General features: G+C 52.7%; 109 protein-coding genes and 2 tRNA genes (1 of these 111 only partly in view). 57 read left to right on the forward strand and 54 right to left on the reverse strand.

The window, feature by feature from the left end:
- The 4 genes from AMM48_RS04055 to AMM48_RS04070 form a co-directional block, all read left to right on the forward strand.
- Window positions 1-471, forward strand: the 3' portion of a protein-coding gene (locus AMM48_RS04055; protein WP_101304173.1) for a ClpXP protease specificity-enhancing factor SspB. Its footprint begins 69 nt before the window's first position; only the last 471 of its 540 coding nucleotides appear in the window; its start codon lies beyond the left edge, outside the window; the stop codon is at window positions 469-471.
- 201 nt (window positions 472-672) lie between these two features.
- Complete coding sequence (locus AMM48_RS04060) at window positions 673-2289, forward strand: fumarate hydratase (protein ID WP_101304175.1); 1617 nt, start codon at window positions 673-675, stop codon at window positions 2287-2289.
- Window positions 2290-2447: 158 nt separating this feature from the next.
- Window positions 2448-3368 (forward strand): DMT family transporter, encoded by a 921-nt coding sequence (locus AMM48_RS04065; RefSeq protein WP_102783027.1) that lies wholly within the window; start codon window positions 2448-2450, stop codon window positions 3366-3368.
- 243 nt (window positions 3369-3611) lie between these two features.
- On the forward strand, window positions 3612-5042 hold the full coding sequence (locus tag AMM48_RS04070; RefSeq protein WP_102783028.1) for a methyl-accepting chemotaxis protein: 1431 nt from the start codon (window positions 3612-3614) through the stop codon (window positions 5040-5042).
- A gap of 31 nt (window positions 5043-5073) precedes the next feature.
- Here AMM48_RS04070 and AMM48_RS04075 read toward each other — a convergent pair whose 3' ends face one another.
- Window positions 5074-6219 carry an AbrB family transcriptional regulator gene (locus AMM48_RS04075; protein WP_244271109.1) on the reverse strand — a complete coding sequence of 382 codons (1146 nt, stop codon included), beginning with the start codon at window positions 6217-6219 and terminating at the stop codon, window positions 5074-5076.
- Between the two features lie 285 nt (window positions 6220-6504).
- Between AMM48_RS04075 and AMM48_RS04080 the strand changes: the two genes are divergently transcribed.
- Complete coding sequence (locus tag AMM48_RS04080; RefSeq protein WP_158246421.1) at window positions 6505-7464, forward strand: glycosyltransferase family 2 protein; 960 nt, start codon at window positions 6505-6507, stop codon at window positions 7462-7464.
- On the forward strand, window positions 7454-8089 hold the full coding sequence (locus AMM48_RS04085; RefSeq protein WP_102783031.1) for an alpha/beta family hydrolase: 636 nt from the start codon (window positions 7454-7456) through the stop codon (window positions 8087-8089). The genes AMM48_RS04080 and AMM48_RS04085 overlap by 11 nt, the downstream gene beginning before the upstream one ends.
- Before the next feature lie 91 nt (window positions 8090-8180).
- Here the strand turns inward: AMM48_RS04085 and AMM48_RS04090 are convergent, their stop codons facing one another.
- Window positions 8181-8618: a VOC family protein gene (locus tag AMM48_RS04090; protein WP_102783032.1), complete on the reverse strand. Its 438-nt coding sequence runs from the start codon at window positions 8616-8618 to the stop codon at window positions 8181-8183.
- A 123-nt stretch (window positions 8619-8741) separates the two neighbouring features.
- Between AMM48_RS04090 and AMM48_RS04095 the strand changes: the two genes are divergently transcribed.
- The 4 genes from AMM48_RS04095 (at window position 8742) to AMM48_RS04110 (ending at window position 12842) form a co-directional block, all read left to right on the forward strand.
- Window positions 8742-9446, forward strand: coding sequence for a YafY family protein (locus AMM48_RS04095; RefSeq protein ID WP_022733285.1), 705 nt, complete (start codon window positions 8742-8744; stop codon window positions 9444-9446).
- Window positions 9430-9813, forward strand: coding sequence for a TfoX/Sxy family protein (locus AMM48_RS04100; RefSeq protein WP_022733284.1), 384 nt, complete (start codon window positions 9430-9432; stop codon window positions 9811-9813). Before AMM48_RS04095 ends, AMM48_RS04100 begins: the two co-directional genes overlap by 17 nt.
- Before the next feature lie 251 nt (window positions 9814-10064).
- Window positions 10065-11975 (forward strand): EAL domain-containing protein, encoded by a 1911-nt coding sequence (locus tag AMM48_RS04105; protein WP_244271110.1) that lies wholly within the window; start codon window positions 10065-10067, stop codon window positions 11973-11975.
- Window positions 11976-12197: 222 nt separating this feature from the next.
- Window positions 12198-12842, forward strand: coding sequence for a hypothetical protein (locus AMM48_RS04110; protein ID WP_244271111.1), 645 nt, complete (start codon window positions 12198-12200; stop codon window positions 12840-12842).
- Between the two features lie 54 nt (window positions 12843-12896).
- Here AMM48_RS04110 and AMM48_RS04115 read toward each other — a convergent pair whose 3' ends face one another.
- Both AMM48_RS04115 and AMM48_RS04120 read right to left on the reverse strand, forming a co-directional pair.
- On the reverse strand, window positions 12897-14975 hold the full coding sequence (locus tag AMM48_RS04115) for a SpoIIE family protein phosphatase (RefSeq protein ID WP_102783034.1): 2079 nt from the start codon (window positions 14973-14975) through the stop codon (window positions 12897-12899).
- Window positions 14976-14978: 3 nt separating this feature from the next.
- Window positions 14979-15284 carry an STAS domain-containing protein gene (locus AMM48_RS04120; RefSeq protein ID WP_102783035.1) on the reverse strand — a complete coding sequence of 102 codons (306 nt, stop codon included), beginning with the start codon at window positions 15282-15284 and terminating at the stop codon, window positions 14979-14981.
- 169 nt (window positions 15285-15453) lie between these two features.
- On the opposite strand from AMM48_RS04120, the gene AMM48_RS04125 reads away from it, so the two are divergent.
- Window positions 15454-17061, forward strand: coding sequence for a sigma-54 dependent transcriptional regulator (locus AMM48_RS04125; protein ID WP_022733279.1), 1608 nt, complete (start codon window positions 15454-15456; stop codon window positions 17059-17061).
- Window positions 17062-17072: 11 nt separating this feature from the next.
- Here the strand turns inward: AMM48_RS04125 and cobD are convergent, their stop codons facing one another.
- The gene (cobD, locus tag AMM48_RS04130) at window positions 17073-18170 is read right to left on the reverse strand and encodes a threonine-phosphate decarboxylase CobD (protein WP_102783036.1); all 1098 of its coding nucleotides are present in this window, start codon (window positions 18168-18170) and stop codon (window positions 17073-17075) included.
- Between the two features lie 166 nt (window positions 18171-18336).
- Here cobD and AMM48_RS04135 point away from each other — a divergent pair, with 166 nt between their 5' ends.
- Entirely contained in the window at window positions 18337-19236 is a 900-nt protein-coding gene (locus AMM48_RS04135; protein WP_102783037.1) for a phytanoyl-CoA dioxygenase family protein, read from the forward strand.
- A gap of 127 nt (window positions 19237-19363) precedes the next feature.
- Window positions 19364-21802 carry an ATP-binding protein gene (locus tag AMM48_RS04140; RefSeq protein ID WP_158246422.1) on the forward strand — a complete coding sequence of 813 codons (2439 nt, stop codon included), beginning with the start codon at window positions 19364-19366 and terminating at the stop codon, window positions 21800-21802.
- A 101-nt stretch (window positions 21803-21903) separates the two neighbouring features.
- On the opposite strand, the gene AMM48_RS04145 is transcribed toward AMM48_RS04140, so the two are convergent.
- Complete coding sequence (locus AMM48_RS04145; RefSeq protein ID WP_102783039.1) at window positions 21904-23055, reverse strand: Xaa-Pro peptidase family protein; 1152 nt, start codon at window positions 23053-23055, stop codon at window positions 21904-21906.
- Between the two features lie 289 nt (window positions 23056-23344).
- On the opposite strand from AMM48_RS04145, the gene AMM48_RS04150 reads away from it, so the two are divergent.
- The 4 genes from AMM48_RS04150 (at window position 23345) to AMM48_RS04165 (ending at window position 27237) form a co-directional block, all read left to right on the forward strand.
- Window positions 23345-23545: a hypothetical protein gene (locus AMM48_RS04150; protein WP_102783040.1), complete on the forward strand. Its 201-nt coding sequence runs from the start codon at window positions 23345-23347 to the stop codon at window positions 23543-23545.
- A gap of 127 nt (window positions 23546-23672) precedes the next feature.
- The gene (locus tag AMM48_RS04155) at window positions 23673-24398 is read left to right on the forward strand and encodes a glycerophosphodiester phosphodiesterase family protein (RefSeq protein WP_158246423.1); all 726 of its coding nucleotides are present in this window, start codon (window positions 23673-23675) and stop codon (window positions 24396-24398) included.
- A 202-nt stretch (window positions 24399-24600) separates the two neighbouring features.
- Complete coding sequence (locus AMM48_RS04160) at window positions 24601-25740, forward strand: ABC transporter substrate-binding protein (protein WP_244271112.1); 1140 nt, start codon at window positions 24601-24603, stop codon at window positions 25738-25740.
- A 45-nt stretch (window positions 25741-25785) separates the two neighbouring features.
- Window positions 25786-27237, forward strand: a complete 1452-nt coding sequence (locus AMM48_RS04165; protein ID WP_102783043.1) for a diguanylate cyclase — start codon at window positions 25786-25788, stop codon at window positions 27235-27237.
- An 80-nt stretch (window positions 27238-27317) separates the two neighbouring features.
- On the opposite strand, the gene rodA is transcribed toward AMM48_RS04165, so the two are convergent.
- The 8 genes from rodA to AMM48_RS04200 all read right to left on the reverse strand — a co-directional run bounded on the left by rodA (window position 27318) and on the right by AMM48_RS04200 (window position 36049).
- On the reverse strand, window positions 27318-28481 hold the full coding sequence (rodA, locus tag AMM48_RS04170; RefSeq protein WP_102783044.1) for a rod shape-determining protein RodA: 1164 nt from the start codon (window positions 28479-28481) through the stop codon (window positions 27318-27320).
- Window positions 28482-28485: 4 nt separating this feature from the next.
- Complete coding sequence (locus AMM48_RS22470; RefSeq protein ID WP_279627470.1) at window positions 28486-28686, reverse strand: hypothetical protein; 201 nt, start codon at window positions 28684-28686, stop codon at window positions 28486-28488.
- Window positions 28596-30401: a penicillin-binding protein 2 gene (gene mrdA, locus AMM48_RS04175; RefSeq protein WP_244271113.1), complete on the reverse strand. Its 1806-nt coding sequence runs from the start codon at window positions 30399-30401 to the stop codon at window positions 28596-28598. The genes AMM48_RS22470 and mrdA overlap by 91 nt, the downstream gene beginning before the upstream one ends.
- A gap of 165 nt (window positions 30402-30566) precedes the next feature.
- Window positions 30567-31082, reverse strand: coding sequence for a rod shape-determining protein MreD (gene mreD, locus AMM48_RS04180; protein ID WP_022733268.1), 516 nt, complete (start codon window positions 31080-31082; stop codon window positions 30567-30569).
- Window positions 31079-32080 carry a rod shape-determining protein MreC gene (mreC, locus tag AMM48_RS04185; protein WP_102783045.1) on the reverse strand — a complete coding sequence of 334 codons (1002 nt, stop codon included), beginning with the start codon at window positions 32078-32080 and terminating at the stop codon, window positions 31079-31081. Before mreC ends, mreD begins: the two co-directional genes overlap by 4 nt.
- 129 nt (window positions 32081-32209) lie before the next feature.
- A complete protein-coding gene (locus tag AMM48_RS04190) occupies window positions 32210-33250 on the reverse strand; it encodes a rod shape-determining protein (protein WP_022733266.1) in 1041 nt (346 codons plus the stop codon).
- Between the two features lie 182 nt (window positions 33251-33432).
- Window positions 33433-34281, reverse strand: a complete 849-nt coding sequence (locus AMM48_RS04195; protein ID WP_146030371.1) for an alpha/beta hydrolase — start codon at window positions 34279-34281, stop codon at window positions 33433-33435.
- 217 nt (window positions 34282-34498) lie between these two features.
- Entirely contained in the window at window positions 34499-36049 is a 1551-nt protein-coding gene (locus AMM48_RS04200) for a 2-isopropylmalate synthase (RefSeq protein ID WP_101304217.1), read from the reverse strand.
- A 601-nt stretch (window positions 36050-36650) separates the two neighbouring features.
- Here AMM48_RS04200 and AMM48_RS04205 point away from each other — a divergent pair.
- Window positions 36651-37274: a LysE family translocator gene (locus AMM48_RS04205; RefSeq protein WP_102783047.1), complete on the forward strand. Its 624-nt coding sequence runs from the start codon at window positions 36651-36653 to the stop codon at window positions 37272-37274.
- Window positions 37275-37405: 131 nt separating this feature from the next.
- Window positions 37406-37723 carry a hypothetical protein gene (locus AMM48_RS04210; RefSeq protein ID WP_102783048.1) on the forward strand — a complete coding sequence of 106 codons (318 nt, stop codon included), beginning with the start codon at window positions 37406-37408 and terminating at the stop codon, window positions 37721-37723.
- Between the two features lie 107 nt (window positions 37724-37830).
- Here the strand turns inward: AMM48_RS04210 and AMM48_RS04215 are convergent, their stop codons facing one another.
- Together AMM48_RS04215 and AMM48_RS04220 are read right to left on the reverse strand one after the other, a co-directional pair.
- Window positions 37831-38865: a hypothetical protein gene (locus AMM48_RS04215; protein ID WP_102783049.1), complete on the reverse strand. Its 1035-nt coding sequence runs from the start codon at window positions 38863-38865 to the stop codon at window positions 37831-37833.
- Between the two features lie 197 nt (window positions 38866-39062).
- Window positions 39063-40094, reverse strand: a complete 1032-nt coding sequence (locus tag AMM48_RS04220) for a GGDEF domain-containing protein (RefSeq protein ID WP_022733259.1) — start codon at window positions 40092-40094, stop codon at window positions 39063-39065.
- Between the two features lie 387 nt (window positions 40095-40481).
- Here AMM48_RS04220 and AMM48_RS04230 point away from each other — a divergent pair, with 387 nt between their 5' ends.
- The 4 genes from AMM48_RS04230 to AMM48_RS04245 all read left to right on the forward strand — a co-directional run bounded on the left by AMM48_RS04230 (window position 40482) and on the right by AMM48_RS04245 (window position 43410).
- Window positions 40482-41135, forward strand: coding sequence for a hypothetical protein (locus AMM48_RS04230; RefSeq protein WP_102783051.1), 654 nt, complete (start codon window positions 40482-40484; stop codon window positions 41133-41135).
- A gap of 357 nt (window positions 41136-41492) precedes the next feature.
- On the forward strand, window positions 41493-42203 hold the full coding sequence (locus AMM48_RS04235; protein WP_102783052.1) for a hypothetical protein: 711 nt from the start codon (window positions 41493-41495) through the stop codon (window positions 42201-42203).
- A gap of 201 nt (window positions 42204-42404) precedes the next feature.
- Entirely contained in the window at window positions 42405-42611 is a 207-nt protein-coding gene (locus AMM48_RS04240; protein WP_022733220.1) for a cold-shock protein, read from the forward strand.
- Window positions 42612-42738: 127 nt separating this feature from the next.
- Window positions 42739-43410 carry a 5-formyltetrahydrofolate cyclo-ligase gene (locus AMM48_RS04245; RefSeq protein ID WP_102783053.1) on the forward strand — a complete coding sequence of 224 codons (672 nt, stop codon included), beginning with the start codon at window positions 42739-42741 and terminating at the stop codon, window positions 43408-43410.
- 102 nt (window positions 43411-43512) lie between these two features.
- Here the strand turns inward: AMM48_RS04245 and thpD are convergent, their stop codons facing one another.
- The 5 genes from thpD to AMM48_RS04270 all read right to left on the reverse strand — a co-directional run bounded on the left by thpD (window position 43513) and on the right by AMM48_RS04270 (window position 45950).
- Entirely contained in the window at window positions 43513-44424 is a 912-nt protein-coding gene (thpD, locus tag AMM48_RS04250) for an ectoine hydroxylase (RefSeq protein ID WP_102783054.1), read from the reverse strand.
- Between the two features lie 275 nt (window positions 44425-44699).
- Window positions 44700-45092, reverse strand: coding sequence for a GFA family protein (locus AMM48_RS04255; RefSeq protein ID WP_102783055.1), 393 nt, complete (start codon window positions 45090-45092; stop codon window positions 44700-44702).
- 198 nt (window positions 45093-45290) lie between these two features.
- A tRNA-Gln gene (locus AMM48_RS04260) sits at window positions 45291-45364 on the reverse strand.
- Window positions 45365-45518: 154 nt separating this feature from the next.
- Complete coding sequence (locus tag AMM48_RS04265; protein WP_102783121.1) at window positions 45519-45758, reverse strand: GIY-YIG nuclease family protein; 240 nt, start codon at window positions 45756-45758, stop codon at window positions 45519-45521.
- Window positions 45759-45876: 118 nt separating this feature from the next.
- Window positions 45877-45950 (reverse strand) — tRNA-Gln (locus AMM48_RS04270).
- A gap of 247 nt (window positions 45951-46197) precedes the next feature.
- Here AMM48_RS04270 and AMM48_RS04275 point away from each other — a divergent pair.
- The 5 genes from AMM48_RS04275 to AMM48_RS04295 all read left to right on the forward strand — a co-directional run bounded on the left by AMM48_RS04275 (window position 46198) and on the right by AMM48_RS04295 (window position 52180).
- Window positions 46198-47388, forward strand: coding sequence for a Ppx/GppA phosphatase family protein (locus AMM48_RS04275; RefSeq protein ID WP_244271114.1), 1191 nt, complete (start codon window positions 46198-46200; stop codon window positions 47386-47388).
- A 72-nt stretch (window positions 47389-47460) separates the two neighbouring features.
- A complete protein-coding gene (locus AMM48_RS04280; RefSeq protein ID WP_022733213.1) occupies window positions 47461-48267 on the forward strand; it encodes an RlmE family RNA methyltransferase in 807 nt (268 codons plus the stop codon).
- Window positions 48268-48463: 196 nt separating this feature from the next.
- Window positions 48464-48988: a PAS domain-containing protein gene (locus tag AMM48_RS04285; RefSeq protein ID WP_101304234.1), complete on the forward strand. Its 525-nt coding sequence runs from the start codon at window positions 48464-48466 to the stop codon at window positions 48986-48988.
- Window positions 48989-49173: 185 nt separating this feature from the next.
- Window positions 49174-50640: an IMP dehydrogenase gene (gene guaB, locus AMM48_RS04290; RefSeq protein ID WP_102783056.1), complete on the forward strand. Its 1467-nt coding sequence runs from the start codon at window positions 49174-49176 to the stop codon at window positions 50638-50640.
- 202 nt (window positions 50641-50842) lie between these two features.
- On the forward strand, window positions 50843-52180 hold the full coding sequence (locus AMM48_RS04295; RefSeq protein ID WP_102783057.1) for an RsmB/NOP family class I SAM-dependent RNA methyltransferase: 1338 nt from the start codon (window positions 50843-50845) through the stop codon (window positions 52178-52180).
- Window positions 52181-52410: 230 nt separating this feature from the next.
- Here AMM48_RS04295 and AMM48_RS04300 read toward each other — a convergent pair whose 3' ends face one another.
- Entirely contained in the window at window positions 52411-52767 is a 357-nt protein-coding gene (locus tag AMM48_RS04300) for a hypothetical protein (protein ID WP_102783058.1), read from the reverse strand.
- Between the two features lie 290 nt (window positions 52768-53057).
- Here AMM48_RS04300 and guaA point away from each other — a divergent pair, with 290 nt between their 5' ends.
- Complete coding sequence (gene guaA, locus AMM48_RS04305) at window positions 53058-54611, forward strand: glutamine-hydrolyzing GMP synthase (RefSeq protein ID WP_102783059.1); 1554 nt, start codon at window positions 53058-53060, stop codon at window positions 54609-54611.
- 102 nt (window positions 54612-54713) lie between these two features.
- Here guaA and AMM48_RS04310 read toward each other — a convergent pair whose 3' ends face one another.
- Window positions 54714-55439 carry an NAD(P)H-dependent oxidoreductase gene (locus tag AMM48_RS04310; RefSeq protein ID WP_102783060.1) on the reverse strand — a complete coding sequence of 242 codons (726 nt, stop codon included), beginning with the start codon at window positions 55437-55439 and terminating at the stop codon, window positions 54714-54716.
- 123 nt (window positions 55440-55562) lie between these two features.
- Here AMM48_RS04310 and AMM48_RS04315 point away from each other — a divergent pair, with 123 nt between their 5' ends.
- Together AMM48_RS04315 and AMM48_RS04320 are read left to right on the forward strand one after the other, a co-directional pair.
- Entirely contained in the window at window positions 55563-56447 is an 885-nt protein-coding gene (locus AMM48_RS04315; RefSeq protein WP_102783122.1) for a LysR family transcriptional regulator, read from the forward strand.
- Window positions 56448-56831: 384 nt separating this feature from the next.
- Complete coding sequence (locus AMM48_RS04320) at window positions 56832-57710, forward strand: class I SAM-dependent methyltransferase (protein WP_102783061.1); 879 nt, start codon at window positions 56832-56834, stop codon at window positions 57708-57710.
- A 143-nt stretch (window positions 57711-57853) separates the two neighbouring features.
- On the opposite strand, the gene AMM48_RS22135 is transcribed toward AMM48_RS04320, so the two are convergent.
- From AMM48_RS22135 to AMM48_RS04345, 6 genes are all read right to left on the reverse strand, one after another.
- Window positions 57854-58006 (reverse strand): hypothetical protein, encoded by a 153-nt coding sequence (locus tag AMM48_RS22135; protein ID WP_158246424.1) that lies wholly within the window; start codon window positions 58004-58006, stop codon window positions 57854-57856.
- 7 nt (window positions 58007-58013) lie between these two features.
- A complete protein-coding gene (locus AMM48_RS04325; protein WP_102783062.1) occupies window positions 58014-58766 on the reverse strand; it encodes an SDR family oxidoreductase in 753 nt (250 codons plus the stop codon).
- A 172-nt stretch (window positions 58767-58938) separates the two neighbouring features.
- Complete coding sequence (locus tag AMM48_RS04330) at window positions 58939-59355, reverse strand: MAPEG family protein (protein WP_102783063.1); 417 nt, start codon at window positions 59353-59355, stop codon at window positions 58939-58941.
- 143 nt (window positions 59356-59498) lie between these two features.
- On the reverse strand, window positions 59499-59774 hold the full coding sequence (locus AMM48_RS04335; protein ID WP_102783064.1) for a hypothetical protein: 276 nt from the start codon (window positions 59772-59774) through the stop codon (window positions 59499-59501).
- A gap of 134 nt (window positions 59775-59908) precedes the next feature.
- Complete coding sequence (locus AMM48_RS04340) at window positions 59909-60115, reverse strand: helix-turn-helix transcriptional regulator (RefSeq protein WP_022733202.1); 207 nt, start codon at window positions 60113-60115, stop codon at window positions 59909-59911.
- Window positions 60115-60660 (reverse strand): DUF2975 domain-containing protein, encoded by a 546-nt coding sequence (locus AMM48_RS04345; protein WP_102783065.1) that lies wholly within the window; start codon window positions 60658-60660, stop codon window positions 60115-60117. Before AMM48_RS04345 ends, AMM48_RS04340 begins: the two co-directional genes overlap by 1 nt.
- Window positions 60661-60907: 247 nt before the next feature.
- On the opposite strand from AMM48_RS04345, the gene AMM48_RS04350 reads away from it, so the two are divergent.
- Complete coding sequence (locus AMM48_RS04350; protein ID WP_102783066.1) at window positions 60908-61366, forward strand: metalloregulator ArsR/SmtB family transcription factor; 459 nt, start codon at window positions 60908-60910, stop codon at window positions 61364-61366.
- A 187-nt stretch (window positions 61367-61553) separates the two neighbouring features.
- The gene (locus AMM48_RS04355) at window positions 61554-63959 is read left to right on the forward strand and encodes a heavy metal translocating P-type ATPase (protein WP_102783067.1); all 2406 of its coding nucleotides are present in this window, start codon (window positions 61554-61556) and stop codon (window positions 63957-63959) included.
- A gap of 383 nt (window positions 63960-64342) precedes the next feature.
- Here the strand turns inward: AMM48_RS04355 and AMM48_RS04360 are convergent, their stop codons facing one another.
- From AMM48_RS04360 to AMM48_RS04375, 4 genes are all read right to left on the reverse strand, one after another.
- Window positions 64343-65479: a DUF1513 domain-containing protein gene (locus AMM48_RS04360; RefSeq protein ID WP_102783068.1), complete on the reverse strand. Its 1137-nt coding sequence runs from the start codon at window positions 65477-65479 to the stop codon at window positions 64343-64345.
- Between the two features lie 58 nt (window positions 65480-65537).
- On the reverse strand, window positions 65538-66671 hold the full coding sequence (locus tag AMM48_RS04365; RefSeq protein WP_102783069.1) for an imelysin family protein: 1134 nt from the start codon (window positions 66669-66671) through the stop codon (window positions 65538-65540).
- A 66-nt stretch (window positions 66672-66737) separates the two neighbouring features.
- Window positions 66738-68201: a di-heme oxidoredictase family protein gene (locus tag AMM48_RS04370; protein WP_102783070.1), complete on the reverse strand. Its 1464-nt coding sequence runs from the start codon at window positions 68199-68201 to the stop codon at window positions 66738-66740.
- Between the two features lie 100 nt (window positions 68202-68301).
- Entirely contained in the window at window positions 68302-69570 is a 1269-nt protein-coding gene (locus AMM48_RS04375) for an imelysin family protein (RefSeq protein ID WP_102783071.1), read from the reverse strand.
- A 297-nt stretch (window positions 69571-69867) separates the two neighbouring features.
- Here AMM48_RS04375 and AMM48_RS04380 point away from each other — a divergent pair, with 297 nt between their 5' ends.
- The 7 genes from AMM48_RS04380 to AMM48_RS04410 all read left to right on the forward strand — a co-directional run bounded on the left by AMM48_RS04380 (window position 69868) and on the right by AMM48_RS04410 (window position 77682).
- Window positions 69868-70596, forward strand: a complete 729-nt coding sequence (locus AMM48_RS04380) for a cytochrome b/b6 domain-containing protein (RefSeq protein WP_102783072.1) — start codon at window positions 69868-69870, stop codon at window positions 70594-70596.
- 220 nt (window positions 70597-70816) lie between these two features.
- Window positions 70817-72337: an alpha-N-arabinofuranosidase gene (locus AMM48_RS04385; RefSeq protein ID WP_102783073.1), complete on the forward strand. Its 1521-nt coding sequence runs from the start codon at window positions 70817-70819 to the stop codon at window positions 72335-72337.
- Window positions 72338-72412: 75 nt separating this feature from the next.
- A complete protein-coding gene (gene ugpC / locus AMM48_RS04390) occupies window positions 72413-73510 on the forward strand; it encodes a sn-glycerol-3-phosphate ABC transporter ATP-binding protein UgpC (protein WP_101304269.1) in 1098 nt (365 codons plus the stop codon).
- A gap of 104 nt (window positions 73511-73614) precedes the next feature.
- Window positions 73615-74886, forward strand: a complete 1272-nt coding sequence (locus AMM48_RS04395; protein ID WP_102783074.1) for an ABC transporter substrate-binding protein — start codon at window positions 73615-73617, stop codon at window positions 74884-74886.
- Between the two features lie 89 nt (window positions 74887-74975).
- Window positions 74976-75872: a sugar ABC transporter permease gene (locus tag AMM48_RS04400; RefSeq protein WP_244271115.1), complete on the forward strand. Its 897-nt coding sequence runs from the start codon at window positions 74976-74978 to the stop codon at window positions 75870-75872.
- Window positions 75872-76696 (forward strand): carbohydrate ABC transporter permease, encoded by an 825-nt coding sequence (locus tag AMM48_RS04405; RefSeq protein WP_102783076.1) that lies wholly within the window; start codon window positions 75872-75874, stop codon window positions 76694-76696. The genes AMM48_RS04400 and AMM48_RS04405 overlap by 1 nt, the downstream gene beginning before the upstream one ends.
- Before the next feature lie 62 nt (window positions 76697-76758).
- Window positions 76759-77682: an ArsR family transcriptional regulator gene (locus AMM48_RS04410; protein ID WP_102783077.1), complete on the forward strand. Its 924-nt coding sequence runs from the start codon at window positions 76759-76761 to the stop codon at window positions 77680-77682.
- A 145-nt stretch (window positions 77683-77827) separates the two neighbouring features.
- On the opposite strand, the gene AMM48_RS04415 is transcribed toward AMM48_RS04410, so the two are convergent.
- A complete protein-coding gene (locus AMM48_RS04415) occupies window positions 77828-78292 on the reverse strand; it encodes a cytochrome c (RefSeq protein ID WP_022733187.1) in 465 nt (154 codons plus the stop codon).
- A 197-nt stretch (window positions 78293-78489) separates the two neighbouring features.
- On the opposite strand from AMM48_RS04415, the gene AMM48_RS04420 reads away from it, so the two are divergent.
- The 5 genes from AMM48_RS04420 to AMM48_RS04435 all read left to right on the forward strand — a co-directional run bounded on the left by AMM48_RS04420 (window position 78490) and on the right by AMM48_RS04435 (window position 82289).
- The gene (locus AMM48_RS04420; RefSeq protein WP_102783078.1) at window positions 78490-80019 is read left to right on the forward strand and encodes an NAD-dependent succinate-semialdehyde dehydrogenase; all 1530 of its coding nucleotides are present in this window, start codon (window positions 78490-78492) and stop codon (window positions 80017-80019) included.
- Between the two features lie 27 nt (window positions 80020-80046).
- A complete protein-coding gene (locus tag AMM48_RS04425; protein ID WP_102783079.1) occupies window positions 80047-80430 on the forward strand; it encodes a hypothetical protein in 384 nt (127 codons plus the stop codon).
- A gap of 113 nt (window positions 80431-80543) precedes the next feature.
- Window positions 80544-80705 carry a hypothetical protein gene (locus AMM48_RS22140; RefSeq protein ID WP_022733184.1) on the forward strand — a complete coding sequence of 54 codons (162 nt, stop codon included), beginning with the start codon at window positions 80544-80546 and terminating at the stop codon, window positions 80703-80705.
- 159 nt (window positions 80706-80864) lie between these two features.
- On the forward strand, window positions 80865-81662 hold the full coding sequence (locus AMM48_RS04430; protein WP_102783080.1) for an alpha/beta fold hydrolase: 798 nt from the start codon (window positions 80865-80867) through the stop codon (window positions 81660-81662).
- Between the two features lie 12 nt (window positions 81663-81674).
- On the forward strand, window positions 81675-82289 hold the full coding sequence (locus tag AMM48_RS04435) for an NUDIX domain-containing protein (RefSeq protein ID WP_102783081.1): 615 nt from the start codon (window positions 81675-81677) through the stop codon (window positions 82287-82289).
- Window positions 82290-82296: 7 nt separating this feature from the next.
- On the opposite strand, the gene AMM48_RS04440 is transcribed toward AMM48_RS04435, so the two are convergent.
- From AMM48_RS04440 to AMM48_RS04450, 3 genes are all read right to left on the reverse strand, one after another.
- A complete protein-coding gene (locus AMM48_RS04440; protein WP_102783082.1) occupies window positions 82297-83019 on the reverse strand; it encodes an SDR family NAD(P)-dependent oxidoreductase in 723 nt (240 codons plus the stop codon).
- A 72-nt stretch (window positions 83020-83091) separates the two neighbouring features.
- On the reverse strand, window positions 83092-84960 hold the full coding sequence (locus AMM48_RS04445; RefSeq protein ID WP_102783083.1) for a monovalent cation:proton antiporter-2 (CPA2) family protein: 1869 nt from the start codon (window positions 84958-84960) through the stop codon (window positions 83092-83094).
- On the reverse strand, window positions 84960-85574 hold the full coding sequence (locus tag AMM48_RS04450; RefSeq protein WP_102783084.1) for an NAD(P)H-dependent oxidoreductase: 615 nt from the start codon (window positions 85572-85574) through the stop codon (window positions 84960-84962). The genes AMM48_RS04445 and AMM48_RS04450 overlap by 1 nt, the downstream gene beginning before the upstream one ends.
- A 176-nt stretch (window positions 85575-85750) precedes the next feature.
- Between AMM48_RS04450 and AMM48_RS04455 the strand changes: the two genes are divergently transcribed.
- Window positions 85751-86137: a hypothetical protein gene (locus AMM48_RS04455; protein WP_102783085.1), complete on the forward strand. Its 387-nt coding sequence runs from the start codon at window positions 85751-85753 to the stop codon at window positions 86135-86137.
- 82 nt (window positions 86138-86219) lie between these two features.
- Here the strand turns inward: AMM48_RS04455 and phaZ are convergent, their stop codons facing one another.
- Together phaZ and AMM48_RS22475 are read right to left on the reverse strand one after the other, a co-directional pair.
- The gene (gene phaZ, locus AMM48_RS04460) at window positions 86220-87509 is read right to left on the reverse strand and encodes a polyhydroxyalkanoate depolymerase (RefSeq protein ID WP_102783086.1); all 1290 of its coding nucleotides are present in this window, start codon (window positions 87507-87509) and stop codon (window positions 86220-86222) included.
- Window positions 87510-88231: 722 nt separating this feature from the next.
- Complete coding sequence (locus tag AMM48_RS22475; protein WP_022733176.1) at window positions 88232-88363, reverse strand: hypothetical protein; 132 nt, start codon at window positions 88361-88363, stop codon at window positions 88232-88234.
- A 963-nt stretch (window positions 88364-89326) separates the two neighbouring features.
- On the opposite strand from AMM48_RS22475, the gene zwf reads away from it, so the two are divergent.
- From zwf to AMM48_RS04485, 5 genes are all read left to right on the forward strand, one after another.
- A complete protein-coding gene (gene zwf / locus AMM48_RS04465) occupies window positions 89327-90814 on the forward strand; it encodes a glucose-6-phosphate dehydrogenase (protein ID WP_102783087.1) in 1488 nt (495 codons plus the stop codon).
- 76 nt (window positions 90815-90890) lie between these two features.
- Window positions 90891-91610: a 6-phosphogluconolactonase gene (gene pgl / locus AMM48_RS04470; RefSeq protein ID WP_102783088.1), complete on the forward strand. Its 720-nt coding sequence runs from the start codon at window positions 90891-90893 to the stop codon at window positions 91608-91610.
- 5 nt (window positions 91611-91615) lie between these two features.
- Entirely contained in the window at window positions 91616-93448 is a 1833-nt protein-coding gene (edd, locus tag AMM48_RS04475) for a phosphogluconate dehydratase (RefSeq protein ID WP_102783089.1), read from the forward strand.
- On the forward strand, window positions 93448-94386 hold the full coding sequence (glk, locus tag AMM48_RS04480; RefSeq protein WP_102783090.1) for a glucokinase: 939 nt from the start codon (window positions 93448-93450) through the stop codon (window positions 94384-94386). The genes edd and glk overlap by 1 nt, the downstream gene beginning before the upstream one ends.
- A 23-nt stretch (window positions 94387-94409) precedes the next feature.
- Complete coding sequence (locus AMM48_RS04485; RefSeq protein WP_102783091.1) at window positions 94410-95051, forward strand: bifunctional 4-hydroxy-2-oxoglutarate aldolase/2-dehydro-3-deoxy-phosphogluconate aldolase; 642 nt, start codon at window positions 94410-94412, stop codon at window positions 95049-95051.
- Between the two features lie 103 nt (window positions 95052-95154).
- Here the strand turns inward: AMM48_RS04485 and AMM48_RS04490 are convergent, their stop codons facing one another.
- A complete protein-coding gene (locus AMM48_RS04490; RefSeq protein WP_102783092.1) occupies window positions 95155-95382 on the reverse strand; it encodes a hypothetical protein in 228 nt (75 codons plus the stop codon).
- Window positions 95383-95530: 148 nt separating this feature from the next.
- Between AMM48_RS04490 and AMM48_RS04495 the strand changes: the two genes are divergently transcribed.
- Window positions 95531-96400 (forward strand): LysR family transcriptional regulator, encoded by an 870-nt coding sequence (locus AMM48_RS04495; RefSeq protein WP_022733169.1) that lies wholly within the window; start codon window positions 95531-95533, stop codon window positions 96398-96400.
- Between the two features lie 183 nt (window positions 96401-96583).
- On the opposite strand, the gene AMM48_RS04500 is transcribed toward AMM48_RS04495, so the two are convergent.
- The gene (locus AMM48_RS04500; protein ID WP_158246425.1) at window positions 96584-96874 is read right to left on the reverse strand and encodes a DUF1127 domain-containing protein; all 291 of its coding nucleotides are present in this window, start codon (window positions 96872-96874) and stop codon (window positions 96584-96586) included.
- A gap of 126 nt (window positions 96875-97000) precedes the next feature.
- On the opposite strand from AMM48_RS04500, the gene AMM48_RS04505 reads away from it, so the two are divergent.
- From AMM48_RS04505 to AMM48_RS04520, 4 genes are all read left to right on the forward strand, one after another.
- The gene (locus AMM48_RS04505; protein WP_102783094.1) at window positions 97001-97870 is read left to right on the forward strand and encodes a LysR family transcriptional regulator; all 870 of its coding nucleotides are present in this window, start codon (window positions 97001-97003) and stop codon (window positions 97868-97870) included.
- A gap of 177 nt (window positions 97871-98047) precedes the next feature.
- Entirely contained in the window at window positions 98048-98590 is a 543-nt protein-coding gene (locus AMM48_RS04510) for a sigma-70 family RNA polymerase sigma factor (RefSeq protein ID WP_102783095.1), read from the forward strand.
- Window positions 98587-99315, forward strand: coding sequence for an anti-sigma factor (locus AMM48_RS04515; RefSeq protein ID WP_102783096.1), 729 nt, complete (start codon window positions 98587-98589; stop codon window positions 99313-99315). Before AMM48_RS04510 ends, AMM48_RS04515 begins: the two co-directional genes overlap by 4 nt.
- Window positions 99316-99456: 141 nt before the next feature.
- Entirely contained in the window at window positions 99457-99891 is a 435-nt protein-coding gene (locus tag AMM48_RS04520; protein ID WP_022733164.1) for a hypothetical protein, read from the forward strand.
- A 78-nt stretch (window positions 99892-99969) separates the two neighbouring features.
- On the opposite strand, the gene AMM48_RS04525 is transcribed toward AMM48_RS04520, so the two are convergent.
- The 3 genes from AMM48_RS04525 to AMM48_RS04535 are packed head-to-tail and all read right to left on the reverse strand — an operon-like array spanning window position 99970 to window position 102719.
- On the reverse strand, window positions 99970-101031 hold the full coding sequence (locus AMM48_RS04525; RefSeq protein WP_102783097.1) for a high frequency lysogenization protein HflD: 1062 nt from the start codon (window positions 101029-101031) through the stop codon (window positions 99970-99972).
- Window positions 100973-101665, reverse strand: coding sequence for a DUF1007 family protein (locus AMM48_RS04530; RefSeq protein ID WP_102783098.1), 693 nt, complete (start codon window positions 101663-101665; stop codon window positions 100973-100975). The genes AMM48_RS04525 and AMM48_RS04530 overlap by 59 nt, the downstream gene beginning before the upstream one ends.
- Window positions 101625-102719 (reverse strand): zinc ABC transporter substrate-binding protein, encoded by a 1095-nt coding sequence (locus AMM48_RS04535; protein ID WP_102783099.1) that lies wholly within the window; start codon window positions 102717-102719, stop codon window positions 101625-101627. Before AMM48_RS04535 ends, AMM48_RS04530 begins: the two co-directional genes overlap by 41 nt.
- A gap of 266 nt (window positions 102720-102985) precedes the next feature.
- On the opposite strand from AMM48_RS04535, the gene AMM48_RS04540 reads away from it, so the two are divergent.
- Window positions 102986-103762, forward strand: a complete 777-nt coding sequence (locus AMM48_RS04540) for a hypothetical protein (protein WP_146030372.1) — start codon at window positions 102986-102988, stop codon at window positions 103760-103762.
- A 93-nt stretch (window positions 103763-103855) separates the two neighbouring features.
- On the opposite strand, the gene AMM48_RS04545 is transcribed toward AMM48_RS04540, so the two are convergent.
- The 10 genes from AMM48_RS04545 to AMM48_RS04590 form a co-directional block, all read right to left on the reverse strand.
- Window positions 103856-104875 carry a hypothetical protein gene (locus AMM48_RS04545; RefSeq protein ID WP_102783101.1) on the reverse strand — a complete coding sequence of 340 codons (1020 nt, stop codon included), beginning with the start codon at window positions 104873-104875 and terminating at the stop codon, window positions 103856-103858.
- An 88-nt stretch (window positions 104876-104963) separates the two neighbouring features.
- Window positions 104964-105086: a hypothetical protein gene (locus AMM48_RS22480; protein WP_279627469.1), complete on the reverse strand. Its 123-nt coding sequence runs from the start codon at window positions 105084-105086 to the stop codon at window positions 104964-104966.
- A gap of 205 nt (window positions 105087-105291) precedes the next feature.
- Window positions 105292-105891, reverse strand: a complete 600-nt coding sequence (locus AMM48_RS04550) for a hypothetical protein (RefSeq protein WP_102783102.1) — start codon at window positions 105889-105891, stop codon at window positions 105292-105294.
- Window positions 105891-106490 carry a hypothetical protein gene (locus AMM48_RS04555; protein ID WP_102783103.1) on the reverse strand — a complete coding sequence of 200 codons (600 nt, stop codon included), beginning with the start codon at window positions 106488-106490 and terminating at the stop codon, window positions 105891-105893. The genes AMM48_RS04550 and AMM48_RS04555 overlap by 1 nt, the downstream gene beginning before the upstream one ends.
- A 74-nt stretch (window positions 106491-106564) precedes the next feature.
- Window positions 106565-108100, reverse strand: coding sequence for an ABC transporter substrate-binding protein (locus AMM48_RS04560; RefSeq protein WP_102783104.1), 1536 nt, complete (start codon window positions 108098-108100; stop codon window positions 106565-106567).
- A 14-nt stretch (window positions 108101-108114) separates the two neighbouring features.
- The gene (locus tag AMM48_RS04565; protein ID WP_102783105.1) at window positions 108115-108966 is read right to left on the reverse strand and encodes an ABC transporter permease; all 852 of its coding nucleotides are present in this window, start codon (window positions 108964-108966) and stop codon (window positions 108115-108117) included.
- A complete protein-coding gene (locus tag AMM48_RS04570; protein WP_102783106.1) occupies window positions 108966-109904 on the reverse strand; it encodes an ABC transporter permease in 939 nt (312 codons plus the stop codon). The genes AMM48_RS04565 and AMM48_RS04570 overlap by 1 nt, the downstream gene beginning before the upstream one ends.
- A gap of 383 nt (window positions 109905-110287) precedes the next feature.
- Window positions 110288-111892 carry a SpoVR family protein gene (locus AMM48_RS04580; RefSeq protein WP_102783108.1) on the reverse strand — a complete coding sequence of 535 codons (1605 nt, stop codon included), beginning with the start codon at window positions 111890-111892 and terminating at the stop codon, window positions 110288-110290.
- On the reverse strand, window positions 111889-113226 hold the full coding sequence (locus AMM48_RS04585) for a YeaH/YhbH family protein (RefSeq protein ID WP_102783109.1): 1338 nt from the start codon (window positions 113224-113226) through the stop codon (window positions 111889-111891). The genes AMM48_RS04580 and AMM48_RS04585 overlap by 4 nt, the downstream gene beginning before the upstream one ends.
- A gap of 168 nt (window positions 113227-113394) precedes the next feature.
- On the reverse strand, window positions 113395-115341 hold the full coding sequence (locus AMM48_RS04590) for a PrkA family serine protein kinase (protein WP_102783110.1): 1947 nt from the start codon (window positions 115339-115341) through the stop codon (window positions 113395-113397).
- Window positions 115342-115343: the final 2 nt, after the last annotated feature.

Below are 115343 nucleotides of genomic sequence, written 5' to 3' on the forward strand. Positions count from 1 at the left end.
ATCCTTGCGCGCGTGGCCGAAGAAGGCCTTTTCGGCGAGCATCATTATTACATCACCTTCCAGACCAATCATCCCGGCGTTGCCCTTCCTGAAGGTCAGCGCAAGGCACATCCTGATAACATCACGGTTGTCTTGCAGCATCGTTTTTGGGATCTGAAGTCTGAAGACGATCATTTTTCGGTCGGCATGAGCTTTGATGGCATGCCAACGACTTTGGTTGTTCCGTTTGATGCGATGCTGGCCTTTGTCGACCCGTCCGCCAACTTCATGCTGACCTTTAGCGTCGAAGAAGAAATGGACGATGCGGATTTCGATTACGACGAAGACGATGATCTTGATGCCGACCTGATCGAAGACGATGGTGGCGCACCAACATTGGTCGCCGAACCGTCCAAATCGCGCAAGAAACCGAAACCCGACGCAAGTGAAACGGGCGAAGTCATCGCATTGGATGCGTTTCGTAAAAAATAAGAATTCTAAAAAAGGGGCAGGTTCATTTCTGCTCCTTTTTTCTTTGGCGCCGTTCGGGACATATTCTCCGGTTTGATTTCCCGCAACCGGGATCCTGTGCTGTTAGGCGAATGTATCGTGGAAATTTTTCACGATTGGCGCTATGAAATGGCCAAATAAAAATAGACCCACCGTGTTTTTGAGAGAGACGAGAACCTTCCCATGAATGATTTTGTCTATAAACCCATGTTCGATCTGGGTAAGGACACCACCCCGTACCGCAAGATCGGGGATGAAGGTGTTTCGACCGTTGATGTTAATGGCGAGACCTATTTGAAAGTCGAACCCGAAGCGATTGAAAAACTCACGCTTCAGGCGTTTTTTGATTGCTCGCACCTTTTGCGTCCGGGCCACCTCGCACAGCTGCGCAAAATCCTTGATGACGACGAAGCGACCCCGAATGACAAATTTGTGGCGATGGATCTTTTGAAAAATGCCTCGATCGCATCGGGTGGTGTTTTGCCGATGTGTCAGGATACCGGAACTGCGATTGTCATGGGCAAGCGTGGTGGCAAGGTCATCACGGACGGTTCCGATGAAGAAGCGCTGTCAAAAGGCATCTGGCAGGCCTATCAGAAACACAATCTGCGTTTCTCGCAGGTGTCCCCGCTAAATATGTTCGAAGAAAAAAATACTGGTTCGAACCTTCCGGCACAGATCGACCTTTATGCGACCACGGGCGATGAATATAAATTCATGTTCATGGCAAAGGGCGGTGGTTCTGCCAACAAGACTTTCTTGTTCCAGCAAACCAAGGCACTTTTGAATCCGGAAGGCCTGCGGAAGTTCTTGGACGAGAAAATCCGCACCTTGGGCACGTCAGCCTGTCCGCCGTATCACCTGTCGATTGTGATTGGCGGAACGTCGGCTGAGGCCTGCCTTAAGACTGTGAAAATGGGGTCGGCACGCTATTACGATAGCCTTCCGACCGAGGGCGGCGACCATGGTCAGGCCTATCGCGATCTCGAATGGGAACAGAAGGTTCTTGAGATGACCCGCGAGATGGGCATTGGTGCACAGTTCGGTGGGAAGTATTTCTGCCATGATGTGCGCGTCATCCGCCTGCCGCGCCATGGTGCAAGCTGCCCGGTCGGGCTTGGGGTTTCGTGCTCTGCCGACCGTCAGATTTTGGGTAAAATCACCAAGGACGGTATCTTTATCGAGGATCTCGAACATGATCCGGCGAAATATCTTCCGCATGTGACGGACGAACATCTTGAAGACGAAGTGGTCAAGGTTGATCTGAACCGTCCGATGGATGAAATCCGTAAACAGCTTTCGGGCTATTCGGTTAAAACCCGTCTGTCGCTCAGCGGTACCGTGATTGTTGCACGCGACATTGCCCATGCCAAAATCAAGGAACGCCTTGATGCCGGTGAGGAAATGCCAGAATACCTCAAAAACCATCCGGTTTATTATGCCGGTCCGGCCAAAACGCCCGAAGGCATGCCATCCGGATCGTTCGGTCCGACCACGGCGGGGCGCATGGATGCCTATGTCGAACAGTTCCAGGCTGCGGGTGGTTCGTTCGTTATGCTGGCAAAGGGCAACCGTTCCAAGCAGGTCAAAGATGCCTGCAACAAATATGGCGGGTTCTACCTTGGCTCCATCGGTGGTCCGGCGGCCCGGTTGGCACAGGACTGCATTAAAAAGGTCGAGGTTCACGAATATCCTGAACTGGGTATGGAAGCCGTGTGGAAAATCGAAGTCGAAGATTTCCCGGCCTTCATCGTGATTGATGATAAAGGCAATGACTTCTTTGCCGAATTTGGCATCTGATTTTTTCAGGATTCTTGCCAAATTCAAAAGGCGGTGCAGGGGAAACCTTGTGCCGCTTTTTTTGTGTGCATAGCTGACCCGTGGTCAAAGGGACTTGCGGATATTGGGGGTGCGTGGTCTGATTTGGTCAAAATCAAACCCCTATCGGGAATAGTGATATGTCTGAAACTTCCGCGCTTTCTGCTTCTGCCACCACAGAAAGCCGTATGGTCGGTGTAACGTCTGCGTTGGCGACGGTGTTTATCTGGGCCGGTTGGCTGATTGCGACACGTTATGCAATGACGTCAAGTTTTACCGCCGTTGACATTGGTCTCTTGCGTTTTGTCGTTCCTTTTGTCCTGCTCTGCCCAATCTGGATCAAAAAGGGTATCTGGCCAAAGGGATTGTCCTTGATCAATGGCCTGATGATGCTGATCGGGTCTGGCGCATTTTATACCCTGATGGTTGCCAGTGCGTTGCAGTTCGTTCCGGCAAGTCATGTCGGGATTTTGTTGCCCGGTGTGATGGCGATTTGGGCGGTTTTAATCGCGATTGTCCTGTTTGGGGAACGGCCCGGCCGTGTCCGACTGGCCGGATATGGTGCGGTGATTGTCGGGGTTATGTTGCTTGTGGCCCTTAAGCCGGGCGGCGATGCCAGTACCGATATGCTGTATGGCTATGGCCTTGTGTCTGCCGGGGCGTTGATGTGGGCATCCTATACCCATGCCATGCGTCAAAGTGGCCTTGGCGCGCTTGAAGCGGCAAGTTTTGTCGGGTTTTGGTCGTTTGTCATTATTGCGGTGATCGCCCTTTTCACCGGTACACATATTCCCGATGCTCCGATGGGCGATGTGATGATGTTGCTTGTTACACAGGGGCTTCTGGCCGGCTGTGTTGCCGTTATTACCTATGGCCTTGCTGTACGTCACATCGGATCGACCGGTGCATCCGCATTTGGGGCCATGACCCCGGCACTCACCGCCCTTGGCGGCGTGTTTCTTCTGGGTGAAGAAAGCAACCTTGCCTTGGTGGCGGCCGTCGCATTGGTGATATTTGGCGTGATGGTGGCATCTGGCGTGTTTCGCCGGGTGTTGCGGTAATCCGTATTGTCCGGACAGCCAAACTGTTGTGCTGTGGTAATACTTGACTGCAATTGAAGATTGAATAAATTTTGCTGCATGCGCGAATTGTCCTTTTCGCGTATGCGGTATTACGCTAATGTAACGGTGGATGACGGCAACGGCGCCGTATCTTTCCCATCTTGATTGGCAGGCAACGAGGCTTGCGCAACCTTCTGGTTCTTTCGTTTGAAAGACCAGCTTGTTTTGCCTCGGAGTTTTGTCATGTTTGCCGGTTTCATCCGTTCCATATCCCCAGAAAATGACCAAGGTCTTTCGCCGCACAAAGATGCGGGACTTGCTGATGTTTTGCGACTTCTACGCAAAGTTGGGGCTGTCGCAGACGAGGCATCCGACCGTGATGGTGCGATCTTGGCAATCCTCACGGCGGTATGTGATTACTGCGCATGGCCGATTGGGCATGCCTATGTACGTGATGGCGAACATTTGTCATCTGCTGGTATCTGGTCGATTGATGGAAACATTTCGACGGCTGATCTTGCTGAATTTCGCACGCAGTCAGAAGAAACGGTATTTGCACTGGGCCAAGGACTTATTGGAACGGTTGCGGTGCGCGGTGAACCTGTTTGTATTGAAGATGTCACGCAAAAGGATGGATTTCTGCGCGCCGCAAGTGCGGCCCGAAACGGATTGCGCGGCTGTTTTGCCTTGCCGGTGAAACTGGGAGGTCAGACCGTTGCCGTAATCGAGTTTTTCAGCCCAGAGATTGCCAAACTTGATGCCGAACTTCTTGAACTTTTGGGGTTCGTGGGTGGGCAGGTTGCCCGGGTGATAGAGCGCGATGATGTGTTGAAATCGCGCGAAAAACTGGCATCGGACTTTGAAAATCAGGTTCAGGGCACAGTTGGGATGCTGGGGGCTGCCGTCAGTCAGATGCGCAGTGCGCTTGATGTTCTTGGCAATAGCAACAAAAGAACCGAATTCTGCGGAACGGCAATTGATCAATCTGCAAGCAGTGCGTTGTCCAATATCGAAAATGTCGCTGATCACATGGAAACCTTGCAGGGTGAATTGGCCGACGTTGGTCGCGACGCCGGGGAAACGGTGAAAACCACCCATGTCATTGGACAGCAAGCACGCGATATGCGTGATGGTTTTGCCGCCCTGCAGGACCGCGCAGCTGATGCAGAAAAAATGCTGTCGAGCATTGCGGCCATTGCAGCCCAGATCAAAATGCTTGGACTGAATGCTTCCATTGAGGCGGCCCGTGTAGGCGAAGCAGGCAAGGGATTTGCCATTGTCGCCAAAGAGGTCAAGGCGCTAGCCGGGCAATCGGCCACTGCAACAGAGGAAATTGCCCACTGGATGAATGGTATGACGGAGGCCATTTCCAAAGCCGGGGGCGATATTGAACATATCGCCATTGCCATGGACGGGTTACAGCAACGCGCCGAAGCAACCGCTGTTCAGACCGATAGACAGGCAGAAATCTGCATGTCGGTTGCACGTGATGCCGATGCTGCCTTGGCAGAAGCACGCAAGGTCGGCGACAGTGTTGTGGAAATTAACCAAGCCATCCATCACGCGACCACGGTTTCGACCGAGCTTGGTGAGGCTGCGATCAATCTCGAAGGGCAGGGAGCCGAACTTAGTGCGCGGGTCGAAGGGTTTGTTGGCAAGATCCTTGTGATGTGACACTTCATCCGCTGTTTGTGCTGGGTGTTGTTTAGGACAGCGGTACATCCGGGCCGGGGGTGAATTTGGCGGTGCGCCGCGCAATCAACCGCGCAAGCGGTGGGCCAAGTGCAAGCACCATAAAGAAACGTGTGGCTTGCAGGACCAGAATAAATGACAGATCAACATTGGTGCTGGCGGCGATAATCGCCACCGAATCAAGTCCGCCGGGACTGGTTGCCAGATACGCCGTGAGCGGATCGACATCCATAAACACCACCAACAGGACTGAAATACTTGCACAAAACGCAATCAGGACAGTGATCGACAGCAGGATTTTGGGCAGGGCATATGCCGCATGTCGGATTACTGCGGGCGTGAATTTCAATCCGACAGCCCAGCCGATGGCGGCATAGGCCAACCCAAGAAACCATTCGGGCAGAACGATATCAACCCATCCGTTGATGTGAAGGATGGTCGTTATAATGATCGGAAACAAAAGCGGGCCGGATGGCAGCCGTGAATAGATGCCAGCCACACACAGGCCAACAACCAGCGCAAGGGTGATGGCAAACTGGCCGTAATCAATGGTTGGGAACCAGTCATAGGTGCCTGCGGCGGCGGCGAGTTCCGGATCGACCCAAAGGTTGGCAATCGATGACGCAACAGCAACCACAATAACCACCCGAACATACTGCATGAAGGCCACAAGCCGGGCATCGGCGCCAAATGCCTCAGCCATGATGACCATTGCGGAAGCCGCACCGGGGGAGGATCCCCAAATGCCGGCGGTTCCCGGAAGGACCTGACGCACACAGAGTATCCAGCCAAGCAGACTGCTTGCGATCATGGTTAAGGCCGTGACCCCAAGGATCAGCGGCCAATCATGGGTAAAGGATGTCAGGATCCCGATGGACATTGATCCGCCAATCATGACGCCCAGCACCGATTGGGCACCAAGATAAATTGGTTTTGGCGTGGCAATAGTTGCGCCATTGGTGCCCATAATGATGCCAATGATCATCGGGCCAAGCAACAAGGCCGCAGGCACATGGAATTCATGTAGAAGAACGGAGAACCCCAGTGAGACCGTTACCATCAACAGCCATTGCAGGCTTTTGGGCAGGCGACCGATACGTTCGTTTGGGGCAGGTTGGGGCGTTTGGGCAAGATCGGGCAGATCAGAATCAGATGACACGGGCAGTCGCCTCATATGGTGGCAAAAGGCAGGTCGTCCGCGTGGTGGCGCGGATGGCATAGGTTACGGCGTTGGTGGGGACCGTCATAAGCTGTACGCGTGCAGTATAACCCGAAAAAAGTCGAATAATCGAGGGGCTAGCAATCATATCGCAGTTGGAATCTTGGCGGACTTGATTGTGCTTGGACAGAGCATGTGAAGTTTCGTATTAGTCATTGATTGGCTTAAAGTCAGCGGTTCTCAATATTGATGTTGCGGATTAGCGTGCGAAGTTCGGGGGAAAAGTTGACCAAGATATCCTATGTCGTAACGGTTTTTAACAAGGCCCCGTTCTTGCCATCTGTGATTGACAGTTTGCGCAATCAAACCGGATCGTTTGACCGTGAATTCATTTTCATCGACGATGGGTCAACGGATAACTCAATCGATGTCATTCGCAAGGCGACGTCCGGTATGGATGATGTTCGCATTGTCACACAGCCAAACCATGGCCCGGCTATTGCGACCAATAATGCAGTTTCAATTGCAACGGGTGACTGGATCAAACTTGTTGATTCTGACGATGTTCTTGCGCCTTATTGTTCAGAACTTCTTTTGAGTAATGCTCTGGCGCATGATCTTGATTTCATCTTCGGGTCTGCTGACTACTATGACATGGCAACCGGGCCTGTATTTCCCAAAACCGATATTGCGTCACTTAAGACCATTTTATTTGATGACCCACTTTGGACGGTGCTTGATCGTGGTTTCGCGCGCGTCAGTCATTGCCTATTTAAAAAAGATCTATTTGATCGGGCGGGAGGTTGTGATCCACGAATTTTCTCGCAGGACCATAGCCTTTTCATTCGCCTGATGGCACATGGCACGTTGGGCCAGATCAAGCATGTTGTCTGTTTGGGTCCCGAGGACGAGCCGGGCCGGATCATGAATAATCAGGCGCAGGTCATTCATGATGCCAGTATTGCGCTTGCCTATTTCCTTGCCGATCATCCGGCAATTACAGCAGACAAGCGCAGATTGATTACGAAAAAGGTGCTGTCGCGCGTTCGTAAATGGGAAAAGAAGGAACTGGGCAAAGGCGTATTTGGACCAGCCAGTCGATACTACATACTCGCGCGCCTTGGCGTGGCGGTCAGCGGTACGACGTTGGTATCTTTGTGTAACGTCATTGGTGATGGTCAGAAATTGCGTGTTTCAGACAAAACGAAATTACCAGTCTTACAGGATATCTCCCATGAGCCATGAAAACATTCAGGTCATTTTTGATGGTGATGAGAATGCCCCGCTGACCATTGTTCTGGCGCATGGGGCAGGAGCCCCTATGGACAGTCCGTTTATGGATCAGATGGCGAGTGAGTTGGCTGGGCTTGGCTGCCGCATTGCGCGGTTTGAGTTTCCCTATATGGCCAAACGCCGTCTGGATGGCAAAAAACGGGGACCGGACCGTGCACCGGTTTTATTGGAATTCTTTGGCGATGTTGTTGATCAGTTGGGCGATCCGGACAAGTTGGTGATTGGCGGGAAATCCATGGGGGGACGCATGGCGAGTATGGTGGCAGATGATCTTGGTATGGCCGGGTTGGTGTGCCTTGGCTATCCGTTTCATCCTCCCGGAAAGCCTGAAAACTTGCGGACCGAACATCTGACCGGTTTAAAAACACCGACCCTGATTTGTCACGGCACGCGGGATCCATTTGGCACGCCCGATGAAATTGCCGCGTATGATTTGGCCGACACTATCGCGTTGCATTGGGTTGCGGATGGTGACCATGGTTTCAAGCCACGCAAAAGCTCTGGCCGAACGCAATCACAAAACATCAAAGATGCTGCCACCGCCATCAACGATTTTTCCCGAGGCCTTGTGACATAACAGCCCGCCGGTTTGGCGGGCTGTTATAGCGGGTATCGTACCCCCAGTTAGTCACATATTGGGTGATGTCTCCCACTGTGGTGCCGCGTAATCAGGCCAGTGCGGCTTCGGTGGCATCAAGAAAATGCTGGGCATATTCCGGGGCAACTACGCCGTTCTGGCTTGCGACATCAATCCTCACACCATTGGGATCAAGCAGCGCGAAATGTTTCTGCCCCCATGGCTCACTGCGGACTTCAAGGGCAAATTCAAATCCAGCGTCGCGCACTTCATCCGCAGCAACACCAGCGTCTTCGACTTCAAGGCAGATGACACTGCCTTCGCCAAGGGTTGCGGCATGAAACAGTTCGGGTTGGGTGTCATGGCCGGGTTTCATCAGGCCCAGTTGAACCGATGGGAAGTCTGCCCAGACCAACTGGCAATACCATTCGCCGTCAAATACGGGCGTAAAGCCGAGTTTTTTATAGAAGGCGCGGCTTTGGGTGAATTTCTCGGTGATGATGATCGGATATGAGTTGGTGACTTTCATCGTCATGCTCCTGACGTTGGTGTAAAATCCTGTCCCGATTTCGCAATGTTGCACATACCTCCTGACAGGAGCCTGTCAGGAGCGTTATGATAATTTTTGGGGCAGGATGACAAAGGAGCGATCATGAGAAGGGCCGACCGACTGTTTCGCCTTGTCCAAATCCTGCGCCGCCGCAAATTGTGCCGCGCACGTGATTTGGCCGAGGAACTGGAAGTTTCCGAACGCACGATTTACCGCGATATTCGCGATTTGGCCGCATCAGGTGTCCCGGTGGAGGGCGAAGCCGGTGTTGGATACATCCTGCGCGATGGCTATGACCTGCCGCCTTTGATGTTTGATGCCGATGAGATCGAAGCATTGGTGGTTGCAGCGCGCATGGTGCAAAGCTGGACCGATCCACAGATGGCGCGCGCAGCGGGCGATGCCCTGACCAAGATCGAGGCGGTCTTGCCAGAAAAATTGCGTGGGTTGATCGGTGGGGTACCAATTGCGGTGGCCGAAATTGCGCAGGAACCGATTGCGATTTCCATGCCCAACCTTCGCCGTGCTATCCGCGACCGCAGCTTCATTGAAATTGACTATACCGATGCCAAGGGCGACGAAACCAAACGCCGCGTCAGGCCACTTGGCATGCTGTTTTTTGGCAGTACGTGGCTGTTGGCGTGCTGGTGTGAATTACGTGTTGCATTCCGCGTGTTTCGCGCTGATCGTATTCGAAATATGGATATCTCGACCGAACGCTTTCGTCCGGTCGCAGGCCAGACATTGCGGGACTATCTGATTTCCGAAGGCATCGAAGGCGAAATCCTCAATGGCATCGGTCGATAACGAATTTGTTCTAACCGTCGCAGAACTTTTGGCACCGCTGGGTCATATCCGACCCAACCGAATGTTTGGCGGCTTTGGTCTTTATTGTGATGGCGTGTTCTTTGCGATCATTGCCGATGATGTTTTGTATCTGAAAGGTGATGCGCAAACGCGTGCGACATATGACGACATCGGGATGGCGCGGTTTGCTGTGCCTTCGGGGCGGGCAATGACATTGTCATATTTTGAAGTGCCCGGCGAATGGATTGAAAATCCCGAGCCGTTGATTGAAATTGCCCATATGGCATTGGGTGCGGCCAACCGGGCCCAAGCGATTAAGGATACCAAAAAGAAAAAGCGCAAACCGGGCAAAGCCAGCCAAAAGTAAGACAAAAGAAACCGCGCTTAGTTTGACCGGTGGCACATTGGTTGGAAATTGTCTGCGTTATTGCCCAGCATATATGTCGGGTTTCTGATTTAGTCTGATGATTGTGTGATCAAGGGATGCAATTAAACAGCTTTTGCGTGTAAGCTTTTCACGACAAAAACAAAAATTGGGTATCCCGAAACGTGGCAACCGGTTCTGTTTGGCACAAAGTTGCCGAAATAATCAGAATTCATACGGACAAACCTGAGCTCATGCGGGCTCAGGTCAAGGCGTTGTCACGGCAGATCCCGGTTCTTTATGGCTTGTTGTTGGCCAACGCGGTTGCCCTTGCCTATACCCATTACGGAACAGCCCCCGATTGGTTGACGATCTATGCGGTTCTTGTCCTTGGTGCGTGTTGTATTGCGCGAGGTTATGCTTGGCAGCGGGCCGGCCTTGACGTCAGTGATATCAATGTCTGCATAGGACATTTACGCCGCATCCGGGTGATGGCGGTGGTGATTTCGGTGCTGTTTACCGCTTGGGCAATTACCATGTTTGGCTATGGTGATCCCTATCAACAGGGGCACGTTGCCTATTTCATCTCGATCACGGTGGTTGGCTGTATATTCTGTCTGGTGAATTTTCCGCCTGCAGCCTTGCTGGTTGTGGTGATAGTACTTGGGACCTTCGTGCTTTATTTCGGTTTTAGCGGGAATGAGGTTTATGTCGCGATTGCCGTAAACATGGCCTTGGTCTCGGCCATGATTATTCAGATCATCACCAGTTATTATGCCGCGTTTTCGGGTTTGGTTACGTCGCGCATTGATCTTGAACGTCAGCATAAAACAACGCTTGAACTCTCTGAGCAGAACGAAGCCCTTGCCTTCCTTGATCCGTTGACTGGCCTGTCAAACCGTCGTGCGTTCTTTGCCTATCTTGAAGACGCGGTTGCAACTGCCGCAGCCAAGGCGGATACGTCGGCGGGGCAGCATGATCGCTTTGCCGTTGCGATGATTGATCTTGATGGGTTTAAGCCCGTCAATGATGTGCATGGTCATCCCATAGGCGATGAGTTGTTAATGCACGCGGGCGAACGCCTGCGCCACATCCTGAGCGGCGATGCCTTGCTGGCAAGGCTGGGCGGGGATGAATTTGGGATTGTCCTTGGCGAATATAGCGACGCGACCGAGCTGATTGCCCTTGGTAAACAGATTTGTCAGGAGCTTAATCGCCCCTATACGCTGAGCAATGTGAGCGTGCAGCTTTCAGCATCTTTGGGGTTTGCGACGTACCCTGCGGTGGCACGCACATCAAACGGATTGTTTGAGCGTGCTGATTTTGCGCTGTATCACGCAAAAAAGAACATGCCGGGCGAAGCGGTGTTGTTTGCCGCCCACCACGAAACTCTGATCCGTCATGATTCACAGATAGAGCAAGCACTGCGTAAGGCCGATTTGTCGCAGGAACTTTCGCTTCATTATCAGCCGGTTTTTGATGTGGAAACCGGGGCTGTCAATTCCATCGAGGCACTTGCCCGGTGGGACAGTGCGCTCATGGGGCGGGTGTCGCCGGGGACATTTTTCCCGGTGGCAGAAAAAACCGGACAGGTTGGCATGCTGACCAAAATTCTGTTTGAAAAATTGCTGCGTGAAATGCGCGAATGGCCCGAACACATATCGGTGTCGTTCAACCTGTCGGCCCGTGATATTATTTTATCCGACACGACCGAATGGCTGATTGAGCAGATCAAAGCCAATGGTATTACCCCGGAACGTCTAACGTTCGAGGTGACTGAAACCGCGTTTCTGCGTGATTTTGCGGCCGCCCGAACCAGCATTCGCTATTTGCGCAACCATGGTGCGCGGGTGGCGATGGATGATTTTGGGATCGGCTATTCCAGTTTGCGATATGTGCATGAGCTGGAATTTGACTGCCTTAAGGTCGATCGCAGTTTTATCGCGCCACTGGCAAGTACCGAACGCAGCCAGCGGATTGTCAAAACGATCATTGATATGTGCACCAACCTTGAAATTGATTGCGTGATCGAAGGTATTGAAACCCAAAGCCAGCGTGACATCGTGATCGAGCTCGGGGGGCGTTTGGTGCAAGGCTATTTCTTTGCCAAACCAGTCAAGCGACCTGTTTTGAAACGTTTGCCCGCAATGCTCAAAAAACAGTAACGGTGCGTCCTTTGCCCATACGTCGATTGGGTACGTTATTGCTGGCGTCCGGGCGCTTGGCCCACTTTTGCCGGATGAAAACGGTACTGCACGATCAGTATTGATGCCTCGGTTAACATTCCCGCAACCAGATGACGATAAGCTGTGTCTTGCGAGATCGCAGTCATGAAGCCTTTTTATGCCAAGCGATCACTGATTTTGGCGCAAACAGGGCATTTTTTGATGTCATCGCAGACACATATTTCGCAAGAATTTAGTTCGGTCATTACCGGCAAGATTGATCTTGCCCCGGAAATTCGTCTGCGCCTGCGTCAGTTGATTGATAGTTTACCCGATGAGCCTGCCCGTCTTCGGGTGTTGGGACATGTTTTGCTTGATCTTGGTCTTTGTGAATTGGGGCTAAATGCATTTGGCCGCGCCTTGATTTTGGATGACCTTGATGCGGCAACACATATGGGCCTGACCCGGACCTATATGCAAATTGGGCGCCGTGAAACTGCGCTTGAACATCTTGAAATCGCCATTAGCCTGCGTCCGGATTCTCGGGAATTACGCGTTCTGGCAGCCGACCTTTTGGGATGTCGCAATAAAATGCGTGCGCTTGACCAGTTGGGGGCCGTTCTTGGCAATGAGCCAGATCACGCCGGTGCGCGCAAAGGATTGGCCAATCTGGTGCGCACGGTCATCGCGGGACGCCTTCAATCGGTTAAGGAACAAGGTGCGGCGGCTGTGGCAGAAGTCAGTGTTGAAACCGAGGCTTCGACACCGACAACATCTACCTCTGCACCGTATTACTGGTACAATGCCGCTGAACCGTTTGGCGATGTTGTGCAGTCGTCTTTGGGGCGTGCGCGATACGTTTCGTGACCCTTGCGCGATCAGGATTATCGCGGGTTTTTCCAAACTTCATGTTTTCGGGTTTTATTGGGGCTCGTCGCAGGCAGTAAAGCCATCTGCGCCATTTGCTGATTGCAGTGAGACGACCGTAAAATCATCGGAAAGCTGCACCGGGGCCCGGTCCATGAACTGGTCGGCAATTTGGGCCGCCAAATCAACATCGCTGCTGCTTTCCATAACGGTTTCATGCACCATTGAAAGCAGCTTTTCTTCACTTAGGAACTGACCATCATCCAACGTTGTTTCGATCAAGGCGTCGCTGTAAAGCAGCAGGAAGCTGTTTTGGTCAAACGGCACTTCACGGGTTTCGTAGCGCGCGTCACGAATAACGCCCAAAGGAACACCAGACCCATCAAGATAGCGTGCCGCACCGGTTGTACTGTCTCCCAGTACCGGGGATGTACAGGCCGCACTGGCGTAGGAAAATGTTGCCTTATTTCGATCAATAATCCCGTAGAGCATCGTGGCATACTGCCCAATTGGCAAAAGCCCCTTGAGATGCCGGTTAAGATTGCTGAGATACGCACCGGGATCAGGATCGCGTATCTGGTCTGACCATATCAGGGAGTGCAGTCGAAACGTATTTAACGCTGCCCCCAGTCCATGCCCCGCAAAATCAACGATATAGACCCCCAACCGCTGCTCATCAATTGGCACAAGACCCCACATGTCCCCGCCAAGCTCCGATGACATCTGGAAGGTCGCACTGATCCGCATGCCGTAATCAAACCCGGTCCCGCGATATTGTTCGGGGGCAGGGTTAAGGTTTTCCTGCATGTCACGCGCAAGGTCGAGTTCAGATTGTGTCCGTTCACGATAGGCGCGAAGCTGTTTGACGAGAAGCCGGTTTTCCAGATGGATTTTGGTCCGCGCGATCAGCTCAGCCTTATTGAGCGGCTTAAGGATAAGATCCGTCGCACCGTCATCGAAAATCCTTGTGCGACCTTCATTTTCTTCGAGTGCAGTCTGGGCAATGATTGGCGTTTCGGCAAATTGGGGATCGGCGCGCAGGGCTTTGCAAACCTCATAACCATCAAGTTTCGGCATGATGATGTCGAGAATTATAAGATCCGGGTTATGGGCTTTGGCCTGGGCCAGGGCATCTTCACCGTCCTTGGCAAACACAAGGTTCGTAAAGCCGTCCGACCGCAGGTAAGACGCGATGATTTCACGTGATAGCATCGTGTCGTCGGCAATCAGGATGGTTGCATTTTGCGGGGTGCGTAGCGCGGCATCGATACTACCCTGTGCGTCAAATTCGCGGATAAATGCTGGATCGGCCGAAAGGACGTCAGATTCGATCTGATCAAAGGTCAGTTTGATGGTTCGGCCACCGCGTGCAAATGTCACCGAATGGCACAGGCTTTTAATCAGAGGAAGACCACGGCCAAAAGTGGACTCCTGACCCGGCATTGTGGTCTCGTCCGTTTCCTTGCGCGGTGTGAAGCCAGCACCCTGATCGTTGATCGATATTACGATGTGGCCGTTCTTGCGTTTTTTCGCCGTCAATACGATGGCGCGGTCACCATATGTCGTCGATGCAAGTCGCTTTTTGGTTTCATCTCCAAGCTCGTTAAAGCGGTCCATCGACAGGCGACCACTGGTTGTAAGCGCAAGGTTCCCATGAATCAGGGAATTGGCAAATGCTTCCTGAACAGCCATTTCAACAGCCGGTGCAGTTGCCTCTTTTATCAGGCCGCGGTGGCGCAACGCGGTAACGAATTTTCGCGCAACCGGGAGGTGATAGGCACTACGCGTTGAAAGACAAACAAGCAGATGATGTTTGGATTTAGGATCGCTTCCAATGATCGGGCACAGATCGCCAAGATCCATTCCGTCAAAGCATTCAATGAAGTTGTCGGAATTTAACCGGATCAGGCTTCCAAGCCATTCGCGACCGGGATCACTTGGCAGCAGGCAGCAGGAAAAATGTGCAGAGTTTGAAAGGTCTTCTGGGCTGTTGCCGATAACATGTTCAAAGGGTATCGGATCGGACCTGTCCCAAATATTTGCCCCCGTCAGCAGGCTTTCAACATCATCAGATGAAAGCGACTGCGGAACGGCGACAGTAAGGGGGGAGTGGTCGTCGATATCCGACTCCATGAATTAGTCTTCCAGTTTGAAAAGCGTGTCAAAGCGGGCCACTTCAAGCATCCGTTTGACCTGTCCCTGTGCCCCGCGAAGAATGACGGTCGCACGCGCTTTTTCGCCTTCGTCACGCGCCAGCAATAGCATGCCCAGACCGGCTGAATCGATGAACTCAATACCGGCGACATCCAGCACGTGCGTCTCGGACTGATGGGCACGCATTTCTTCGATCAATTTGCGAAAATTGGAATGATCCCCAAATGTGAATCTACCCGTCAGTTCGACGGTCGTTGTCTTGTCGGTTTGTTCGGTGTTGTAGTTCAACCCGTGATACTCCTGAACGCCGATAATCTCGTTAAAACTATGCTTTTCTTAATCTTAGTCTGATTTTGTATGGTTTGAACCGACACTGCAACAATGTTTGCAGTTGTGGCAGGGATGTCACAATCGGTATGCTTGACCATAGTGGCTATATCGGGACGCGAACCAAAAAATGCCAGAGCAGGCACGCATAGTAATTGTGGAAGATACCCTGTCGCTTGCGCGGGTGTATCAGGACTACCTGCGTGCAGATGGTCATCTGGTCGAGCATGTGCTCAATGGTGCTGACGCCATTGAACGCCTGCGCCAAGATCCGCCAGATGTTCTGGTTCTTGATCTGGTGCTGCCCGATATGGATGGCCGCGAAGTTTTGCGAAGTGCCTCACATATTTGCCCCGAATGTAAAATCGTGGTGATTACCGCCCATGGATCGGTCAATATTGCGGTTGAAGCCATGCGCGAAGGGGCTTGGGATTTTCTGCTTAAACCCTTTGCCGCGGACAAATTGCGCGAAACGGTCAAAAAGGCGCTGGCGGGGCCATCGGTCCTCCCGCTTAAGAATGTTGAAGAATTCGGGGATCACGATACCGACCAGATGTATTTTGATATCATCGGCGGATCGGAAAATATGCGCGATATCTATCGCATTATTGAAAATGCAGCCCCAAGTCGCGCAACCGTCTTTATCACCGGGGAATCAGGAACCGGTAAGGAACTTGCCGCCGAGGCCATCCACAGTCGGTCCGAACGTTCAAGCGATCCATTCATCCCGTTAAACTGCGGTGCAATCCCCAAAGATTTGATGGAAAGCGAGATTTTTGGTCACGTCAAAGGCGCCTTTACCGGCGCTGTTGCTGATCGTGAAGGGGCGGCACATCGGGCGGCGGATGGTACGCTGTTTCTTGATGAAATCTGCGAGATGGATCTCGATCTTCAGACAAAGTTACTTCGGTTTATTCAAACCGGGACGTTCCAGAAAGTGGGTGGTAGTTCGCTTGAAACAGTTGATGTCCGGTTTGTCTGTGCGACGAACCGGGACCCGCTTGAAGAAGTGCGCACCGGTCGGTTCCGCGAAGATTTATATTACCGCCTGCATGTCATTCCGTTGCATATGCCGCCGTTGCGTGATCGTGACAAAGACATTCTGCAAATCGCGAATTTCTATCTGCAGCGCTACAACCGCGAAGAAGGCCGTGATTTCGAACGGTTCACGCCGGAAGTATCGGCATTGTTTGCCAGCTATTCGTGGCCGGGCAACATTCGTCAGTTGCAAAACATCATCCGTAACATTGTTGTTCTGAATAACGGCACGGAAGTAACCCTTGCGATGGTGCCGCGTCCGGTCAACAGCAGCACCGATGGCGATCAGTTTACCTCGGCAACAATCGAAGCACCGCCGCCCCATCCGGGCGTCTCCAATGATGCGGGAAACTCCGCGCGTTTGTGGGAAGGTGACCCCGAAGCACTGGCGTTTCTGGCAGGTGCACGTCAAATGCGCAAAGTTGTCGAAAATCGCCAGTCGCAAAATGCGGATAATCTTGTCGGAATGTCGGTGGGGGCCAATGCAAACGATCCGATGGCAATTCCGTCAATACCGCAAACCTCAGGTGGGTTGGGATATTCGGAAATTCGGCCCCTTTGGCTTGTTGAAAAACAGGCCATCGAAGAAGCGATAGAGCGGTGTGGAGGATCAATCCCGCGCGCCGCAGACGCACTGGGCGTCAGCCCATCAACGATATACCGTAAAAAGCAGGCATGGGAAGACGGCAGCATTCACTAAAGCCCGTCGATCTATATTACCAATGTCTGAAATGCTACTTCCAGCCGATCCCACTCGGCCTTCGTGCCGGGAAGGCCAAAACGCACCTTCGTTTCATCATGGTCAAACAGCCGAACCAAAATGCCCTTGCGGGCCAAATGGTTGGCAATGTTGTGTGCCTTTTGTCCATCAAACAGCAAAAACAGCGGCGTTGCCCCAACGCATTTTAACGGGCTGTGATCTGTGACAAGGGCTTCAAGTCGGTCGTGATCTATCCTAAGGCGTTCACGTGTTGCCTGCTGCCAATCGTGATCGGCAAAGGCAAGGGTCGCGACTTCCATTGAAGGGCCGGGAATGGCCCATGGTCCTATGCGTTCTTCAAGGTCACGCGCCAGTGCGGGTGAAAGGACCACACAGCCAATTCTGATCCCGGCTAGGCCAAAGAACTTGCCAAAAGATCGCAATACAAGTGTTTTGGGCATTTTATCAATCTGCGGACAAACCGATTGGTCCGGTTCGCAATCGATAAAGGCCTCATCAACAATCAGCCAATTGTTCGATTGATCGGCCAAATTGGACAGATCGGCGATATCGGATGCAGGGATCAGGGCGCCGTCGGGGTTGTTCGGATTAACCAGAATGACAACCGTGCCAGAAATGCCCGTTTCAAACAGCGATCGGGCCATGTCCAATCGCTCCATCGCAGGGATATCATGGTGTGTGCAGGCATGGCCCGCGCGTTGCCAACATCGACCATGCTCGGCATAGGTTGGGCCAAGAATATGCACGGAACTGATGTGGCTGTGATCGCGCAGCCAAAACGGAATGGTCTGAATAAGCGACTGGGTGCCTGCTGTGCAGACAAGGTGATCGGGCGATGGCAGTTGATAGTATTGGCTGGCAGCGTTTTTGAGCGCCGCCAATTCGCTGCCAAGTGGCAGGCGCTGCCAATGATGGGGTGCAATTTGGGGAACAGGATATCCAACCGGATTGATGCCGGTTGACAGATCAAGCCAGTTTTCGACCGCGATGCCGTATTTTTGCGCGGCAAGATCAATCGACCCACCATGATTGATGGGCGTTGTATCTGTCGGGGTTGTTTGGGTTTTATGCATTGTCTTGTCTGTCATCTACTCTGTCATCGGCAGCGATGACCCCAGTTTCGTGATGATGTCATTTTCCGATCAACCTCGGATCGATCTTGGGTCACCATAACCAGAAGGCAGGCAAGACGCACTTGCCTTGGTTGTGTTGACTGCGTATCGTCCGGCCACTCTCAATACCGGACATTGACCGATGATCACACCGAAAAACGCCACACAGCCAGATGAATGGCAAAAGATCAATCCTCAGCTTTCGATCACCGATCCGCAAAACGGATGTGTCGATATCGCGACGGTTGGGGCATTGAGTGATGGTTTCGATGCATCGGAATTGTCTGAGCGATTTTGGGACGAAGGATATTTCCTGATTGAGGACATCCTGCCAACCGATGCGCTGGCGACATTGCGTGAGGGGATCGAAACTCTTGTGCGCCATGATTTGCCGCCCGCCATGATTTATCTTTATGACGAGGCGTGGCAGATATTTATGCGTCTGCGTCCATTGCTTAGTCATTTCCTTGGCGACCGGTTGGCACTTTTACCGCATTTCTGGGCGTGGCACGTTGACCCGCGTGAGGATGGGCGTGGGTGGCCACCACATCGCGATTATCAGGGCGAAAGCGCGCTTGGCGATGACATGGTAATCAGTTTGTCTCTTTGGCTGCCACTTAGCGTTGCAACACCACAGAACGGTTGCATGTATGTATTGCCGCGTTCTTTTGAGAGGTGTTATGCTCGTAATGTTACTAAACCAAAAGACGTGAATTTGCAGGACGTTCGGGCATTGCCAGCCAGTCCCGGCGCGGTGATGGGATGGCGACAGGATTTGTATCATTGGGGAGGGCGCGCATCCAAACATGCGACGGAACCCAGAATAAGTCTTTCGCTGGAATTTCAGAATGCCGCCTTTGACCCACTTGCAGAACAGCTTTTGGAACTGGATCGGCCTCCGGAATTTCTGCAACGTCTGGAATTGATTGCATCACAGTTTGAAAAATACAAACACATGCAATCGATCGCCCCGGAAACCGTTAAATGGGCAAAGGCCGTTCTTGAGCAATGCGCGATTGTCCGGGGTTTTGATCCCCAGTGACGCAATGGGGAAAAAGGGTGCCTAAATGCTTCGGATACTGACCTGTGCCGGTATCACTCTGGCAGTCTTTTTGGCCATCACGCCGATTTTTCTTTTTTACTCATCGCTGTCTGACGCGAGCGTTGGCATGTTCACTTTTTCGATGATTGCCATGGTGGAAACCATTGCCTTGCTGACGCTTGCAATCAGCTGGATGGTTTACGAACTGACCAAACGCAAACAGTATGTTTTTGTCGTTTTGATCATGCTGTTCTTACTGATTGGCGACATTCTGGGCATGCCGCATCTGCTTGGGGATCAATTTGTTCTTGGCCGAGAACAGGCCATTGGAACATTCGTTGGACTTTTGGTTTTGGTCATGCGGTTTGCTGCGGCATTTATGATGGTGATGAGCTGGCATGCCGCGAATAAAAGCGATCAGATTTTTGTTCAGGATCGCGTCGTCGTTGCAACGATTGTTATTTTGGTTGTCGGCGGCTTGGCCATGATGGTTCCCATTTCGCTGCATCCTGACATCAACTTCGGTATGCAGCATGTGTTGTATGATGTCGGGACCCTGATACTGGCGCCGACGGCGATGTTGATGGCGATCGGTGCCGCCGGTTATATGGTGCGTTGTTCTGTGCGCTTTTCGCTGGCTGAGGCGATGCTCTGTACGAGCATGTTAATCGGCACGTTCAATCATCTGGCCTTGTTTGTCTTTGAAGCTGATAGCGTGGAGCTGATTGCCCGGTTCATTATCCCGTCACGGATTATAAGCTATAGCCTTGCCTTGGGTTTTGTTCTGCTGTCCTTGCGCAACCATTATCGCCAGTCATATCTTGCCAGTTCGGCCAAAAGTGAATTTTTGGCAACCATGAGCCACGAAATTCGCACACCGCTCAATGGTGTTCTCGGGCTTGCACAATTGCTCCATGACACGCGCCTTGATAACGATCAGCGCGAACGGGTTGATGGTATTTTGTCATCGGGCAGGGCGTTGATGGCTTTGCTCAATGATATTCTCGATATGAGCAAGATCGAGTCTGGTCGGGTCGAACTCGAGAACCGGTCATTTTACCCGTCCGACGTGACCTCCGATTTAAAAAACTTTGTCGGAACCATCGCGGCGGAAAAGAACCTGTCGGTGACTTGCAAAGACGGGGCGCTTGAGAACCTTGTCTTTTGGGGAGATGAAGTCCGTCTGCGTCAGATTTTGTGGAACCTGTTGTCCAATGCGGTGAAATTTACCCGCAAAGGTTCAGTTCGCCTTGAGATCAATAAAATAGAACCGGATCACAAGCCTGAAGAAGGTGTGCGCAGCCTTCGGGACGGGGAAGTGCTGTATCATTTCGCGGTGATCGACACCGGTATCGGAATAGCGCAGGAACGGCTGACCCAGATTTTCGCGCCTTTCACTCAGGCCGATAATTCGACAATGCGTCAATATGGTGGAACCGGACTTGGGCTTTCGATTGCGTTTAGCCTGACCGAGCTTATGGGCGGAAAAATGACGGTTAGCAGTGTTGAACGGCAAGGTACGCGGTTTGACCTTTGGCTTCCATTCATGACCGAAATCGAAAGCACTGAAAACCATCCACATTACGAAAAAGTTGTCGATGACGGCGGTACTGTCTTGGCCGGTGCGCGGGTTCTTGTCGTCGAAGACAACGAAGTCAATGCCAAGGTCATTGCGGCAATGATCAAGCGGCATGATTTGATCGTTGAAGTCGTACCCAACGGTCGCGAAGCTGTTCAGGCATTTCGTAATAATGACTATGACATCATCCTGATGGATGCACATATGCCGGTTCTTGATGGCGAGGGTGCGACCCGCCATATCCGTGAACTTGAACGGTTCTCAGGTGGTTTGCGCATTCCGATTATTTGTGTGACGGCAGATGCCTTTAACGACCGGCATCGCGATTTTCTGGCAGCGGGGATGGATGATGTCCTGACCAAACCGGTGGAAGAACGTAAGCTTTACAGCACACTTTTGAGATTCCTGCGTAACCGTCCACGTATTTCTCCTCGTTTGGAAAGCGATCAGTTTGATGTGGTTCCCTTGGAACTCGCATTGCAGCCCAAGGCGCCGACTGCACGCGCAACTGATACCAAGACACCGGATGCATCCGATGATGCAGCTTTGGGTGACATGTCATCGCTAAAGGACCATATACCGAACTCGGATGGCAAAACTGCTGATAATGTTGATGATGACCAACGCAGTGCAGACAAAGAGACAATAATGAATTTGATTGATAACAGCCGGTTCGATGAAATGTGTTCAGCGCTTGGAAAAGATCAATTTTCGATGCTGATTAATCTGTTGCCTGCATCCTATCAGGAAGAACGCGTCAAGATCGTTGAGGCGATCAATAGCGGCGATCGCGAAGCTCTGCGCCGGGCCGCACACACCATTAAGGGCATGGCGGGTAACCTTGCCGCACAGAAACTGGCAGACGATGCACGTGAACTTGAAAAATATGACGGTGCATTTGATGATGCAATTCATGCCCGTATTGCCGAGCTTGATAAACTGGCCGAAGACACGATTGCTGAAATGCATGCAGCATTGCGTGTGTGATCAAGACGGCGTTTGACGCGCTGTACCAGAAATACGGATATGAATGCTGTTGCAGGACTTAGGAGGGTGGATCATTGCCACCCTCCTTTTTAGTGTCTTGCCTAGCGGGTGATCAGGTCATGGCCGTGGCGTGAGACGCTTTCATTGCCGGTTTCCGTCACGATGACCGAATGACCGGGGCACATCGCAATCCCGCTGTCGCTGTCCATCAGGATCATGTGCAGGAAGAAAACCATGCCCGGTTCGGCAATGACCGGGTTGCCGTGATAAAACATCGGCCAATCCATCCAGTTCGGGGCAAATGTCGTTCCCATTGAATAACCGCAGGCATTCAGGCGGTGATCCCTCATGCCGCCAGTATCGCAAACACGGGCATAGGCATCAAAAACCTTGCCGATGGGCTCGCCCGGGCGCAATGCCTCGCGGCAGGCGGCCAAGGCATCGGTTGCGACCTTATGCATTTCGATATGACGAGGCAGGGCATCGCCGACCGGAATGGTGCGCATCATTGCCGCGTGATAATGGCGATAGGCCCCAGCCCATTCGAGTGTGATCTGATCGGTGTCGGCAATATGTTTGCGGCCGGTGAAATAGCGGCACAAAAGTGCATCGCGACCCGCACCAATGATAAATTCATTGCCCGGGTAATCCCCGCCACCGGCAAATACCGCACCTTGCATGGCAGCAAGAATGTCGCCTTCGAATGCACCGGCATGGACGGTTGAAAGGGCCGCATCCCATGCGTCATCGGCAAGACTGGCGGCGGTGCGAATATAGCCAAGTTCCGCCGGGCTTTTGACAACGCGCAATTCCGAAACAAGCCGCGATGCATCTTCAAGCTGGCAGAAACCATCAAGTGCGGATTCTAGTTTCTTACCATTGGCTGCGGTTAGGCCGTACGCCTCATACTCAACGCCAAGCTTTTTGCCAGAACAGCCAAACTCGGCAAGCATGTCGCGCAGTTGCACCGCCGGGTTTATGTCCGGTCCATCGACCCAGATACGAATGTCTTCGATGTCGGATGTGTGCTGTGCCTGACGAAGGTCTGGTGCACGGGTGATCAGGGCAACCTTTCCATCTGCGCCAAGATACAGACATTGAAAGAAAACATAGCCGAAGGTGTCATATCCGGTCAGATAGAACATGCTTTCCTGACGAAACATCAGGATCCCATCGAGCCCCGATTTTTCAAGTTTTTCAATGGTACGCGCACGACGGGTTGTGAGTTCGTGACGTTCAAAATGCAATGCCATAGACGGAGCCCCTGATGATGTCTTTGCCAAAAGCTAACAGAGAATTCGCACCTCAAATAGAAAAATAAACGTTTCAACGATAAAATAATGACAAATCGTTTCTGTTGATGGGAAGTAACTTTTTTTGTTGTTTTTCATCTGATGCTTAAGCTGCTTGGCACCAAAAACTAAGATGTGGGCAATAGACATTCCTGCACGGTTGCCTACATGAAAGATAACGGCACGTTTTCTATCGTGGGAAAAAGCTCGTGCCGCCTACGCTCAGGACCATCCCATAAAGGAGGTTAAAGTGGCGAGCTTGAAAAAATTCTCAGGCGAGAGTGACGTGCATACGCCAGCCTATCGACGCAGGAATGCCCCCGCCTATGAGAGCTGGCGACGCGACGATCTGTATCATTTGGCGCAGAAGCGTGGCATCGAAAACCGTGCGGACATGAGCAATGAAGAACTCGCACGCGCATTAAGCAGTGTACAAAACAGTCTGTCCTAAAGCCTGTGAGCATCTGGTTTCAGTCGGGGCTTTTATAACGCTTTGATGAAATTGTTCGGTCGACCTTGTCGGGGTTGTATGGCGTGACTTACCTTTCAGCAGTCTTGGTCTTTGAAAGGTGACAGCTGTGAAACCGGTATTGGTCGTATCGCATCGAGGTGACAGTTTAAGCGCGCCGGAAAATACGCTTGCCAGCGCACAAAAGGCGGTGATGGCCGGGGCCGATTATATCGAATTTGATGTGCGGCAATCTGCCGATGGCGTTTTGTATGTCATACACGATGACACCGTCGACCGGACCACCAATGGCACCGGCCATATTGCCGAAATGACCAGTGAGCAGATTGATGGCCTTGATGCAGGTAGTTGGTTTTCACCGGATTTCGCGGGCGAGAAGGTGCCGCGTCTGGACGACTTTCTCGGTCGCATCAAAGGGCTTTGCAAAATCTATTGCGAGATCAAACAAGCCGATGTTCCCGCGGTGATCAAAATGCTGCGGAATTTCGGGTCGCCAGATGATGCCTTTCTTGGATCATTTTCTGCCGAAATTCGCCAAGAATACCGAACCATTGCACCGGAAATCCGCCGCAACATCCAATTGCATGTCGCAGGATCACTTGAAAAAGCCATCCATCATGAACAGGGCCATATATTCGAGTTTCTTGAAAGCAACATCACGCACGACGATGTTCTAGAGGCTAAAAAACGTGGCCTTGAAACAATGATTTTCATCGATACGCCCAATACCGAGCTGTTTGCTGAACTGGTGCGATGGCAGGTTGACTATGTTAATCTTGATCATGCCGCGCTTTTTCGGGCTGTACAGCAAGAAGTTCTGCTGGAAATGCAATAAATCAGCAATCTGACCTGCTGTATTCCGATGCCATGGAATAATTTCCCAATCTCAAACTGTGAAATGCACAGTATCACGCGTTACAATCGATAGTTAACACGCGGGCGGGTTTGACCTGCTAGTGGGAATTGTCTATTGGATGCCCAATCGGATCGCGTGGTATTGTGCGTGCTGTTGATCTGTTTGTTCTGGGGGGTGAGACGTGCGGTTTTCTCTGCTGTGCCTGATGTGTGGGGTTATGTTGTCATGGGGGATGCCAGCCTTTGCGCAGGTCAATGATACTGCTCAAACGTCTGACCGGGTGCGTGTTGCCTTTATCAATCCGGGCTATGGTGATCGTGGTTTCTGGAAGGATGTCCGCGATACAATGCAGGTTGCCGCAGATCAGTTTGGATTTGATCTGTTCGTCTTTGACAGTAACCGTGACCAAAAAAAGATGATCGATAGTGCTCAGAGCGCTTTCGATATGAACCCACCCGCCGATTACATCATTGCCGTCAACGAACATCAGCAAGGCTCTCGCATTGTTCTGGAAGCCGAGAAACGCAGCATTCCGGTTATCATGCTGCTCAATGGTCTGACCAAGCCGCAGAAAGAAAACATCGCTCAGGTAACCGGGGATATGTCGGGACTGATTTTCACCCTGACGCCTGACAATGAGCGGGCAGGGTTTGAAATTGCACAGTCTTTGATCGATGGGGTGCGCTTATCGCATACTGGTGGCCTGCCACGAACAATTTGCCTGCTGTCGATTGCCGGGGATCGGCACACGCCGGCATCCCTTCAACGGCTTGAAGGCCTTGATCTTGCCCTCAAACAATTTCCTGTTTTGAATGAAAAACGTCGTTTGGTTGCCAATTGGTCTTTTGATGAGGCGTATCGGCAAACTGCGGCCTGGATTGCTGGTGGCCAATGTCTGGACGCTGTCTGGGCGGCAAATGACGATATTGCACTTGGCGCTATTGCCGCGATTGAACAGGCTGGTATGACGGCGGGAAAAGATGTGTTTGTTGGTGGCCTGAATTGGTCGGAAAAAGGCATGCAAAATGTTGCCAATGGGAAAATGACCATGACCCATGGCGGACACTTTCTTGCCGGCGCGTGGGTGATGGTTTTGCTAAATGATTATATCGCAGGCGTTGAAATGCTCCACGATCATCCAGAGATATCGTTTAGGATGGAGGCGATTAATCAAGGAAACCTTGCGCATTTCGAACGCATCTTTGGTACGCGAGATTGGAAAAATATCGATTTTTCCCAGTTCAGCCTTGAACATCAGACCTCGGGACGTGACTATTACTTTGGTGTAGAAGGTTTGGCTCACGCTATTTCTAAAGACTAAATAACCTATCCCAAGATACATGGCAGGAAAGAAAAGGATACTGGAGTGGTGCTTCAACCCGATGACAAGCATGATGATGCGCTGGCCGGATTGAAGCTGGGCAGCACCATTGCGGCGCGTCAGTTGAAGTATTCCTTATTTCTTGCCGCGATCCTTGGCCTTCTGATCACGACGTTTCAGGCCTACAACGACTATGGGTGGCTTTACGGCGTATATACGCAGGCCAATCAGCGCACAATCGCCAGCAACGTGCCTGTTGCAACGGAAGTTCTTAATAAGAGTGATCGTGAACTTGCCGATGTGATGGCGCGCGGAATGCTCAACCAAAGATCGATTGCGCGGATTACGCTTACGGACGCACAGCACGGTATTTTCTTTGAGAAAAAGCGCCCATTGGGACAAATACCGGCATCGCGGTGGGCGGAAAAGCTGTTTGGTGGGCTTCAGACTGTTGTCATTCCCGTGCGCGATCCAGATGTCCAACCGGTAACAGTCAGCGGCGAAATGATCATTGAGCTGAACCCGCAGGTCTATGTTTCAAGCTTTTTGTCGCGTGTCGCGTGGTCATTCCTAAGCAATATGATCCTTGCGATCATGATGGCCATGGCCTTTGCTGCGATGAGCTATTACGTGTTTTCCCGACCGCTTGTGCATCTTGGTGATTATATCATCAAGGCAGACCCAACCGATTACGACCGTCCGATGGAAATGCCCCCGCATCATCGCCACGACGATGAAATTCAATTGTTGGGGTCGGTTACGGTTGGCTTGTTTGGGATGATCCGTGGGCAAGTTGGCCAGCTGCGCCGTGCACGCGACGAATTGCAGGACGCCAACGTCAATCTTGAAGCCAGAGTACAGCAACGCACAGAGGAACTAAAAGATGCGATGCAAAAACTTGAAGTTCTGGCATCGACTGATCCGCTGACGGGGCTTCCAAACCGGCGGGCCTATCTTGTGCGTCTTGAAGAAGCCATCTCTGTCTGGCGCCGTCGTGATACACCGATGTCGGTTATCCTGCTTGATATTGACCGGTTCAAGAACTTCAATGACACCCACGGCCATCAGGCTGGCGATGCTGTACTTGTTGCCTTGGCAACATCAATGAAGGCGACATTGCGCGATATTGATTTGCCTGCCCGTATGGGCGGCGAGGAGTTTGCCGTTCTTTTGCCCGGTGAAGAAATGGACGGTGCTATGAAACTTGCCGAACGCTTGCGCGCGGAGTTTGAGAAATCATACGTCAGTTATGGTGGGAACAAACTTTCATATACCGCGAGTTTTGGTGTGGCGGGGCTTCCATCCAGTGCCAGCGCTGCAACACTTGATGCCAAGGTTGTTCGCAATCTTGACGCGCTTAAATCCCGCGAGAACAGCGATATCTCAGCTCTGATTTATTCGCTGGCGGACCGTGCGCTGTATAATGCCAAGGAAACCGGTCGCAATCGCTGTGTCCTGACCGATTTCGAGATGCTTTTCGAACAGATCAACGCATGACCTGTTTGGATACCTAAGCACCGTTGAAATCATAATTTCTGAAATGCTCGGCGTGGTCACGGGTACCTGATGCATTCGGGTTACTGACGTCCGTCGTCATTACCCTGTCGCGAGATGCGAATATCGCGGTGGATGGACACACTCATCAAAAGGCCAAAGCTGACCAGAATGGTCATCATTACGGTGCCACCATAAGACACCAACGGTAAAGGCACGCCAACAACCGGGATCAGCCCCATGACCATCGCGATGTTGATGAAGACATACAAAAAGAATGTCGATGTCACCCCAATGGCAACCATACGGCCAAATTGATTGCGACAACGAAGCGCAATCACATAGCCATAGGTAATGACCAGGGCATAAAGCATTAGTAAGGCAAGGCCACCAACAAGACCGAATTCTTCGCCAAGCATGGTAAAGATAAAGTCGGTCTGCTTTTCAGGCAGGAAGTTAAGGTGGCTTTGTGACCCAAGCATGAACCCCTTGCCAAACAGGCCGCCTGACCCCAAAGCAATCTTTGATTGGGTAATGTGATACCCTGCACCCAAGGGATCATTTTCCGGGTTCATAAACGTCAGGACACGGTTCTTCTGATAGTCACGGAGGAATTGCCAGCCGATCGGAATGGCGGCAAGCGCACTGCCCAGAATGAGGCCAAATTTCCACATCCGAACCCCGGCAAGCCAGAAGATCACCCCGCCGCCAGCAACCAGCAGCAACGCTGTTCCAAGGTCAGGCTGGCGCAGCACAAGGGCTGCCGGGGCCAGCACCATCAAAAGAGGGGGAAGCAGCAATGTAATGCGCCCGGTTTCCTCAACTGTGAGGCCATGGAAATACCGTGCCAAGGCCAGAACCAACGAGATTTTCATCAGTTCGGATGGCTGCAGCTGGAAAAAGCCAAGGTTGATCCAGCGCTGTGCACCCATGCCGATATCGCCCTTGATTTCGACCCCGACAAGGAGCACAAGGGCGACAAAATAGGACAGATAGGCCAGCTTGAGCCAGATGCGGATATCGGTTATCGCGATGATGATCATCAAGGTCGCACCAATGCCAAAACGCATCATCTGACGTTCTGCCCATGGCTCAAGCGATCCGTTTGCTGCCGAATACAGCATGGCAAACCCGATCCCCGAAAGCGCCGTGATCAAGGCAACCAGTGTCCAGTTCAGGAGTAAGAGACGGCGTCCGATTGGAACGTAGTCTGGGTCTTCACCAATGCGATATTTGCTAAACGGCATGTGATTAACCCTCGCCTTCTTCGGATTGTGGCGGCTTTGGACGAAGCTGAGCGCTGGCTGGCAGATCGGCTGCTGATATCCCCGGTCTGGCAGATTGTAGTTCCTGCGCCTTGATTAAAAGGTCACGGACAATCGGGGCTGCGACTGACGACCCACCGCCGCCATGATCGACCACAACTGCACATGCATAGCGTGGATTTTCAATCGGGGCAAAGGCAACAAACAGAGCGTGATCGCGATATTTCCATGGTAAGTCATCGTTGTCCAGAACACCGGTGGTCTGGCGTTCGCGCATGGTGACCGGCGGACCTGGCTGGTGCCGCTTTTACCCGCCAGTTCCATGCCTTTGATGTCAATGCGCGCCCGATACCCTGTTCCGTGTAGTTCGTTACTGACCCCGTTCATGCCGTCGCGTACGCGGGCAAGACTGGCACGGCTGATCTGGAGGTCGGGGAATTCTTCGTTCTGGCGGCTTGAAATGCCATCCGGTGCCACATGATCACGCGTCAGATGGGGTTTAACGGCTTTACCCGATGCAATACGCGCCGTCATGGTGCAAAGCTGAAGCGGGGTGGTTAAAACATACCCCTGACCAATGGATGCAATCAGAGTTTCTCCGCCTTGCCAGCGTTTGCCGAGCTGGATCTCTTTCCAGTCTTTGGTCGGGATCAGGCCACTGCGTTCATTGGGAAGGTCAATGCCGGTTTCTGTACCTAGGCCAAGCTTATTGGCCATCGCAGCAATCCGATCAATGCCGATTTTCTGGGAAATTTCATAGTAATAGACATCGCAGGAATGCTTGAGCGAGTTATGCATGTTGACCCAACCATGCCCGCCGCGCTTCCAGCAGTGGAAACGCGCATTGCCCAAATCGAGATGCCCGTTACAGAAGAACCTCTGGTCCGCTGAAATGATGCCAGATTCAAGTCCCGCCAAGGCAACGCACATCTTAAATGTCGAACCGGGAGCATAGGTGCCGTTCACAGCCTTGTTTGACAGCGGGGAATAGGGATTGTTGACCAGAGAATTCCAAAGTCTGTGCGAAATGCCAGTGGTAAAAGCGTTGGGGTCATAGGCCGGGTGGGACGCCATGGCGAGCACCTCACCATTATGGATGTCCATAACGACCGCAGATGCGCTTTCCTGTCTTGAAAGCCGTTGATTGGCATAACGTTGCAATTCAAGATCAAGCGTCATGACGACGGTGTTACCGCTTTCGCCTTCTTCGCGTTCAAGTTCGCGGATCACGCGGCCCAGGGCATTGACTTCGACCTGACTTGTTCCTGCTTTCCCCCGCAGTGCCAGATCATAAACCTTTTCAATGCCGCTTTTACCGATGGTAAAGCCCGGCAATTCCAAAAGCGGATCTCCATTCAGTTCCTTTTCGGAAACAGCGGCAACATACCCCAGTGTGTGGGCAAGGTGCGGTCCTTCCGGGTAATCACGTGATCGACCGGCATCGATTATAAGGCCGGGTAGGTCGGGTGCGTTAACACCAACCCGTGCGACTTCATCCCATGTTAGATTGTCTCGAACGGTTACCGGAACAAAGGACCGCCGCTTTGCAACGTCGCGTTCAACCCGTTCGATGATACCCGGGCCAAGATCAATAATCTGATTAAGGATTTCAAGTGTGCGGCGCACGTCAGGTGTTTGTTCGCGCACAATCATGATGTGATAATTTTGACGGTTCACGGCCAGCTGGGCGCCGAACCGGTCGGTAATCAGGCCGCGCGGTGGTGGCAGCAAGCGATGAGAAATACGGTTTTCATCGGCCAGTGTCCGGTACCGGTCACTTTCAAGCACCTGAAGGTAGTACATGCGCGCAGCCAGACCGGTCAGCAATAATCCCTTGCCCGCACCCAGCATCAGGGCGCGTCGGGTGAATAATCTGAATCTGTCTGAATCGCGGTGCCACATGGGCGAAGATTACCTGTCTATGCTCGATAATGTGGGGCAAAACCCCGTCGTTTGAGCCGTTCTATCTGGCTTGTCGCTGCTTGGAAACCATCTTGTTACATCATAACGGATCACTGTTGCCAAAACATCAACTTTGCCAGATTTTTCTGTGCATGATGCTGTTGCTTATATATAGCGCAGCAAGCTGTTCTGGGCACGGGCCAGCCCCCATGCCACAAGCGGGAAAAGTAACGACGTGAGCACATAACTGATCAATGTCGCCTTGATCGGCAAAAGGGCCCCGATCAGGGCTGAGCTTAGTAGCCATTGCACCAGTAAGGCCGGAATCGCCACCAGCGCAAAGCCCCACCACATCACGCTGAACGACTTATTGTGGAAAAAACGACCCTGACTGGCCGAGCCGGTCTGGACAAGCAGCAGCACGAGTGAGCTGACCCCCAAAGGTAATCCCATCAGAAGGTCCTGTAAAAGACCAAGGAAAAAGGCTGTTAAGGCGGTAAGAAGATCAGGGCGGTTCACAGACCAGTAAAATACCGCCATCAACGCCAAAGAAGGTGATGCCGTCGAGAGCAGGGGCAGGCTGACAGGCAGCAGATTGATCAGAAGCAGGACGAAAACACTAAACGCCGGGAGAAGACCGCGTGCAATAACGTCCAGTCTATGCCAGACGCCGGGTTTCACGGACGATCCCCTTCTGGGGCCGGTGGTTTGAACATCGGCTTGTGGGCATCAATCTCGGATTCCTTCGGCACCACACCAACACCGGCGGGGATGTCAGGTGCAAGGTTGGTGGCATCGGTGTTCGATGGCGCCTGACTTTGGCGAATGCGTTGCTCACTTAAGATGCCATGCAGACCGTAATTGGCAACGCGCAGGTATTCAAGCTGATGGCGGCGGAACAGCGGGGCAATACGCACCGCATTTTCCGAAACCGACGATACAACGCCAACCGGAATACCCGGCGGGAATGCACCACCATGGCCGGACGTCAGAATGCGGTCACCCGGTGCGACCGTTGCATCCGCCGTCAGGAATGTCAGAAGCGGGCGGGTGGTGTTGTCGCCTGATACAAATGCGCGATCACGGGAATTTTCAACAATGACCGGGACGCGTGAATTGATGTCAGTAATCAAAAGTACGCGCGATGCCTGATAACCGGCTTCGGCAATACGCCCGACAAGACCTTCGTCGGCAATAACCGCCTGTCCCTTGATCACGCCATCGCGTGATCCTGCCGAAATCATCAGGCTGTGGGCATAAGCGCCCCCCATGTCGGCAATCACGCGTGACGTCACAAGATGCAGGGAGGGGGGGGTTGTGTATCGTGCCAGATCCCGTAGACGGGCGTTTTCATGCGACAAATTACGCGCAGCTTGCTGCCATGCCAGCAATTGCTGGTTCTCGCGGCGCAGGCGTTCGTTTTCCTCGTACAGATGTGCGAGGTTGTAAACTTTGTCGGTAATTTCGTTGATACTGGCTGTTGGACGGGACACGATATTCATCACCGGCGACACAAGGTCGGCCGATGCGGCCCGAATGCGTTCAATCAGGACTGTATCGGCCTTGCCCAAAAGCATTAACCCAAAGGCCGAAAAGATCAATAGAATGAAAGCGAAGCGGTGAAGCGCCGTACGTAACGGCGAAAAGATACGCTGCTGCGGACCGCCATGCTGTGCCAAGAGTAATCCCCGCCATTTCGAGAAAGGTTACGCAATATCCCTGTCAGGATATCCAACCTTAACGAAATCACCGAGTCGCGTCCAGTGTGGATACGACTCGGTGAAAAGTTTTTTATGATCAGATTTTGGTTAGTAAGCTGTGTGCAGAACATTGCGCAGCATCTTTTTCTCTTCGAGTGCGCGACCGGTACCGAGCGCAACACAGGAAAGAGGATCGTCCGCAATCGAAACCGGAAGTCCGGTTGCATGACGCAAGACATAATCAAGATTGCCAAGCATTGCGCCACCACCGGTAAGCACGATGCCCTTGTCAACGATATCAGCAGCCAGTTCCGGCGGCGTCTGCTCAAGCGCGACCTTGACGGCCTCGATAATTGCAGAAACCGGCTCGGCCAGGCTTTCAGCGATCTGACGTTCGGAAATCATCAGTTCTTTTGGCACACCATTCATCAAGTCACGGCCACGGATTTCAACCGTTGCACCATCACCATCATCGGGTGCGCATGCAGAACCGATTTCCTTTTTGATGCGCTCAGCCGTGCTTTCGCCAACCAGCAAGTTATGGGTGCGACGGATATAGGCGATGATTGCCTCATCCATTTTGTCGCCACCAACACGTACTGAGCGGGCATAAACAATGCCACCAAGCGACAGAACGGCGACTTCGGTCGTACCACCACCGATATCAACAACCATCGAGCCGGTCGGTTCGGTAACTGGAAGGCCGGCACCAATAGCCGCAGCCATCGGTTCGTCAATCAGCCAGACCTTGCGCGCGCCAGCACTTTCAGCACTTTCCTGAATTGCACGGCGTTCAACAGCGGTCGAACCAGATGGAACGCAGATGATGACTTCCGGGCTCGCGAAGTTACGACGACCATGCACTTTGCGGATAAAGTGTTTGATCATTTCTTCGGCGATATGGAACTCGGCGATGACACCGTCACGAAGCGGACGGATCGCCTGAATATACCCCGGAGTACGACCGAGCATTTGTTTGGCTTCTTCACCAACCGCAAGAACTTGTTTCTTGCCTTTTTCGTCGGTAATGGCCACCACGGATGGTTCGTTAAGGACAATGCCTCGCCCTTTGACGTAAACCAGTGTGTTAGCGGTGCCCAAATCCACCGCCATGTCGGAGGATAAAACCCCAAGAAGCTTGGAAAACATTCCTGCCCTATGCCCCGGTTAATAGTAAAATCTTGAATACGAATGTACCGGCTTTGATAGCGCAAGGATTAAGCCGATGCACGAATAATCTGCTCAGGGGATTGAGGAATAATTAAGGCGCGTCAAATTCTTGAATTAAAGCAACAAAAACATGATCAGGAATATGGTGTTGGCGGTTTAATTCAATTTTGATCGCTTTTGTCTTCAATCTCGTTATCAGACAGGAAGTTCGTGATAAGGGATACGACTGTTGGACTGCTTTCAACAGGAAGCCATTCCCGAGTCGCTTGTTTTTCAATTGTTTCGCCACTGTTCACCAGTTCGAACTGCACCGGTTTCCGGTTGGGTCCAAGGTCGCGGTCAATGCGCCATTGACACCATGCAGGGGGATTGAATGGATCATTCCTGACCCCGACCAACAAGCTTGGAACAAAATTGTCCATCTCCGACATGCATTGCGGACGAAGCCCGACCAGTGCACGGAACCGTTCGGGGATGCGTTTGGCAAGTCCATGACGGTAAATGGTGAACTGGGCCGCGGCGGCACCATACCCATAGCCAAACACGGCAATGCGTTTCGCGTCTATGTCTGGTTGCTGTGCAAGGTAGGAAAGCGCGCTTAGGGCATCAAACGACCAATAGGTGAGGCCGTGTTTGGGTTTGTCGAGTGAACCTTCTGTGCAATAGGCCTGCGACGGATGGGCCTGATACGGGGAAATCAGCAAAACGCCAAGGCCGGCATCCTGCAGAATGGCAATCCAGTTTTCGGGAAACTGGTCATTGCAATCGGGCAGGGCGACAACCGCAGCATGTTTGCGGCCGTGGGCCAGAACGGAATTCTTTGGCGGGAAATAGCGGGCCGGGATATCGGATTGCATGCTGTCGTCAACGCCGGGGATTGTTTTCCCTTCGGCGATCAAACGTTGGCGCAGACCACTTACCGGATAAGGCTGAGCAGGGACCATGATTGACTGCCCCGGATCTGCTTTCGCGGCGTGTGAAATTACCGCAATCGAATAGAAGGTACTCACGCAAAACAGGCAACCAGCCAGCAGAAATCCCAGGCGACAGTGTCCGGAACTATGCAATCCAAGCATGTCATCACCCCGATCATGGTTTCACAAGATGATATCACAAAGTGCGACCGCACGATATTTACATCAGACATAACGGGTGACGTGCGATAGAGAGCGCGCAAAAAAAGGTGGCGAAACCGCCACCTTTTTCAAAGCTTGTGAAAAGTACCGATCAGGACGCCATGGCATCCGGTGCAGTTCTTTTGCTTTTTTCAATCAGCTTGTTAACGGCGGTGACATAGGCAACACAGGACGCGACAACCGTGTCGGTGTCTGATGCATTGCCAACCACAGTACGGTCTTCACCGTCGAGTTTAACTGTCACAGTACCTTGTGCGTCTGTGCCCTCGGTCACGGCGTGCACCTGATAGAGTTTCAGGCGCCAGTCATGGGGGTAGATTTCCTTGATCGCATTAAACGTCGCATCAATCGGGCCATCACCAGTGGTTTTCGCCGTGCGGCTCTCGCCATCCACAGTCAGTTCGAGTTCCGCCGTCTGCGGTCCGCGGGAGCCACAGGTCACGGTCAGGCCAACGAACTTGATGTGTTCGTTGTCACGCATGCCGTCATCGACCAGAGCGACAATATCGTCGTCGTAAACTTCTTTTTTCTTGTCGGCCAGTTCCTTGAAGCGTGCGAAGGCATCTTCGATGGCATTGTCACCCAGTTCGGTAAAGCCCAGTTCTTTGAGCTTTTCCTTAAAGGCGTGGCGACCGGAATGCTTGCCCATCACCAGACTGGATTTATTCAGGCCGATGCTTTCGGGCTTCATGATTTCATAGGTTTCAGCATTTTTCAGGAAGCCGTCCTGATGGATGCCGCTTTCATGAGCAAATGCGTTCGCGCCAACAATGGCCTTGTTTGGCTGGACAACAAAGCCCGAAACGGCCGAAACCAAACGCGATGCGTTCATGATTTTGGTTGAATCAATACCGGTTTCATACGGGAAGGCATCATTGCGGGTTTTCAACGCCATGATGATTTCTTCGAGTGCGGCGTTCCCTGCACGTTCGCCCAAACCATTGATGGTGCATTCGATCTGACGTGCACCGGCATGAACCGCTGCCAGCGAATTCGATACCGCCATGCCCAGATCATTGTGGCAATGAACCGACAGGATTGCCTTGTCGATGTTTGGCACGCGGTTAAACAGCATGGTCATCAGGTCGGCATATTCGGTCGGGGTGGTATAGCCAACCGTATCGGGGATGTTGATTGTGGTTGCACCGGCGTCAATTGCCGCTTCAACGCAACGGCACAGGAAGTCGTGCTCGGTCCGTGAGCCGTCTTCGGCCGACCATTCAACATCATCGGTGAATTTACGCGCCAGTGTCACACTTTCGATGACTTTTTCCAGAACGCGTTCTGGTTCCATCTGCAGTTTGTATTTCATGTGCAGCGGGCTTGTGGAGATAAAGGTGTGAATACGTTTGTTTTCCGCAGGTTCCAGCGCCTCAGCAGCGCGCTCAATATCACCCTTGGCCGCACGGGACAGCGAACAGATGGTCGGGCCCTTGATTTGCTTGGCGATTTCATTGACGGATCGGAAGTCGCCATTCGATGCGATGGCAAAGCCTGCTTCGATGACGTCAACTTTCAGTTCCGCCAGAGCATGTGCCACACGCAGTTTCTCATCGAGCGTCATCGACGCACCTGGGGACTGTTCCCCATCACGCAGGGTGGTGTCAAAAATGATGACGCGATTGTCGTTTGCACTAGCCATTGTCTTGTTTCCTGATCAAACGGGCCTTGCCCGGTATATACAAATTCTGTCTGGAAGGAGTGCGGGCCATCTGGCGCGACTTTTTCCCCTGAGCTGCGGCACCGTGATCAACATCGTCTGCGTGATCTGGTCCGTCGTCTTTCGCTCAGGGGCGTGTAAGTCGTAGCGCGCCTAGGGCAGCGAGACCAAGTAGACCGAAAAGTAGGTTGAGAGCAGACAGCACAAAGGCGCCCGAAGCGTTGGCTTCGGCGCGATCGGCAAATGCATCAATGTTGCAATTGTCTGCGGTCATCGGTCTTCATCAAATGGTTTTCTAGGCCAGACGGTGCTGGCGACGTCCCCAATTTCGTTTGAGCGTCCACGAAGGTCAAGTAATTTTTGTATCTTTTGTCGGCTTTTTTGAGTGGAATTTAGCGAGCTATGCTAATCGGCAGGCTCATTCTTTGGCTTTGACGGGGAATTTTAATGTTCAGGCATGCCATACTTGGAAAAAGATGCTGGCTGGGTTTCACGTTATCAGGTAGTGGTTTTGCCCTGATTTTGCGAATTGTGAGATTTGCGTATCACAGTTGCGCGCCACCCATCGTCACAGGAATATTCTATGGTCAGTTTGTCCTTGATCGGGGCCTTTATCCCGACGGCCTTTTTTGTCTCGATTACGCCGGGCATGTGCATGACGCTTGCGTTGACACTTGGCATGACCATTGGGCTTCGCCGTACCTTGTGGATGATGATGGGCGAACTGGTCGGTGTTGGGATCGTTGTTGTGGCATCGGCACTTGGTGTGGCAGCCGTAATGTTGCAGTACCCGGCGATATTCGCCGTCTTTAAATATATTGGCGGTGCATATCTTGCGTGGTTGGGCATTCAGTTGTGGCTATCGCGCGGACGCATGGCAATTTCATCCGAAGTCGAGGGTGCCAAGACGGCAACCCCCTATGGCTTGATAACCCAGGGGTTCGTGACGGCGATTGCCAATCCAAAAGGCTGGGCTTTCATGATTTCATTGCTGCCCCCCTTTATCAGTCTGGAACATGCGATGGCGCCACAGCTTTCGGTGCTGGTTGCAATCATCCTGATGACCGAACTGATTTGCATGACGCTGTATGCGACAGGTGGCCGTTCGCTGCGTCGGTTCCTTGAAAAAAGTGGTAATGTCCGGATACTCAACCGGATCGCAGGGACCTTGATGGTGGCTGTTGGTGTTTGGTTGGCATCAAGCTGAGTGGACTGCTGGAACCGGTATGTGGCCTCGTTTGAACAAGCCCTAAGTCGTTATTCTTTCGTGCGTTAATGTTTGTTTTGTTACTTGGCACTACCATATGCAATTAAGGAAAAATTGCAGGGTGAGCAGTCATGCGCGAGATGCGCTGTATCGTTTTTGAAGATGCTGAACTGGTCAAGGCGCTGATGGCGTATCGCCGTCGTTCGGGAAAGCCTCTTCCGTCCGGGCAGATTAGCGGTCTTGAGATCGAAAAGAAGCCCGAAGTCATCGTGCGGATGACAATCACATCGGATGCTGGCGAAAAAGTTGTCGTGCCAACGGCCGGGGCGGAGCTTGCTGCGGCAATGATCGCGCATTGCATTGATACAAGAGTACCTGTGCCAGCATCCTCGAACAAATCCATCACGACGATTGATGGTCATATCGCACTTAAAATTATGCTGAGCTGACGTATTCTGAACGGGTCAGAATAAAGACCTAGAATTAAAAAAAATCGCGGAGTAAACCGCGATTTTTTCGTTTGTGATTTAGCTGTCGTGTTCTGTGCAGGTCTCTATTACCACTGCATCATCTTGCCCTTGAGCGCACCCATGCGTTCGTCTTCGTCTTTGAAGGTTTGTCCGGATGCGATGCCATCTTGCATCTTGGTCATCAAAAGCCACTGTTTGACCTTCATGAAGCGCGGTGCAAGGAACTGGTAAGTGTCTCGCACAAGTCGAACGGCCACCGGGCCACGCTCAACCTCAAGGTTTTCCCACTGAACAATGAGCGGTTCCCAAGCGCGCAGGCGCCGATGCAGGTCATCGCGTTTGGTGCGGATATATTGCCGTTGGGACGAAAAGTTTTTCAGGACGGACATGATTTCGCCGGTATTGGCGTCAATCTCTTCAAACGTCGTTTCGAACTTCTTCTTGGCATCATCAAGCAGGCGAATGGCTTGGGTAACAGTTTCCAGAACGCCTTTTTCATGCGCGTAAATGCGGCGAAGTTCCTGCATCTTGCGGTCAACCATCTTGATGCTTCGATATTTCTCGCGCAAGGTCTCGACATAGGAAAGTTCGTCTGCAACCTGATGAACCAGATTGACGACTTCTTCGCGGTTTTCCTTGCCCAACCCAAGCTTCTCGGCGACTTCGTCAAAAGCCTGATTGATCTTCTTTTTGGTACCGGGGTCTTCCGCGATCTGCATGAGCTGATCAGGATCCGTGATCAGTTCTTCGTTGCCTGACATCCATGTCACGAGCTGCATGGTGATACGGTTATAGGCAATCGCCTGATGTGCTTCGTCGACATCCCACGATGCTTCACCGGTCAGAACCTCAAGCGGAAGGTCATCGCCCGGCCGCAAGATGTTAATGAAATTAAGTGCTGTATCGATCAGACTGATCAGCTCACCATCCTTGGAATTCACATCAATATCGAATTCACGGCAGATAGCACGCAGCGGCAGCGAAACAACCGATCCCTCGGCCATTTGCAGCACAAACAGAGCTTCATCTGAAATATCAGACTTTTGAAAGTGGCATTCTTCGAACGTTTTGAAAATCTTGTGTTCAAGTTCAATTTTACGTTCGGATTTCTTGCGCGTCATATGGTCGCTCCGCCCCGCAAAGCCATTGCATTCTTATGTTGTATGGCACAAGACCGAATATAAGAGGTTCGGTCTGTTCATTTTGGCTTGGCGAGACACAATCGGGTTTGCTCGAAGTCAAATTCGCATCACACCACTTATGGCATAGATAGGCCCAAAGATGGTCTTATTTTCCGGTAGACCCGGTATGTGTTTTTTTATTGAGACATACAGGTATTTCGCCCACCTTGTTTTGCCTCGTATAGCGCATTGTCTGCACGATCAACAAATTCCAGTATATTCTCGCCAAGTCGGTAGGACGTCAAGCCGATTGAAACAGTTAACTTACCGAAACTCTTTCCTGTTTTTTTATTGATAATCTGTTGCATGGAAACATTGTTGCGAAGTTTATCCGCCAGCTTTTTAGCATTTTCCAGCGACGTGTCGGGCAGGATAATGGCAAATTCCTCGCCGCCATAACGCGCAACAGTATCCGCACCCTTGGTCGAATTTACCAGAACCCGCGCCACTGCTTTTAAGACGCCATCGCCAGTGCGGTGACCAAAATTATCGTTGAAGGCCTTAAAGTGATCAATGTCGATCATCAGCAACGACAACTCGACGCCGGTTTCCATGGTCGAGGTAACAGCATCGCGGAGTGACGTGTCAAAGTTCTTGCGGTTGGCGATCCCGGTTAGGGTGTCTGTCAGCGCATCACGACGCACCAGTTCCAGTTCGCTGCGCACGCGACGGACTTCCTGATGGTACTCACCAAGGTTACTGTTGAAATCACCATAACGATTTCGCGCCGTGTGCGTGGCCTTTGACAGGTTTTGTGTCACGCAGTGCACATCTTCAGGCGAAATTCCGTCTTCGGTCAGCCGGTTTGATGCTGTGTCAATTTCATCACAGAATATTTCGGTGTCGCGGATAACGGAATGAACCGCCTCTTCAACGCGTTCTACCGCTGCCTGCAATCCTTCTACGCCCTGATCGATTTTTTGCTGAAGTGCGTTGCTTCCAAGATACTTGTGATAAATCCGAAAGACGGTTTCTTCATCAAGTTCCTGAGTGTTGCGGATCAGCACCTTGATCAATTGGCTGAGTTCGGGAACTTCGTCGGTCAGATAGCTGTAAAATACATGATAGACCTGCGGGGTTGGCTGCAGGTTCAGTTCATTAATCAGCGTCATCACGTTTTGCGCAATGTCACGAGGATTTGCGATCTTGGTTGTCGCTGTTGCTGTCACGGGCTTCTTTTCCGATCAGATAACCAAATTCCCACGTTGTTTTACCTGTGTCCCACCATGGTCACGCTGTGGCAGTGCCGGGTGACTTTGTTTGTTTTATCGCATCGTTTAAGCCGTGCGTATTTTACATATTTGGTCATCATCGTTCGAATACTAGTCAAGAGTCACGAGAAACTATCGCCCAAATCATGACAAATTCAGTCATTGTGAATGTCATGGTTATGACGGCCGGTAAACAGCGGCTTCTTGAAGCATTAAAGTCTCAGCGCCACATGCCTGACAATAGTACTTTTTTCTATCAGGGTGACGACATGATGTTACGGGTGGTGACTGTCGGAAATTGGTGTGTGCTTTTCTTGATAGTTTTGGTCGGGATTATTTGGCTCAGTGAGGCGCGCGCAAGATGACAGCGAGGAAAGTGTGCGGGTTGGTAATGTTGTCACGGTCACCGATCAGTGGCTTTTATCGCTTACATCGGAGCAAAAGAATTTCTACAAAACGTTGCGCGCAATGTCGGGGCGGCAATGGTCCGATGGTCTTCCGTTTGACCGATTGCATGGTTTGTTTGCAAGTCGGCAAGTTGATTGCATCGTTGCCGAGGCTCCAGTCGAGCCTGCTGACACGATTGCATCCGTTCACAAGGTAAGGTTTGAAATGGTGATGTTCGCCCGGACGGGGGAAGCTTTGTTGCGTGATGATAGCGTGACGGTCGGCTATCTTGCGACATTGCCACGCATGAAGCTTCCTTTGGCGCAAGACGTTGAATGGTATGGTCTACGGACAATCAAGCAAGGAATCGACCTGATCGGTGCAGGGCGAATTGATGTGCTGATTGCACATGCCAGCCTGTTTGAAGACGACGCATCTATTGCGCGGCTACCATTCCCGCCTGTGCATGTCATTGAACTGGCGTTGGTATGTCATGATACCCCCACAAATCGCGACTTTATTACGGCATTTGATGCCCGGTTAAGATCGGTACGCGATGACTCTGGAAACACAGGAACTGCTATCTCGACAAACCGGGTCGATGTTTCTTAACGTTCGTTCTTCGTTTCGTCTTCTTATGCTCAATAATTGCATGTAGGGACCTATCCGTAAAACAAACAAGCCTGCCTTCGACATCATGATCAGTGTGTTTTGTTGCCCGCTTCAGCGCGTTCAGCCGGTGTCGGACGATTGTATTGTTGAAGTGCCCTGAAGTCGTCGCCACATAATAGTTTGCGCAAAGTTTTCGTCACGTTTTACTGATCATTGATTTATGACCCGAATGTAGAATGGGTTGATGGGATCCCGGTCATCAAAGTGGGACTAAATACTTGGCAGTTTGACGATAGAAGCTTGGGCCGTGTTGGCCGTTTTCATTCATCGTAATGGAAATTTTTAAGGCAGAAATAAATGCAGTTTGGGCGGCGTGGGATTTATCTCTTTGGGGGGCTGTTTTGCCTGTTCTGCATATCGGTTTCTGCATATGGTCAAGAACCAGTTCGGATTGCCAGTAACATTGAGATTGCAGCGAAATGGGTCGATCTTGCCCCTTTTGAGCAGCGAAAGTTCCTGACCCGACTTGGCACTCAAAGCCGCCCGGTTTCGTTTGAGGTTATCCCCTACAATCGATTTCATCAGCTTATGGAAAACGAACAAATTGACTGCGTGTTGAGCTCACAGCCGGCGGCGTTTGGCAACACCATCGCCGCAGTCAGCAGAGTTCGTTTTGAATTACGGCTGTTTAATCTTGCCGGTGTTGATCTGACATCTATGCCGAATGTCGAAATTGGCATCTTAGCGAATTTGCCACGGCCAAATGTGCCTTTGACGGCCAAGATCATTTGGCATGATCTGAGCAGTCTCGAGCAATCTGTGGATTTGCTCTCGGCGGGGCGTCTTGATGCAATCTTAGGTGATATTGCCCACATTCGAATGTATGACAATATCAGTATTGTCCAAGCCGACCTTCCCCCTGTTATAACCATAAAGTTGGCTCTTATTTGTCGGGATACAGAACCCTTACGTGAATTCGTAGGCGAATTTGATTCATCTATGGGTGTGTCAGGTTTTCGGCATTCACAGTCAGATGAAAACCGTTATACGGTTTTGAATGCCTGGTAGCGAAAAAAGAACTTCATACATGAATCCATTGCACTAAGGCCAAAATTCGGTAATTATTGAAACAGTGCAGTACATCTTGTCGGGGCATGGTTGCCTTCTGGTTGGGGGAAGTTATGCTCTTTCCGGGTGTGGTGCAGGGACTGTTTTCTAGCACTTCCTCAAAAGGGAAATGCGCTTACTAAACTAAGGACGACGACGGATATGGCTACCGGAACGGTTAAGTGGTTTAATGCGACCAAGGGTTATGGCTTCATCACCCCTGACGAAGGCGGCAAAGATGCATTCGTGCATATCACCGCTGTTCAGCGTGCTGGTCTGCAGGGACTTGATGAGGGTCAAAAGGTTGAATTCGAGCTGATTGAAGGTCGTAACGGCCGCATGTCGGCAGAAGAACTCTCCATCGGGTAATTGATTTTGGATTGCAGCTTTTGCTGACAACCGTTAACGCGCCGGGCTTCCGGCGCGTTATGCGTTTAAAGGGTTTTGTTGTAGGGTGTCTGATCAAAGACACAAAACACAGCAAGTACCCATTCTCATGAGCCTTGATCTTCCCAGTGCGCCGGTCGCAAAAGATGCCAATAGTCAGGCCGAATGGCGCCATGCCGTCAGGCGTGCTTTGCTGGGATGGCGCTCCGCCCTTGATGTGGCCACACACCAACATTTATCACATCAGGTTCAGGCGCATTTTTCCGAATTTCTTGAAAACCGTTCCGGGGCTACTGTCGGGTTTTACTGGCCGATCCAGAACGAAATTGATCTGCGTCCCGTGATAGCGCGTCATCTTGAGGCGGGCGGCAAGGCTGCCTTGCCAGTTGTACCGGGCAGGGACCAGTCCATGGTCTTTCACGATTGGACCCCCCAAACAAAAATGGTGCCCGGTTTTGCCCGGATTCCCGAACCGCAAGGAACTGAGGCGGTTGCTGTGCATGTCTTGCTTGCACCCTTGGTGGGCTTTGACGGGGCAGGGTATCGCTTGGGCTATGGTGGTGGATTTTTTGACCGCACGCTTGCGGCCCTGAAGCGCCGTCCATTGGTGGTTGGGATCGGGTTTGAGGCCACCAGACTTGGCAATATCATGCCCCATCAATATGACGTGCCGGTTGATGTTTTAATTACAGACCGCGGTATTCAGACCGTCAGCGATCAGGCACTGCCGGTCGAGGACAAGACCGATCAGTCATCGCCACCGTGTCATCTGAGTACCTGACAGATAGGCAAACGCCCTATCATCGGAAAGGGTGACCGGGCGATAGTACTGAAAAAGTAAGGAAGGTCGACCTCGCCTTGCTTTCTGTTGATCTGAAAGGGGTTATTCGGCTGCCTGTATCTTGTAATGCCCGGTGCGCACCGGGACGGCATCCTTGCGCGTTGCCAGAAAGTTTGGACGCGGATTTTTCCCCGAGAATGGTGCAACCAACTTGTTTGATACCGCATTGTAAACAAAGAACAGGTTTGATCTCGGGAAAGGCGTAATGTTGTTGCTCGACCCGTGTAACGTATTGCATTCAAAGATCAAGACCGATCCATCAGGACCGACAGGTGCCGTGATCCCGAATTCCTCAACCATTTCCGTCAGGTTACCTTGATCGGGGGTGCCGATTTGCTGTGCTTTGAGTGAATTTTTATAGTTCTGATCGGGTGTTTCCCCGACACAGGAAATAAACTTTTGATGCGATCCGGGGATGAGCATCAGCGGGCCATTGTAGGCTGAATTATCAGTCAATGTGATAGACATCGAAAGTGCGCGCATGCGCGGCATGCCATCTTCGGTATGCCAAGTTTCAAAGTCCGAGTGCCAGAAGAATTCCTTACCTTTGAAAGCCGGTTTGAAATTGACGCGTGACTGATGAATATAAACGTCATCATCCAGAAAATGTTCGGCAATCGCGACCAGTCTCTCATCGGATATCAGGCGCGAGAACACGTCACTTTTATCGTGAACGCGGAAAACACTGCGGATTTCGTCACTGCCGGGTTCGGAAATAACTTCATCGTCGGTCGGGGACGAGTTTTGCATATGGTTGGCTTCGCGGCGAAGCTGTGCGACTTCAGCATCGCTGAAAACATTCTTTAGAAACAGAAAGCCGTTCTCTTCATAAAACGTCTCATCCTCGACCGAGATCATCGGGCAATGGCCGTGTTTAGACCAGATTACCGGATCAACACGATCGATGATTGATGGCTGCGAAGAATTGCGGGATCGGTACATATCGGTAAGCATTTCATGCTCCTTTGTTGCCAAACGTGCATTCGGCGTCTGTGATGTGTCACAGATCGTATGAACCCAACGTTGGACAAACCGGCCAGTTCCACAAATTGGAGAATATCTTTCTCAACTGCCGACGGATGATTGCCGGACTGCAGGCTTGAAAGGCAATTGTGCACCCCAAAAAAGACCAATGTCCTGTGCAGAAAAATTGAAATTCTTAGGGCGATGGGAGAAAGGCAACTGACATCGCCACCGTGTCATTTGAGTACCTGACGCTCAGGCAGATTCTACTCTTCTGAACGATCCGTGTTGTCGCGATCACGGTCATAGTGATGATGGACTGGAAAGGGTGGCAGCCAAGCCTCGCGGCGGATGGTCCAGAGTTCATAGGTTGGTTTTAAAAGGTCCGGGTCATCAAGCGATCCAAGGTTGACCTCGATCTCATCGTCGCTGCGTGAAAAAACGGATGATCCGCAGGCGGGGCAGAAATGCCGCTCCTCGTAATCGTGTGTTTCACCTTTGACCGTCACCGCATCCTCTGAAAACACCGCTGATGCATGGAAAAGCGCACCATGATGCTTGCGACAATCCATACAGTGACACAGCCCTACCCGATATGGGGCACCTTCAGCCACAATTCGCACCTTGCCACACAGGCAACCACCGGTGAAACGGTCCATGCGGGGTCTCCTCTTGGATCAAGCGAGCGGGGCCATTTTGATCAATAGAACCGCTACAACGGCTTTCCGCCAACGTAGGTCTATTGCCAATCTGGTCGTTGGCCGTCGATCATTGCTTTAAGACGAGCAGCCGTCAACGGAACAAACGTAACCGCGGCGTGGTGCTGAGAATGAGGATAGTTGGTGGGAGAAGAAATTTGGCTGGGGAACCTGGATTCGAACCAGGACTGACGGAGTCAGAGTCCGTAGGTCTACCGTTAACCTATTCCCCAGCAGACGAACTAAAGTTCGACACGGCCTTGGCCGTTGGTGGCGTGTGAATTAATGGATCAGGTATGGGTTGTCAAGGTAATGAGTGGGCAGGCTGAGCAGGAAATGCCGATTTTGATAAATTATCGCGTTCGATTGCCTGTTTTGGTACTTAAATCAGAAGTGCTTTTTGCAAAAAGCGCGGCCTGAGCCGGATTTGAGGTATTTTTCAAAATCTTCTGCTTTTGCGGGATCGTCAAAGTTTACAGCTGTTCTGACTTTCCACGGCTTGAACTTGTTCGTATGTATGGACGCACCGTTATTGTGCTGCGCCAGACGTCTGTTCAGGTCCGTCGTTAAGCCGACGTAAAAATGTTCAGGATGATTGATGCTTTGTAAAATATAGACGCAGTACACAAAGCCCGCCTTCGTTGCACTTCGCTCAACTATGGCGAGGCATTCCGTTTCGCACGCGTCGCCTCGATAAATCTCGTCGAAGCTAAATTTTGCCGCAGGCAAAATTAGCGAAGACGGATGGCTGGGGAACCTGGATTCGAACCAGGACTGACGGAGTCAGAGTCCGTAGGTCTACCGTTAACCTATTCCCCAACAGAAGTCTTGCACACCGTAACACGCGATGTGCCGTAGTGTGGGGCGGTATTTATAAAACCGGATGGGCTTTGGCAACCCCTTTTTTGTCAGAAGCGGCTCATCCATGTGTTTCTTGCATAGGGCATTTGCCTTGTCAGCGATTGTCGTTACACTCATATAGCTGATTCGCAAACGTGTCATATAATTGACGCGTTGATGCGCGACATAGATAGATCGTTGGTTACAGAAAGCAGGTTTTGGAAAGGTGAAGCAGGTTCATCCTCATAGCAATTCGCAAGGGGCCGTAAGCCCCGATGGCGGCGCTGCGATGGGCGAGCATGCCGTGCTTGAAGTGCGCGAGAAGCCTGTATTGCCAAAACCGGGCACCACGGTTCACACCGGGACACCGGTGGGAACATCGTCGCGTATGATCGATTGTATTACCGCCCCGCTGTATGCCGCGATTGATCTGGGCAGTTCAAACTGCCGGCTTTTGGTTGCGCGTCCGTGCAATGATGGTTTTAAGGTCATTGATGCGTTTTCGCGGGTTGTGCGCCTTGGCGAAGGGGTGCGCGAGAAAGGCTATCTTTGTGAGGCGGCAATGGATCGGGCGATTGATGCATTGCGCGTGTGCGCCAAAAAACTGCGCAAGCACCCCGGCGCAAGTTTGCGCGCCGTTGCCACAGAAGCCTGCCGTTCGGCAAACAATCGCGACGATTTTATTCAACGGGTACGCGATGAAACCGGCATTTCGCTTGATATCATCAATCCGGATGAAGAAAGCCGTTTGGCGCTTCAGGCCTGTTCGGCACTTTTGGATGAACGCCCTTATGCGGTGGTCTTCGATATCGGCGGCGGCAGTACCGAGATTTGCTGGATCAAGGTGGATAACACTGGCAAGACCCAGTGTATTGAAACATTGTCGATGCCGTGCGGAGTATTGTGCCTGACCGAACGTTATGCCTCGGTCGAGGAACGCCGCCAACGGTTTGAGGCAATGCGCACCGAAATTCGCGAGCGGCTCGAAGAATTCGCCAGCCGCAATTGCTGTTCGGATATGCTTGATGACGACAAGGTACAAATGGTCGGCACATCGGGCACGGTGACGACCTTCTGCGGCATTGCACTAGGTCTGGAACGCTATGAACGTCACAAGGTTGACGGATCAGATTTGCGATTTGATGACGCTGAACGCGTGACCGAGTTGCTGCTGCGCATGGAATCAGACAAGCGCAAAGGCCATCCCTGCATTGGTAATCAACGTGCCGAGCTGATGGATGCCGGGGCGGCGATCTTTGCTGCGATTCGTGATATCTGGCCGCTGGCGACACTTAAAGTTGCCGATCGGGGCCTGCGAGAAGGAATTCTCGTCGATTTGATGCGTGCAGACGGCCATGCTATTGACCCGTGCGATGCACGCCGTCATACAGTGTCGCATATTAAAGCCAACTCCTGACCGGGCATCGTCGATTGGTTCGATGAAACCGACAGGACGCTGGTCAACACAGAATTCAGTGCAGGAAATATCATGAGCGACAATAGCAGCGGAAAAGGCGGTTCACGTCGTCGCAAGGGTTCGGCCATTGCCGCAATTGATACCGGCGCACGCCGTGGCCTGCGTACACGTGTCAAAAGTGCCAAGGGGCGCAAGATTTCATCGACACGCTGGCTCGACCGGCAGCTCAATGACCCCTATGTGCAAGAAGCAAAACGTCTTGGCTACCGGTCGCGTGCAGCGTTTAAGCTGATTGAAATCAACAACCAGTTTGATTTGCTCCGTCCCGGAATGCGCATTGTCGATTTGGGCGCTGCACCGGGCGGCTGGACGCAGGTTGTGGTCGATATGGTCGGCTCAAAGCAAGGCAAAGGTCAGGTTGTTGGCCTTGATATCCTTGAATGGGAAGGTCTGTCAGGTGCGACCTGTCTTCAGGCCGATTTCCTCGATCCGGCAGCACCCGACATGATCAAACACGCCCTGCAGGGCCCGGTTGATGCGGTGATTTCCGATATGTCACCGGAAACCACCGGGCACCGCCAGACCGATCACATTCGCATCATTGATTTGGTCGAACATGCGTTGCTGTTTGCCGAGGAAGTTCTTGCACCGGGCGGTATTTTTATCGCCAAGGTGTTTAAGGGCGGTACGGAAAACGACCTTTTGAACCGTGTGAAAAAGAACTTCCGCGTTTCCAAGCACGCCAAACCACCGGCATCGCGCCCGGAAAGCCCGGAAGCCTATTTGATCGCGACTGGTTTCCGTGGGCAGAATAATGCCGAAAACGACATCAATAGCGCAGAAATCCCCGAAGACGACAATTGGTCGCCGGTTGAATAGCACGGACTAATTCGCCGGTTTCCGGCGTGGCGGCCTCGTCACGCACATCGTGATTAATCGCAAATGACGTTGCGCTATATCAAATAGTTTCGTGTCGATTGTGGGTTACACTTCTTCCAAAGTGGGCACGCTTGGTCACAGAAAGTCCAAGCGTTTTGGTTGGTTCTATCTGACCAGAATTCGCGGGGGCTATTGGATGAAGCATGATCAGTTGTTTCTTACGGGTGTCGAACGTTATTTCGATGATACCGAAATCATCGTATCAAAAACCGATACCAAGGGGCGTATCACCTACGCCAACGATGTTTTCCTGCGTGTCGCAGGATATAGCGAAAAGCAGTTGTTGGGCCAACCCCACAGTATTATTCGTCATCCCGATATGCCGCGATGTGTTTTTTCATTGCTGTGGGAAACAGTTGCGGCGGGGCGCGAGATCTTTGCCTATGTGATTAATCGCTGTGCCAACGGGGATCATTACTGGGTTTTGGCCAATGTAACGCCGACCATCGGACGGGATGGCAAGATCATCGGATATCATTCCAATCGCCGGGTGCCACGTCGTGACGCGCTAAAGCAGGTGATCCCGCTGTATGCAGCCCTATGCGAGGAAGAAGAAAAAGAACGCAACCGTAAGGAAGGTATGGCGCGCAGCACGGCAAAGCTGGGGGCGCTTTTGGCGGATGCGGGAATTGATTACGATCAGTTTGTTTTTACCCTGTAAGCCGTTTGTGCCGGGAAAACAAAAAAGGGGGCTTGCCTGACGGCAGCCCCATCGACCAGTTTCTAACGCAACGCACAAAATATTGCAGCAATAAATTCGCAGGGCTGTTATGGGCGCAGAAAACTTGGCATATAGGTCATAACGTGTATAAGTTCCGCGCCAACTCAGATTAACGAGGTGGCCAGATGACCCGCATAGCAGAAGCCCTGACGTTTGACGACGTATTGATCAAACCCGCCGCATCCGAAGTGTTGCCGGCTCAGGTGCAGACAAATACCCGCATTACCAAAAAGATTGACCTGAAAATCCCGCTGCTTTCCTCGGCTATGGATACCGTAACCGAAAGTGCAATGGCGATTGTGATGGCACAGCATGGCGGCATGGGGGTCATTCACAAGAACCTCGATATTGTCCAGCAGGCCGAAGAAGTTCGCCGTGTGAAGAAGTTCGAATCGGGCATGGTGGTGAACCCAATTACCATTCATCCCGATCAGACGCTGGCTGATGCGCTTGATCTTATGGACATCAATCACATTTCCGGTATCCCGGTTGTCGAACGCAGCACAAACAAGCTGGTTGGCATCCTGACCAACCGCGATGTGCGTTTTGCCTCCAATCGCGCGCAGCCGGTTTCCGAACTGATGACCTTTGAAGGTCTGGTCACGGTCACCGAAAACGTAAATACCGAAGAAGCTAAAAAGCTTTTGCACCAACACCGCATTGAAAAGCTGCTAGTGGTTGATGATGCCTATCGCTGTACCGGCCTGATCACGGTCAAGGACATCGAAAAAGCCAAACTGCACCCAAACGCCTGTAAGGACGAAAGTGGTCGTCTTCGCGCAGCAGCGGCAACCGGTGTTGGCGAAGCCGGTTTTGAACGTGCAACGGCCCTTATCGAAGCGGGCGTTGATGTTCTGGTGATTGATACCGCACACGGTCATTCGTCTGGCGTGATCAAGGCTGTCGAACAGATCAAAGCAAAATTTGGCGACATCCAGATCATAGCCGGTAACGTTGCCACCGCCGATGCGGTTAAGGCATTGTCTGAGGCCGGTGCTGATGCGGTGAAGGTTGGTATTGGCCCCGGGTCGATTTGTACGACCCGTATTGTTGCAGGTGTTGGCGTTCCACAGCTTACCGCTGTTTTGGAATGCGGTGAGATGGCGCACAAGCTTGATATCCCGATCATTGCCGATGGCGGCATCAAGTTTTCCGGTGATATCGCCAAGGCCATGGCCGCAGGTGCAAGTACCTGCATGGTGGGCTCACTTCTGGCTGGGACCGACGAGGCACCGGGCGAAGTTATCCTGTATCAGGGCCGTTCGTATAAATCCTATCGCGGGATGGGCTCGGTCGGTGCGATGGCACGTGGTTCAGCGGATCGCTATTTCCAGGAAGACGTTCGCGACAACCTGAAACTGGTGCCTGAAGGCATCGAAGGGCGCGTTCCGTACAAAGGCCCGGCAGGTCAGATCATCCATCAACTGGTGGGCGGTCTTAAGGCATCAATGGGTTATACCGGTTCGGCAACCTTGGCCGATTTCCGCACGCGTGCAGAATTTGTTCGCATCACCAATGCGGGGCTGCGCGAAAGCCATGCCCATGATGTGACCATCACCCGCGAAGCCCCGAACTATCGTCCGGGCAGCTAAGTGCGGGTTGCTTTTTGATTGGCTGGTCTGCCCTGCTTTTGATGTGGTTGGCGAATGATTAAAGCCATGATATGAGCGGCAGACAATTTTAGGTGACGGCAGGCTTTACCTGCCGTCATCAGCTTTTTTTATCGTAAGGTGAACATTCCGGTCCCATATAGGGATCGTTGATCTCACCTCGCAAACAGGTTGGAAAATCGTTTTGAAACCCGGTGCTCGTATCGCGGCCGTCATTGAACTCTACGACGGTTGGACCCATACCAGAGACGACGCAGATCGCGTTGTATCAGGCTATTTCGGATCACGCCGTTATATTGGCGGTGGCGATCGCCGTGAAATCAGCGAACGTTTTTATAACCTGATCCGTCATCAGGCCCGTCTGGGCTGGTGGCTGGCAGAATGCGGTTATGAATTCCAGGACGGCCGGGCGCGCATGATTGCCGATCTGGTGCTTCATGATAATTTGAAGCCCGCCGATCTCGAAGACCGGTTCACCGGCGAACAATTCTGCCCAGATCCGCTTCATCCCAATGAAAAGCACCTGATCAACAAACTGTCGGGCAAGACGCTTGATCATGATGGGCAGCCCGGCGCTGTGAAAACCGAACTGCCAAAATGGCTGTATTCGGAACTGCTCAAGCTCCATCATGAAAACCTGCCCGAAGAAATGGCGGCTTATAATAAGCCCGCCAAGCTTGATCTTCGGGTGAACCGCCTACGCGGGACTGTCGATGATGCCATCAAGTCGCTTGAGGCGGACGGCATCAAGAACATCAAGAAAACCCCCTATGCGCCAAATGGTCTTCGGTTGCCGCTGGGGCTGAATATGCTGGTGACGGCGGCCTATAAGGATGGCCTGATCGAAATTCAGGACGAAGCATCCCAGATTTGCGTCAATATCGTCGATGCGAAGCCGGGAATGACCATCCTTGATATGTGTGCGGGGGGTGGTGGCAAAACCCTTGGTATTGCTGCTGACATGCGCGGTAAGGGCCGTATCCTTGCCTGCGATACCCACGCCGCGCGCCTTGATAACGCACGTAAGCGTGCGCGCCGTGCCGGGGCAGGCGACTGCATCCAGCAACGCATTATTTCTGATGAACGCGACACATGGTTGCGCAGCAAATCCGGGTTCTTTGATCGCGTCTTGCTTGACGTTCCGTGTTCGGGCCTTGGCACGTTGCGCCGCAATCCGGCACTTCGTTGGCGGATTGGTCAGCGCGATGTCCGTGCGATGATGGCCGAACAAAGCAAAATCCTCAAAGCCGGTGCCGCACGTGTGACACGTGGTGGTCGGTTGATCTATGCGACCTGTTCGATCATGCCCGAGGAAAACGAACGTCTGATCGAAACCTTTATGCGCGATCGTAAGGACTTCAAACCGGTTCCGATCAGTGATATCTGGCCCGATGCGCCAAAATCCGTGCCGGTACCGGGCGGTAAAGACAAGCCATGGCTGCGTCTGTCGCCCAACGTGCACGGCACTGACGGTTTCTTTGTCGCGGTGTTTGAACGCACGGCAAAAGGCAAGGCAAAGTAATGATGCTTGTGGTTGCGGCATACTCCCAACGATCCTTGCCCGCTACCGCCCTTACTCTGCCCGCTACCGGCCTTATGACTTTGGCTCTGACACATATAAAAAAGGCCCTGCGCGCATCTGCCGCAGGGCCAGTTTTATTTTACCGTGAACGCAAAGTTGCGTTGAAGATATCTTCTACAGTCTGCTCGGGCCACCAAACCAAACCCGTCTCTGAAAATCAGGCAGAAAGCTTATTCGGTCTTCTGGGCTGGTTCGTTGGTTGCGCCGTCTTTGGTCATGGCATCGTTGTTAAGCAAGTTATTCATGCCCGGAACAGCACTACCGTCTTCTTCGGTCTGTGGGCTGGCCTCAGTCTTGCTGTCTGCCATCGGATCGGACTTGGGCTGTACTTCGCCGATTTCCGCATCCGGTGCCGGGATTTTTGGGATTTTGACCGCACCGGTTGCATTGCTGGTTTCTTCGGCGCCGATAATCGCAAGCGGATTGTCGCCTTTGGACTGGGTCATGGCAATGGCGGTGGCGGCACCGGCCACAAGAATAAGACCCGCGACGGTAAGTGCGACTTTACTACCCTTGGAATTGCTCATGGTTATGTGTCCCTATTTCTAATCAGTGTTGATGTGCTCATACGTGGACGCGTTTTTGACCGCGTTCCGTTAAAGGGGAATGTGCCTGCCCATTGCGCTTTAAAAAGGGACCAATTGTGTATTTTTCAGGGGACGAAGCGCGCAAAAAGGTCGCAATTATCCCCAAACACCCGGTTTATGGGTGAAAGTTTTTTGAATGCATCGGTGGGGGACGGTTTGCGCCGGGTTGCCCATAGCGATGGTTTGGCGTATGTACGGCGCAACCCCATCTTCGACGGAGATACGGCCCGATGACTGATCGCGTGCTGATTATTGATTTCGGATCCCAGGTCACCCAGCTTATTGCACGTCGCGTACGTGAAAGCGGTGTCTATAGCGAGATCCACCCTTTTAATAACATCTCGGATGAATTCCTGGATGAATATGCCCCCAAGGCGGTCATCCTTTCGGGTGGACCGGCGTCTGTCCATTGGGACAAGGCACCATCTGCTCCGGCCAAAGTGTTTGATCTTGGCGTGCCGATCTTAGGCATTTGCTATGGTCAGCAGACTATGGTCAATCAGCTGGGCGGCAAGGTTGCCACATCTGACCACCGTGAATTTGGTCGCGCCTTTGTTGATGTGATCGAAGATTGCGCACTGTTTACCGGCACTTGGGCCGAAGGTGCACGCGAACAGGTCTGGATGAGCCACGGCGACCGCGTTGATGCGCTGCCTGATGGCTTCCGGGTTGTAGGCAAATCCGATGGCGCCCCGTTTGCCGCCATCGCCAATGATGACAAGAAATTCTATGCCGTGCAGTTCCACCCCGAAGTGGTCCATACCCCGCATGGCGCACAGTTGCTCAAAAACTTCACCCATGGCGTTGCCGGGTGTTCGGGCGACTGGACGATGAATGCCTATAAAGACGATGCGATTGAAAAAATCCGCAAACAGGTCGGTGATGGCAAAGTCATCTGTGGCCTGTCGGGTGGTGTTGATAGCTCCGTCACCGCGGTTCTGATCCACGAAGCGATTGGCGATCAACTGACCTGTGTGTTTGTCGATCACGGTTTCATGCGCTCAGGCGAGGCCGATCAGGTCGTCACCCTGTTCCGCGATCATTACAACATTCCACTGGTCCATGTGGATGCCACTGACACCTTTATCGATGCCATCGAAGGTGAAATTGATCCGGAAACCAAACGCAAAACCATCGGTCGTCTCTTCATCGAAACATTCGAAGAAGAAGCCAAGAAGATCGGCGGTGCAGATTTCCTTGCACAGGGCACACTCTATCCTGATGTGATCGAAAGCGTGTCATTCACCGGCGGGCCGTCCGTCACGATCAAATCACACCACAATGTCGGTGGTTTGCCAGAACGGATGAACATGCAACTGGTGGAGCCGCTGCGTGAATTGTTTAAGGACGAAGTCCGTGACCTTGGCCGTGAACTGGGCTTGCCCGATAGCTTCGTCGGGCGTCATCCGTTCCCGGGGCCGGGGCTTGCGATCCGCATTCCAGGGCAGCCGATTACGCGTGAAAAGCTTGATATTCTACGCAAGGCCGATGCGATTTACCTCGAAGAAATCCGCAACGCGGGTCTTTATGACGCCATCTGGCAGGCTTTTGCTGTCTTGCTTCCGGTACGCACCGTTGGTGTGATGGGTGATGGTCGGACATATGATTATGCCTGTGCGTTGCGCGCGGTGACCTCAACCGATGGCATGACGGCGGACTTCTTCCCGTACCCGCCAGAACTGCTGGGCCGCATCGCCAACCGGATCATCAATGAAGTCAACGGCATTAACCGTGTCACCTACGACTTCACCTCCAAACCACCCGGAACGATCGAATGGGAATAAGTTTTCCGATACCGGAAACCATAAACGGCGCGTCCCAAAGGGCGCGCCGTTTCATTTTGATACTTTAAGCCCACTCACGGTGGGCGATGGGGGCGGAAAGGCTTAACGCAGTGCTCGCCCATCAGCATCCCAGTCCTGCCATCCCGGAAAGCTTAGCGGTTTTGCATTGTCAATCTGCGTCACATGTTCCGCCCAGCCATCAAGCAGAGCTTGAAGGTAGCGTCCAAGCGCATCGTTTGATTGATAGCTGTAACCATGGCCTTGGACGCCGTACGCCGTAAACGGGGGCAGGACCGTAAAGCCCATATAATGCAGCGAATAATGTATGGGCCACAGCAGCGTGTCGGGATCGCCACCACGTGCGCCGGGGCCAAAGGCCTGGGCAGGCGCACCACTGGTCATGGACACAAGGGCGCGCTTGCCCCGGAAATACCCGGCGTCATAGCGCATCTTGCTGCTGTATAGACCTCCACTGACAAACACCCGGTCCATCCATCCTTTCAAAATGGCGGGCATACCATGCCACCAAAGCGGGAATTGCAGGATAAGCAGATCGGTCTGCTCAAGTCGATCAATCTCGCGGGTTACATCCGGGGCGAGTGTTCCGCCCTTATAGGCATGGCGTTGTTCGCCAAGCGGGGCGAAAACATCGCGATTTTCACGGTTCTGATAATGGCGGGGCGCCTCGACCGGATCGAAGCCCTCGGCATAAAGGTCGGACACTGTGACCTCGTGCCCGGCACGGCGCAGTGCATCACCGGCTTTCTGCGTCAGGCTGGCGTTAAAAGAGTGTGGTTCCGGGTGGGCATGAACAATCAGAACTTTCATGATGCGCCTTTCGATGTTGGGCCGTTGTTGGCTTTCTTCCGGCTTTACGTCGGGTTGGCTGCATTCTATGGTTGTTTATCTGTGTCGGTAAATTCGATGAATTTGGTAAATGAGTTTGCAAAAATGAACAGTGATCTTAACTGGGATGATCTGAAAATTGTGCTGGCGATTGCCGAAAAGGGATCGTTATCAGGGGCGGCACGCCAGTTGGGGGTTAGTCATGCCACGGTGTTCCGGCGCCTGAATGATCTTGAGGAACATCTTGGTGTTGAGCTGTTCCTTCGTGACCGTCGCGGATATCAGGTCACGACCGCCGGACAGGAAGTTGCCGACAACGCACAGGTCATCGCCGCTGCAATTTCCGCTGTCGAACGCCGGGTGATTGGCCAGGACCTGAAACCATCGGGCACGGTCAGGCTGACCACAACCGATACGTTGCTCTGGGGTGTCCTCAGCCCAATACTGTCAAGGTTTCGGAGCACATTTCCCGATATCGCGCTTGAGGTCATTGCATCGAACAATCTTTTTGACCTGTCGCGGCGCGAGGCCGATGTCGCCCTTCGTCCCGCGACAAACCCGCCAGAAATTCTTGTCGGTAAAAAGGTTGGCGTGATCACACAGGCCATCTATCGCCATCGCGACTTGCCCGTCGATGAGGCGACCAACTGGATCGGCCCGGATGACGCAATGGGGTATCCTCCTTTGCGTAACTGGATGGATCAAAACGGGTTTCTGGCACAGTGCGATTATCGCTGCGATACGATCATGGGCATGTTCGCAGCCCTTCGCAATAAGACCGGGCAGGGCATTTTGCCCTGTTATCTTGGCGATGGGGCGCGAGAATTGATCCGTGTAGGGGCCCCTATTGATCTGCTTGCCACAGACCTCTGGCTTCTCACCCATCCTGATTTACAACGAACCGCGCGCATCCGCGCAGTACTGGATTTTATCGATGATGCGATGCGCCATTTGGCGCCGCAAATGGGTGGAGGTAAATCCGCCGCGTAATCCCTTTCGAACTGCACGCATTCGAAATTGCCAGCTGCACTGTCAGTCAACAGTCAGGTAGGATAAGCGACAATAGTGATGCAATGACGAAGCCGACGAGTAAGCCCAACGCTTTTCATGTCTGATTGACTGTATCCATATTCGACCGTATGCGGTTTTTAGGTGTTGAAGCCCTGTTTCAGCTAAATAAAATTGATAGTGAATATTGTGAGCGCAAGGTGAATTGATCAATTATCAGAAAATGCCATATTTAATTGAGATGTCGTGCGAGATCTAAGCGCATTTATAAATTTTCTTATAATCTAACTGGTAATTTAGTTGATGATTTATGATGCCTGTTTTATTTTTGAGGGTCCCTGATTTTTGGAGTTTAAAATAATCACTATGTCTATATTTGAAACATTGCAGAGTTTGCATCTAACTTCGAAGGATAGTCGTGTTGTTTTCAATGACAGGACAAGGGATGTTGAAGGATTGAGAGTTTGGAAGGATAAAGTAAGTGGAGTCATCTACATAGATGAATTCTATACTGGAAATGAAACTTACATTAAGGGTTCGTACCGGGAAGACAAGTCAATACAGTTAAATACTGGAAAGCCAGATTTTGAAAGAGCGAATGATTCTGAAAGACGGTTTAAGTCAAATTTCAAGTATGTCGCTGGAAAGAAGGTGGTTGATTTTGGTTGTGGAAGTGGTGATTTTTTGAGACTGGCTAAGCCTTATTGTGAAAGTGTTTTAGGCATTGAACTTCAGAGGGATTATATTGATGGTTTGAATTCTGATGGAATCAGATGCTTAAATGACATTGATAAAATTGAAGACTCATCAGTTGACGTTGTTGTTTCTTTCCACGTAATAGAGCATCTACCAAGCCCTCTGGAAACGCTTAATGAGCTTAAGTCGAAGGTTGTAAGTGGTGGAATGATACTTATTGAGGTTCCTCACGCAAATGACTTTCTTTTGTCAGTTTTAGGGTGTGACCAATTTAAGCAATTTACGTTGTGGAGCCAGCATCTGGTGCTTCATACACGTGCCTCATTGAGGCGAACTTTAGAGTATGTGGGTTTAGAAAACGTGCAGATAGAGGGTGTTCAAAGGTATCCTTTGTCAAATCACTTACATTGGTTGTCGAATGGTAAGGCTGGCGGTCACAAGTCGGCACTATCGATGTTGGAATCAGCTTCACTCTTTGAAGCTTATCAACATTCTTTGGCTCGAATCGATGCTACTGACACGTTGGTGGCAATAGCCAAAGTGCCATAGTGCGAGGTTGAAGCTTCGCAATCGCATTTCCATCAACGCCTTGATAGAATTGCGATTGGACATACTCTTACTGCCGGAACTTAAAAACCTCGCGTTCATTGTGCGCGAGGTTTTGTTTTGCTTTGGCTAAGCTGTTGAGATTGTCAATTCGGCGGCGGCCCATCCGACCCGCAATCATCCGTCGAATTGCACGCATTAGATAGCGCCTGTTGCACACTGCGCTGCCAGTTAAAGGTCAGACACGATGACAGCGACACTGTTGCAACGATCAGAATGATCAGGTGAAACGGGCGCATTTAAAACTTAGCTCCTCAGCGCAGGCAATCCGACACCAACATTTTCGAATCCACCATCTGCGGCAATGATCTGTCCGGTGACAAAGCTTGACTTGTCCGAGCACAGAAACGTAATCACCTCGCCGATTTCGGTTTCATTGCCATAGCGGTTAAGGGGCATGGCATTGAGATAGGCCGAGATGATTTCCGGTGAATGCACCGCCATCGCCAGTTTGGTTTTCACAGGGCCAGGGCAGACGCAGTTGGAACGGATGCCATATTCGCCAAGCTCGGCCGCCTGTTGTTTGGTCATGTGAATGACAGCGGCCTTTGATGTGCCATAGGCTACACGAAGGGTTGATGCCCTAAGGCCGGAAATCGACCCGATATTGACAATCGCGCCCTTGGCTTCCTTGAGTGCTGGAATGGCCGCCTGTGAGACAAGAAACACCCCGTCAAGGTTGGTGTCCATAATCCGGCGCCATGCGGCAAAGTCGGTTTCCTCAATCGGCAGGAAGTCGGCAACCCCGGCATTGTTGACCACTGCATCAATGCGCCCGAATGCGGACAGCACCGCATCAATCATCTGGTCAACCTGCTTTGGGATTGAAACGTCACATTCAAACGGTTTGGCGCCGGACATATCAGCAGATGCAGATTTTAGCTCATCCCCGTCACGATCAATCATCGCCACGCACCAGCCCTGTTCGATAAACAGTTTGGCAGTTGCAAGTCCGATCCCGCGTGCGGAACCCGTGACCAAGGCTACTTTCTGCGTCATTCCAAACGTCCTTTCCTGAAACATTCCCTTATCACCGCGGCATTTGGCCATCGGTGTCGGTGCCGTTAAGTCGTGCACACCTGTTGTTGCCCCATTTAGGCAAATCAAACAGGGCACGGCAAGCATCAGATCAAGGGTGGTTACGCAAATCTGCTGTTAAACGATGAGGGCCCTAGTAAATGAACAACTGAGCCGCATAAACCAGCATCGAAATCACGCAAATGAAATAGACAATCGAGCGCACACCGTTGATGCCCGGAAGTCTGCTGATGCCTGCGATGTAAAAAGTCGCATGCGCCAGACGGCAAAGCAGGAAAACCACTGCACAGGTAATCGTTACCGTGTTTGATATGCCTGCGGCATGTGCAGTCAGGGCAATGATCGCAAAGGGTAAAAGGTTTTCCAGATGGTTTTGATGGGCCCGCAACCCACGCGCGGCCAAGCCGCTGCGTTCAGGCAGGTTATCGCGATTGCCCATCAAGCGTTTGCCGCCGACGCCACGCTGTTTGGCATAGGCATAATTATAGACCCACGGAAACGTCAGGCAGAGTATTGCATTGAGCACAAGAATTGAAAGTTCGTAGGTCACTGGAAATCCAAATTTTACGGGTGATGAACGCCCTACGTAATATGCCCGGCAATTGGATCAGTTTTAGGGGATCTAAGTGTTGCATGCCTTGGAGCACGCTCCGTCCGATATAAGTGGATCAGACGCATTATATGGACACTAGGTTAGCGCGGATGCTTGTTTGAGATCATGTCTTCCCAAACCTGTTGCAGGCGACGGTTGGCCGCGTGAAACCGGGTGACGTCGGCCTCGGACGGATTGGGGGCGTGATCCTTTATCGCATTCCACGCGACTTCCATATCATCCCATGCCTGAACCACTTCGCTGGGCAGTGGTTCAATGCCAGTTTCCGAGTTCTTGCAATGTGCAGCCAGACCAAACTCCCAGTCCTTGAAAGTCTGTTGCAGTTTTGCGTGCTCCGGGATCGGGCGCGGCGTCATGGATGCCTCCTTTGAAAATGGCTGTCACCTATGACATAGAAGTCAATGATGACAGCCAATGTCGGATCAAAGGCAATTTCATGGCATGAGGGATGCTACACTCGTCTTCAGTGCTTGAAGGGGCTTGTCGTTTATCAGGGTTTCTCAAATTCAAGAAGATCACCGGGCTGGCAGTCAAGTTCCTTGCAGATGGCGGCCAGCGTTTCAAACCGCACGCCGCGCACTTTCCCCGATTTCAAAAGCGACAGGTTCTGTTCGCTAATGCCGATTTTTGACGCAAGGTCCTTGGACTTCATTTTGCGTGTTGCCAGCATCACATCCAGCCGGACAATGATGGCCATCAGACAAAGCTCCGGTTTTCGGCATCAATACGAACCGCTTCGCCCAGGACCCAGGCAATGACGATGATCAGCCCACCAAGGAAAAGTGTGCTGGCCTCGGCATTGCTGAGCCCGATGGACAAAACGCGCTCGCCTTCCGGGCGGTGGAAGGTGGCAAGAACCGATGTTAGCGCCCCGGTCACGGGCTTGATCAGAGTTTGCGCCAAAAGCGCGATGCCAAAGGCCTTTAAGTGCAGGATCGGTTCGGGATTGAAGATGACGTCGCGGGCAAAGGCGACAAACATTTTGCGCAGGCGATAAAGCCCATAGGCCATCACCAGCGACGGGATCATCATCACTGCCATCGTGACATATTTCTGCCAACCCGACAGGGCGTGAAGTTCGGCAAGGCTGATCGTCATCTGACTGGTGCTGACCTCGGCCCAGCCCGGCGCGTACCAGATAAGTGGAACGACGCAAATCTGAAAAAGAATCGCAACAGCACAGGCCCAGTGCAGGAGTGTGCTGACCATGCGGACACGTTTAAACGTTGACGGGGTTGGCATATGTGGGGCTCCTGATAGGATGATTTCGAAATATCACGATTTAATTAATGCAAAACATTAATAAATTATCGAAAAGAGTCAATCATGATTCTCGAAAGACCAATTCATAAATGCCAAACAATGCTCGTTGAATGGCGTGCTGCCGTGGAAAACAGGTATTTCAAATCGGCTATTCTTGGAAACGGGATTTAGGCCTTGTTGCATCGTTCCCCTTGCCACCGGGGGATGGACGTGGAAAATAGGGGGTATGTCAGAAAGCAAAGCCGCACCCCGTAAGTCCGATGCTACACCTACGTCTGCGACCACAAAAGATGGCGCGGATTTAAATTGTGATGAATGCGATACCGCTGCCCGTCTTGGCCTGAGTACCGAGCAAGGGGCGGCTGTCACGCGCGATGCATCGCGGGCTATGGGAACGGATTTATCCTTGCCCCATATTGAAGCGGCGGCGAAAATCTTTTCGTTGTTGGGTGATGCCGGGCGTTTGCAGCTTGTTCTGCGATGCATTGAAAAGCCCCAGACCGTTGGCGAACTGGCCGACGCAACCAATATGTCACAATCGCTGTGCAGCCATCATTTGCGCCATTTGCGCGATCAACGGGTTCTCGCATCCGAGCGCCGTGGTCGGCATATTTTCTATCAGATCGATGATGAGCATATCTCGCGCGTGGTGCGCGATGTTTTTGCGCACGTGACCCACGACTGATCTGCGACACAGACTTCTGGTTTGACCTTAGGATTGTTTTTCCTGTCACCCTTTCGGTGGGTGGCACTGTTTGGCGTGTCAGATCAGGACATTCAAATATCTGTTTGAATGTTATTGACAGATCAATATATGAATCATAGTTTGAATATAACATATGAATGAAATTTTGATCTTTGTGAGGTAACAGATGTCTTTCATCGCGAAATGGGAAGATGTTCCGGCGATTGGAAATTGCGCACAGTGCCAAACGGCACTTGTTGACGCCTTGCGCACGGCCTTGCCCAATCAGCAGTTTGAAAGCGACGGGCAGGGGGTAAAGTCACAGCAGCCCCTTGATTCTGACGCGTTGGTCGTTGCCAGCGATGTTCTCAGCACGCATGCCAAGCACGTATCGCATTATCACTGGCAGGTATCGGGCATGGATTGCGGATCCTGTGTGGCAAAGATCGAAACTGCCTTGGGTAAAACCGCCGGTGTTACCTGTGTCGATGTTTCGATGATGCGTGAAACCGTCACACTTGGCCTTGGCGACGGGGGGCCTGAAACCCGCAATGCCATTACGCATGCCTTGAATAAGCTTGGCTACCCGGCACAGGAAAAATCGACCAAGGGCGATAAGGCTTCGGCGGGGAAAGGTTGCTGCGCGGATAAATCGAGCACAGATGCTCCGACAAATGCAGATGCGCATGACGATGCAACAGGTCAAAGCCTAATGCGCCGCCTGACCCCGTGGTCCTCGGAAAATGATGAAATTGCCTTTGCGGTGCTTTGCCTTGTGATCGGTGGGCTTATTGGTGCGGTGATCCCGGCAACTGCCCCCTATGCTATATCGGTGGGCTCTGTGCTCGCGGCTGTCCCAGTGATGAAAAAGGCCTTCCGTTTGGCGCAAAGCGGTGCGATTTTCTCGATTGAACTTTTGATGTCAGTCGCAGTCCTTGGCGCGGTTGCCATTGGCGAAAGTCTTGAGGCCGGGATGGTTGTCGTGCTGTTTGCCATCGGTGAACGGCTTGAAGGTGTTGCCGCCGGGCAGGCGCGCAAGGGGGTCAAATCCCTGATGAAGCTGACACCTGAACAGGCGCGCCGTGTCGTACAAGGTGGCTTTGAAGACATCACACCAGGCGACCTTACCCTTGACGATATTGTTGAAGTCCGTCCGGGTGAACGTGTCCCGGTCGATGGTGTTGTTGATAAAGGTGCGGCAGAAATTGATAACAGCCACCTGACCGGGGAATCTGTCCCGGTCTATAGCGACGTTGGTGCGGAAGTCTTTGCCGGGGCCATTGTCACCGACCGTCCGGTGCAAATCCGTGTCACCCGTGCCGCTGGTCAGACGATGCTGGATCGGGTGATTGAGCTGGTCGAACAAAGCGAAAAGCACAAGGCACCTGTTGAACGCTTCGTTGCCAAATTCGCCCGCATCTACACGCCGATCATTATGGCACTGGCGGCATTGACCGTGGTCATCCCGCCAGTTCTGTTTGGGCAAGCGTGGGAAGAATGGATTTATCGCGGTTTGGCCTTGCTTTTGATCGGGTGCCCTTGTGCGTTGGTGATCTCAACCCCGGCGGCGGTGACTTCCGCACTGGCGCGTGCCACCAAGATTGGTTTGTTGGTTAAGGGTGGTGCTGCGCTTGAGTTGATTGGTGCCGTGCGCACCATGGCGTTTGATAAAACCGGCACCCTGACCGAAGGCAAACCAAAACTGGCCGAGATCAAGACCGCAGACGGATACGGCGAAAACGGCGTTCTGACGATTGCCGCCGCCCTTGAAACGGTCACATCCCACCCCTTGGCCCGTGCCGTGGTTGCCGCCGCCAAAAGCCGTAATCTTGATCTGCCGGTGATTGAAGACGCCCGCACCATCGCAGGCGCCGGGGTCGAGGGCCGGATTGATGGCACGCTGTATCGGGTTGGCGCGGCCAAACGGTTGGATGTGACCCCGGATGGGGAAACTGCCAAATGGCTGTCTGATCAGGAAGAAGACGGCAGTACCGCCGTCATTGTTCTGAAAAATGATCAGATCATCGGCGCATTGGCGCTGCGTGATACGGCACGTGGCGACGCCAAATCCGCCTTGGCCGAACTTAGCAGCCTTAACATTACCCCGGTGATGTTAACCGGGGATGCTAATCGGGTTGGTAAACGCATGGCCGCCGATCTTGGCATCGACTACCGTGCGGAGTTGCTGCCCGAGGATAAGCTGAATGTTCTGGCCGAACTGCGTGATGACCCGAAACGATCCGGTCCGGTGGCGATGGTGGGCGATGGCATCAATGATGCCCCGGCCTTGAAATCGGCCGATGTCGGGATTGCGATTGGTGGCGGGACGGACATCGCGCTTGAAGCCGCCGATGCGGTGGCGGTGCGTGATCGTCTTGGTGATGTGGTTAATCTTGTGAAACTGTCGCGGGCCGCACGGCGTGTCATTCGTGAAAACATCACGATTGCCTTGGGGCTTAAGGCAGTCTTCTTGGTGACATCCATCACTGGCCTGACTGGCCTGTGGCTGGCCGTTCTGGCCGATACCGGCGCAACCGTTTTGGTGACGATCAATAGCCTTCGGCTGTTGATGGCGCTGCGTGGTTCGAAATAATCAGGAAGTGTTATTCTGTCCCTGAAAGGAGAAAGCGGCGGTTATCGTTTCCCGCATCGATAACCACCGCTTACCACCTTGAGAGGCCTACGGGGAGAGAGGACCCGTAGGTGAGAGACAAGCCATTTTGGGGACAAAATGCGAATGGGTTGCATTCGCGGGCTGTGTCGAGACCTGTTATATGGCAGGAAAAATCATGGCGCAAGTGAAAATCGTTATCAATTGCATAAAAGTTTTAGTTGAGTATTGTGTGATGTAAATATCCCGACAAAAACAGTTGGGTAAACATAAGGTTTCCGGGCCATGCAGCCTGACGAACTATGGAAAACCTTATGTTTTGTGCGGTTTTTTGTGGTGTTATCTTATGCCGAGATATGGCGTCATCAAATCGCAATACGCTGCAAATGATTGTCCCAGCGCAGGCTTTTGTGCGAATCGTCAGGCAATTCAACCCGTTTGCGGCGAATCGCATCCATTCGCCAACCATTGCCAAGGCCGCTGGTGTTGACGAACTCGCCCGCACGGTCTGTTGCCGACAGGCCACAGCCATCCGGTGCGGCAATGTGGGTCAGGAAGTCAGATGTTTTTGCATCCCAGAACGTGACGATACCGCCGCGCGGGCAGGAAATGCCAAAGACCTGACCGGATGCATCAAACCGGACTGATCCGCAATACTGGCGCATGCGCACCTGAACCGTATCAGGGGCTTCCATCGCCCGGATTTCCTTGCCCGGACGATAGGTGCCAACAAGCGGAACTTCGTCGGTTAGCCCGCCATGATACTGGAATCCAACCGCAATCGCGCCATCTTTGGCGACATCAATGTGACGGATGGACAACTGGTGCCAGTCCTGTTTGAGGGATGCCTGATGGACAAGCTTACCGGTTTTGCGATCAATCACCGACAGGTTCGGTTCCATGGTGGCAATGTTAAGTGGCGTGCGGCCATCGTGATCGGGATGGGTGTGTAACCCGCCATTGGCAATGGCGATCTGATCCCCGCCGGGCATCAAATGCAGTTCGTGCGGCCCCATGCCATAACTGTCAAATTCCGCGACCCGGCGATACCCGTCATTGGCATCCCACACAGAAATCACGCCACGCTGATGTTCGAAATCGTTTTCACTGACATAGAGGAACCGCCCGTCGTTGGAATAGATTGAATGGCCATAAAACCGGCGGTCTTCCGGGCAGTGCAATTTCGCGCGGACATCACCGGTATGACGGTCAAGGATCAGCGCATATAACCCCGGGCGGCGCTCAACAGCAGCCACATCAACATGATTGGGGCGCAGGCCAAGGTCATGACCGCGACCGGGCAGGGGCTGTTCAAACAGGATTTTACCAGCGGCATTAAACGCGCTGACATAATAGTCGTCATGATCTCCGGCACTGGCCGAGATATAAGTGGCTCGGTCTTGTGCTGCTGGTGTCGCTGCACGCGCAAGATCAAGCGGCAACAGGGTAAATGCCCCACCAACCCCCATGAGTTTTAAGAACTCGCGCCGTTGATGTCTCATGTCAGTGTCTCCAATCCAAGAATGCCCTGTTCGCCAGATGTGTGAAATCCAACGGGCGTCAATCACCATCAAGGGCGTTAAATCCGCCGCCAAGATTGGTGTTGCCGCCAACATCGTTTTCAACAAGGGTCGTCAGGAAATCGATCTGGCCCTGAAGGTCGACCAGTTTCTGATAGCCATCCGGCTGATCAAGAAGTTCCGTAAGTGACGGCGGCAGGTCCGCAAGAGTGTCTTGCACGGTCTGCCAGTTCAGGCGAAATGACCGATCCAGCAGGCTGCTGTCAATTAATGCGGCCAAACCTTTGCCTTCTTCGCCAGCATCGCCCCATTTGCCATCATAAATGGCAAGAAGCCCGATCAGGTTATGGTGGATGTTGCGAAGCGACCGCTTGGATGTTTCGCTCTCACCCCGGCTGGCTTTGGCGTCTTTTTCCTCATCGCCCAACGGACGGCCAAGTTTCTGGGTCGATATGATCAAAAGCCCTTCATGCAGGGCACGATAAAGATCGGTCGCGGCAAATTTCGCTGTCGGGTAGTCCATGCTGTCGGCGCCAGCCGTACTCATCGCCTCGGCAAAACCCGGCCAATCATCGCGTAATTCACCGGTGATGGCGACAAGATTGGTGGCAATTGCCGATCCATACTGGCACAGGAAAACACCGTCTTCATTGGCGCTGATCAATGCGTCGCTATGCGCGTCATCAAACAGAACTTCTTCAAGGGCCGGGAACCCCTGTAACGCAGCACTGGCTTCGGATAGTTTGACTGGATCGGTAAAGGCGACGGGCTTGTTAAACATCAATTTGCGGAATTGACGCGTGGCCGTACCATGTTTGTCTGGCCAGTATTCAATGTGCTGGTCCCGGCCGTTGGCCACCAACGGTCCCATGCGCCAGGGCTGAATTTCCTGCCAGATGTCCATGGCAGCGTGAAAGTCACCTCTGACATCCGAAAGTCCGTCCGCATCCGGGGCAGAACAAAAATTCGTCAGGCCATCGGCCAAGTCCACCGTCGCGTCGTTCAGGGCATCAAGCTTGGGCGGCATCACCGTTGTCAGCAGGTGCTCAAGGATCGGTCGATAGTCTTCATCGGGAATGTCGGCATATGCCTTTGGGGCGGCGGTACTGATGATGATCAAGGCGGTTGCCGTCGTCAACAAGCTTGTGGTGCGCCAGCAGAATTTTAAGGACATGTGTGTTTTCCGAATATTCACGTGATTTACAAGGCGAGGGCCAAGCTTATACCGGCTCATAACAGCCTAAAGTGATTTAAGAAACGCCAGCAGTTTGCTGCGATCAGATGGTGGCAATTTTGTGACCGCGTCGCGCGCAGGCGTGGCTTCGCCCCCATGCCATAGCACGGCTTCAAGAATGGTTGTTGCCCTCCCATCATGAAGGAACTGCGCACGATCATCAATTTCCTTTGCACGGCCAATTCCCCAAAGTGGTGGGGTGCGCCATTCGCGGCCCGATGCTTGTGATTCTGGTCGATGATCAGCCAATCCATCCCCCATGTCATGGAGAAGCAGATCGCTATACGGCCAGATTACCTGCCCGGATTGTTCAGGTAAATCAGCGCGTTCGGGCAATTCATAGCGTGGCGTGTGGCACGCGGCACACCCAATGGCGTTAAAGATGTCTTTTCCGGCAATTACGTCCGCATCACCGGCATTGATCCGCACGGGTGGGGCAATGTTGCGCGCATAATACAGCACAAGATCGGTGATCTGGCTGTGCGCTTCAAGGTTCTCAAATTCCGGGCTGTTGCCATTTGGCGCATTGCGGCAAAGCGTTTGTGCCTCGGTGCAATCGCCCGACCCGTTGGGATAAAGCGGGGTCGAAAGCCCGATATCAAACTGAAACGCATTTTGGTTTTGCTGATCAAGGGTCGGCATGCCGGCCTTCCAACCAAACCGCCCAATTGCCAGGTCACCCTTGGCAAGATCCCAAACGTAATTCACCCGACCTGAAATACCATCATTGTCGGCATCCTGTGGGTCGGCGCTGGCAAGCAAGGTGTCATCAGAAATGGCTTCAAGCAGCCCCAATCCTATCATTGGCGGGGCAAGGCGCGGGGAGACCATAATCTCGGCATGAAGCGGGCCATAAGCCAAATCGGTCATGCCATAGGTTGGCTTTCGCAAAGTGACGTTCTCACCACCCTCAAGGTCAACCGGCACAGTTTTATAGGTAACCGTAACCCGACCTTCGGCCGGGATGCCGGGAACGGAAAAGTCCTGAAACTGCCCGCCGTATACCGGATCGGGAATGGTGGCGACCTTGCCATTTAAATGATCGCGCAACTGATCGGTATTTTGGGGCGGGATAGACAGGCGCAGCAACATAGATGTTGCCCCCGAACCGGGATCATTTTCATCAACCGGATGGCCCCGACCATTGCGGATATGACATCCGTTACAGGCGCGTGAGTTAAACAGCGGGCCAAGACCGTCTGCCGCCTTGGTTCGGGTCGGTGCGGTGACCCAAAGCCTTTGAAAAAGGGCTTCGCCAAGCTTGAAATCAAGCCGCTTTTCAAAGGCCATATTGGCCGAGTAATGGGTAAAGGCATTGCGCCCATCGGGTTTAAGCCATGTGGTTGTACCACCCGGATAGGCATCGTCGCCGGTTTGCTGCGCCAATGCGTCACAGGGCATCGTGCTGGCTGTACCGCAGGCAAGACCAAGAATTATCGCAAGGGCATGGTTTAAAACGGGACGTTTCATATATCTGTTCTAATTCTTGTTCTTATACAAAGCAAAGCGGCGGGAGAAACCATTCCCCCGCCGCTTGGTGCCGTAAAAGGCAGGTATCAGGACATCAGGCTTAGTTGACAGCCGTCGGATTGTCGAGGCTGTCGGAGCCTTCGAACTCGATGCCATCAATGCCAACTGCTGCAATGATCTGTTCGATTGATTTGGTCTGATCGACCAGTGCATCAACAAAGGTCTGAACAACGGCATTGCCATCATCATTGCCCATTGCGATCAACTGATCAAACGCTTCACCGCCTTCTGCGCGGGTGACCATGGCTTTACCGGCCAGAACCGAGCTTGCAAGTTTGCCGCGTAATTCGGTATCAAGTGCTGCGTCATTGGCAGCGACCAGATCGGAAAGCGATGCACCTTCGACGACTGATCCGTCAACACGGGTGTAACGGCCAAGGTAAACGTTCTGGATGCCCAGCGCGTCGTAATAATGGCTGTTATGGGTGTTGTCCGAAAAGCAATCATGCTCTTCTTCCGGATCATGTAGCAACAGGCCAAGTTTGGTCCGCTCGCCGCCCAGTTCGCCATAAGACAGCGACCCCATGCCGGTGACCATTGCGGTCAGGCCCGGAACGCCGTCGCCTTCAAGAACGGCTGCACGTGCTTCTCCGCCATCAACCCACTGTGCGGTCATCCATTCAAGATCGGATACCATCAGATCGGTTGCGGCTTTAAGATACGCGCCACGACGATCGCAATTGCCATTGGTGCAGGCATCACCCTTGGCATAATCGGTCCATGCACGATCGCCGTTGCCGGCGTCGGTACCATGAAGGTCCTGACCCCAAAGCAGGAATTCAATCGCGTGATAGCCGGTTGCAACGTTGCTTTCGACGTCGTCAATCTCATGCAGGCTTTCGATCAGGCCGGTATCAATGATCGATGCATCAATCGTCTCGCCAGAAATCGACAGGCTCGGATTGGCGATGACATTGGCGGCATAGGCCGGGTTTTCTTCGCTTTCTTCGCCGTAAAGGTCGGTTTCGACATAGTCGATCAGACCTTCGTCAAGCGGCCATGCGTTTACTTTACCTTCCCAGTCATCAACGATGGCATTGCCAAAACGATACACTTCGGTCTGCTGGTAAGGGGCGCGTGCTGCCAACCAAGCCGATTTTGCAGCATCAAAACTGGTTGCGGACGGATCGGCAATCAGTGCGTTAACGGCGGTTTGCAGTTTCTTTGCGGTGATGACCGAGTCTTCATAACCGGCATGTGCAATGTCGGCATAGGTGGTCAAAACGTCTTTTGCGGCCGGTGCGGCATAAGCCTGCGCACCAAGGGTCGAAACCAGTACGGCCGTCCCCAGAATTTTAGCGATTTTCATCGGAGTTCCCATCTATCCCTGAAAGGTGAGCCAAGGGCAAAGCCCCGGGGACCGCAAAGACACATATGACGTGCACAATAAAACAATTACACGGCCAAATATGTGCTTCGATCCCTATGCTTCCATCCAATTGATACTGCTTGTGATAATGATTTTCAATTGAAGAATGACTTTAGGTCGAATTTTTTAATGTTTTTGAAGGGAAATCTTCGATTTGAACTTTTCATCAGGGCGGAACGCGGCATTATGACTAGGGGCTGAACCCAATTGAATGCTGGTACGTGAAAAGGGGATCGTATGGCTGAGCCGATAACCGATGACAAGTCTGGCGAAACGCCCGGTGAGAAAAAGGTCAAACTTTGGGACTTTCCGGTGCGGCTGTTCCATTGGGCGCTTGTCGCCGCCATCGTAACGTCGTGGTGGACCAACCAACAGGTGATGATCGATCTTCATGCGATTGCTGGATACACCATCCTTGCGCTGGTGCTGTTTCGGATCATCTGGGGGTTTGTCGGCAGCTCAAACGCACGGTTTTCATCTTTCTTGACCGGACCAAAACGGGTTCTGGACTATGCATCGAAGGTGCCCAAAGGCTCTGTCGCGGAATTAACCTATGCCGGACACAATCCGGCCGGGGGCTGGATGGTGGTGGTTTTGTTGGTGCTGGTCGGTATTCAGGCCGTCAGTGGACTTTTTGCCAGCGAGGATACCTTCCTGTTCTTTGACGGGCCGCTTGTGGCCTATGCCAGTTCCGATGTTGCACGCATCATGAACTGGATCCATCACACCAATATCAATCTGATTTACGTTGCTGTTGGCCTGCATGTTTTTGCCGCCCTGTTCTATCTTGTCGTCAAACGCGAAAACCTGATCGGTGCCATGGTGACGGGCGCGCGGAAAGTTCCAGCAGAACTGGCAACGTCTTTCCAGACCATCCGGTTTAAATCACCGGTCCTGGGAATCGCGATTCTTGCTATTTGTGGTGTTATTGTCTGGGGAATTGTAACCCTTGCCCGAAGTGGGTGAAATATTTTATCATATCATCATACTAATCTGAAAATGTGTTGCAATGCGGTAAGTTACTGACTTGCCGAACGGATATTTCAAACTAAAGAAAACCAAAAAACGGATATATACCGGATTTTTTGTACCCGTAATTGTGATATAAAACAAAATACTTGATGTGAAAAAATCACTTTCCTAGTCTGACCTCACCAAAGAACAAAACACAGGTGAGGAAACAGCCATGCGGGCACGCGCTACAATCCATAAGGACTTCACAATCGCAACGGTCGATAAGCGGGTATATGGCTCGTTTCTCGAACATATGGGGCGTGCTGTATACACGGGCGTTTACGAACCCGGTCATGAAACGGCGGATAAAAACGGGTTCCGTCAGGACACGTTGGAACTGGTGCGTGGTCTGGATGTGCCGATTGTACGCTACCCCGGCGGAAATTTTGTTTCGGCCTATAACTGGGAAGATGGCATTGGACCGCGTGACGAACGTCCTACGCGTCTTGATCTGGCATGGCGAACCCGTGAAACCAACCAGATGGGCGTGAATGAATTCGCCGATTGGTCCAAGCTCGCCAATACCGAGATGATGCTGGCGATGAACCTTGGGTCACGTGGGCTGGAAGATGCGCGCAACTTCCTTGAATATTGTAACCATCCGGGCGGAACCTATTGGTCGGATTTGCGCAAGTCGCACGGCTATGCCGATCCGCATGATGTGCGCATCTGGTGTCTGGGCAATGAAATGGATGGCCCTTGGCAGGTTGGTCACAAGACCGCGCGCGATTACGGCCATTTGGCGAACGAAGTTTCCAAGGCGTTTAAGTATTTTGACCAATCGCTTGAAACCATCGTTTGCGGGTCCTCAAACGACAAGATGCAAACCTATCCAGAATGGGAAGCAACGGTCCTTGAGGAAAGCTATGACAGTGTCGATTACATCTCGTTGCACAAGTATTTTGGCAATGAGGAACAGGACACGTTGAACTATTTCGGCCGCGCGATGGAGCTGGATCGTTATATCGTGACCATCGGTGGCGTGATTGATTATATCAAAGCCAAGAAGCGGTCGAAAAAGGACGTCAAAATCTGCTTTGATGAATGGAATGTCTGGTATCACAACCGCAAGGAAGATGATCAGCGCATCAAGGAATGGGACTGGCCTGTCGCCCCGGCACTGCTGGAAGAAGTCTACAACTTTGAAGACGCTCTTTTGGTCGCCAGCCTTCTCAACGTCTTTATCCGTCGTGCAGATCGCGTCAAGATTGCCTGCATGGCCCAACTTGTGAATGTGATTGCCCCGATCCTGACCCGCGAAGGTGGACCGGCATGGGCACAGACGATCTACTATCCACTGCAATTTGCGTCAAAGTACGGTCGTGGAACGGCACTTAATGTTAGTGTTGATGGACCGACCTATGACTGTGATGTCTCGCAGGATGTGCCATATCTTGATACCTCGGCTGTGCTGGCAGAGGACGGAAAATCGCTTAATATCTTCCTGATCAACCGCCATTTGGACGATGACCTAACGCTTGATATGGCCCTTGAAGGGTTTGGTGCGGCGTCCGTGATCGAACATTCCGAACTGTCGGGCTTTAAACTTGACGACCGCAATACGATTGAGGCGCCCGCAACCGTGACGCCCAAGAAAGGCAGTGGCGTTGCCCTTCAAGATGGCAAGCTGGTTGGAACGCTCAAACCACTGTCCTATCACCTGATCCGCATTTCCGTTGATGCATCGGCCTGATGTGCTGTGACCGGCCCGCTTTATGCGGGCTAGTCCAGACTGCATTGGGAACAGTTTTCCGGGAGGACAGTGGAAATGTCGGGTGTTTCGCTCAGTAATATAAAAAAGGCCTATGGCCCGATCGATGTCATTCATGACGTCAATATCAAGGTCGAGCAGGGTGAGTTCGTTGTCTTTGTCGGGCCGTCGGGATGTGGAAAATCCACATTGTTGCGAATGATTGCCGGGCTGGAGGAAACCACAGGGGGCACAATCGACATCGAAGGCGTCGATGTCACCCATCTCGAAGCGGCCAAGCGTGGCGTTTCAATGGTGTTTCAGTCTTATGCGCTTTATCCGCATCTGAGCGTCTTTGATAACATGGCGTTTAGCATGCAGATCGCACGCCGCCCCAAAGACGAAATAAAGCAAAAGGTCGATGAGGCAGCACGTATTCTTCAGCTTGAAGACCATCTTGACCGGAAACCATCGCAGCTTTCGGGCGGGCAGCGTCAGCGTGTTGCAATTGGTCGGGCGATTGTGCGGCAACCAAAAGTCTTCCTGTTTGACGAACCTCTTTCCAATCTGGATGCCGAACTGCGTGTTCAGATGCGTATGGAAATCGCACGTCTGCACAATCAAATCGGGGCGACGATGATCTATGTGACCCATGATCAGGTCGAAGCCATGACATTGGCCGATAAGATCGTGGTGCTTAAATCCGGTTCAGTACAACAGATCGGCTCGCCACTCGATCTTTATGACAATCCCGATAATCAGTTCGTCGCGGGCTTCATCGGTTCGCCGAAAATGAACTTCCTAAAGGGGATCGTCAATGAACCCCGCGTAGATGGCAAGATCACCATCACGCTTGATGATGCCCCAAACACGACATTCGATATCACAAGTGGATCGGCAACACTCAACGCAGGTGATGCGGTCACAGTTGGCATTCGCCCCGAAAACATCGGACTTGAACATGATGAGACGGTCGGACCGACCGTATTGCTCAAGCCCGAATTTACCGAAGAACTGGGTGGGGTCAGTTACATCCATACCCAGACCAAGGACGGTGTTCGCGTCACCATCGAACGTCGTTCGGAACGCAACCGCATTGATCAGGAAGACCTGCAGGTCACGTTACCTGTGCGTGATCTTTTCTTGTTCGATGCCGATGGGGCACGCCTGCGTTAGGCCGTCCCGAAAGAATATGCCCGGTCCGGAAACATAAAAAAATACAACCGTGATACGGGCTCAAACCAACCGGCCCAAATGCCGGTTATCAAGGAGGAAACGTCGTGAAAACAGCTATCAAGGCAGCACTTTCCGCTGCGGTATTGTTCGGCAGTGCTTTTAGCGCCTCTGCCAAAACCGATATTACGTGGTGGGACTTTCTTGCGGGCGGGGACGGGGTCCGTATGAAGGCCCTGATCAAGGAATTCAACGAAACCCACCCCGATATTCAGATCAACGCAACGACACTGGAATGGGGCACACCGTTCTATACCAAAGTTCAAACCGCAACGGCAGTCGGTCAACAGCCCGATATCATGACCTATCACCTGTCGCGCTTCCCGCTCGCGGTCCCGCAAGGTGTGTTGCGCCCGATCACCGACGCCGAGCTGTCCGAGGCCGGTTTGTCCGCAGATGATTATTTCGAATCAAGTTTCGATGCGGCAAAAGTCGATGACAAGCTTTATGGCATCCCGTTCGATATTCATTCCATCGTCCTTTATTACAACAAGGACGCGCTGGCAAAGGCTGGGTTGCTGGGTGATGATGGCAAGCCCAAAGGACTTGAAGGGCTCGAAAACTTCAACGCCGCCCTTGCAAAACTCAAAGAATCCGGTTCGGAAATTCCGCTGTCGCTGCATACCGATGAAGGCGGTTCAATGTGGCGCGTCTTCTATACGCTGCTGTCCCAGCAAGGCGGCAAGTTCATGGACGGCGATGAAATCCTGCCTGGTGACGAGGGGCTCGAAGCGCTCAAAGCCATGACCAACTGGGTTTCGTCGGGATATTCACCTGAACTGATTTCATACGAAGCATCGATTGCGCTGTTCACCTCCGGGCGGGCTGCCATGCACATCAATGGTGTATGGGAAGTTCCGACTATGAAGGATCTCGCCGCAAGCGGTGATCTCGGCTTTGAATGGGGTGCTGTACAAATCCCGGTATTGATGGGAAAACCGGCAACCTGGGCTGACTCACACGCCTTTGCCATTCCCAACAGTGAAGAAAACCCGGTTTCCCCGGAAAAGGTAAAAGCCGTGCTTGAGATCATTGCATGGCTGAATGACCATAGTCTGGCATGGGCCGAAGCTGGTCACATTCCGGCATACAAACCCGTCGCACAAAGCACGGAGTTCAAGGAAATGGAGCCGAATGCGACCTATTCCTCGCTGGCTGATACGGCGGTCTTTGATCCGCAATCACCCATCGCAGGTGTTGCAGGACCGATCTATGAGGCGACCCAGAACTTCATTGTACCAGCATTGAACGGGCAGCTTGACCCAGAAGAGGCACTTGAAATGGTTCGCGATGAATTGAAAAACGCGAATATGAACTGATCACGCGTGAGGATCGATGGTCGGCATGCCTCCCTACTGCCGGCCATCGTTTTTCAACGATGAGTTTCTGTATTGCTAGAAGTTTCGAGATGGGGTGGCTACCGATGCGGCCAAAGTCCAAGAATAACAAGACACTGACGGCAATCCTGCTGATCGCACCGTTTGTTCTGTGCTATCTCGTGGTGTTTGCTTATCCGGTCTATAAAATGTTCGCGATGAGTTTCACCGACGCTCCTTTGATCGGAGAAGGCGATTGGGTGGGACTTGAAAACTATGTCCGGATGTTCCAGCACAAGCTGTTCTATACGTCGGTGTATAACACGCTTTATTTCGTTGGCTTGACGGTCGTTCCCAACACCCTGATCGGTCTTGGCATTGCGATGATGATTGTACGTCTGAACGGCATGGTTCAGGCCGGTATCCTGATCTTGTTTTTCATGCCCTATATCCTTCCGGTGACGGTCGTGACCCAAATTTGGCAGTGGGTTCTTGATCAACAATTTGGCGTGGCACAGCCGCTTATTGAAGCGGTGGCCGGAAAACGCATCAGTGTGTTCCGCGATCCCTTATGGGCCATGCCGATGGTGGCGCTGGTTACCATCTGGTGGACCAATGGGTTTAACGTTCTTTTGTTCATTTCTGCCCTTCGCAACATTCCGCAAGACTACTACGAAGCCGCCTCGTTGGACGGCGCAAGCCGTTTCCAGCAATTCCGCCGTATCACCTGGCCGTTGCTCTGGCCCGTAACGGCACTGGTTTTGACATTGCAGCTGATCTTGCAGCTCAAGATTTTTGATCAGATTTACCTGATGACACAGGGGGGGCCGTTCAATTCGACTTATGTGCTGCTGCAACTTGTTTACCGCGAGGCATTTGGTCGCAATCAGGGCGGCTATGCATCCGCCGTGGCGGTCGCATTGTTTGTTTTGATCGTTATTGTATCGGTCTTGCAATATCAGCTGCTTAAAGCGCGGGGGAAATCGTGATGGGAAACATGAAAACCGGTAATATCCTGTTGCTCACCTTTACGGTCATTGCGGCCTGTGCCTGGGCGTTCCCGCTTTATTGGGCGATTGTGACATCGATCAAACCCGAAACCGATGTTGTCGCAGGAACAACTTTTCTTCCTGAAACGATTGATATTTCCTCTTACGTTTGGGCGTTGCTCGAAACCAACATCGTGCGGTGGTACATAAACTCGATTGGCACATCTGTGCTGATTACGGTTGTCGTCATCATGATCAGCATGATGTGTGGCTATGCGCTGTCGCAGATCGTCTTCCCGGGGCGTCGGGCTTTGTTCCTGATTGTGCTGGCAAGTTTCATGGTGCCATCACAGGCGCTTGTCGTGTCGCAGTTCATCCTGATGCATAAGTTCGGCATGGTCGATAGTTGGGCCGGGATTATCCTGCCCCAAGTGATCATTCCCGTGGTGGTGATTGTCTATAAGCAGTTCTTTGATTCCGTACCGCGTGAATTACGCGAGGCAGCCAAGCTTGACGGTTGCAGCGAATTTCAGATCCTGTTCAAGCTTTACCTGCCCTTGAATTGGGGGATTACCGCGGCTCTGTCGATCATCACCTTTATCATGGCCTGGAATAATTTCCTGTGGCCGTTTTTGGTCATCACGTCCGAGGAAATGATGACAATTACGGTCGGTATCACACAGGTCGGTGATGCCTTTGGCGTGAAATATGCGCGTGACATGGCAATCGCCGTCATGGCGGCCATGCCGGTTGCCATTGCCTATCTTATTTTTCAGCGCCGCGTGACACAGGCAATCATGTTGTCATCTGGTATCAAGGGCTAGGTTTATGCCAAACTGCCCTAAGGGCAGGGATTAGGGAAACCTTCAGGGAACAATAAAAAGTCATGCAGACAAAATTACTGACGGTCGATCCGGTCAAGGATGCAGATATCGTTCAGGGACTGGCATCCAAGACACGGATCGATATCCTGTATCTTTTGCGTAAAAATGGCCCGCAGAACGTCAATGAAATCGCCGAGAAGATGGGTTTGCCGCAATCTACTGTGGCAACCAACATCAAAACGCTTGAAAAGGCGGGTTTGGTTGAAACCCAGACGATGAAGGCCAAAAAGGGCAATCAAAAGATTTGCTCGGCGGCCTATGGGGAAATCTATATTCGGTTTGATGATGACAAGAACACTTCGGATAATGACCGGGTTGTGGTCAGCATGCCGATTGGTCTGTTTACCGAATTTGATGTCGGTGCACCTTGCGGGATGTGTTCGGTCGAACGGGTTGTGGGTGTTCTTGATGTGCCCAATGTTTTCCTTGATCCCCAACGCATGCAGGCAGCCCTTCTTTGGTTTACCCGCGGCCATGTTGAATACAAGTTTCCCAACAACGCGATGGTGACCGGACGGCAGCCCAAACGACTGGAAATTACCGCTGAGCTGAGTTCTGAAACGCCTGAAACCAACAGCGAATGGCCATCGGACATTTCCGTCTGGATTAACGGGTTCAATGTTGGCACATGGACATCACCGGGTGATTTTGGGGATCGACGTGGACTGTATTCACCTGGCTGGTGGAAACTTGAAGGATCCCAGTACGGGCAACTCAAGACGTGGGTCATTGATGAAAACGGCACTTGGGTCGATGGGAAAAAGATTTCCGCACAGACAATCAATACGCTTGAAATTATGGACCATCACTCGGTCCGCTTCAGGATTGGCGTCGATGAAAATGCGGCGAACCCCGGCGGGGTCAATATCTTTGGACGCGGTTTTGGCGACCATGATCAGGACATCACCATGACCTTGCATTTTTAATCATCCAAGGCATCTGGACGGTCCGAAGGTCGCCATCGCAAAAAATTCCCCGGTCAGAATTTCCTTGATGCTGTTGGGGGACAGCAGAGGGAGATGAAATTACTGACCGGGGTGCTCACCCAAGGAAGGGTGAGCCTAACTTTTCTTATTTCGTGCGATATTCGTCGTGGCAGCCTTTGCAGTTTTTGCCAAGATCACCCATGGCTGCCCCCATGGCCGCTTTGTCACCGGCAACAGATGCCATTGCCAATGCAGCTTTCTTAAGCTCGGGGAAGCGGTTGGCAAAGCCATCCCAGTCAGACCAGATTTTTTCATCTGCCGTGGTTTTGACAGATGCATCCATGGTTTTGGGCTCAAACGCATTTGGTGCTGCCGTGGCGGCAAAGGCGATACCATTTGCAAGGTTGCGCACGACCGGATCGGGAAGGTCGCACTGTCCTTTTAAATAGCAGCCAAGTGTGCCCATCGCGCCGCCAATGCCATCCATCAACATTTTCCGGGTTTCAACGGTTTCGTTATCCATCATCTCGTCAGCGTTGGCTGCCATCGGCATAACGGACCCTGCCGCGATCATCGCGCCGAGCAGGCCTGCAGTAACAAGGTGCTTCATAGGGTTCTCTCTACGTTGGTTTTGCATGTCTCTCTGATCACCAGACAGGCCTTCTATTGTTATCTATAAAGCAAGCATCTTGTTGCTTCTGGACTGCCGGTCAGCTTAGTGTCCCAGTTGTGCCCCAAAAACCGGAATCACAAGCGCGTGAAATCGACGACTTTTTTCAACGCGTGCGTTCAAAGGAACTGCCCCGAATGTCTTCTGTCGCCCCCAAATCTGCCGATGGTACCCCGTCAAATGCCAACGAAACCGCCATTCGCGAAGGCCGCGCACGCGCACGTGCTGTCATTCGTGATTGGGATTTGACGCGCGCCTATATCAATGGCGAATGGCGCGAAGCAGACAGCCGTGAAAAGCTTGATGTGATTGATCCGGCCAAGGGCGATGTGATTGGCGGTGTTCCGTTCATGCGCACATCCGAGGCGCGCCGGGCAATTGATGCGGCGTCTGAGGCGTTCCCGGCATGGTCAACCCGACTGGCAAAGGACCGGGCGGCGATATTGCGCCGCTGGCGTGACCTGCTTGAAACCCATCAGGAAGAACTGGCATCCCTGATTACGCTTGAACAGGGCAAACCCTATGATCAGGCGCTGCGCGAAGTCGTCGGTGCCATCGCCTATGCCGAATGGTACAGCGAAGAAGCCAAGCGCGCCTATGGCCAAACCATGCCCGCCACCCAACGGGATCGTCGGGTTGTGGTTCAAAAACACGCGGTGGGGGTCGTTGCCGCCATCACGCCGTGGAATTTCCCGCTGACCATGGTGGTGCGTAAATGCGCCCCGGCACTGGCCGCGGGATGTACCGTCGTTGTCAAACCGGCCGAAGATACTCCGCTTTCAGCACTGGCTGCGGCCAAACTTGCCCATCAGGCAGGATTCCCGCCCGGGGTCTTTAACGTTGTCACCGGCTTGCCCCAACCGATTGGCGAGGCTCTGACCGGCGATGAACGGGTCCGCATGTTATCTTTTACCGGCTCGACCGAGGTTGGCAAACGCCTCATGGCGCAATGTGCACCAACCATGAAAAAGCTGTCGCTCGAACTTGGCGGCAATGCGCCGTTCATCGTGATGGATGATGCCGACATTGATGTCGCGGTCGCCGGGGCAATGATTTCGAAATTCCGCAACAGCGGTCAAACCTGTGTCTGTGCCAATCGCATCTTTGTTCAGGACGGTGTGTATGATGCCTTTGTTGAAAAGTTCATTGCCGCAAGCAATGCCCAGACCATCGGCAATGGCTTTATCCCGGGGATGGAGCTTGGCCCGTTGATCAACCGTCAGGCGGTGGCAAAGGTCGAACGGCTGGTCCAAAATGCTCAAAAGGCCGGGGCGACTCTGCACTACGGGGCAGAGCTTCCTGCGGATGGTCACTTCACCCGGCCCTTGGTGATGACAGACGTGCCGCTTGATGCCGATTGCTTTGATGAGGAACTGTTTGCGCCGGTTGCGCCAATTTACCGGTTTGAGACCGAGGATGAGGCAATCACCCTTGCGAACCGGGTGCGCACGGGACTGTCGTCATATGTCTACAGCCGGGACGTCGGACGTATTCAACGGATTGCTGATCGCCTCGAAGCAGGGGTCGTCGGGATCAATGACGGCACCACCAGCCACGAAGGCGCACCGTTTGGCGGGGTTAAGGAAAGTGGACAGGGCCGCGAGGGCGGGCATTGGGGACTCGAAGAATATCTGGAACCCAAATACCTCAACTACGCCATCGGTTGAGAATGAAATTTCCCAATATCGGTCGGGTTGACCAGCAGGATCGATTTTAAAGATCGCAAAACGGCAATAGCAGAGGATGCTATTGCCGTTTTTTATGCCCGAACCAAGCCATGCAAAATTGTGCAGAAGGACTCCAGTAGAATATCTGGTCGGTTTTTAGCACCTGTTGCCAAAAAACCGTATGCCGCAAAGCACTATCCGTGTCGTTTTCTTCTGCGCTTACAGGCCATGAGACCTTTGAAGGCCGGGGTAATTTGGAACTTTAACAAGTTCGCTCCGCAGCCTTCACTGGATGGCATGGGAAAAATGCAGCAAATCGAGCATGTTATTTGTCATGAGACAATCATGCGTCAGGCGCATGATGAAAATGTGTCGATAATGTTTCATGATATGCGTCAAATGCATGGGTGAGCTGAGAAAACTCTTCTCGTAGGGATCAACAAACAGGCGTACATCGGGTTCAACGAAATGAAACGCGAAACCCAAGCGCGAATAGCGCGTGATGCTTTTGAAAGGATACGGCCATGAAAGCCTATCGTGATTATGACCTGGTTGCTATCGAACGCGAAGCAGAACGTCTGCGTGCACAAGCGATGCAGCAGATGTTTGTTGCCCTTGTACGCAAGATCGGCGCGCTGTTCGGTGCAAACCGTAAACCGCATGGTGGCGTTGCTGCCGGCGCTTAATTCAAGCGCGACATAGAATTCCGGTGCGGTTCATTCCGTACCTTGAAAAACACCCCCGCATTCCTCCCATGCGGGGGTGTTTTCGTATGTGGGCTTCACCTTGGCGATTCTTGCGGTTATGAATGAGGCAGATCACGCATAGCCCGGAGATATCAGCCCATGCAGCTTGCCCATTACGCCTTTGGCGAAGAAAACCGTGATAATGGAACCATTGTGATTGTCCATGGTCTGTTCGGGCAGGCGCGCAACTGGACAGCGATTGCCCGGCGTCTGGCGGAAAAATATCATGTGGTGACGGCCGATTTGCGCAATCACGGACGGTCGGGCTGGGATATGGACATGACATACCCCGCCATGGCCGACGATCTGGCCGTGCTGATCAAGGATGTCTCTGACACACCGGTGCATCTGGTTGGCCATTCGATGGGCGGTAAGGCCTCCATGGTTTTGGCTTTATCGCAAAATGCCAAAGATGCCGGGTTGGTGTCCGACCTTGTGGTCGTGGATATCGCCCCTGTGGTCTATGACCATGATTATACCGACTATATTACCGCCATGCGCGGCGTTGATTTCGATACCGTGTCACGCCGGGCCGAGGTCGAAGACGCATTATCATCGGGGATTGCCGAAAAAGGCGTGCGCCAGTTTCTGGCCCAAAGTGTCACGACCGACAAGGAGACCGGCAAAATGGCGTGGCAGGTCAATATTGATGCCATGGCCGATCATTTATCCGACATCACCGGCTGGCCGCAAAGCGATCTTTCTGATCAATATGACGGGGATGTCTTGTTCATTTCCGGGGCCAATTCGCATTATGTCGATCCCAAGGACCGCGATCACATCAAATCGCTGTTTCCCAAGGCGGCCTTTACCAGCATCAAAGGCGCAGGCCACTGGGTCCATGCCGAAAAACCCGATGCGGTTCTTTTGACGTTATCGGCGTTTTTAAACCGCTAGGAGACTGTCGCAATGGTTGACGTTCCCAAGGGATGGCAGTTGCCCACCAACGATGCGATCCGGGTCGAGGACATCGAATGCCTATCGGATAACTGGTATCATCTTTACCGCGTGACGTTTGATCTGCGCCGTCAGAATGGTGAATGGCAACGACAGCAACGCGAAGCCTATGACCGGGGCAATGGGGCGGGGATTTTGCTGTATAACCGTGCGGATCGCACCGTGATCCTGACCCGGCAATTTCGTCTGCCGACCTTTGTAAACGGCAATGAAAACGGCATGCTGATCGAAGTCCCGGCAGGCTTGCTTGATGACCGCGATCCGGCGGCTGCCGTGATTGCAGAAGTGCAGGAAGAAACCGGCTATAAAATCGGCAAGCCGCAAAAGCTGTTTGATCTGTTTATGAGCCCGGGCTCGGTTACCGAACGGCTGCATCTGTTCATGGCCGAAGTCACCAAGGAATATCAAACCGGCAAGGGTGGCGGCCTTCATGAGGAGGGCGAGGATATCCATGTTCTCGAAACCCCGTTTGAAGACGCCCTTGCTATGGTGGCCGATGGCCGCATTCGGGACGCCAAAACAGTCATTCTGTTACAACATGCCCAACTGGCGAAAATCTTCGACTAACGCTTGATCACCACGGCAGGTTTTCGCCGTCATAGGCATAAAAGCCACCAGACTGTTTGGCACTCAGCCCGTCAATCACACGCAACATGTTGGTTGTCGCCTCAGTCGGTGTCTGTACTTTCAGTCCGGATTTGGCAAACGGCCCGGAAAGCCCGGTATCGACCGTGCCGGGATGCAGGGCAACACAGATCGCATCATGCTTGCTGCGGCCGATTTCAATCGCGCTGCATTTCACCAGTTGATTAAGGGCGGCCTTGGCTGCGCGATAGCCGTACCAGCCGCCCATGCGGTTATCACTGATGCTACCGACCTTGGCCGACAGGGTGGCAAACACCGATTTGCCATCACGGGGCAAAAGCGGGCAGAAATGCTTCATCAGCAACGCCGGACCAATCGCATTGATCAAAAACTGCTTGGCCATATAGTCCGCATCAATATGGCGCAGTGATTTTTCCGGCTGATGGGTGTCATCATGCAGATACCCCGTGGCATCAATGATCAGCCGAACATCCCCCGAAAGCGCGCGAAGGTGCTGAACGCACGCCGCAATGCCGTCCGGCTTGGTGAAATCAAGGGCCGGATCGGTCGTGCGCGAAAAACCGACAACATGCGAAAATCGATCGCTTTGCGTAAGCTGGGCCATAAAAGCCTGCCCGATCCCGCCCGTGGCACCAATCACCACGGCAATTGATGGGGTGGCAAAGCTGTCAAGTTCTGGCACGTCAGTCATGGTCAGGCTCCTGCGGTGATGGTGCTTGGAATCTTACGCAGGCGGTGCACTATTGGTTTTGCCCAATCTGATTTACGGATCGGGATTGGCGCTAGGGGGCGGGGTCCAATGCCGGTCACCGTGGGTTTTCTCATCGCGTTCATCACGCATAAGCTCAAACAGGGTTTCGTTCTGGGACCGCATGGTGTCGATGTATCCCTTATCCACCCCATGTTCATTCCAGCGTTCGCGCAATTTTTCCAGTGTTTCAAAATCATGCGCCCGGAACGCCTGTTTTTTACGTTCGGCCCGGAACGGATGCAGGCCGAGTTCAATCAACGCATCACGGCCAAGGTTAAGCGCACTGTCAAAGGTTTCGCGCTGCACGCAATGTGCCCCGGCTTTTTCAAGCTCATAGACATGATGTCGGTCATGTGCGCGTGCCAAAATCCGGACCTTGGGATAGTGTTTGGCAACATGTTCGACCAAGGCGGTCAGTTTGTCGCGGTTATCAATCGCGGCAACAAACAATCGGGCATCTTCAATGCCGGTGGTGTGCAAAAGATCAGGCCGGGTGGCATCGCCGTAATAGGCGCGAAACCCGACCCGACTCAGGTTTTCGACCACTTCGGGATCATGATCAAGCACCACCACATCATGGCCATTGGTGGCAAGAAGGCGGGTGACGATCTGCCCAAACCGGCCAAGACCCGCAATCACAACCGATCCCGGCGTTTCAATGGTATCGGCCTCCCGGCTGTTGGTCTTGACCATGCGCGGGGCTAAAACCCGCTCATACAGGATAAAGGCCGCAGGGGTCAGGATCATGGTAAGTGCCACGACCAGCGTCATTTTCCCGATCAGATCAACCGGCAAAACGCCCATGCCCGATGCCATGCCAAACAACACAAAGGCAAATTCACCCGCCTGAGCCAACCCGACAGCAAACAACAATCGGTCCGCACCGCGCAGGCCAAAGATGCTGGCAATGGCAAACAGGATACCGGCCTTGATGATCATCACACCAAACGCCAGGCCGATCAGTATGATCGGTTGATCAAACAGCAAACCAAAATCAATCCCGGCCCCGACTGTCAAGAAAAACAGGCCGAGTAGTAACCCCTTGAACGGTTCGATATCGTTTTCAAGTTCGTGGCGGTATTCGCTATCGGATAAAACCACACCAGCCAGAAACGTCCCCAGTGCCGGGCTCAGCCCGATGGCCGTCATAAATAGTGCAATGCCAATCACCAGCAAAAGGGCCGCAGCAGTAAAAACCTCCCGCAGGCGCGAATGGGCGATAAAGCGAAACATCGGGCGAATAAGATACCGCCCGCCAATGATGATCGTGGCAATTGCTGCAATAATCACAAGCGGTTGCGCCCAATCGGGCACAAGGTCAAGCAACATTGCACCGTGCGCGGTGGGATCATCGCCCGATGGGCTCAGCGTTTCAACTGCGAGCAACGGCAGCAAAGCCAGCATCGGGATCACCGCGACATCCTGTGTCAGCAGAACCGAGAAGGCGCTTTTGCCGCCAACCGTGCCAAGCCAGCCTTTTTCATTAAGCGATTGCAGCACAATGGCAGTCGATGACAACGCAAGCACCATGCCGATGGCAATGCCCGATTGCCACGAAAGGCCAAACGCCATGCAGCCCGCCGCGATAACGGCAGTTGTCAGCGTAACCTGCAATCCACCAAGGCCGATCAACTGGCCGCGCATCGACCACAGCATCGCCGGGCGCAGTTCCAGTCCGACAAGAAACAGCATCATGACAACGCCAAATTCGGCAAAATGCTGAAGGTCGGCGGTCTCATTACCAACAATGCCAAGGATCGGACCAATCACCACCCCGGCAATCAAATAGCCAAGCACGGACCCCAGACCAAGGCGCTGGGCAAGCGGCACGGCAACAACGGCTGCGACCAGATAGACAAAAGCATGTGAAAGAATTTCCATCACGCATTCTCCCCAATGAAAAAGCTGTCGGGATGGTCGGTCAGGGTTAATGCATTGGCCGCGGCATCAAGATCAATGCGATCCTGTGTGAGGGCCGTCAGGAAACTGTGCCACTGCGACACTGTTTCCTTTACACGGTTTTCTGCGCGCAAAGACCCGGCGCTGAAGGTGGCATAGGGGGCCAGATACCGCATGTTGCATAGATCTGCTGTGCGCTCGAACGGCATCAACAAGGTCCGAAGTTCGGCGATATGTCCGCCTTTGACTGTATAGGCACTGCGCGCTGTTCCGCACGAAACGGCATTGAACATCACTTTCCCATTCAGTGCCGTTCCCTCGGCGCCATAGGCAAAATCATATTCGAGCACAAGGTCCATCCATTCCTTGATGATGGCCGGGGCGGAATACCAATAAAGCGGATGCTGGAAGATGATGACGTCATGGTCCAAAAGACTGGACTGTTCGCGGGCGATGTTAATCTCGAAGCTCGGATAGCGCGCATAGAGATCAACGCAGGTTACCCCCTCAACAGTTTGGGCTGCTTCGAACATGGGCCAATTGATTTCCGAGCGGTCCTGCCGAGGATGGGCAAACAGCGTTAACACACGCGCCATCGATTTCTCCGTTGTTCCGTGGTGTTTTGTGTGGATCGTTCTTTTGGTTTTAACGTGAAAGTGCCCGTTTACGAAGTGTTTAGAACCACGTTTAGAATAAAACAGCAATTTTCACATCCTAGGTGGAATGGCGTCTCAACGGGGTGTTTGTTTCATTTGAAATCAAGGAAATCCCAATGCCATATGTCTTTATCCAAGCCACCGATACCGAGGCCATTGCCGAACGTGAATGGGGCAAGGCCGACGAGATCATGTTTACGGCCTTCACATCCTGCATCGGGATCATGGCAATCAAGGATGATCAGGTGATCGGCGTTCACTTAACGCTTCGCGATGACACAAATGCTGTCACCAATGCCGACATTGATACTGCAATTGGATTGCTTGACGGGGGAGCCTACCCGGTGGTGATCGGCGCGATCAGTGCATGGGAAGCATCTGCGGCGGCTGTTTATCAACACCTTGTCGATACGCTGCATCCGGTCGAGCAATATGGCTATGGCGACGGGACGTTTGGCGGTGAAATCGTCAATGGTCGTATTCAGCCACGCTATGTTGCTTAAAGGCCCCAGAACAGAAAAAGCCGCCCGGCCAGTAAGGCGTTCGGGCGGCTTTATCAATTGGTTCTAAACGCGCTTAAAGGACTTATTCAGCGGCGTTGATATGGGTGACGTTGGGGGCACTGCGTGCACCTTTGCCCTCATGATCGTGAAGACGGATGAATTGCTTGATCCGCGGGCTGATCTGTTCGCGCCAGCGACGACCGTTAAACACACCGTAATGGCCGACACCCTGCTGCATGTGATGCATGCGCATGCTATCGGGCAGGTTGGTGCACAGTTTATGCGCCGCACGGGTTTGGCCCATGCCGGTAATGTCATCGCGTTCCCCTTCAACCGTCAAAAGTGCGGTCTTGGTAATCGCGGATGGATCAACCGGAACCCCCTGCCAGCGCATGGTGCCGTTGGGCAGGTTATGTTCATGGAACACAACCTTAAGCGTCTGAAGGTAAAACTCGGCTGTCATATCCATGACAGCAAGATATTCGTGATAGAAGTTCCGCTTGGCATCGGCACTTTCGCCGTCACCTTCGACCAGATGCATGAACATGTCATGGTGGGCTGAAACGTGGCGGTCCCAGTTCATCGCCATGAAGCCTGCCAGCTGCATAAAGCCTGGATAGACCCGGCGCATGACACCGGTATTGGGCAGCGGCACATGTGAAATGACATGGCGTTCAAACCATTCAAGATCATGCTGCTCAGCAAATTTGTTCACTTCGGTCGGGTTTTCGCGGGTATCCACCGGGCCGCCCATCAGCGTCATTGACGCTGGCTGACAATCCTCGTTTCCTGCCGCCATCAAGGATGCAGCGGCCATCACCGGAACCGATGGCTGACAAACCGCCATCACATGGGTATTCGGGCCAAGCTTGCGCAGGAACCGCATAAGATAATCGATATAGGTATCAAGATCAAAGTGACCCTGATGGACCGCAACCGTGCGGGCATCAATCCAGTCGGTAATATAGACATCATGATCAGGCAGCAATGCCTCGACCGTGCCACGCAGCAAGGTTGAAAAATGCCCTGACAGCGGTGCGACAATCAACAAACGCGGATCGTCGGGCTGGGTTTTCAAATGACCGGTTTCGCGTTTGAAATGCAAAAGATCACAGAAAGCTTCGCTATGGACGATTTCTTCGGTGACAGCCACGGTCTGACCGTCAACCGTTGTGGTATCCAAGCCAAATTCCGGTTTGCCATAACGATGGGTAATGTGGGTGAACATGTCGCACGCTGCCGCTACGGCCCGACCCGGCTGGGTATAGGAAAGCGGATTGGCTGGATTGCGCAGCCATTTTTTGTTGGCATCGACGGCCATACGCAGCGGACTTATCGTGGCGTGCTGCAATTCATAAAGGTGGTACAGCATATATTCTCACTCCCGGATGACAGGGGCCCAAGGGCCCGGGTGTCACCGTCCTGGTTACGGCTTTTCGTCCTGTTTTTTGTCACGCACAGGCGTTTTGTAAGACGTGCAGTCACGTGCGGCAAAGTACTATGGCATCTGTCGTTTGTGGCATTGGGGCAGCGCCAAAGCAGCTTATCCCCAGACGTCAGAAAACCTTAAAATCACAATGTAGCCTACGGCAGTACAGGTTTTACACAATAGCCATAAAGTATGATGATATTCCAAATAGTGCTTTTACGTTCTGATTCAACAGAAAATTCACGCCGATGTCGAGTGAAATATTGCAATGCAGCGTAAGCTGTTGCGTTGCAATAATAGTTTTAGCAGGGAAATGGGGAGATATGGCTTTTGGGGCAGCACATTTTAGACGTTTTAGAATCGTCGCCCGGCTGTGCAAAACGCCCGACACCCAGCCTTAAGTCAATGAGGCTGCAGATTTTTCGGGATGACATTGGCCCAAACAAAGAAAGGGCGCTGCCGTAGGGAAAACAGCAGCGCCAGTATAATAGTTCAGTGCGGATTAAAGTGCGGAGATAACGAAGCCTAAAAGAACGAATGCATAAGGGAGCAAGGGCATGGGGAAGTCTGACCGGCAGGCGGGACAGGGTGCGGGGTAGCCTGCCGGTCAGGTGCCCTTGGTGGACAATCGTCCGGGCCTCGCAAATTTCAATGGGGATTTTTTATCAGATCAGACTGCGCAGGGTTTGCGCCATGCCAAGCCCGATGACGAACAGAAAAAATCCTGTACTTCCAACCACAGCAACAGTGCTGCAAAGCTCGTTCAAGCGGGTCGGGTTCTCGATCAGTTTCAGCATGGTTTGTCCTCCTCAATCTGTCTGCAAGGACCATAGCGTTCTGATTTTGTTCCTGCAAGAACAAAATTGGAACAAATGCGGATTAATCTAATTAAGTATTTGAAATATAATCAAAAAATAGTGTTCTCAAATGTTCTCATTTTTAATGGGAAATGAGAACATTCAAGGGTGATCAAGTGAGTTGGGTTGAACAAGGACCGCAGGAAACCTCGTGTTTGCGCGAGTCTTTATAAAAGACATCGGACGCAGGATGTTCTTGCTGGTGTTCTCACTCTATTTCCGGCCCTGCTATGTCCACCCATGATCGCGCGGAGAAGATCGCAAGGTGTCATCAAAACGTACATTTAACCCGGATGAAATACCCGCATAGTTGCGATATCGTGTGATGGATCATCAATCGGCTGTCGGTTTTATGGGTTTGCCTGACAGATCAAAAGGGCGCTGATTTAAACCGATTCAATTTGTATAAAATCAAATTGTTGCAGGATATGCAGACTGGCCTAAAATGGGGTGTGTTTCGGCGAATGTTCGGATTGTTTTGCAACAAACTGTTACGGTTAAACCGGATTTCGGTAAAGCCGTCTTTCGGGGGCTTGAACGCAGTGGTCTTGCCCTCATAGATCGTGTAACAGTGGGCTCAAAGACCGGAACATCGCACCCTTGCTGATCAGGACGCAGCATGGCTGTTGGCCTAAATAAGGTGGTCAAACATTCTGGCGACGCCTGACACTGCCAACCAGAGTGTCAGAAGTTTGCTGTGTTTGATTACTCATACAAAACCGGCCATGCGCCATTAAGTGGAAAATTTCCCTATGGTGTCAGGTTGGTAAATACACGCACAGAACCGGCAATCCGGTGCTGTTTTCACGGTAACTACCGTGTCCCGATCGTCTGCCCGGATTGTCAAAAGTCCGGGATCCCACCTAGACGACGGGGAGGAAACGTTGGAAGGCTAAGGGCAGAATGAGACAAAGGCTTAAACATCGTATTGCTGATATCGTGATATTCGGTGGGACCGGAGATCTGGCACTACGCAAACTTTTCCCCGCACTTTACGAAATGGAACGGACCGGGCGTTTCGATGATGACACCCGTATCTTTGGCGCATCGCGCAGCGAACATAGCGACGAAGATTTCCGGGCCAAACTTGAAGAAGCCGGAAAAAAATTCGTCCCCGAAGGCGAGTTTGAGGCGAAAACCTGGAAAAAATTCGCCCAGCGCATTTCCTATGTTCAGGTCTCAGCAGGCGACGAAGCCGGGTTTAAGGTTCTTCACGAAAAACTTTCCGATCAGCCTGATCGCGACCGGGTCTATTATTTCTCGACCAGTCCGGCCCTGTTTGCTGATATGGCCTTTAACCTTAAAAAGGTTGGTCTGGTAACGCCAAATTCCCGCGTTGTGCTTGAAAAGCCGCTGGGTCATGACCTTGACAGTTGCCGTGAAATCAACGGCCAGATTGGTGAAGTCTTCGACGAAAACCAGATTTTCCGTATCGACCATTACCTTGGCAAGGAAACAGTGCAGAACCTTATGATTCTGCGCTTTGCCAATGCGATGTTTGAACCACTTTGGAACAGCGCGCATATTGACCACGTGCAGATCACGGTCGGCGAAGAAGTCGGTGCCGAAGGCCGCTGGTCCTATTATGACGATGCCGGTGCAATGCGCGACATGGTGCAAAACCATATGTTGCAGCTTCTGTGCTTGGTCGCGATGGAACCGCCCTATGTCCTTGATCAGGACGCGGTGCGCGATGAAAAGGTCAAAGTGCTCAAGGCGCTGATGCCAATCAATGACAGCAACATCGACACATCCACCGTGCGCGGCCAGTACCGCAAAGGGGCGGTTGGTGGCAAGGAAGTGCCGGGCTACCTCGAAGAAGACGGGGCCAATGTCGACAGTACGACAGAAACCTTCGTCGCCATCCGGGCGGAACTGAACAACTGGCGTTGGTCGGGCGTTCCGTTCTATCTGCGAACCGGTAAACGGTTGCCAAAACGCCATTCGGAAATTGTCATACAATTCCGCGATGTGCCGCATCAGATTTTCCCGCTGGCAAAATCGATGACCAATTATCAGGCCAACCGCCTTGTTTTGCGTCTGCAACCCGATGACGGCATCCATCTTATTTTGAATAACAAAAATCCGGGACCGGGCCTTGTGCGCCTGCGTCCAACCGCCTTGAACCTGTCCTTTGCCGAGGCCTTTGGCGGGCGTAGCCCGGATGCCTATGAGCGTCTGTTGCTCGATGCGATTGATGGCAATAACACCCTGTTTGTCCGCCGTGATGAACAGGACATCGCTTGGCAGTGGGTTGATGCCATTCAGGATGCCTGGCAGAACAATCACATCACGCCCAAGGGCTATACGTCGGGTACGTGGGGGCCATCGGCCGCCATTGCGTTGATTGAACGCGATGGACGTACCTGGAACGAAGAAGCCGGGTTCTAGGCATTGGCAAAGGCGCGTTGGATCGTCAACGCGCCTTGCTTTGCTGTCACTGACACCCCAATTTCGGGATGACGACATGACAAATGAACGCATTTTCCAAAGCGGCGACGAAATGCTTGCGGCAATGATCAAGGAAACCGTCGAACGGCTTGAATTTGCCATCGCGACACGCGGCCATGCCAGCATGGCAGTTGCCGGTGGGCGGTTCCCAAAACCCTTGTTTGAAACGCTTTCACACGCCCGTCTGGACTGGTCCAAAGTCACCGTGACCCTTGGCGATGATCGCTGGGTGGGGCTTGATGATGATCAGTCCAATGAAAAACTGGTCCGCGATTATTTGTTTATCAACGAAGCCCAGCACGCGCGCTTTGTATCGCTTAAAACACCTGATGGCAGTCCGGAAGACGCGGTCAATACCGTCAGTGCGCGTTTGCGGACCGAACTGCATTGGCCGCTTGATATTGTGTATCTGGGGATGGGCGATGACGGTCATACCGCATCACTTTTCCCATCCTCAACGCCCGAAGCCCTGCGCAAAGGGCTTTATCCCGAACATGGCGAACTGGTTGTCGCTGCGCGCCCGACCGTGTCCCCGGTCCCGCGCATCAGCATGACGTTGCCCGCCATCCTTAACGCCCGGTATATTGGTCTTCATATTACCGGACAATCCAAATGGTCGACCTTTGAAACCGCGAAAAACGGCACAGAAATCGAAGAGATGCCCGTTCGCGCAATCTTGCAACAGACTGACGTCCCCGTCGATCTGTGGTGGAGCGCCGAGAACCCGAAAGGCTGAACCCCATGAAACGTGAAATAGATCAGATCACCAAACGCATTATCGAGCGTTCCAAACCAACCCGCGAAGCATATCTTGCCAAGATCGAGGCCGCCGCGTCCGATCGCCCGCATCGCTCATCGCTGTCATGCGGCAACCTTGCCCATGCGTCGGCGGGCTGTAGTGCGGCTGATAAGGAACGCATCAATGGCGATGAGGGTGCCAATCTTGGCATCGTGACGTCTTACAACGATATGCTGTCGGCCCACCAACCACTGGGCGTTTATCCCGACCGTATCAAAAAGGCCGTGTTTGAAGCTGGTGGAACAGCACAGGTTGCCGGGGGCGTTCCGGCCATGTGTGATGGCGTGACCCAAGGCCGTCCGGGCATGGAACTTTCGCTGTTTTCACGCGATGTGATTGCCATGTCGACGGCTGTGTCACTGTCGCATGACGTGTTCGATTCCGCCCTTTATCTGGGTGTATGTGACAAAATCGTTCCGGGTCTTGTCATGGGGGCCTTGTCCTATGGCCATATTCCCGCAGTTTTCGTACCTGCCGGTCCAATGCCATCAGGCCTTCCCAATGACGAGAAAGCCCGCATTCGTCAGCTGTATGCCCAAGGTAAAGTCGGCCGCAAGGAACTGTTGGAGGCCGAAACCGCGTCTTACCACAGCCCGGGCACCTGTACGTTCTATGGCACGGCAAACTCCAACCAGATGCTGATGGAAGTCATGGGCTTGCATCTTCCCGGCGCGGCGTTTGTGAACCCGAATACCGATCTGCGCGATGCGCTGACCGAAGAAGCCGCCCGCCGTGCGCTTGCGATTACCAAACTTGGCAATGATTATCGCCCGGTTGGTAAGGTTTTGGATGAAAAGGCGTTTGTGAACGGGATTGTCGGGTTGCTTGCGACCGGTGGGTCAACCAACCATACGCTGCATTTGCCTGCGATGGCGCGTGCGGCCGGGATTGAGCTGCGCTGGGATGATTTTGACGAATTGTCGCGTCTGGTCCCGCTTCTGTGCCGCGTTTATCCGAACGGTCAGGCCGATGTGAACCACTTCCATGCCGCAGGCGGTATGGGCTTTGTTATTTCCGACCTTTTGAAAAACGGTATTCTGCATCCTGATCTGGAAACCATCCATACTGGTGGCATGGCGGCCTATGGCACAGAGCCGTATCTGGACGGTGGCAAGCTGGCATGGCGTGATGCCCCGGCTGACAGTCAGGATGAAGACATCCTGCGTCCGGCGGAAAAGGCATTTAGTGCCGACGGTGGTTTGCGGATGTTGTCGGGCAACCTTGGCCGTTGCGTGATCAAGGTGTCCGCCGTGAAACCGGAAAACCGTGTCATCGAAGCTCCGGCTGCGGTGTTTACATCGCAAGAACAAATGATGGAGGCCTTCAAGGAAGGCAAGCTTCATCGTGACGTCATCTGTGTTGTGCGTTTCCAGGGGCCGAAAGCCAACGGCATGCCTGAACTGCACAAGCTCACCCCGCCGTTGGGTGTGCTGCAGGATCTGGGGTATAAGGTTGCCCTTGTCACCGATGGTCGCATGTCGGGTGCGTCGGGTAAGGTGCCTGCTGCCATCCACGTCACACCAGAAGGCATGATGAACGGCCCGATTGCCAAGGTACAGGATGGCGACATCATCCGTCTTGATGCGGAAACCGGTGATCTGATCCTCAATGTGACAGATGCCGAACTGGCCAAGCGTGACTTTGCCACCTTTGACGACAAGGCATCCCATCAGGATGGCTTTGGCCGTGAGTTGTTTGGCGTGTTCCGCGACCATGTTGGACTGGCTGAAATGGGCGCATGTGCTGTCCTCCCGGGGGAGGCTGAAGTCGCGTAATGCAGCTTGTCGGTGATATTGGCGGGACCAATGCCCGCTTTGCTTGGCTTGACGATGCTGGCAATCCCCATACGCCAATGACATTGCCGGTGCGTGAATATGCCACCATCGGCGATGCCATGCGTGATTTCATGGTCAAAACCGACTGTGCGGATTTGCGTGAATTTGCCGTGGCGGTGGCGTGCCCCGCCATGGCCGATGAGATTAAATTCACCAACAATCCGTGGGTGTTTTCCAAGGATGCGCTTAAGGCCGAGTTCAATCTGGATCGTCTTGTGGTGGTCAATGATTTTACCGGCTTGGCAATGTCGGTACCCTATCTGGGCGGCGAAGACCTGATTACGCTATTTGATGGTCCCGGACGTCCGGGCTTGCCCTTGGCGGTCATTGGGGCGGGGACCGGGCTTGGCGTTTCGGGCTTGTTGCCCCACGAAGGCCATTGGTTGCCAATTCAGGGCGAAGGCGGGCATGTGTCCTTGCCTGCGGTCGATGAACTTGATTTTGAAATCGTCAAATTCCTGACCCATGAATTGGGGCGCGTATCGGCGGAACGTATTTTGTCGGGCATGGGGATTGAAAACCTGTACCGCGCACTTGCCGCCATCGATGGTCTTGATGTGGCGCCGAAAAATGCCGCTGAGGTGGTTGACGGTGCCTTGCAACAAAATGACCCGCTGTGTCGTAAGGTGCTGGACCGGTTCTGCCTGTTTATGGGTGGGGTTGCGGGTGACCTTGTGCTGACACTTGGTGCGTTTGACGGGGTGTTTATCGGCGGCGGTATTGGTCCGCGGATTGCTGATTATATGAAACAAAGCGGCCTGAAAGAGCGGATGATCGCCAAGGGCCGTTTCCATGATTTAATGAATGATGTGCCGGTACGCCTGATGACGGCGAAATACCCGGCCCTGATCGGTTGCGCCAAGATTTTAACGGCCTGACCGGCAAACAGAAGGAAGATTTTATGAGCCTTTCATCGCGTGAGATTCTGTCAAAGGCCCCGGTGGTGCCGGTTCTGGTGATCGAAGATGCCAATGATGCCGTGCCGCTGGCCAAGGCACTGGTGGCCGGTGGTTTGCCGGTGCTGGAAATTACGTTGCGCAGTGCGGCTGCCGAAGAAAGCATTAAACGTATTATCGCCGAAGTCCCCGGTGCGATTACCGGTGCAGGAACGGTGATCAATGCCAAGCAAATGGAACGCATGGCTGAAATCGGCTGTGCCTTTGCCGTGTCACCGGGCCATACCGACGGTCTTTTAAAGGCTGCCAAGGATACTGGCGTGCCGTTGTTGCCCGGGGCGGGCACCCCGTCGGAAATCATGAACCTGATTGATCATGGCTATGACATTTTGAAATTTTTCCCGGCTGAACAGCAGGGTGGGGTGTCGATGCTCAAGGCTCTTTCGGGGCCATTGCCGCAGGTCAGCTTCTGTCCGACTGGGGGTGTTTCATTGAATAATCTGGCTGATTATTTAAAATTACCGAATATTATCACCGTCGGCGGATCATGGGTTGCGCCCAAGGATGCGGTCAAGGCGGGTGATTGGGCAACCATCACCAAGCTGGCACAGGAAGCAACCGACCGGGTTCGTGAGATTCGCAGCTAAGATATTCGCAATTGTATGACAAATAAAAAGGGACCCATTTGGGTCCCTTTTTTAATGCTAGCTGGCAACTGGCTTACCGGGCTTTGAGGTCCGGCAGCGTTTCCTACATCCGGTCGAGATACCAGGTCGTGCCGTTAAATTTGCGCTGCAGGCCAAGGTCGGCGAGGTCTGCGTGGCTCAGGTTGCTCATAAGATCGCTGTGGTTCTTGCGTTTGCGCTTGTTCTCGAAATATTTTTCGATGCGGTTCATGAGCGCGCCAAACGGCATGCGTTTGGTAAAGGGGTCGTTTGCAGCGTCGAAAGGTGCGTTTCCAGAAATCTGATGTGCCATGGTGGCCTCCTGAAGTCTCAGGTTGAATTGATCCGTTGATGGGCGGACAATGTCATATGCAAAATAAAACAGGAAGAAGGTTGTTTTGCATATCTGATGTGCAAAAAAAATCGGATTAACACGACAAAATACGGATAGAAGTGTCGATATGAACTGGAACGATTTGCGATATTTCCTTGTTTTGGCAAGTGAAGGCAGCCTTTCGGGGGCCGCGCGTCGTCTGCGCAAGGAACACACGACAGTCGCCCGCCGAATCGAGGCGCTTGAAGATGATGTTGGCACCAAGCTGTTTGACCGTTTGCCGCGCGGCTGGCAACTGACCACGGCGGGACATAATCTTGTCCCGGTGGCCGAACGGGTTGAGGAAGAAGCCCTTACCTTTGAACGTCAGGCCAAGGGCGATGAAGCCGCCCACGGGGTTGTGCGCATTTCCGTCCCCCCAGTAGCGGGGCGTGTGTTGTTTGCCCCGCGTCTGGCCAGGTTGCTTACGGCACACAAGGGGCTTGAATTTGAAATTATCGGGGCTGCCAATGTGGTCAATCTTGCACGCCGCGAAGCCGATGTTGCCGTGCGCATGATCACCCCGCGCGAACCGGGATTGATTACGCGTAAGCTGGTCGAATTGGGGGTCGGGCTTTATTGCGGGATTGGCTACCGCGACCGGGTGCCGGAAATGGACTGGGAATTTTGCGGTTATGAAGATACCGCTTACGGCGCATCAAAAAAGGAATGGGTGCGCAACGTACTGGGCCGGGAATTGCCGTGCCGTTTTCGTGCCGATGAAACCGAAACGGTCCGCCAGTTCATTGCTGCGGGACATGGTGTCGGGGTTCTGCCGCGCTATCTTGGGGACAAGGACGACGAACTTGAACTGATCCATGCCGATGTCGAAGGGCAAAGCCGTGAAACCGGCTGGATGGTGGTTCACCCGGACATGCGCCGATCCCCCGGTGTTCGATTGGTGATGGATGCCTTGATCAAGGCTGCTGATAACATTGCCGAAGAATTTCAGGTCTGACGATGGACCGATATTGACTGAAAAAGGCTCCCTTAAAATTCAAGGGAGCCTTTTTCATGCCTTGAGGGAAGGCATTCTAGGTCCTGAGCCTAGCCATCTCCGCAATACCCCTATCGCGAAGATGGTCGATATCAAAGCGTGTCGATTACCATTGGTTCAGGGCCGCTGGTCGCTTTGATCTGGTTAAAACCGGTTGAGGTACTCGTCGCGCGGCACGTAGCTGTTGTTGTGGCGTTCCAAACCGATGTCGTAGAGTTGGTCGTCACTTAACCGGTTCAGGGCAATGCGGCTTTGATAGCGTTTGTAGGACCGCAAAACGGCATTGACGATCGCCGGGATGATAGCGCTAACACCCTTGGTGACAGTGGGGGGCGTGGCGCGAGAGGTTGGGCGTTGTGCCATCTTCCCGTACGATGTTTTTGTCGACACACACCCGACGAGGGTATTGCATTCGATCTGATGTGATACAGCCATTGTCATGCTCCTTGATCGGGGTGGGCCGTTTCGATGACCAAAGATTGGCATGCGCAGAAATACAATGGAATTTAGATAAAATGCGCTATAGTTGTGCAAAATTGCGCAAGTGTAGGACCCACAGATATGAACTGGAATGATCTTAGGTTTTTTGTCGCAGTTGCCGAGGAAGGGACGCTTTCCGGGGCCGCCCGGCGATTGAGCAAGGACCACACAACCGTTGCGCGGCGCATCGAAGCATTGGAAACCCATCTGGGCGCGCATCTGTTTGACCGCTTGGCAACCGGGTGGAAATTGACCGATGCGGGCGAAAACCTTGTGCCGGTGGCGGGCCGGATCGAAGAAGACGTTTTGGCGTTTGAACGGCAGGCGCGCGGTGATGAAACCGCCCATGGTGTGGTGCGGATTTCCGTGCCCCCCGCCGCCGGGCGATTGCTGTTTGCGCCGCGGTTGGCGGAATTGCTGCGGGACCAAAAGAACCTTGAATATGAAATTCTTGGATCAAGCGTCATTGCCAATCTTGCGCGCCGCGAAGCAGACGTTGCGGTGCGGATGGCAACCCCGGCGCAAAGCGGGCTGATCGCGCGCAAACTGACGCATTTGCGCTACGGCGTTTATGCGGCAAAGGGGTATACAGAGCGCGTGCCTGAAGGCGATTGGGAATTCTGTGCCGATGGCAGCTTCTCATTTGGCGACTATCAACAGGCCTGGGTGTGGAAGATGCTAAACCGGCAATTGCCGGTGCGGGTCAGGGCCGATGACAGCCAGACGGTTCGGGCCTTTGTCGCGGCCGGACATGGGCTTGGGCTTTTGCCGCGCTATATGGCCGATGTTGATGATCGGCTTGAAAGGGTGTTTGACGACGCGCCGGGTGAGATCAGCAAGCCGGTCTGGCTTGTGGTTCATCCTGACATGCGCCGGTCCCCCGGCGTGCGGATGGTGATGGATGCGCTGATCAAAACAACCGAAAGTATTCCGGCGGAATTTAAATCCTGATTGTGTTTTTGTTCAGATACTTAGGCTCAGGACGCATTCTCTATATGACTTGGGGCTGGAACTGATCAACTATGGTGTTTGTAACGTAGGAAGAAGGTCGCTCGGGTTTGCAATCCGGTATGTGTTCTTCTACGGCGCAGGGAATTCGGTCTTTTCTGCACGAAGCTGGCGGTGAAAATGACAACGACCCGGGATTTGGAAAAGCTGCTTGGTCAGTCGATTAATGGTGACATGGACGCCTTTGAGCGGCTGTATCATGCAACATCGGCGAAACTTTTTGGCGTTGTGCTGCGTATCTTGAAAAACCGTGCTCAAAGCGAGGACGCGTTACAGGATATTTATGTGCGCATCTGGCAGAAAGCCGGTGATTTCCAACCGGGACGGGCATCGATCATTACCTGGATGGCAACGATTGCACGGAACCGGGCAATTGATATCGTGCGCCGCCAACGGCCTGAAACCGACATTGAAGACGCCGAAATTGAAGTTCTGGTGTCACATGACACGGTTTTCGAGGAGGTCGTGCTTGCCGACGAGGTACGCCAACTGGAATACTGTCTGGACGGTTTGGAAAACGACCGTCAACAGATTGTCCGACTGGCATATCTTGAAGGCTGGTCTCGGGCCGAATTGGCAGAACGGTTTGCCCAGCCGGTTGGAACGATCAAGACGTGGCTGCATCGCAGCTTAAGACAGTTAAAGGAATGCCTGGGATCATGACCGACCGGGAAGACATTGATATGCTGGCCGCTGAATATGTGTTGGGCACGCTTGAGCCCGCACAGCGTCAGTCTGTGGCTGCCCGTCGGGAACGGGAACCGGAAATTGATAAGGCGATCACCGATTGGGAAATGCGGCTGTCACCGCTTAATACACATTATGATGCGGTTGCCCCGTCACGTGATCTGTTTGCCAGCATCAGAAGCCGGATCGAAACTGCCGGCCAAAATGTTAGCGCTAACATCGCCAGTTTGTCTGAGGTCGCCAGCCTGAAGCGCAAGGTCAAGATGTGGCGCTCCGGGGCACTTGGGGCCGGGGCGATTGCTGCAAGCCTGATCATTGCGGTTCTGGCAACCGATATTGCCACACCGGTCCAGGATGGCCCGTTCGTGGCGGTATTTCACCGCGACGATACCCAGCCCGCATTTGTGATGACGATTGATCTTGATACCCGTGCGGTGACCATTCGCCCGGTTGAGGCATCGTTGCCCGAAGGCAAAACCTATCAACTTTGGATCAAGTCGGATCAGAGCGATTCTGTCCCACAGTCCTTGGGGCTTTTGCAGAATGCGTCTGTCGCGACGACCAAGAACCTTGGCCAGTTTGATCCGGCGATGTTGCGTACCGCAACCTTTGGCATCAGCCTTGAACCAGAAGGCGGCTCACCAACCGGGCAGCCGACCGGTCCTGCAATCCATGGTCGGTTGATTTCGGTAGAACATTAGGTTCTGGGCCTAATGCAGAAAATTTCTTCTTTGCTGAAACCCGTTTGAATTCTCTGCGTAGCTTCTGTGTGTGCGATGAAACGCACGACATGAGCGAACCGCGAAAAGCGTGTTCCAGATCAAAAGCAAAGGAGACTTCACATGACGTTGAAACATAAAACTTCGGGCTTTCTTGGTGCCATGATGCTGAGTGCCGGTTTCGTTCTGGCCAGCAGCACAGGCGCGTTGGCAATGGGCCCGATGGTCGATGCCATGGATCAAGATGTATCGGGTGGGACCGTGACGGCGGAAAAAATCATGGCCGGTGAAAACGGCTGGCTGGTTGTCCATCGTACCGACAAAGACATGAAACCGGGCCCGGTGGTTGGCTATGCGCCGATCAAAAAGGGTGAAAACATGGATGTTGCTGCCATCCTTCAGGAACCGGTCAAATCCGGCGAGATGCTGATGTTGATGGTTCATTCCGAAGCAGGCGGCATGAAAACCGGTGTGTATGAATACACCCTTGGTGCCAAAGAAGACGGCCCGATCAAGCCGGATGGCAAACTTGTCATGAAAGTCATTCACGCCGAGTAAGGCAAAACAGCCTTTCGACGCCAGATTTCAACAGCCCGCAAGGTCATTGGCCCTGCGGGCTGTTTTTTGTGGGGGGTGTTAAAGCCAACCCAATTGGCGGGCAGAAGCCATTAACAACATTGCCCCAAACAGGGTAATCAATCCCGCCCCGGTTAAGCCAATCGTACGGCGTAGAATGCCCGATGTGGTTTCGGAGACACTAAACAAATGCTGGGTTCCGGTGCGAATACCGATGGCGGCCAGCCCGATCAGGCTGATGGTCAGTGCAACCCCGATTGCCATGGCAAAGGCGGCAGCAACCCCGATCAGAAACAGCCCGTTGGCCAGCGTAAACAGCAGCACCAGAATAGATCCGGTGCAGGGGCGCAGCCCAACCACAATGCCACTGGCAATCATTTGCCAGCGATTACGCGCCGTCGATGGCGTGGAATGTGCGGTGGGGGCGGCATCATGGTGATGCGTGTCGGTATGGTCATGTGCGTGGCTGTGATGGTGATCACGACCATCATCGTGATGATGTGTGTGGTCATGGGAATGATGATCACAGCAATCATCGCGGCCCTGTATGATCCGCAAACACATCACCAGACCAAGACCAACGATCAGCGCATATGAAACTGCCTCCAGCACCAGACCGTTTTGGGTGATTGCCGCCGGGCCAAGGTTTAAAAACAGGGTCAATGACCCAACAAGAACGATGGCGGTGATGGCCTGCACCCCGGCAATCAGGCTGCCCATGGCGACACCTTGTTTCCATCCGGCGTCGCGCGACAGGAAATAGGTGGTGGTGACCATTTTGCCGTGACCGGGGCCCGCCGCATGAAAAACGCCATAGAGAAATGACAGGCCAATGATCATCAAGCCGGGCCAGAAGCTGTCGCCGTTTTTGGCGTCGCGAAGGGTGGCTGTGATTTCGCGGTTCAGTTTTGTTTGAATGATGATGACCTGACCGACGACATCCGATAGCCAGACGGGCAGGGTGATGAAGCTGTCCCCATCTTGCGGGGCTGAGGCGGTATCGGTGGTTGCCGCGTCGCTGTTACCACGTCCCAGAAGATTGGCCGATTGGGCCGCAGCCGGATTACTCGACCCGGACCATATCGCCAGGAGCAAGACCGCCAGAAGACCCGCTATCGCCATGTTGTGCTGCGCAGACAAGGTCGGCACGTATTGGCGCCACCAGATCAAAATAGATGCGGTTTTTTTCATCTTCGCTCATTTCAAAGTGACAGCTGGTTGCGGTGTTGCCGGTAAACACGATCGGATCGACCTGTGTGAAGGCGATGTCGATATAATACTCGGCGTCATAGACGGAAAGGCTGATGGTATCTTTTACCGGATCAAGCGGTTCGTCTAAAACGAGGGTGAAATCATAGGTCACCCGCCTGTCATCGGTGATGTCGGCGGTAAAATCGCGCGTTTGGGTAAAGGGCAGAAGAACTTCGTTTTTACGTAAATGTGCCAGCCATGAAACTTCGCCAAGGGCGACAAAGGCATTGTCGCGCAATGTGGTGTTTTCATTGCCAAAGAACCGGGTGTCGAAATTTTTATCGAACTCGTCAATTAGCGTCATGCTGAACAGGTCATCAAACACCCAGTGCATTTTGATGGCGGTCAGCTTGCCGTTTTCAAACACCATTTCGGCGTTGGCATCAATCCAGATATGAGGATGGGCTGAGGCGGGCGTGCTGGTCGCAAGCACAAAGCCCGCGACCAGCATTGCAAAGCCCGTATTACGAACCGTTGCCAAGGCAGTCGACCAGGGCGTCGACATTTTGCGCAAGGATGGCCTGATAGGCATCCGGGCCTTTGGGGATGTTTGCCCCCAGCGGATCAAGGGTGCCAATGCGTGCGCCGGTATCGGCAACAATCGCCTTAACAATCGCGGGGCGGAATTGCGGTTCGGCAAAGACACAGACGGCACCGGTGTCGCGGATTTTTTCTTCGATTTCATGGAGGCGTTTGGCTCCGGGCTTCTGTTCGGGCGACACGGTCACGGAGCCGACCCCGTTCAGGCCAAAGCCAGCTTCCAGATACTGATAGGCATCATGGAAAACCACATAAGGCGTGCTGCGGACCGGCGCAAGCTTATCGCCCAGATCATTGCCAAGGACGGTGAGACTGGCAAGCAGCTTTTTGAGGTTTTCGCGATAATTTTCTGCGTGGGTGGCATCAATTTCGATCAGTTCATCGGCGATGGCGGTGGCGATGGCCGCACCATTGGCCGGATCAAGCCAGATGTGCGGGTTAATTCCGCCGTGCTCATGTTCATCATGATGATGTTCATCGGCGTCATGATCGTGGTCATGATCGTGGTCGTGACTGTCGGCATGTTCGTGCCCGTGATCGGCTTCATGGTCGTGCGCATCGTGATCATGGTCATGGTCATGATCACTTTCACCATGCTCCTCATGCTCCTCATGTGCGCCCTGGTCGTGGCTGTGGGCTTCCCAGCTGCCGCCTTCGCGCATCTCGAGCAGGGTCAGGCCGGGGGCATCAATCAGTTCAAGCTGATGACTGTTAACCGACAAGGTTGCCAAAGGTTTTTCCAGAAAACTTTCGAGGCTGTGCGACACATAAATCACCAGATCGGCATTTTGCAAAGCACGTGCTTCGCTGGGGCGCAGCGAATAGGCATGCGGGGAGGCTGCCCCATCGATCAGCAAAGTGGGTTCCCCAACGTCGTCCATCAACGCGCTTGTGATGCCGTGGATCGGTTTGAGGGTGGCAACAACTGATGGTGCATCGGCAGCCTGAGCCGCGAAGGGTGCCACAAGCAGGGGAGAGGCGAGAAGGAGACGGCGAAGAGTGGAAGGAAAGTTTTGCATTGATCCGGTCCGGTTATGGGGGAGCATATAAGGTTGGTTATCTGTTATGTTATATCATAACAAACCGTCAAGTAAAAAAATGAGCCTTGCCGTTCTGGGGGGCTTATCTTTTGCCAACGCCGCACAACCTATTGCATAGGATTGTATGGCTGCATTGGTGTTTGAAACATATGCGAAAAGCTTTCGACCGTCTCATCGGCGGCGTCGTTATTTTGGTTCTTTTTGCCTTTGGGGTGGTGTCCACGGTATCTGCGGAAACGTTTCGCATGGCTGTGCCAAAAGGTTCAGAGGATAACTTTGCCTTTCAGATCGGTGCCATCCGGCTGGCCATCGCAAATGCCCCCGGTGAACATCAGTTAGAAGTTCTATCGGTTGAGCGTTTAACCCAAACGCGCGGCCTCACGATGCTACGCAGCGGTGAGATCAATGTCATCTTTGCTGGGTATAACCCTGCTTTCAGCGAGGAGTTCCTTCAGGTCGACTTTCCGATTACCCGTGGCTTGCAGGGGTATCGCCTGTTTGTCATTCGGGCGGACACACAGGCATCCCTGATGAGGGTTAAATCGCTTGAGGACCTTAAGGGGTTTTGTATCGGTTCGGGGCAGGGCTGGCTTGATACGGCAATTTTGAAAGACGCAGGACTGTGTGTGACAGAGGCACCGCAAAACAACCTGATTTCAATGCTGGAAAACGACCGGTTTGACATGATGCATTTGGCCGTGCATGAGGCGCTTAAAAGAGATCGGGTCCAGCAACTCAAACGTGCCGGGTTGCGTGTCGAGAAAACACTGTTGTTGCGATATCAGTATGATTTTTTCACCTATGTCGGCAAGAATGATAAAATTCGGCATTCCTTGCTGGAACAGGGTTTTCAGAATGCGTTTTTCAGCGGGGCGTTTAACGAATACTTCCGTTCTGATCCTTCTATCGCGGCAGCAATGGATTACATTCGCCAGTCTGATCGGCGTGTGATTGATCTTGATAACCCAGGTATTGGTCCGAAAAACGATCAAACGGCGGAGCAATATTGGCTTACTGAGTGACCTTAATAAGATTTATTGTTTGACCGCAATAGGAATGTTTCATTTGCGAAACGAAAAATCTCCGTATGTAGTTCTGTTGATTTTATTTGCTTATCAGTACGATAGCGCGACTGAGAGCGCGGGCGTTTTGGTTACGGTCAAATAGGACCGGGATGGGTCCGTGATGGAACGCATATTGATGCCTTCTTGCTCCGGGCAGGTGATCTTGGTTTTTGGGCATGAAGATCGGTTCTGATGCGTGTCGAACTCAAGGTTCCCATGCCAGTATTTGGGATCAATATTTTTGGTTGTTGGGTCGAGGATCGGGTTTCGGATGGTGAATGTATAAGGAAGGCGGCTTAGTTCAGCCAGTGCGTGCGAGATGCTTGGATCGCTTTCAAAATTTTTCATGAAGGCGCCGGACGCATAAGCGCGCTCCAAACCGGTTGTCAGCAGTTGTTGAAGCTGCGCATTGCCTTTGCGCACATAGATGAAGAAATCGAACTTGTAGACAAGTGATATATCGGGAACCAGAACCAAATCAGGATATTTCCGTTGGAGGTCAGGACGTTCTCTGAATGCTTCGTGTGCGGCGCGCGTCAAAAGGGGAAAGCGTTTATTTTCCAGCATATCCCAAAGCCGGTTTCGTGGGGCGCGATCCACACAAAATCCATTTTGTTCCATGATGTCTGCATCGGGCCAGTCTGATCCGGCACCGATGCAAAACTGTTTGAGATCGGCAAGTGTTTTAATCCTGAGAAGAGCATCAAGGTTGTCGCGGTGGGTCATGAAAACGCGATGTCCCAGCATGCCGCGCGTCATGGGAATATTGATCTGAAGAAGACTTTCGTTGCGCTGAGGGCTGTAACCGCCAAAGATCACATCCGTTTCACCGGCTTTCAGCATTTCGACCAAGCGTGAACCGCTTAGACCGTCTATTTCTGTCACATTGAGGGACATGTCGGCATCACTGTTTTCAAGGGCAAGTTCGATGACGTTAAACTCGTACTTAAACAGCTCTTTGAGGCCAGATGGAAAGGCGATGTTGAGTGTTTCGGCCTGAGCGACATTGCCCGCAAAGAACAAAAAACTGGCAAGAATGCCGATGATTGTGGGACGAAGTTTCTTCTGCATGCGGGCTCCAGCGCGAACACAACTATTGCATAAGCAATAGGTGGCCATCGCGGCGCATAAGTTAAAGGCAGCGGGCGTTTTTTTACAATCAGGATACTGAAATGTCGTCGGGTGTGTAGTTTGTTTCATGCCGGATTTCGCCGGTGTCGTTGTCAACTGCCTGCAAGGTCACACCATATCCCGGCAACTGCCCGATATAGTCCTGCGTCAATTCGGCTTCGGACTTTTCAAGGCGAATGACGTTATGTGCGGTGTGTTGGACATATAGTTGGCGATTGCCGAAAATGTCGACATCAATGATCGGAACTGCGGGCTTGCTAATGGGGCGAAATAGATAATTCCAAACTGGTCACGAAAAATCCGCACCCGTAGTTTCTGGGTGCGGATTGGCAGATTTCTCAGTGTTTCCGGAGCTGCTACTGGCTTTTAAGCCACGGCAGGAAACCGTCAAGAAAGCGGCTGGTTGCGGGCATGAAATGGTTGCCGTGGTGATACATCGGATCAAGGGTGGTGACGATTTTCCGCCCCGGCGAAGTCACCCGGTCATCATAGAAAATCGATCCGGCCTTGTTGGCATTGATCAGGGATGTGGCTCCTGCGGGTGGGGTCAGTAATCCGTGATGATGCCAGGTTGCATCGGTAAGTTTGACGTAATCAAACAGGCTATGCTCCGGTTCGGCGATCTCAAGGTTCAGGGACCCGCCTTCTTTCCACCACCAGAAATTGGTCGGCGTGAAACGCCAACTGATATCATCAAGCCATTTGTCTGGTCCTGTCGATCCCATCGCGACAACGGTTTTGCCGTCATTTAGGAAATCGGCAAACAGTTTGCGATGGGCGACCAAATGGGCCGGGTCGGTCCGGCATGGCACAATTAGGGTGGTGATGGCAGATAAATCTGTCTTGCACAGATCACGGATATAGATTGCCTGATCAAAAAAATGACCAAAGCGGTCTTCGTGGATAACCCGGTGATGGTAATAGGTCCCGGTATCAATGATTGCCAGTTTGCCCATCATTCCCCTCCTGCCCAAGCGCACAGTTGCGGCACGACGCGTGAGGTGCTGTTTTGCGAGCCGATATACATCCAAAGATCATTGCCCGAATGCATCAATATCCGCCCGCCCTTAGGGCGTTCATATAGCCAATCACACACCAGTTGTTCTTTGCCCAGAACATGAAGAGGGATGGCCCCATCAGGGGGTGGGTTGCTGCCACGGGCATAAAATCCGGCGACACCGCGTTTGAAGGTCAGGTCATTGCAATCAACGCCGTCAAATACCGGATGGTGATTGACGCGATAGATCATCAGATTTTCAAGCGACTGACGTTCAAGGGGGACGAACGGTTTTAGTTCTGGCAGCATCGGCCAGGCAACATGTCCGTTGAAAACAAGCGTTCCGCCCTGGTCGAGAAATGTTGTGATCTGATCGGATCGGGTGCCCAAAAAGCGTTGATCTATATGCGCAGGCAAGATCAGGGCCGCGAATTGCGATAAATCGGTCTTGTCGAGATCATATTGATCTACAAAGGCGGTATTGGGGGCATGTGATCCGATATCGGGCAAATCATCACCCGCCCCCTTGATCGGGTTTATAAAAAGGCAAATTCCCATCGGTTGGCTCATTGCGATGTTGCGGGAAAGACGAAAACCACCCCCGGCATTGGCCGGAGGTGGAACAGTGCAGATTACTTCGAAACGTTCTTGAAATCGAAGAAGAAGCCGGACGGATGAATGCGATAGCCCTTAACACCCTTGGTCGAGGCCACGACAAACACCTTATGCACCAGCGGAATAATCGGGGCATCATCATGCAGGATGTTCATCGCCTTTTTATAGGTCGCATCCTTCTCTGTGCCCGCATCAAGGGTGCGGCCGGTATCAACAGCGGCGTCAAATTCGGTGTTTTCCCAGAATTGATAGTTCAGGCCTGCTTTGGAATGGAATTGTGATTTCAGGTGCAGGTCCGGGTGGCCGGTCATTTCCGGGGTCCAGAACACGACGGAAATGTCATATTCACCGCGTTTGACCAGATCAAGCATCCCGCCCCACGTATACATCTGAACATCGGTGGCAATGCCTTGCTGGTTCAAAAGGGCAGCCATTGCTTCGGTGATCATTGGCATTTCGGTGCGCGAGGTATAGCTGAGGATCCGCAAGGTCAGCTGTTCGCCATCCTTGGTCCATTTGCCATCGGTTTTTTCATATCCGGCATCGGTCAGAAGCGATGCGGCCCGTTCCGGGTTGAGGCTGTATTTGCTGTCGGCCTGCGGGGCCCAGTCAAATTCGGGTGCAAAGAATTCCCATGCCGGTTCGCCGACCCCATCAAGGGCACCTTCGACAATCAGGTTACGGTCCACCAGCGCGTTGACGGCACGGCGGATGCGCACATCGGAAAGCGGGCTTTTGTCACCGGCATTGAATGCACCGTAATACAGGCCCGATGTTGGTTGTTCGTAAACCTTGAAATCCGCGTCCTTCGACAGACGTTTGACATCGGATGGCAGCATGTTGGTGACAAAATCAATTTCGCCTGCTTCAAGCGCCAGAGTTCGTGAATTATGATCGGGGATATAGCGATAGACGATCTTTTCAAGGGCCGGTTTTTCACCCCAATAGTCGTCAAAGCGGGTGACAATCGTGCGGTCCTGTTTGCGGTATTCTTCGAATTTCCAAGGGCCGGTGCCGACTGGTTTAACGAACTCACCGGCCTCATCAAACGATGATTTGGCGTAAACCACGGTGATCGCATCGGTCAGTTGGTTGGGCAGGGCGGCATAGGGTTCGGTGTTTTCAATTTCGAGAACCAGCGGCGATATGGCGGTCATGGATTTGATGTTCAAAAGATCGGCCGCATAGGGCAGCAATGCGACCACCCGTTCGAGCGAGAATTTGATGGCCTCGGCATCAAGTTTGGTGCCGTCATGAAAAACAACATTTTCGCGCAGGTTAAAACGCCAGACTGTTGGTGAAACCCGTTCCCACGACGTTGCCAGCCCCGGGATCGGTTTCAGGTCGTAATCAAGCTTTACCAGCGTATCGAGGATTTCGCTTTCATTGAAAAACCTTGAGCGGCGCGGCTTCATCGCCAGGGGTTGTGATTCCCACATGGTGCCAATGATAAGGGTATTGTCGTCTGATGCCTTGGCATCTTGCGATGTGGCGCCAAAAGTGCCCAGTGCAAGTGCCGCGATGGCAACCCCAAGAAGTGTTCTTTTGATCATCTTACTGTCTCTATTTAATGAAGGTAGTTGATCTGACGCACCCGGAAACGGTCTCCCAACATGTCTCCGAGCAGATTGACCGCCACGACGAAGGCCGCGATGGTCAGGCCCGGTGCAAGCACCAGACGCGGATAGTCACGCAAGTAATTGCGAGATTCAGCAATCATCAAACCCCATTCCGGTGTGCCCGGCTCCACCCCGAGCCCAAGGAAGCTCAGCCCGGCGAACGCCAGAATGGCCCATGACATGGAATAGGCGCTTAAGGTCAAAAGCGGCCCGATGATGTTTGGAAGAATATGGCGGACGGCGATGCGGTGGCGTCGTGCGCCAAGAGCAACGGCAGCCATGACATAGGGTTTGGATCGTTCGACGATCACCGCATTGCGCACAACCCGTGCGTAATCGGTCCAATGTACACACATCAGGGCGATGATAACGGCCTTAAGCCCCAATCCGAGCGTCCCGGCAATAATCATACAAATGGCAAGAGCCGGGAAAACCGACATGCCTTCGCACAACCGCATCATCGCGCGATCCAGAACGCCGCCAACCATACCGGCAATCGCACCGATCAGGCTGCCGATCAGGGATGCACAGACAACCACGGCCATCGCCGATGCGGTGGTCAGGCGCGCGCCATAAAGTAACCGCGACAAAACACAGCGGCCCATGGCGTCGGTACCAAGCGGATAGTCAAAACTGGGCGGCTTGAGCCGATACAGGAATTGCACCGTGTGGGGATCGTGCGGGGCAAACAATGGCAGGATCAGAACCGCAAGGATGACCGCGATCATAAAGGTGGCATAGCCCCGCCAATGATCGGAGGTGCCCAACAGCTTGCCGCGGGTAAAGGACATTTTTTGCATTACACGATTTCCCGGGTGCGCGGATCGTACAGGGCAATGGCAATATCAACCGCCAGATTGACCAAAATGTAGGACGCGGCGACAAGCAGGAAACAGGCCTGAATGGCGGGGTAGTCCCGGTTCAAAAGCGATTCCACTAAAAACCGCCCGATGCCCGGCCAGGCAAACAGGGTTTCGACAATGATCATGCCATCAAAAATCCGCGCGAACTGCATGCCCGAAAAGGTCAGAAGTCCCGGCGCAATGTTCGGGATCGCGTGGCGTAAAACAGTACGTAACCGGCTCGCACCTTTGGCCTTGGCGGTGCGGATATAGGGTTTTGACAGTTCTTCAAGCAGGCTGCCCCGCACATAACGCGACAAAACACCGGCAACCGAGGTCGCAATCACAAGGGTTGGTAAAATGGCATGTGCCCACGTGCCATGCCCGCCGGTTGGCAACCAGCCAAGGACAAGCGAAAACAGCAATGCGAGTAACAGCGCGTACCAGAAATTGGGGATCGACATGCCAATGACGCTGATCATGCCGGCGATGCGGTCGATCTTGCTGCCGGGGTAGCGCGCACAGAGCACACCCAGCGGAACCGCAATCGCAAGGGCGGTGACGAGTGATAGGACCGCGAGTATCAACGATTGGCCCAGACGCAGGGCGATATCATTTATGATCGGTTCATCGGTGATGAAGGACTTGCCAAGATCGCCCTGCAGCAACGCAAAAAGCCATCGGGCATATTGCTGGGGCAGGGGATCATCAAGGCCGTTGCTTGCGGCGAACTGCTGGACCTGCGATGCGTCGGGCAGGGTGCCATCCATTTGCGCCATCAGCAGGATTTCGGCAAAATCGCCGGGCATTAAACGCAGCAAGGCAAAGCCGACGACAGAAACGACGAACAGCAGTATCAAGGCATGCGTCATGCGGGCGATCAGGCGAGATGCCATCAAACGACCTTTCAAGCCGGTGCGCGGGTTTAAAATTTTGGGGGCGATAACTGTTCGAAATTAATAAGCATTCTCAAAGATATGATGCAACTGATTTTAATTCTTAATGTCGTTAAAATGGTTCATCTGGATTGAAACGGGCAACTCACTGCTAACAAAGCGCGTGACGATCACAAATGAAACGCGCAATGAGTGAATAAGTTGATTTATGTAAATCTTGAGATGGTGCTTTGCGCAATGTGGGGCATTGCGGTCCCGGACGTGAAAATGGCGTCCGGGCGCGCCGCGGTCTTGCAAGGGAATACAGACCGCGTTGGTTATCGCGATTTGGTTTGCTTAAATGCAATGGGCTTTAAGCCGATCACCTTGGACAGGGTGGGCGATCAGGCCGCACTCAGGTCGTCGGGCGTGTAGTTTGTTTCATGCAGGATTTCGCCGGTTTTGTAATCGATGGCCTGAAGCGTGACGCCATATCCCCAAAGTTGGCCGATATAGCCCAGCGTCATTTCGGCTTCGGCCTTTTCAAGGCGGATGCCTTCATGCTCGGTGTGCTGGACATAAAGTTGGCGGTTGCCACGAATATCAACATCGACGATCTGCATGTCAGGTTCACGCACCGAAACATCATGCATGCGTGCCAGTGACCGACGCACCCGGCGATAGCCGTTATCATCATGGATGGCCGCGACTTCAAGATGGGGGGATGCGCTTTGATCGTCGATCATGAACATGCGCATGTCGCGCATCACTTTGGGCGACAAGAATTGCAAGATGAAGCTTTCGTCGCGGTAATTGGCCCAGGCGTCTTTGAGTGTTTCAACTGGCTCACCATTGCCTGCGATATCGGGGAACCATTTGCGGTCTTCGTCGGTGGGATCGACACACATGCGGTGGATGTCCTGCATCATGGCAAAACCCAGTGCATAGGGGTTGAACCCCGAATAGCGTTGATCATCAAATTCGGCCTGAAAAACAACCCGTGAATGTGAATCGATGAATTCCATCATCGCCCCTTCGGACACCAGCCCCTTGTCATAGAGGCTGTTCATGATGGAATAATGCACGTAACAGGCACAGCCTTCGTTCATCACTTTGGTTTGTTTCTGCGGATAGAAATATTGCCCTATATTGCGCACGATGCGGAGGATTTCGCGTTCCCATGACTGCATGGCGGGCGCGTTCTTTTCCAGGAAGTACAGAAGGTTTTCTTCGGGCAGGCCAAATTGGGCCCGGCGTTCTTCGATCCGCATTTTGCGCTGGATCTCGTCCACGTCCTGATCGTCGGTGTCGGTCTGGGGCAGGGTGCGCCACAGGTCGTTATAGGTTTCGTCTTCGTATTTGGCGCGTTCGCGTTCGCGTTCAAGCTCAACCGCCAGATTGGGTTTTTCCGGATGGGAATAACGGTTAACCCCCTGTTCCATCAGGGCGTGCGCCGCATCGAGAACCCGTTCAACCGCGTCAAAGCCATACCGGTCTTCACACTTGGCGATATAGCGTTTGGCAAATTGCAGATAATCAAGAATGCCATCCGCATCGGTCCATTGTTTGAACAGATAGTTGTTTTTAAAAAAATGATTATGACCAAAGGCGGCATGGGCCATCACCAGTGCCTGCATGACAATGGTGTTTTCCTCCATGACATAAGAAATGCACGGGTTGGAGTTGATCACGATTTCATAGGCCAGTCCCTGATAGCCTTTGCGGTACATCACATCATCGCGCACGAAGCGTTTGCCAAACGACCAGTGGTGATACATGAGCGGCATGCCAATCGATGAATAAGCATCCAGCATTTGTTCGGAGGTGATGACCTCGACCTGATTGGCATAGACATCAAGTTTCAGCTCATTCAGGGCGATGTCTTCAATCGCGTCATAGGTGTTTTTGAGCGTATCAAAATCCCAATCCGCACCGTTGAACAAAAGCTTGTTGGACGGATCGGACGTTTGAGCGGTGGAGGTGTTTTTGCTGTGCGATGATGTGCTCATGTCTTGGCCTCAGCGCGGTTTTTGGCAAAGAGTTCGCGAAATACCGGAAAGATATCCGCAGCCTTGGTCACCCGTTTAAGCGAAAACCGTGGATTGACGGCCGCAAGCGGGGCATAGGACTTCCAAAGGGCGGTTTCGCCCTCGGCGGCGGCGAAAATTTCGGCCTCTCGCTCATCCGTGATTTCGATGTAGGCGTAATACTGGCATTTGGGCAGAAGGTCTTCGGCCAGAAGGGCCGTGCATTTTGCGCCGTCATTTGAATAGTTGTCGCCATCGGATGCCTGTGCGGCATAGATGTTCCACTGATCGGTGGGATAGCGGTCTTTCAGTACCTTTTTCATTTCTTCGAGCGCGGTGGAGACAATCGTGCCACCGGTTTCACGCGAATAGAAAAAGGTTTCCTCATCCACCTCGGATGCGCGCGATGTATGGCGGATAAACACCACATCGACATGTTCGTAACGGCGATGCAAAAACAGATGCAGCAGCATGAAAAACCGTTTGCCCAGTTCCTTCATCTGTTCGGACATTGACCCCGATACATCCATCAGACAAAACATCACCGCCTGCGTATTGGGATCGGGGATTTGTTGAAACTGGTTATAGCGGGTGTCAATCGGATCAATGAACGGGATCGACTTCATGCGACGTTTGGCGTTTTCAAGATCGGCCAAAAGGGCATGGAGCTTTTCATCATCAGGTTTGGTCAATTTGCCCGACGGGCGTTTGTTGGCCTTTTCCTGAAGGGCGGTGATTTGGTCTTCGAGGTCGCGGATTTCAGCGGTTTTGGGGCGGCGCAAGCCAATGCGCCGGGCCAGTGAATTGCGCATGGTGCGCACCAAGCTTAAGTTGGCCGGGGTGCCCTGTACGGAAAAACCGGCACGCGCGTTTCGAAAGGCCGTGGTTTGCTTGAGGCTTTTTTTCAAAAGGTCGGGCAGTTCGAGGTCTTCAAAGAAGATGTCGAGAAACTCATCACGGGTCAGGGTGAATTGAAATTCATCCTCGCCATCCCCGTCCGGGCTGGCCTTTGACCCACCGGCACCGCCACCGTCTTCGTTGGGGCGTGCGACACGGTCGCCCTGAACAAATTTCTTGTTGCCCGGCAGAACGTAATCACGATTACCGCCCCGGCGTGCATGATGAAATCCGGGTTCTTTGAGCGTCTTGCCCGGAATGATCACCTGATCGCCGTTGTTGATATCGGTAATGCCACGGGTGCGAATAGACTCTTCGACGGCCTTTTTGATTTGAGCCCTTGCACGGCGCATGAAGCGTTGCCGGTTGCCAAGGCTTTTGCCAGTGGGATTTTTACGGCGGTCGACGATGTAAAGCATGGGCGGTCACATCCTTGCACGGGGTCATGTGCGTTGTGTGCGGGGGCTTTTGCCCCCTAAGACACACGCAGGAAACAGCAAACAGACTGCATCCATGGTGGTCGGAAGAGGGGCACCGGACGGACAAGGGGAGAACCGTCCGGTGCGGTCGGTAAGCCACGTTTTGGCTTAACCGGCCTTGTTGACACGCATGTACCATTCGACCAGACGGCGCGTCTGACGTTCGGTATAGGATCGATCAATCATGCGTTTGACGAACTCGTTGTGTTTCTTCTCGGTTTCGCTGTCTTGTTTCGAGCCAAAAGAAATCACCGGCAGCAGGTCTTCGACCTGACTGAACATGCGTTTTTCGATCACTTCGCGCAGTTTTTCATAGGACGTCCATGCCGGATTTTTGCCCTTGTTATTGGCACGTGTGCGCAGGGCAAATTTGACGACCTCGTTGCGGAAGTCCTTTGGATTGGCGATGCCAGCGGGTTTTTCGATCTTTGAGAGTTCCTGATCAATGATTTTACGATCAAGGAGCTGTCCGGTATCGGGGTCTTTGAAGTCCTGATCTTCGATCCATGCATCGGCATAGGACACATAACGATCAAACAGGTTCTGCCCGTAGTCGGAATAGCTTTCGAGATAGGCTTTCTGGATTTCGGCCCCGATAAACTCGGCATAGCGCGGCGCCAGTTCGGACTTGATGAAGTCCATATAATCTTTTTCACGTTCTTCGGGGTACTGTTCGCGCCGGATTGCCTGTTCGAGCACATACATCAGATGTACTGGGTCGGCGGCAACTTCGTTGGTGTCATGGTTGAAGGTTTCCGACAGGACCTTAAAGGCAAAACGGGTTGAAATGCCGTCCATGCCTTCGTCAACACCGGCGGTATCGCGATATTCCTGCATGGATTTGGCCTTGGGATCGACGTCTTTGAGCGTTTCACCGTCATAGACCCGCATTTTGGAATAAAGGTTGGAGTTTTCGTGTTCATGCAGGCGCGACAGCACCGAGAATTGCGCGAGCATCTTAAGCGTGCCGGGCGCACAGGCGCCCTGTTCAAGTTCCGATCCTTCAAGAAGCTTGTCGTAAATCTGGGTTTCTTCGGTCACACGCAGGCAATAGGGCACCTTGATCACGCTGATACGGTCGATGAAGGCTTCGTTGTTCTTGTTGGCCTTAAACGTTTGCCATTCTGACTCGTTTGAATGGGCAAGGATCAAGCCCTGAAACGGGATGGCGCCAAGGTTTTCAGTGCCGATATAGTTGCTTTCCTGTGTGGCGGTCAGCAACGGATGGAGCATCTTGATCGGGGCCTTGAACATTTCGACAAATTCAAGAAGGCCCTGGTTGGCCCGGTTCAGCCCGCCGGAATAGCTATACGCATCCGGGTCGTTCTGGCTGTAATATTCAAGCTTGCGGATATCGACCTTACCGACAAGGGATGAAATATCCTGATTGTTTTCATCACCGGGTTCGGTTTTGGCAATGCCGATCTGGCGCAGGCGTGACGGGATCAGCTTAATGACCGAGAATTTACTAAGATCGCCTTCAAATTCGTCAAGGCGCTTGACCGCCCATGGCGACATCAAGCCGGTGAGGCGGCGTTTGGGAATGCCATATTTGTCCTGAATGGCGTCGCCCATTTTGGCTGGATTAAACAGGCCAAGCGGGCTTTCGAAAACCGGGCTGATGTCATCGCCGGCTTTGAGGACATAAATCGGTTCCTGTTCCATCAGTTCCTTGAGCCGTTCAGCAAGGGAGCTTTTGCCCCCACCTACCGGACCAAGCAGATAGAGAACCTGTTTGCGTTCTTCCAAACCCTGTGCGGCATATTTAAAGAAGCCAACGATACGTTCGATGGTTTCTTCCATGCCGTAAAAATCGACAAAGGCCGGATACCGTTTGATGGTGCGGTTAAGGAAGACGCGGGCCAGTCGGGGATCTGTCGATGTATCGATCAGTTCGGGTTCACCGATGGCGGTAATCATGCGTTCTGCGGCGGACGCATAAGCCGTTGGGTCTTCACGACATAAATTGAGGTAATCGCGAATGGTTAGTTCGGTTTCTTGTTTTCCGTCATAGCCTTCCGCATACAGCTCGAAGATATCCTTGCCTTCAGCCATGG

Source organism: Thalassospira sp. GB04J01 (assembly GCF_000751115.1).
GTDB classification, from domain to species: Bacteria; Pseudomonadota; Alphaproteobacteria; order Rhodospirillales; family Thalassospiraceae; genus Thalassospira; species Thalassospira lucentensis.

Bases quoted from the DNA above. Each gene is read 5' to 3' on its own strand.
- AMM48_RS04285 (WP_101304234.1), top strand. From the start codon at position 48,464: ATGAAGCATGATCAGTTGTTTCTTACGGGTGTCGAACGTTATTTCGAT.
- AMM48_RS04110 (WP_244271111.1), top strand. From the start codon at position 12,198: ATGTCATCGCAGACACATATTTCGCAAGAATTTAGTTCGGTCATTACC.
- AMM48_RS04545 (WP_102783101.1), bottom strand. From the start codon at position 104,875: ATGCAGAAGAAACTTCGTCCCACAATCATCGGCATTCTTGCCAGTTTT.
- glk (WP_102783090.1), top strand. From the start codon at position 93,448: ATGCAGCTTGTCGGTGATATTGGCGGGACCAATGCCCGCTTTGCTTGG.
- pgl (WP_102783088.1), top strand. From the start codon at position 90,891: ATGACAAATGAACGCATTTTCCAAAGCGGCGACGAAATGCTTGCGGCA.
- AMM48_RS04235 (WP_102783052.1), top strand. From the start codon at position 41,493: ATGCAGTTTGGGCGGCGTGGGATTTATCTCTTTGGGGGGCTGTTTTGC.
- AMM48_RS04100 (WP_022733284.1), top strand. From the start codon at position 9,430: ATGGCATCGGTCGATAACGAATTTGTTCTAACCGTCGCAGAACTTTTG.
- AMM48_RS04400 (WP_244271115.1), top strand. From the start codon at position 74,976: ATGGGGTGGCTACCGATGCGGCCAAAGTCCAAGAATAACAAGACACTG.
- AMM48_RS04325 (WP_102783062.1), bottom strand. From the start codon at position 58,766: ATGACGCAGAAAGTAGCCTTGGTCACGGGTTCCGCACGCGGGATCGGA.
- AMM48_RS04065 (WP_102783027.1), top strand. From the start codon at position 2,448: ATGTCTGAAACTTCCGCGCTTTCTGCTTCTGCCACCACAGAAAGCCGT.
- AMM48_RS04060 (WP_101304175.1), top strand. From the start codon at position 673: ATGAATGATTTTGTCTATAAACCCATGTTCGATCTGGGTAAGGACACC.
- AMM48_RS04540 (WP_146030372.1), top strand. From the start codon at position 102,986: ATGGCTGTGCCAAAAGGTTCAGAGGATAACTTTGCCTTTCAGATCGGT.
- AMM48_RS04585 (WP_102783109.1), bottom strand. From the start codon at position 113,226: ATGCTTTACATCGTCGACCGCCGTAAAAATCCCACTGGCAAAAGCCTT.
- AMM48_RS04205 (WP_102783047.1), top strand. From the start codon at position 36,651: ATGGTCAGTTTGTCCTTGATCGGGGCCTTTATCCCGACGGCCTTTTTT.
- AMM48_RS04360 (WP_102783068.1), bottom strand. From the start codon at position 65,479: ATGAGACATCAACGGCGCGAGTTCTTAAAACTCATGGGGGTTGGTGGG.
- AMM48_RS04190 (WP_022733266.1), bottom strand. From the start codon at position 33,250: ATGTTTTCCAAGCTTCTTGGGGTTTTATCCTCCGACATGGCGGTGGAT.
- ugpC (WP_101304269.1), top strand. From the start codon at position 72,413: ATGTCGGGTGTTTCGCTCAGTAATATAAAAAAGGCCTATGGCCCGATC.
- AMM48_RS04335 (WP_102783064.1), bottom strand. From the start codon at position 59,774: ATGACGCCGCGCCCGATCCCGGAGCACGCAAAACTGCAACAGACTTTC.
- AMM48_RS04525 (WP_102783097.1), bottom strand. From the start codon at position 101,031: ATGGCGATAGCGGGTCTTCTGGCGGTCTTGCTCCTGGCGATATGGTCC.
- AMM48_RS22135 (WP_158246424.1), bottom strand. From the start codon at position 58,006: ATGCGCCCGTTTCACCTGATCATTCTGATCGTTGCAACAGTGTCGCTG.
- AMM48_RS04280 (WP_022733213.1), top strand. From the start codon at position 47,461: ATGAGCGACAATAGCAGCGGAAAAGGCGGTTCACGTCGTCGCAAGGGT.
- AMM48_RS04085 (WP_102783031.1), top strand. From the start codon at position 7,454: ATGAGCCATGAAAACATTCAGGTCATTTTTGATGGTGATGAGAATGCC.
- AMM48_RS04565 (WP_102783105.1), bottom strand. From the start codon at position 108,966: ATGCAAAAAATGTCCTTTACCCGCGGCAAGCTGTTGGGCACCTCCGAT.
- AMM48_RS04355 (WP_102783067.1), top strand. From the start codon at position 61,554: ATGTCTTTCATCGCGAAATGGGAAGATGTTCCGGCGATTGGAAATTGC.
- AMM48_RS04490 (WP_102783092.1), bottom strand. From the start codon at position 95,382: ATGGCACATCAGATTTCTGGAAACGCACCTTTCGACGCTGCAAACGAC.
- AMM48_RS04380 (WP_102783072.1), top strand. From the start codon at position 69,868: ATGGCTGAGCCGATAACCGATGACAAGTCTGGCGAAACGCCCGGTGAG.
- AMM48_RS04145 (WP_102783039.1), bottom strand. From the start codon at position 23,055: ATGGCATTGCATTTTGAACGTCACGAACTCACAACCCGTCGTGCGCGT.
- AMM48_RS04245 (WP_102783053.1), top strand. From the start codon at position 42,739: ATGAGCCTTGATCTTCCCAGTGCGCCGGTCGCAAAAGATGCCAATAGT.
- guaA (WP_102783059.1), top strand. From the start codon at position 53,058: ATGACTGATCGCGTGCTGATTATTGATTTCGGATCCCAGGTCACCCAG.
- mrdA (WP_244271113.1), bottom strand. From the start codon at position 30,401: ATGTGGCACCGCGATTCAGACAGATTCAGATTATTCACCCGACGCGCC.
- AMM48_RS04340 (WP_022733202.1), bottom strand. From the start codon at position 60,115: ATGGCCATCATTGTCCGGCTGGATGTGATGCTGGCAACACGCAAAATG.
- AMM48_RS04555 (WP_102783103.1), bottom strand. From the start codon at position 106,490: ATGGGAATTTGCCTTTTTATAAACCCGATCAAGGGGGCGGGTGATGAT.
- AMM48_RS04520 (WP_022733164.1), top strand. From the start codon at position 99,457: ATGACGTTGAAACATAAAACTTCGGGCTTTCTTGGTGCCATGATGCTG.
- AMM48_RS04320 (WP_102783061.1), top strand. From the start codon at position 56,832: ATGTCTATATTTGAAACATTGCAGAGTTTGCATCTAACTTCGAAGGAT.
- AMM48_RS04310 (WP_102783060.1), bottom strand. From the start codon at position 55,439: ATGAAAGTTCTGATTGTTCATGCCCACCCGGAACCACACTCTTTTAAC.
- AMM48_RS04430 (WP_102783080.1), top strand. From the start codon at position 80,865: ATGCAGCTTGCCCATTACGCCTTTGGCGAAGAAAACCGTGATAATGGA.
- AMM48_RS04405 (WP_102783076.1), top strand. From the start codon at position 75,872: ATGGGAAACATGAAAACCGGTAATATCCTGTTGCTCACCTTTACGGTC.
- rodA (WP_102783044.1), bottom strand. From the start codon at position 28,481: ATGCCGTTTAGCAAATATCGCATTGGTGAAGACCCAGACTACGTTCCA.
- AMM48_RS04090 (WP_102783032.1), bottom strand. From the start codon at position 8,618: ATGAAAGTCACCAACTCATATCCGATCATCATCACCGAGAAATTCACC.
- cobD (WP_102783036.1), bottom strand. From the start codon at position 18,170: ATGACAGACAAGACAATGCATAAAACCCAAACAACCCCGACAGATACA.
- AMM48_RS04255 (WP_102783055.1), bottom strand. From the start codon at position 45,092: ATGGACCGTTTCACCGGTGGTTGCCTGTGTGGCAAGGTGCGAATTGTG.
- AMM48_RS04095 (WP_022733285.1), top strand. From the start codon at position 8,742: ATGAGAAGGGCCGACCGACTGTTTCGCCTTGTCCAAATCCTGCGCCGC.
- phaZ (WP_102783086.1), bottom strand. From the start codon at position 87,509: ATGCTGTACCACCTTTATGAATTGCAGCACGCCACGATAAGTCCGCTG.
- AMM48_RS04550 (WP_102783102.1), bottom strand. From the start codon at position 105,891: ATGGGCAAACTGGCAATCATTGATACCGGGACCTATTACCATCACCGG.
- AMM48_RS04580 (WP_102783108.1), bottom strand. From the start codon at position 111,892: ATGAGCACATCATCGCACAGCAAAAACACCTCCACCGCTCAAACGTCC.
- AMM48_RS04365 (WP_102783069.1), bottom strand. From the start codon at position 66,671: ATGTCCTTAAAATTCTGCTGGCGCACCACAAGCTTGTTGACGACGGCA.
- AMM48_RS04485 (WP_102783091.1), top strand. From the start codon at position 94,410: ATGAGCCTTTCATCGCGTGAGATTCTGTCAAAGGCCCCGGTGGTGCCG.
- AMM48_RS04420 (WP_102783078.1), top strand. From the start codon at position 78,490: ATGTCTTCTGTCGCCCCCAAATCTGCCGATGGTACCCCGTCAAATGCC.
- zwf (WP_102783087.1), top strand. From the start codon at position 89,327: ATGAGACAAAGGCTTAAACATCGTATTGCTGATATCGTGATATTCGGT.
- AMM48_RS04070 (WP_102783028.1), top strand. From the start codon at position 3,612: ATGTTTGCCGGTTTCATCCGTTCCATATCCCCAGAAAATGACCAAGGT.
- AMM48_RS04445 (WP_102783083.1), bottom strand. From the start codon at position 84,960: ATGGAAATTCTTTCACATGCTTTTGTCTATCTGGTCGCAGCCGTTGTT.
- AMM48_RS04570 (WP_102783106.1), bottom strand. From the start codon at position 109,904: ATGGCATCTCGCCTGATCGCCCGCATGACGCATGCCTTGATACTGCTG.
- AMM48_RS22475 (WP_022733176.1), bottom strand. From the start codon at position 88,363: ATGCTGAAACTGATCGAGAACCCGACCCGCTTGAACGAGCTTTGCAGC.
- thpD (WP_102783054.1), bottom strand. From the start codon at position 44,424: ATGCTTACCGATATGTACCGATCCCGCAATTCTTCGCAGCCATCAATC.
- AMM48_RS04510 (WP_102783095.1), top strand. From the start codon at position 98,048: ATGACAACGACCCGGGATTTGGAAAAGCTGCTTGGTCAGTCGATTAAT.
- AMM48_RS04200 (WP_101304217.1), bottom strand. From the start codon at position 36,049: ATGGCTAGTGCAAACGACAATCGCGTCATCATTTTTGACACCACCCTG.
- AMM48_RS04375 (WP_102783071.1), bottom strand. From the start codon at position 69,570: ATGAAAATCGCTAAAATTCTGGGGACGGCCGTACTGGTTTCGACCCTT.
- AMM48_RS04495 (WP_022733169.1), top strand. From the start codon at position 95,531: ATGAACTGGAACGATTTGCGATATTTCCTTGTTTTGGCAAGTGAAGGC.
- AMM48_RS04215 (WP_102783049.1), bottom strand. From the start codon at position 38,865: ATGACGCGCAAGAAATCCGAACGTAAAATTGAACTTGAACACAAGATT.
- AMM48_RS04105 (WP_244271110.1), top strand. From the start codon at position 10,065: ATGCGGGCTCAGGTCAAGGCGTTGTCACGGCAGATCCCGGTTCTTTAT.
- AMM48_RS04350 (WP_102783066.1), top strand. From the start codon at position 60,908: ATGTCAGAAAGCAAAGCCGCACCCCGTAAGTCCGATGCTACACCTACG.
- AMM48_RS04500 (WP_158246425.1), bottom strand. From the start codon at position 96,874: ATGGCTGTATCACATCAGATCGAATGCAATACCCTCGTCGGGTGTGTG.
- AMM48_RS04455 (WP_102783085.1), top strand. From the start codon at position 85,751: ATGCCATATGTCTTTATCCAAGCCACCGATACCGAGGCCATTGCCGAA.
- AMM48_RS04315 (WP_102783122.1), top strand. From the start codon at position 55,563: ATGAACAGTGATCTTAACTGGGATGATCTGAAAATTGTGCTGGCGATT.
- AMM48_RS04535 (WP_102783099.1), bottom strand. From the start codon at position 102,719: ATGCAAAACTTTCCTTCCACTCTTCGCCGTCTCCTTCTCGCCTCTCCC.
- AMM48_RS04240 (WP_022733220.1), top strand. From the start codon at position 42,405: ATGGCTACCGGAACGGTTAAGTGGTTTAATGCGACCAAGGGTTATGGC.
- AMM48_RS04210 (WP_102783048.1), top strand. From the start codon at position 37,406: ATGCGCGAGATGCGCTGTATCGTTTTTGAAGATGCTGAACTGGTCAAG.
- AMM48_RS04450 (WP_102783084.1), bottom strand. From the start codon at position 85,574: ATGGCGCGTGTGTTAACGCTGTTTGCCCATCCTCGGCAGGACCGCTCG.
- AMM48_RS04560 (WP_102783104.1), bottom strand. From the start codon at position 108,100: ATGATCAAAAGAACACTTCTTGGGGTTGCCATCGCGGCACTTGCACTG.
- AMM48_RS04300 (WP_102783058.1), bottom strand. From the start codon at position 52,767: ATGAGCAATTCCAAGGGTAGTAAAGTCGCACTTACCGTCGCGGGTCTT.
- AMM48_RS04410 (WP_102783077.1), top strand. From the start codon at position 76,759: ATGCAGACAAAATTACTGACGGTCGATCCGGTCAAGGATGCAGATATC.
- AMM48_RS04125 (WP_022733279.1), top strand. From the start codon at position 15,454: ATGCCAGAGCAGGCACGCATAGTAATTGTGGAAGATACCCTGTCGCTT.
- edd (WP_102783089.1), top strand. From the start codon at position 91,616: ATGAAACGTGAAATAGATCAGATCACCAAACGCATTATCGAGCGTTCC.
- AMM48_RS04440 (WP_102783082.1), bottom strand. From the start codon at position 83,019: ATGACTGACGTGCCAGAACTTGACAGCTTTGCCACCCCATCAATTGCC.
- AMM48_RS04115 (WP_102783034.1), bottom strand. From the start codon at position 14,975: ATGGAGTCGGATATCGACGACCACTCCCCCCTTACTGTCGCCGTTCCG.
- AMM48_RS04515 (WP_102783096.1), top strand. From the start codon at position 98,587: ATGACCGACCGGGAAGACATTGATATGCTGGCCGCTGAATATGTGTTG.
- AMM48_RS04590 (WP_102783110.1), bottom strand. From the start codon at position 115,341: ATGGCTGAAGGCAAGGATATCTTCGAGCTGTATGCGGAAGGCTATGAC.
- AMM48_RS04370 (WP_102783070.1), bottom strand. From the start codon at position 68,201: ATGAAACGTCCCGTTTTAAACCATGCCCTTGCGATAATTCTTGGTCTT.
- AMM48_RS04435 (WP_102783081.1), top strand. From the start codon at position 81,675: ATGGTTGACGTTCCCAAGGGATGGCAGTTGCCCACCAACGATGCGATC.
- AMM48_RS04530 (WP_102783098.1), bottom strand. From the start codon at position 101,665: ATGTCGACGCCCTGGTCGACTGCCTTGGCAACGGTTCGTAATACGGGC.
- AMM48_RS04505 (WP_102783094.1), top strand. From the start codon at position 97,001: ATGAACTGGAATGATCTTAGGTTTTTTGTCGCAGTTGCCGAGGAAGGG.
- AMM48_RS04135 (WP_102783037.1), top strand. From the start codon at position 18,337: ATGATCACACCGAAAAACGCCACACAGCCAGATGAATGGCAAAAGATC.
- AMM48_RS04385 (WP_102783073.1), top strand. From the start codon at position 70,817: ATGCGGGCACGCGCTACAATCCATAAGGACTTCACAATCGCAACGGTC.
- AMM48_RS22140 (WP_022733184.1), top strand. From the start codon at position 80,544: ATGAAAGCCTATCGTGATTATGACCTGGTTGCTATCGAACGCGAAGCA.
- guaB (WP_102783056.1), top strand. From the start codon at position 49,174: ATGACCCGCATAGCAGAAGCCCTGACGTTTGACGACGTATTGATCAAA.
- AMM48_RS04345 (WP_102783065.1), bottom strand. From the start codon at position 60,660: ATGCCAACCCCGTCAACGTTTAAACGTGTCCGCATGGTCAGCACACTC.
- AMM48_RS04140 (WP_158246422.1), top strand. From the start codon at position 19,364: ATGTTCACTTTTTCGATGATTGCCATGGTGGAAACCATTGCCTTGCTG.
- AMM48_RS04415 (WP_022733187.1), bottom strand. From the start codon at position 78,292: ATGAAGCACCTTGTTACTGCAGGCCTGCTCGGCGCGATGATCGCGGCA.